The organism is Dehalococcoidia bacterium (assembly GCA_035528575.1).
Taxonomy (GTDB): domain Bacteria; phylum Chloroflexota; class Dehalococcoidia; order E44-bin15; family E44-bin15; genus DATKYK01.
The window spans coordinates 1-115,343 of the sequence record DATKYK010000021.1 but is presented as its reverse complement, the minus strand read 5'-3'; the positions used below and the strand labels follow the sequence as shown (position 1 = coordinate 115,343).

Below are 115,343 nucleotides of genomic sequence, written 5' to 3'. Positions count from 1 at the left end.
TTTTACCCCCTGGCTCTTGTTCACTATCCAATCGTAGGCGACAACCATGCCGGCGTTTACCCCGTTGATCTTCACCAAATGGGTATGCTCGAAGCTGGCAACGTTTCGTCTATGGCGAAAGCAGTTTGCGACTACCCTATCCTGTGTGCCAGCATAAAGTGCGGGGACAAACTCCGGACCAGCTATGATGAAGAGCCTGACGAAGTCCTCCGTATCTTCTGGAACGCTCGCCGGGACGATGCTGTGTTCAATCCTTTTTTCGCTCATTTTTTACCGCTCTGCCTATTATCCCTGCGCTTTGTGAAGCGGACCGTAAACGCTCTCTTATAGTTTAAACTTCCCCTTGAAATATGTATCCTTTACGCTTTTCGCCTTGGTTTCTGCCCATGCTTCCAACCCCATCCTCTTTATCAAGCACAGGTTGAAAACCTTGGTATTATGGGGCACCACTGACGCCATATCGGCATAAGGATGGAGATAGTCACATGGAAAATCGGAGCACTCGCAGCAAAAATCAACACCTTTCTCCCCGGTGCATCTATAGACATTGCATGGCTCGGTCATGTTGAGGAAGGGTATGGTTCCGTTTTCATTTCGACACCCGTTACAGGACGCTTTTTCCAATGGAAGACCCATATTCTTGGAGATCGCCGTCCTCAGCTCTTCATTCTCCCTTGCCAGATACATTGGACAGTTAAAGCAGTCTAACCCACAGAGTGCTGTCATCTGTTTATAATCCATAAAATCCTCCTTTCTTTGTCCCAATGCCATATCATGCCTCTGCGTTTTGATATACGCGATATACGTGTAAACAATAAGCAAGTATTTAGCCTTTTTGATTTAGGTTATTTACTATGATATCCTTTATACCATTAATCCATTCTTTCTTGCTTGATAATAAATTGGGCAATTCTTTAACTGTAACTACATCAACCAAATAGTGACGATGCTGGTATTCTGAGGAAATATAGCCGAATGATACAAGAATCTGATCAATTTCATTTAACTCCAGTTCATCTTTTTTATCCAAGTAAGCTTCGTATAATAACCCGTTGAGAACCACAACAGGCTCAACGAAACATATCTGTTTAATATCCTCATCTTTTCCTATGATTCTTTCCATAGCTTTGAAGTTTCTCTCCCTACAGTCCTCAGCTGCTTTTACTACTGAAGTCAAGGCGCCGAAAATCCCTGAAGGCTTATTGCTTCGTTTTCCAGCTTCAACATACGATCTGCCTATTCTCGAAAACTTACTGAAGGACGAGCCTTTGTCTATTTCGTCACCCTTTATATCATTAGAATTTACTTCGTTAACATAGTGCAATCTGAGCCAGCCGCCCCCTTCTAAAAAGCCTTTTTCAGTCGAAAATATGACCCACGGTTTTTCCGCCGACCACTTCACCTCGCATATAAGGTATATTCCTACTCTTACAAATACGCTACCTTCTGCAGAATATACATTATAATAGGCTGAAATATCGATTTCCCTTCCTTTTTGCTCATCCCTATCAAGATAATATCTGTTATAATGAATATTAGGCCAACCGCATTTGGAGAAGATATTTCCCACTTGAAGCTCAAGAGGATAACCTGTCTTCTGAATTTCCTTTAATATTTTGTCTTTCATGTTGCCGCCCCCTTTTATTATTTCCATAATCCCTACACCCACCTTGTCCGCTTGCTCCGGCTCTTGCCTGAGCTCCGGATATTGAGGCGTTCATCAGCGAGCGAAAGCTCCACCAGCCCCCAGAAATTCTCGCGGTCGGCACCTGTAACCACCGCCTTCTCATGCGCCTCCATCAGCGCCACCGGGTAGCCATGCCCGCGGCGGCACTGGTCGAGCACGAGGGCGTGAACCAGATTTACCGAATCCTCTTTCTCGGCAACCCACTGCGGAATCTCCACCCTGGCCACTTCCTCGTCCAGCTTGAGGTAGAAGAAGTGGATCTGGTGTTCACCGTAATGCCTCTGCATGAACCGGGAGCCGCTTATAAATACAGGCGACCTCTCGCCATAGCCAAGGATAGAGCCGAAAAGGTCGCGGTCCTGGATGCCGGCTACGCCCTCGCACTCCCTCCCCCTACCCACGGCGCAGTAGCGGTCGCAGTCAGCGGTATCGTGGGGGCATAGGGCGACCCTCAGAGCGTTTACCACGTCGGTGCTGCGGGGAAAGCTGATGTAGCTGGCAAGGGCGAGAGGTTTGTTCTCGCCATATCGTTTCATTTGGTCGAGGCTCCCCAGATACTGACGATTGAGAAGCTCCTCCCTGACGAATCCCTTAGCCTCCTCGAAGTCCCTTCCCGCCAGCCCCCATAGGATGAGCGAGCCATCGATGAGAGCGAGGGTAGGCCTCTCACCGGGGAGTTCCTGAGCGGTTCCTGCAAGTGCCTGGCACTCCAAAACGCTCCGCTTTACCCCCAAAAGAGCACCCTCGATAAGCTCCTCCCTGCCAGCGCTGTCGCTTAGCACCAGGTCATCGCCGAAAAAGAGGCTGGCATCGCTTAAAAGCTGGGCATCGGGGTTTTTCCCGTAGTGAAGGATGGCGCTTCCGATATTGATCAGATAGCATCTCACCGAGCTATGGCGGTCAACATCTATATGGGAGCCATCGGTAGCGAGGACGGTTAATTCCGGGGGGCAAGGTGGCGCTTCATAACATTGTGCCAGCCCTTCGGTCAGCCCGGCGACCAGCCAGGTGGTCTTGCTAGAGGCGATCTTACGCTTCAGGGAGGAGACATCGGCAGCTTGAAGGAGCTTGAGGGCACGCTCCAGTCGTTCCCCCCGCTCTTTTTCCTCCACCCTGAGCTTCGCCGCCAGTCCCTCGATCTGGGCGGCAACCTGGCTGAGGTCCAGGGGCATTTTCGCCTCTTTCGCCCTTTCTCAGACTATATTCTACGAAATCGCATATCTCTACCTGAGTTGAGGATGGCAAGATAACAAATCGCACGGATATGAAAAGTTTCTACCCACCAAACTCAGGGGGCGATTTCCAAAATGTGTCCCAGTCCTCCAATCCAACGCTGAGACTGGAAAGAACCTTTTGGGGAACAGGGTATGAGATCCCCGAATCACGCTCTATCTTCTTGATGTGTCGGCATAGCATAAAGGACACCATCTTGGCATGCTCGTAGCTCATCCGAACGCGGGCCGTCGTCTCGGGCACCTTACCAGGGCCGGGTTCAGCAGGGCTTTTATTGAAGTTAATCACCACCCCATAGGGCCCTCCGCTGACCATAAACTGGTCCGCGTAAACCTCGGGGATCTCTTTCTCTTCAGGCATATACTCCTCCTATCGCCATGAGGAGTATAGCATAGCGACCTAACGGGGGCAATGCGCCGAATTCGTCAGTACATCAGCGAAACGTAATCGTTTACCCGCCTTTACCTGTCATTGCGAGGACCCCGACGTGGGCCGAAGCGTCGGCCGACATGTCGGCCTCGGGGGACGTAGCAATCCCAGTGTTGTCCTTTTGTGAGACGTGGGGATTGCCACGCCCCGAGAAATCGGGGCTCGCAATAACATATTGACGTAAGTCTCACCAGGCAAGAGTAATAAAGGGGAGTCCAGAGGGGAACCCCCTCTGGCGGGGGTCTCCCCGATATATCGGGGCATAAATATCCCTCAGGGCGGGCGGGTGGGAGAAAATAGGTTCCTCCTTTCCAGATTCCTGCTAGCGAGGGGACGTAGCAATGACAAGGAAAAGGGCCCCTGGCAATGATGAGGATGTGTCAACTGTCTATTCGGACGAGAACGTCGGCAATTGCCTGGAGGAGCAGGGTCTGATATTATAATTTGGCACCAAAGATTTTTGGGCGATAAACGCCGCGTCAAGAAAGAAAAAGCAGCAACTGTTTCTTGGGCAATTTTCTTAACGGTTGATTCTAACTTCTCACTACATAGCGCCCAGGGCGAAAAAAGGAGGGATTGTGAGCGCAGGACTGGTATATGACCCTATCTACCTGGAGCACGATACCGGGCCGCACCCCGAGAACGCATCACGGCTGACAAAGACCATGAAGCACCTGGAGCGTACCGGTATGATGGAGCAGCTTTCCCGGATTAGCCCCCGTGCCGCCACTGTGGAGGAACTCTCGACGGTGCACGCCCCGGGGTATATCTCCTATGTGGAGTCCTTCGCCCGGGGGGGCGGCGGCGCGCTCGACCCCGATACCGTGGTCTCAGCAGGCTCCTATAACGCAGCGCTCAAAGCCGCCGGTGGCCTCATAGAGGCGGTTGACACGGTGATGGCAGGGGAGGTAAAGAGCGCCTTCGCCCTGGTAAGACCCCCGGGGCACCACGCGGTCCGCTGGGAGGCAATGGGTTTCTGCCTGTTCAACAACATAGCCGTCGCTGCCAGGCATGCCATGGACAAGCACCGCCTGGAGCGCATCCTTATAGCTGACTTCGACGTCCATCACGGGAATGGGACTCAGGACGCCTTTTATAGTGACCCCCGTGTCCTCTACTTCTCTACACACCAGTACCCCTTTTACCCCGGGAGCGGTCGTGTCGATGAGACCGGGGAGGGGGACGGCAAGGGAGCCACGGTGAATGTACCCCTGCCCGGCTGGTGTGGCAACGAGGAATACCTGCGGGTGTATGGTGAGGTTCTGTCGCCGGTAGCGAGGCGCTTTCGGCCCCAGCTCATCCTGGTCTCAGCAGGCTACGACGCCCACTGGAGCGACCAGATATCGCTCATGCAACTGAGCACCACCGGCTATGCCAAGATAGTTCGCATACTGAAAGGGCTGGCCGATGAGCTCTGCGATGAGCGGCTGGTCTTTACCCTGGAGGGTGGCTATAACCTCGATGCGCTGGCCTCATCGATAAGGGCGACACTGGATGTGCTCCTGGGCAACCCCGATATCGTCGACCCCATGGGCGAGCCTCCCGCAGCAAGGGGGAGGCCAGATATTGAGGCACTCTTTCAGGCGGTAAGGGGTGCTCACGGACTGGACTAGGGCCCTGGCGTTATCTGGTGCTGGGGGCAGTTATCGGGGCAACTGTCGCACTCCCTATCGCATGGTTCGACATGGATCGTCACGTCTGAATTGGGAAGCTTCGACTTGATTTCCTCCTCCAGGTGGTCACATAGCTTGTGTGCCCTCTCCACGCTGGCGTCTCTGGCCACTATCATGTGTAGCTCGATGTAGCGCTCGCTTCCCGCCTTTCGGGTGCGCAGACTGTGGAAGCTTACCAGCTCCCCCATATGCTCTCTTATGGTGAATTCTATGAGCTTCTCCTCATCCTCTGGCAGCCTGACGTCAATGAGGTGAGGAAATGACTTCCTCATTACGTCATACGCCGTTTTTAATATAAACATCACCACAGCGATAGCAATAATGGGGTCGAGAATATTTAGCCCGGTTATACGAACAGCAACCAGCCCAACCAACACCCCTAGCGCGGTGTAGACATCGGTAGCCAAATTTCGAGCGTTTGCCTCCAGCGCTGCCGAGTCTGTTTTTCTGGCTACCCGTAGCAGGTGGCGGGAGACGAGGATGTTGACTACTATGCAGACCGCCATAACCCCGATCCCTGCGGTCACATACTCGATGGACGCTCCCACTATGATTCTGGTTATCGCTTGGTAAAGGATGAAGGCGGCGGCGGCAAAAATCAGCCCACCCTGCACCACACCGCTAATGCTCTCCACCTTCCCATGACCAAAGGGATGCTCCCTATCGGCTGGCTTGGCTGCGAATCGCAGGCTGAAGAAGGTGACTAATGAGGCGAAAAGGTCAAGCAGGCTGTCTACAGCCTGAGCAATGATGCTGACGCTCCCGCTAATTATGCCTACTGTAACCTTAAGCAGGATGAGCGAGGCAACGGTACCAATGGTAAGCCCAGCGGCGCTGGTTTTAGTGTTAAACATGTATCACCCCGTAGCGGGTGCGCGCTTGGGGACTACGCGCCGGAAAAACCGGCTGAAGGTACCGTTCTCCCAGACGATGAGCAGCTGGCTGGCGATGCAGATGGAGCTGTAGGTACCTGAGATCACTCCGATCAGGAGGACAAGGACGAAGTCGCTGATGGTTGTCCCGCCCAGGAGGAGCAAAGCCAGCAGGACAAACAGGGTGGTTATGCTGGTGTTGAGGGAGCGCCCCAGCGTTTCCATAATGCTGCGGTTGACCGTGGTCTCAAGCGGGCTCCCCGGGCTCTTAAGCATGTTCTCCCTGACGCGGTCGAAGACCACGATGGTATCATTCACGCTGTAGCCAATAACGGTGAGTACACCGGTGATGAACATAGCATCTATCTCTATATCGAAGAGCACGCCCAGCACGGAGAATACGCCCAGCACAATCAGCACATCGTGGACTAAAGCCACGATGGCACACACGCCGAAGCGGAAAGACTTCATTACCTTTCGGAAGGCCCAGGTAACGTAGAGCAGGATGCCGATGGCGGCTACGAAAACGGCGATGGTTGCATTACCCTCGATCTCACTGGCAATGCTTCCCGAGATAGCATAGATATCACTGACGGTAAGCGATCCGAACTCCTCGGTCAAGGCCTCCTCTATCACCGCCTGGGCTTCTTCCAGAAGCTCCTTGGTTCGGATGATGAAAGCCCCGGCCTCATCGCTCCACTGGATGATGGCGTCATCGTAGCCCAACCCCGCCATCGCCGCGCGAAGGTCATCCTGTGCCACCTCCTGTTCGAATTTCACGGTCATTATGGTGCCGCCGGTGAACTCTATTCCCCTCTGGATGCCGGCGGAGCCCAGGAAAATGACCCCTACGAGGAGGATTACCCCCGAGATGAGGAAATACCATTTTCTCCTGCCAACAAAATCAATCATTTAAGCTTCTCTCTCATGGTCGAAATAATGAAGCCTTCCCCGCCAGCGAGGTGAACACCATTGTGCGCAGAAAACTCCTGGTCACCACGATCGCGGTGAGCATACTTATAACAACGCCGACGCCCAGGGTCAGCGCAAAACCCATCACCAGGGGCGCGGCTATGATCCTGCTCCCAAACCAGAAGAGGATGACACAGGTAATGAGGGTGGAGAAATTGCTATCGCGAATCGCCGGCCAGGCGCGGTTAAAGCCAGCCTCAACAGCAGCCTTAAGTGGCTTTCCCGACCTTAGCTCCTCCTTCATCCTCTCGAATATCAGGACATTGGCATCAACTGCCATACCTATGGAGAGGATGAAAGCAGCGATGTGCGCCAGGGTGAGGGTCATGGGGACCATCTTGAAAATGGCGAGCATGATAGCGCCATAGATAAGCAGGGCAGCGCAGGCCAGCACGCCGGGCAGGCGATAGTAAAGGGTCATGAACGCCAGCACCAGCACCAGACCGATTATCCCTGCGATGAGGCTCTTCTTCAGGGAGTCGGCACCAAGGGTGGCATCGACGCTCTGTATTACCGCCGGGTCATTGTAGAACTCGTCCCCCTCCCAGTGTCCCAGGGGGAGGGGCAGCGCCCCACCATTAAGCTGGCTGGATAGCAGCCTCGCCTCATCGTAGGTTAACCCCTCGATGATACCCTTATTGCTGATCTGAGACTGGACTGTCGGTGCCGAGATAATCTCATCATCGAGAAAGATGCCCAGAGGCTGCCCGATGAGCCGACCGGTGATCTGGGAAAAAAGACTGGCCCCCTCACTATTTAATTCGAAGTACACTACCGGCTCCCCAGTCTGCGGTTGTACATCAACATAGCTGTTGGGCAGGAGATACCTGCCGGCAAGCTCTATCTCCTCCCCCTCGATGGTCCCGGTAGCGGGGATCCAGTTACTCACCGGCTCACCTGCCTGATGGTAGTAAAAGAGCTCTGAGTCGAGGGTGAAAATGCTGCTTGAGCTGTTGATGGCTGCTATCTGCCCCGTATCCCAGTTTTCCTTATTTATACCAACTACGCAGGTGTCACCCGATTCAAAGCCGGTGGTATCGCTAACCGCAATCTGGGTATCCCCCTTATCTGCTGCTTCGGCCAGGGTGGCATCCGCGCCCTTCCGCTCTCTAAAGTCCAGTTCCGCCACTGCCCCAACCAGTGACAGGGCCTCCTCTTCGGTAACCCCCGGTATCTGGACTGAGATACGGGAATCGGCGCCGCTGCCAATTATTTGGATATTCGGCTCGGAGACCCCATAGCGATTGATCCGCTTCTCGATAATCTCCCGTACCACCTCCACTGCGTCATCCTCAGTGCCAGGCTGAACCTCGGAGAAGTCCGCCTCATATACCAGGTGGGTTCCCCCCTGCAGGTCTAGCCCTAGCGACATCCCTTCCCGCCCCCCGATCCGGTTGACCGCCAGCATCGATACGCTTAAGGCAAACAGCACGGCGATACACACCAGGGTTATGATATGTTTTTTACTCACTATTTATTCCTGAATTACTATGTTGATCTTGCCCTGTACCTCGCTTTTGGACGAAGAGGAGCGCGTCCTCCCTGGTGGCGACCTCCCCGTCAGCCTGCGCCTCGCGTACTGCCTCCAGAAGCTGGCCGAGCTCCGGTCCCGGCCTCATCCCCAGTATATCGATTAGGTCATGCCCGCTTATCAGCTTAGGCGGTGAAACGATGCCGTCCTCCCTGAAGCGCTGCTCCAGGACATAGGACGCACTCCTGGCGTGCCTGAGCCACGCTTCAAGCTCCAGATCGGGACCCCGGGTTGCCAGGTGATCGGCAAGATTGAGGAAGATGGTATCGATGCCCACATCGCCGGTGTCCCTGAAGTAGCGATAGATGGCACGCTGGGTGGGAAGCTCCTCCTCACCGGCCATCTGCCCCGGGCGCAGGTGGTGCTCGATCATTCTTTGAACCATTTCTCTCTCCCGAACGCTGAATCTCAGTCGCTCCATCATGCCCTGAGCAACAGTCGCTCCCTCCCTGGCATGCCCGAGGAAGCGTGTCCGGCCCTTTTCATCGATGCTCCTGGTCTGGGGCTTGGCAATATCGTGGAGCAGCCCGGCGAGCTTGAGCAGGGTCTTGCGCCTGTGGCCGCTGGAGATATCCTGCTCAAAGTGCTCCTCCAGTGCCAGCGACCAGGGGACAGGGTTAAGCACCTCATCGCTTGAGTATTTCAGGCCTTCGATGTGGAGCAGAAATTCGATAGTGGCAACCGTCTCTATAGAATGCTCCAGCACATCCCAATAGTGCTCCTTGGGCTGCTCCGCCCCCTTGGTGGGTGAAAGCTCAGGTAGGATGGCTAGAAGCAGGCCAAGCTCATCGAGCAGGCGAAGCCCCCCCGCCGCCTTTGGGGCGGCGAGCAGGCGACAGAATTCATCGCGCACCCTCTCCGCGGCAACCTGCGTTATAAGCTGGTGATGACGCTCAATCTGTGCTCTGGTCTCATCGGCGAGCGAAAAGCCAAATTCGGCGGCCAGGCGCGGGGCGCGCAGCAGACGTGCCGGATCTCGCCGCAAAGCCTCTTCGCTGATGGCGCGCACCACCCCGGCCTCCAGGTCCCGCTGCCCACCAAATGGATCGATGAGCGGAGCGCCGGGGTTTGCAATTTCCCTCATATCTATGGCAATAGCGTCAATGGTGAAGTCCCTCAGTGCCAGGTCTTCCGCAATGCTCCCGTGCATGGTGGCGAGGTCGAGATGAAAATGCCTTTTTTGCTCCCCCCATCTCTCCCCGGAGAGCACCACCCTGGCTATACCGTCTTCCTGATCCAGGGGCACAAATGTACCCTCCAGGTCTCCGGCGAAACTACGGGCCAGTTCCATAGCCCCTGCTCCGACGACGATATCGATATCGCCGCTGTCGCGCCCTATCAGGGCATCGCGCACAAAGCCACCGGTGAGGTAGCTCTCGATCGAGCGCTGGTCGAGAAGCTGCTGCACCATGGTTAAGACCTTCATCGCCTCCTGTTTCGCCCTAAAATTCATCCCTATACCAAAAAACCGTTTTAGAAGTGCCTGACCGATTAAATTTAAAAACCCACCTATTTACTTGGTTGCAAAAGCAAACGTCTCATTACCTTATTCGAGAATGCCATTTCCCAAGCCCTGCAGCTCCCCTTGGAGTACTCAAGAAATGACGCCGATTTCCGTAAGGAAGTACCGCAGCGCTCTATCCTCCTACGCAGTAAACCCACAAAAAGAGCCTTCCGCAGGCTGGCAGGAGCCAGGCTTACCTTTTTATGAAACCCCCGGTTGCCAAACACGCCTGGTAAAGTTCGAAAATAGCGGTGGGACTCTTCTTTTAAGAAGTCCCTAAAAAGCGCCCGGTAAGGCTCGAAAAATCGCGAAACTATATCTCAGGTGTTTCCACATCCGGTGCCACCGGGAAGAGTTTATCAATACTCTCCAGATGGTCTATATATAGAGTGCCATTCAGGTGATCGATCTCGTGCTCCAGGGCGTGTGCCAGGAGCCCCTCCCCTTTGATGCGAATCTCGCGCCCATATCGGTCGAGCCCCTTAGCGATGACCTTTATCGAGCGCTGGATCTCACCCCGATAACCAGGGAGGCTGAGGCATCCCTCCTCAACCTGGCGCTCCCCGGAACGCTTCACTATCTTGGGATTTACCAGAACTATGGTTTCCTCCCCGGGTAGCTCGATTACAGCCACCCTTAGCGATATCCCCACCTGTGGTGCTGCCAGCCCCACACCCCCGGTCTCACGCATGGTCTCCACCATGTCATCGATGAGCCGCTCTATCGACCCATCGATACTCGTAACACGTCTCGCTTTCCGGCGAAGCACCGGGTCGGGGTAAGTAACCGTGGGAAGGACTGCCATTCAGATCCCCTCGACTATTTGCCACATTATAGCGGAGGAGGCACTTCCCTGTCAAAGCAGGCTCACCGGATCGATGTCGACCACCCACCCCTGGGGAATGGTAACCCCAGCCAGCAGGCGCACCGGGTCATCGCCGCGCAGGATGATCTGCCAACGATACCGACCGCGCACCCGCGTGATGAAGGCGGGGGAAGGCCCTATAAAGGTGACATCCATGCCCCAGGAGTCCCGTTCCCCCTTAAGCAGGCAGTGCATTCTCTGGGCCTCTCTCTGGCAAAGGGCGTTATTGGGGTTTGTGTAGAGGAGGCGGGTAAGTCGGCTAAACGGGGGGTTTTGGTACTGGCGGCGGAGGGAGCTCTCCTTTTCATAAAAAGACAGATAGTCCTGTTTTGCGGCACAACTTACGGCATAGTGTTCCGGGGTGTAGCTCTGCACGATAACCTGCCCCCCCAAGGGGCCGCGCCCCGCCCTGCCAGCCACCTGGGTCAGGATCTGGAAGGTACGCTCACCGGAGCGAAAATCAGGCAGGTGCAGGCTCACGTCCGCGTTGATCACCCCCACCAGGGTGACCAGGGGGAGATCCAGCCCCTTGGCGATCATTTGCGTGCCAATGAGGACATCTGCCTCATGGGACACAAATCGGTTGAGGATATCCTCGTGGGAATACTTCCCCGCGGTGACATCGCGGTCCCAGCGCAGCAGATTCGCCTGGGGGAAGGCACGACCGAGTTCCTCCTCCACCTTCTGGATGCCGGTGCCCAGAAATTTGATCCGCTTGCCGCCACACTGAGGACAAACATGGGGCACTGCCATGCGATAATTGCACTGGTGGCAGACCAGGTCCTCCCTGGCTGAGTGATATGTCAGGGACACATCGCATCTTCTGCAGCGCAGCACATAGCCACAGTCGCGACACTGTACAAAGGTGGCGCTTCCCCGCCTATTGAGGAAAAGTATCACCTGCTCCTTGGCGTTCAAGGCCTGATTTATCCCCTGGGTAAGCGACCTGCTGAAGATGCTCCGATTTCCCTCCTTCAGTTCCTGACGCAGATCGACCACCTGCACCCTTTTCTCCCCCGTAGAGATCCGCTCGGGTAGCTCCAGTAATCGATAGTTGCCTCTCTGCCCCCGATAGTAGCTGGTTACATCCGGCGTGGCACTGCCCAGAATAACCACCGCGCCGGTGAGCTTTGCCAGCCTGAGGGCTACATCGCGCGCATGGTAGCGTGGCGATTGCTCCTGCTGCTTGTAGGTCCACTCATGCTCCTCATCTATAACAATGAGTCCCAGCTCAGGCTGCGGGGCGAAGATTGCCCCTCGCGACCCGATGACCACATCGAAATCACCCTGCTTGATTCGCCACCACTCATCGAACTGTTCCCCTACCGAAAGTTTGCTGTGGAGCACACCAACCCTGCCCGGGAAGCGGGAGGCGAAGCGGGAGATGGTCTGCGGGGTAAGAGCAATCTCGGGTACCAGCACGATCGCCCGCCTGCCGATGGCAATGGCCTGCTCCAGGGCTCGAAGGTAGATCTCTGTCTTCCCGCTCCCGGCTACCCCGTGGAGCAGGAAAACGGGCAGCACATCTTTCACCCTCCCCACAGCTTTCAACCCCATGCCCGGAGCGAGCGCTGCCTTGACCTCGTTCCAGGCGGTCTGCTGCGCCGGGGTCAGGGTATGGGCTGGAGAGGGCGGGAAATCGCGATTTGCCAGCGGGTCGCGATATACCTGAACCGGCTCGATTGCGACCAGACCCTTTCTCCTTAGCGCCGCCACCACCGCTGCGGTGGTTCCAAGGCGCTCTCTGGCTTCGGTGAGGGGGACAGGGCCGGATTCGAGTAGCTTCAGTAGCTCCGCCTGCTTTAAGGCTCTCCTTGACTGGAGCAGGCTCGTTATCTCCGGCACCACCCCATTAACAAGGCGAAGATAGGGAACCATCTTTGGCCTCACCCTGGGCCCCTCCAGCTCGTTGGTTTTCCTGATGAGCCCTTTTCGCACCATCTGCCCGATAGTCACCCTCGCCCCTTTCTTGCCCAGGGCCTTTTCCACCGCCCTTACCTCAACCTTACCCTTTCTACCGACGAGGTTAAGCAACGCCCTCTGGTCAGGGTTAAGCCAGGAGATACTGCTCTCAGAGGTGTGAGAAGCCAGGGTTAGAAAGGTTAGCACCCTCCGCTCAAAACCGGGGGGCATCATCAGGGCAACAGCATCGAAAAGGGGCGAGAGATAGTTGGAGCTCACCCAGCGGGCCAATTCTACCTGGGGCGGGGACATTATTGGACGAGGATCGATAAGGCCAGCGACCTCCCTGGTATCCTCCACCGAGGGGTATTCGGTTAATTCAAGAACAACGCCCTGCAGTAGCGCGGGGCCAAAGGGGACCCACACCCCATGACCCACCATTATGTCCGGGGGCACAGCGTAGCAGAAGCTTCGCCGCTGTGCCCCCGGAGAATTCACCGCCACCTCAGCGTAATTCATCCCTTTTTTCTTGCACCGCTCCCCTTTTTGCCCTATCTCACGATACGCTCTTCCTTCGGCCTTCTCTCCTTTATGCGCGCTTTCTTGGCGGTGAGCCCGCGCAGGTAGTAGAGATTGGCACGCTTTACCTGGCCATGTCTCAGTACCTCTACCTTTTCCATTGAAGGGGAGTGAAAGAAAAAGGTTCGCTCCACGCCAACCCCATAGGCAATACGCCTCACCGTGAAGTTGGCATTGATGCCGCCCTTTCTCACCCTGATCACCACCCCCTGGAACACCTGGATGCGTACCCGCTCCCCCTCCACAACCTTTATGCTCACCTTCAGCGTATCACCAGGGCTGACCTGGGGAATATTGAGATTCGGCGCAACGGGAATCAGCGTATCAAGTTCCATTTAATCTTCCTCTCTTTCCATCCGAGCCACCAATCTTCTCTCTTCCTCGCTCAGCGCTGCCCGCTCAAGCAAGTCGGGGCGCCGCCTAATGGTACGCCGGAGCGAATGCTCCCTTCGCCACCTGGCGATTGCGGCGTGATTTCCCGAAAGCAATACCTCAGGCACCTCCCACCCGCGAAACGACTGAGGGCGAGTGTACTGGGGATACTCCAAAAGCCCATCTACGTGGGAATCCTCACCCACCGATGCCTCCGACCCCAGGACACCGGGCAGTTGCCTCACCACGGCATCTACCACCACCATGGCGGCAAGCTCCCCACCGCTCAGTATATAGTCCCCGATACTGATCTCATCGGTGACCAGGCGCTCCCGCACCCGCTCATCTACCCCCTCGTAGTGTCCGCATATCAGTACCATCTCCCCATATCTAGCAAGCTCCTGAGCAGCCTGTTGGTCGAAAAGTCGACCCTGCGGGGTGAGCAGTAGCACCGGGAGTCCGGACTCCCCCTTTTCGCCCAGTACCGCCTCCACTGCCTTGAAGAGTGGCTCTGGCTTCAACACCATACCGGGACCACCGCCGTAGGGAGAATCATCGACTACATGATGCCTGTCTGTGGCGTAGTCTCGAATATTGTAAATCGCAATCTGCACCAGCCCGCGGTCTATGGCCCTCCTGACGATGCTCTCACCGAAAGGAGCGGTGAACATATTGGGGAAAAGGGTCAAGATGTGAATGTGCACTCCAGCCCCCTATGCCATAGCACCCCCGGTTATCTCGCTTTCCGGCACTCACCAAATGCCCCGGGCTAAGCCCTTAGCGCTCACCACACTCCCCTGCCGTGCCCTTGAGCACCTCAATAGCATGGGGTAGCGCGGGTAAAATCACCTCCAGGCACTCGCCAACCGCCCTGGGGCTACCGGGGAGGTTGATGATCAGGCTACCTCCCCTGATACCGGCCACCGCCCTACTGAGCATCGCTGTGCTGGTCTTTTTCAGGCTCTCAGCCCTCATCGCCTCGACGAACCCCGGTGCCATCCGCTCCAGAACAGCAAGCGTTGCCTCCGGGGTGACATCGCGCCGACTTGGCCCGGTGCCCCCGGTGGTGAGAATGAGATCGATTCCCTCTTTATCGACCCAATCCACGAGCTTCGCTGAGATGATATCCCCCTCATCGGGGACAACTTCATATTTTACCACGTTAGCATCGAGAGCGCCAAGTAGCTCCCTCACTACCCTGCCGCTCTCGTCCTCTCGCTCCCCTCGCGAACCCCTATCGCTGATGGTTAGTATGCCCAGGGTAAACATTTCTAATAGAGCCTGTTCCACAAAGTAAAAGCTTGAATAAGTTCCATCACTAGGCTGCCAAAATCGCTGTCATAATCGCATGACGGCTCCACAATTGGACTTAAGATAAGGTTTCCAATGGCCCCTAATTCCCCACTGTAATGAGAAGGTCATGTTTATGTAACAAGCCTTATAGAGACATGGTCTCCAGATATACATTATACATCGCAGGTTAAAAGTGGGCGCTGCCGATGCTCATTCCATATGGGTAGAGACGTATTCTATTAATCCTGCCCTCAGCACGTATCCACTCTAAGCACGTGGTTTCATCAGGGAGGTAACTTCTACCACCCATCCTAGATAAATTACTGCCCTAACCAAATACAGAAAACGGCTTTGGCTAATATACCACAGAGAAGGTTACTTGTAAATGAGTTCTGGAAATTCAATAGCAGAGGTATTGACAAAATGTGTTAAGATGTGGTATATTCTGTCTTAACATGGAGAAAAGTGGTAATATTGGTGATTAACTTAGCAATAGCGCAGATACAATGCGTGTCTAAAATTGATGCCACAGAATTTTAGGTGATTAAGATAGATATGTTTCTTGGCGAGTTCGAGTACAAGATTGATCCTAAGGGGCGAGTGGCCATCCCACCTAAATTCCGCAAGCACTTCGCGAATGGGATCGTGCTTAACATGGGGGCGGAACAATGTATCAATGTCTACCCACCACAGTTATGGGAGGAGATCGCGGAAAAATACGGTTCCGGGCCCATCGAACCTAGTAAATTGCGGCAGAGGAATAGAGCTATATTCGCCTCCGCATTCGATATGGAACTCGACGAACAGGGCCGGGTGATGCTACCGCCACCGCTACGTCGGCACGCTGATATCAAAGACAGTTTGGTTGTCGCAGGAGCAAATAAATACCTCGAGATCTGGAGCAAGGAACACTGGGAGAAGCAGAAAGAGTCCGCCACCAAGGACTTCTGGCAGATCTTAGAGAGCATGGAGACACGCCAGTGATACACACCCCCGTTTTGCTAAATGAGGCCATCGAGGCGCTCCAGGTCAAGCTCGGAGGGCAGTACGTCGACTGTACCGTCGGTGAAGGTGGACATGCCACCGCCGTGCTGGAGCACGGCGGTCGTGTTTTGGGTATCGATACCGATCCACAAGCCATCAAGCGGGCACGGGCCACGCTTCTCCCCTATGGCAAGAAGGCTATCTTAATCAATGAAGATTTCGCCAATCTGGCGGATATCTGTTCCAGATTTGGCTTTGAACCGGTAAACGGAATCCTGTTCGACCTGGGCATGTCGTCATTCCAGCTCGCTGATACCACAAGGGGCTTCAGCTTCCAGCATGAAGCCCCTCTTAATATGTGCTTTAACCCCTCGCAGGAGTTCACTGCAGCGACCATCGTAAATACCTTCCCTGAAGAGGAGCTTGCCCGCATTATCAAGAGGTATGGCGAGGAGCATAAAGGGAGAGAGATAGCCAGATCTATAGTTGAAAATCGACCGCTAAACACCACGCTTGAGCTTGCCGCCACGGTGGTGAGGGCGGTTGGCAAGCGGGGCAGGATTCACCCCGCCACCAGAACATTTCAGGCACTTCGTATCGCAGTAAACCGGGAACTGGAGCGCCTCAAGGTAGCGCTTAAGCAGGCACTCAATGTACTGAAGGTAGGAGGTCGGCTGGTGGTTATCAGCTTTCACTCCCTGGAGGATCGGCTAGTAAAGGACTACTTCAGGAGGGAGTCACAGGATTGTCTCTGCCCCCCACGGACGCCGGTTTGCATCTGTGGTCATCATGCTACGCTTAAACTAATCGTAAAAGGGGTGGTCACCCCTTCACACACCGAGATCCAGGCAAATCCGCGCAGTCGCAGTGCCAAAATGAGAGTGGCTGAGCGTATTTAGTGGTTTTATATTTATGGAAGGAATATCGGACAGTGTACTGCCCAGTGGCGGGATTATTAGACCGTCTGCTTCGAGCCCAAGGTTATGGGCAGCGACACTCCCCGCCTAATATAATAAGGGGGTGACATGATGTAATGGGTTCGATACAAAGGGTTCGATACAAAAAGGGCTGTTAAAAAAATTAACTCAAAAGGAGGAGGTAGATGGCAAAGAGCGAAATAATTTCTTGTATCGATGTGGGAACCACCAAGGTCTGCAGCATCATGGCTAAAGCCGGCCATGGCGGGGACCTCCAGGTTCTGGGGGTTGGTGTTACCCACAGCAGGGGCCTACACAAGGGTCTGGTGGTGAATATCACTGAGGCAAGGGAGTCGATACGTAGTTCAGTGCGCAAGGCAGAGCAGGCCAGCGGGTTCAGAATGGAATCGGCATATGTGGGTGTCACCGGCAGGCATATAACCTCCCTCAATAGAAAAGGGGTGGTCTCTATCTCTCGTGGTGACCGTCTGGTGCGCTCGGATGACCTGAAGCGTGTCCTCCGTTCCGCCCGCACCTTCACCGTCCCTAACGACCGGAAGCTGCTCCACGTTATCCCCAGGGGCTACGCCCTAGATGGTCAGGTCGGCGTTAAGAATCCGGTTGGGATGCACGGCTTCAGGCTGGATGTGGAAACCCACGTCATAACCGCTGCCGTAAGCTCTGTCCAGAACCTGGTCAAGTGCATCCGGGGCGCAGGCCTTGAAATCGAAGATCTGATTCTGGAACCGCTGGCCAGCGCCCAGGCGGTGATAAGGCCCGACGAGCGGGACGCAGGAGTAGTCCTCGCCGATATTGGCGGTGGCACCACAGACATCGCTATCTTCAAGGAGGGCAGCATCTGTCACACCTCCATCCTCCCCGTGGCGGGCTATCAGCTTACCCGGGACATCGCTATTGGTCTGGGGCTACCCTTTGACGTCGCTGAGGTGATGAAGCGGAAGTATGGCACCGTGATGCCCCTCTACAATGGCGAAGAGGAAGAAGCTAATACTATGATGGGTATGGAGAACGGCTACGGCGTCTCCTATCAAGACCTCAATGATATAATCAGGGCACGGATGGAGGAGATTCTAAACTTGATCGCTTTAGAGCTACCCTCAGATCATGTCAAGAGTGTACCCGCAGGGCTGGTGCTCACCGGGGGCTGCGCCAATCTTAGGGGAATAGAAACAATGGGACGAGAGGTGCTGGGATTGCCGGTGCGTGTCGGCGTGCCCACCGGCGTTTACGGTATCACTGATATCCTACCCGACCCGGCCTACGCCACCAGCGTTGGCCTGGCACTCTGGGGTTCCAAGAAGCACACAGGCGAGGAAAGCTGGCAAAATCGCGGACTCAGCGAAACCCTCAAGCGCTTCGTTATCCGAATGAGGAGAATAGTTATACACTAAGGAAAGGAGGAAAACATGGCAAGAACGAACTTTGTTCCTAACCCAGCAAAGATTAAGGTCTTAGGCCTTGGAGGTGGTGGTTGCAATGCGATCACCCGCATGATCCAGGCAGATATTCAAGGTGTGGACTTCATCGGGATTAACACCGATTCCCAGGCCTTGCTCGGTACCGAGGTACCTGCCCGTATTCAGATCGGGGAGAAGTTGACCAGAGGATTGGGTGTTGGGGGTAACGCCGAGCTGGGCCTTAAAGCCGCAGAGCAGAGCCGCGATGAGCTACGCGAATGCGTCAACGATTGTGACATGGTATTTATCACCGCTGGCATGGGTGGCGGTACCGGTACCGGCACCGCTCCGGTGGTTGCGGAGCTTGCCAAAGAAGCGGGCGCGCTCACCATTGCCGTGGTCACCAAACCATTCGCCTTCGAAGGGACGCATCGCACCACGGTGGCTGAAGATGGTATCGAACGGCTGATTGACAAGGTGGATACCCTGATCACCGTCCCCAATGACCGCCTGCTTGCCCTCTGCGACCAGCGGACTGCGGTAGACAGCGCCTTCAGGATGGCCGACGATGTTCTCATGCATGCGGTTCAGGCCATTGCCGAGGTGATAACGGTACCGGGGATGATCAATCTCGACTTCGCCGATGTCAATGCGGTGATGAAGGATGCTGGTCCAGCCTGGATGTCCATCGGTAATGGCAGTGGTCAGCATCGCGCCGTCGATGCCGCTGAGGCAGCCCTCGCCAGCCCACTTCTGGATGTCTCCATAGAGGGGGCCAAGGGGGTTCTCTTTAATATCACCGGCGGCAGTAGCCTGACCCTCTTTGAGGTCAACGAGGCAGCTCAGATCATCGGCAAGGCAGTAGACCCCGAGGCGAACATCATATTCGGCGTAAGCCTCGATCCCTCGATGGATAACGAGGTAAAACTGACACTGATCGCCACCGGCTTCTATGGCACCGGGAGTAAAACGGTACGCAAAGACGAGGAGTTGCGTCGTCTTCTCCAGAGCGCGGAGAGTGAGCAGGAGTTGGATATTCCCACCATCCTAAGGCGCCCGCTGGTCAGAAGACATCAGGTAGAAGCCCCTGTCATCAAGAATAACTCACATTTCCGCACCCTTGTTCGCTAGCATTCCCGGTCAAACCGGGACCATATAGAGCCGTAGTCGCCAGAGCGACTGCGGCTCTCTTGTCCCTATATCGAGCGCTAAAAGTACCATCCGGCTCGCGGATAGCTTGGGAATACTCAGTGTTGCGGATTTTGCTTTAACTGAAATTGCAGGGAACCTTGCCATGAAGAAACCCTGGCGCCGAGTGGAGCAGAGCAAACTCGCGCTATATGGGTTTAACCAGACAGGAGCTATAACGGAATTCCAGTGGGGAACTCCCCTGCTTAAGGACTTTCACTGACCTTTCGGTGCAGAAATACATATCAAGGTTAGATTGATTCCTCATCCCGGGCCCACAGTTCTGCCGATGCTCCGGCCCACATTGGGTCCTCACAATACAAGCATGCCGATTTTAAAAGGCACTGCTGGGGGATTAAGAATAGGTTTACATCGGCCGGTGACTGGGTTAATAGAACCCCCGCTGAATCCCCGCAAGCTGGCGAGTGTAAAGCGGCTCGCCGCAAGTCTAGCCAGTGGCTCCTGCATTATTAAACCCCTTTCGCGCATAACTGCGGCATGGGGAGTAGAAATGCGAAGCATAACGTTTGTGACCCTGAGTACCAGCCAGTCCGGGTAAACGAGTACAGGAAGCACATGTTGGGCGAGGGAGTCTCGCAGTACTTGAGGATATATTTCCTACGGGATGCGGAGGAGTACGAGTTCTGGATATATACCATTTAATATCAAACCCACACTGAGAACTCCTTCCAACTATGCACATTCGAAGAGCCTTCAGATGCCCCTCAGCAATCTGAGGGGTGCTTTACTTATCATTGATGCAACGAATAGGAGTTAACTACTTTTACCGAAGCGACCATATACTTGACCACTCCAACTAAAAACTATCGAATCGAACGCCCGGTTTACAAGGTAACCCTCGAACTACCCGAAGCTTCATTTTCGTGACAAACAAAGAATAACTAAAAAATCTCACTCAGGCTGGTGTAGCAGTGCTCAGTCACTAATGTCCTGGAAGCCAAAAGCATTGACAATTACTATATATTGTGTTATTATAGCAACACCGCCCTATATAGTGTATTTTCGTGCCATGAGATGTCCTTATTGTGGTCATGATGATTCCAAGGTCATTGACTCCCGCGATGTGATTGAGGCAGTAAGACGACGCCGCGAGTGCCTCGGGTGTAGGGCTCGCTATACTACCTACGAGCGGCTTCATACGGTCTCACTGCTGGTGATCAAGAAGAATGGGCAGCGCGAGGAGTTCAGGCGTGATAAAGTAATGGGAGGGATTAGAAAGGCCTGCATCAAGCGCCCGGTCTCTAAGGACACCATCGAGCAAATAGTAGCTGACATCGAGGATCGACTTCGTAAGTCGGGTAAGGGAGAGGTAGCTGCCTCGGTTATCGGGGATATGGTGATGGAGCGACTGCGCCAGCTCGATGGCATCGCCTACATACGTTTCGCCAGCGTATATCGCGCCTTCGACGACATCGAAGAGGTGCGGGAAGAGGCAGATGCTTATGCCAGGCTCAGCCTGCCCCGTAGTTCCACCACCCAGCTCCCCCTCTTCCCCAATTTCTCCGATAAGGAGCTTAATGCAATTGGTAAAAGAAAGCGGGGGAGAAGCAACAGACTAATGCCATCAACGTAAGATGGGAGAAAAGTCATGGCAACCAATTCGAGTAGAAATAATGGCTCACCTCACCTCCGTGACAGAATCGCGCGCGTTGTGTTTAGCGCCGCCGATTCTCTGGGTATCTCGAATAGGGAGGTGGTGGAACGAGTTACCGAACAGGTGATCCAGCGCCTGGAGCAAACCTATCAGAGCTTTCCCGGAATGGAGGGCGCCATCCCCGAGTCGCGACTGAGGCCGGCTGAAATTCAATCAATGGTGAAGCTAATTATCGCTGAAGGAAGTGAAGCTGAAGGGAGTGAAATGGAGGTTGTAATACACCCCACCGAATCGAAACGGAAGGAGCAGCCGGCTGAGGACCGCAGGGTTACTCCGCTGAAGAAATTAGGGTCAACGAAAGCCGAACCTGCCGGGTTCTCGGAAAATGCAATGAGGGTTCTGGAGAAGAGATACCTGAAAACGGATAGCAAGGATCAGGTCGAAACACCCCAGGATATGTTCCATCGCGTGGCCCATAATATCGCCTCAGCCGAGCTCAACTACGACCCCGAAGTGGATATTACAGCCTGGGAGGAGAAGTTCTATCGGGCGATGGCCAATCTTGATTTTCTGCCCAACTCCCCTACCCTGATGAATGCCGGCCGGGAATTGCAACAACTCTCCGCCTGCTTCGTCCTCCCTATCGAGGATTCCATGGAATGCATCTTCGACGCGATAAAATACACCGCGCTTATTCACAAGAGCGGCGGCGGCACCGGCTTCTCCTTCTCCAGGTTAAGGCCAGAGGGCGATATGGTGGGGTCCACCGGTAAGTTTGCCAGCGGTCCCGTTTCCTTCATGAAAGCCTTCGATGCGGCCACCGATGTCATCAAGCAGGGGGGGATGCGCCGTGGCGCCAACATGGCTATCTTAAACGTCAATCATCCCGATATCGAGCAATTCATCACCGCTAAGGAAAATGGCAACACCCTCACCAACTTCAACCTCTCTGTGGCGGCAACCGGTGAATTTATTAAGGCAGTTGTAGATGGCACCGACTATGACCTGATAAACCCCCGTGATAAATCAATTCATGATAAGCTCAACGCCAGGGAGCTCTTCGATAAGATCGTGGACCTGGCGTGGCGAACCGGCGACCCGGGCCTGGTTTTCATCGACCGCATGAACGATGAGGATAATAACCCTACCCCACACCTCGGTAAAATCGAGAGCACCAACCCCTGCGGGGAGCAGCCCCTCCTCCCCTACGAGTCCTGCAACCTGGGCTCGATAAACCTTTCGCGGATGCTCGATGAAGGGAAGCCCGCTATAGACTATGATAAGCTGGCCAAGACAGTAACAACAGCCGTCAGGTTCCTGGACAATGTGATCGATAAGAACAGCTTCCCCATTCCCGAGATCGAGAAGATGACCCAAAAGACGAGGAAGATCGGCCTTGGGGTGATGGGTTTCGCCGATATGTTGATTAAGTTAGGAATTCCCTATGATTCGGATGATGCCCTCAGGGTCGCTGATGAGCTCATGAAGTTTATTAATCAAAAGGCGACAGAGACATCGATGGCACTGGCAGAGGAGAGGGGTGTATTCCCCTCCTTTGAAGGGAGCGTTTACGATGTTCCCGGCGGCCATAGGGTAAGGAACGCTACCAGAACCACCATCGCCCCCACCGGCACCCTGAGCATCATTGCCGGCTGTTCAAGCAGCATCGAGCCGCTATTTGCACTGAGCTATGTGCACAACATATTGGATGGCGATAAACTGGTGGAGGTGAACCCACTCTTTGAGGAAGTGGCCAAGAGGGAGGGATTCTATAGCGAAGAGCTTATGAAGGAACTGGCCAAGCGGGGCTCTATTAAAGATATGGATATTATCCCCGAAGACATTAGAAGGTTCTTTGTCACCGCCCATGACATCAGCCCCGAATGGCACGTCAGGATGCAGGCCGCTTTTCAAAAATCGACCAATAATGCAGTGTCCAAGACTATAAACTTTCCACACAGCGCCACCAGGGAGGATGTGGCCCAAGCATATATGCTCGCCTATACCGAGGGGTGTAAAGGGATCACCATCTATCGAGACAGGAGCAAGGATAGGCAGGTGCTGAGCCTCGCTGAGGGGGAAAAGGTCGATACATTGGTCCCCAGGGCCCCCAGGCGGCGAGCCAGGACCACCAGGGGTGTTACCGAGAAGGTAGCCACTGGTTGCGGCAATATCTATGTAACGGTGAACTCCGATGAACACGGGGTCTGCGAGGTCTTCTCCAGCCTGGGGAAGGCGGGGGGCTGTGCCTCGGCTCAGCTTGAAGCCATCTGCAGGCTCATATCACTTGCTCTTCGCTCTGGGGTAGATGTCACCTCGGTGGTAAAACACCTCAGGGGCATTCGCTGTCCCGCCATCGCCTGGGAGCAAGGCCACGCGGTGCTGTCCTGCCCCGATGCCATCGGGAGTGTGCTGGAAAGGCAGCTTAAGAGTGGTGATAATAATACCGAATCCCTTAAAGGAGTCAATTACCCCCAGGGTAAACTTCTAGCTGAGCGTGAACTTGAGGATGAGCAGCAATACCTGAATATGAACGTGGGCGGGCAGTGCCCGGAGTGCGGCGGCATGCTGGTATATCAGGAGGGGTGTCACATCTGCCACGCATGTGGCTATACCAAGTGCAGTTGAGGATAATAACGTGAAGTTAGGAGATACTAAGGCTAGAAGGTTGGGTAAAGGAATTCGCAAGGCGCGAATTGCTATGGACTTAAGTCTCGCGGAACTCGCCTCTCGTATGTATTTCTCAGCAGCATATCTTTCGAGAATAGAAGACGGCTTGGAAATAGTTGTTTCTCGAGCGTTTCTGGAACGTCTCGCGGTGTGCCTTAGGCCTCGGCTGTTTGCCGCGAGGGCGGTTGGCTTAAGTACGGAAGAAGTCTGCAGAGAATTCACCGATGATAAATTATTGAAGTTATTCACCATGGGCCAGGATGAAATTCATGGTACAAGGATGTTCCCCTTACTCGATGAAACACCTAATAATAGAAGTGATTCAGAAGCTACAACTAATAAACAGATATTTGCAGCGACTAAGCAATTTTACATATCTAGCAATTCTGATTCCGTTCTCGATACTTGTATTAAATGTGGCGCCCCGTTTTATGGTGGCGCAAAATGTAGACATTGCGGCGCACACCAAGGAGGACAGGGACCAGATGACTAATGTCCCTGTTTGAAGTTGAGTTAATGGTTGCAGAAGTAACAACCCGGCAGAATAAAAGTGTAAGAGAGCACAGTGATGTGCCTGACTATGCCAACCCCGTCGAGGTTATTCAATGCCACGCTCGGGAGCTACTCGAAAAGAGTGGCATTGCTAACCCTCCTTTCCTACCTGAGCGCTATGCACATCTTCAAGGAATAAAAAAGATCACTAAAACAGATCTCGGAAGGATAGATGCCCTTCTCATAAGGCTTGAAGATGGATATGAAGTGAAGCTCAATGTTCTTCGCCATCCGGTTAGACAAAATTTCTCTCTCGCGCACGAGATCGCGCATACATTTTTCATGAACAGAGATATGAAACCAGACAATACTACCGCTAAACTCGATTCATGTTCCGAAGGAAACATTAGCACCGAAGAAGCTCTCTGCAATATTGGCGCCGCCGAGCTTCTAATGCCCGAGGTAACATTCAAGTTATACGCCGAGAAATCTGGCTTTTCAATAAGATCAATTTGGCCTCTAGCGCGTACCTTTCAAACTTCCATAGTCGCTACAACTATACGGTTCATTGAAATGGCCTCTGAACCGTGCTTAGCTATTGCTTGGACATTTCGTGAAGGTCCGAATTCTAGTAAAAGAAAACTACGAATCTTGTGGTCTCATCAACCTAGCAAGAAAACAAATAAAGACTCTTTTTTCATTCCGTATAAAAAATCTGTCAAAGATGACTCCATGATCTATGAAGCCTACAACTCAGACAATGTGATTGCTGATTTCGAGTTACTCTCCCTCGGCAATCTCAAAGGTCGCTATTACATCGAGTCAAAGGGTTTTAGTTATGGAGCTAGGCGATACGTTCTATCGTTAGTATTCTTAGAGAGATAAACAAACCAGATTGTTAGAGGCATAAAAAGGCTCCAGCTATGCATGATCTCGATAGCTATATCATGATGGGGATGGGAGGTTTTTTTCTCATCCTGGGCATTATCTCCTTTTTATGGGCCAGGGGTGAGGAGCGGGGGCTTAACCATAGTCTCTCACAGCGCCCCGATCTGAGAGAGTTCCTGACCCGCTGGCCTTCGCATGTCGAACCCGGCGCGCTCAGGGTGGGTGGGTGGATACTTGTTACCGTGGGACTGGTGCTAATCATACTGGGTGGTTCATTCTTAGCCACTGATTGAGGAGGGCTAATTTGGCACGAGAAGCGGAAATGGAATTGAAAGAACAGGAGTTAAGCCTGGAACAGATCCGTCGACGTCTGAACACCCTGGACCAACGCCTGGATAATATTGATACCATGGTAACTGCCCTCGCCGAGCGAGCGATGAAGCGCCCCGTCAGTTTGACTATAACCTGTCACAATTGCGGACAGACTATTGAGATTGCCATGGTGGGCAGCGAGAAGATGATGATATAATTATGAGTGTCAGGGCTCGGGCGTTTGGATAGATCGACAAAATGGGCCGGGTCGTGTATGGATAGCTAAATAACGTGAGATGAGGTGGGACAAAGCAGCAAGGCAAAGGCTCTCTAGGGAGCAAGGCACAATCTTCAAGGATTGGGGCGGCAGAGTCCCCATCGCTCTGCTTTACCCCAATACCTATTATGTAGGTATGTCCAACCTCGGCTTCCAGACCATCTACGGTCTGCTCAATAGCTATGACAACATTGTCTGCGAGCGGGTATTCTGGGATGGGGATGGGAAAAGTATTGAATCCGGACACCCCCTCGATGATTTCGCCGTGCTCGCTTTCTCCATATCCTACGAACTGGACTACTTCAATGTAGTCGAGATGCTAAACTGGAGCACCACGCCCTTATATGCTGCCGACCGCAGCGATTCCCACCCCCTGGTGATTGCGGGTGGACCCTGTATCGTCGCCAACCCGGAGCCGCTTTCACCCTTCTTTGACTGCTTTGCCATTGGGGAGGGGGAGGCTATCTTGCCCCCGATGCTTGATATTATAACCGAGGGGATTGGAGGTGGCAGGGATGAGATGCTACAGTCGCTCTCCTCGCTTGGCGGGGTTTATGTGCCCGGCCTCTACTCTGGGAAGCCGGTTTCCCGGCAGTGGGTGCGTAACATAGATGACTTTGCCACCACCTCGGTGATACTTACCCACCAGACAGAGCTTGGTAATATGTTCCTTATTGAGGAGGCTCGTGGATGTCGATGGGGCTGCCGCTTCTGCCTCGCCGGTTTCCTTTTTCGCCCCTTTCGCTTTCGTTCTTTGAATAACCTGCTTAGCCAGGCTGAGAACGGCCTGAAATATAGAAAAAGAATAGGGCTCTTGGGGGCTTCACCCTTCGATCATCCTGAGATAGAAGAGCTGGTGAACAAATTGCAACGAATGGGGGCAGAGTTATCCATCAGCTCGCTGAGAATTCGTCCCCTTTCGCGAATAGCCCTCATGGGGCTTGTGGAAAGCGGCACCCAAACCCTGGCTCTGGCACCGGAAGCAGGGTCGGAAAGATTGCGCAAAATCATCAATAAAGGCGTATCGGAGAAAGACATCATCGAGGCGATAGGCTGGATCGCCACACATCCTCCCAGGCAAATCAAGCTCTATTTTATGATCGGTTTGCCCACCGAGACCGAAGACGATATCGATGAGATAATCAAGCTGACTCTCTCCCTTAAGGGGTGCCTTGACCGCGGGCGAGCGGGGAGTCATCTCACCCTTACCATCGAGCCTTTTGTGCCCAAGGCAGGGACACCCTTCCAATGGCTTCCGATGGCCAGCGCCAAGATTCTCACCCATCGACTTGCCATGCTTAGAAACAGCCTGGAGCCTAAGGGCATCGCGATCAGGTCGGAGAGCATATCCTGGAGCGTCGTCCAGGGTGTGCTATCGCGAGGCGATAGGAGTCTGGCCCCGGTACTTTCCCGGATGGTCGGTTTAGGTAAGAGGGGTGGGGTGTATAAAAAATCCCTGTCCTTGTGGCGGCATACGCTTGCGGAATTTTCGCTCGATGCCGATCTCTACATTGGCAGGCAAATCCCGCTCGATGAGCGGCTCCCCTGGGCCAATATCGATTCGGGGGTTGAGCCTGCTTATCTGGAAAGGGAACTTGATCGGTCACACCACGGCGAGGAGACCCCCCCCTGCCCCCCAGCCCAATGCCATGAGTGCGGGGTTTGCTGATATGGGTATTTCACAAAACCTGCTAGATGTGGAGCAGCGCGTTGCCCAAGCGGCACAGAGGGCGGGGCGGCCACCCGGGGAGATCACCATTGTTGCCGTGACCAAGGGGTTAACCGCCCAGGCCATTGAGGCCGCCCTTGAGGCAGGCATCAGGCACATTGGCGAGAACAGGGTACAGGAGGCGAGTGAGAAGAAAGCGCGCCTTTCCAACCTGCAGCCGTACCCCACCTGGCATATGGTGGGCCATCTTCAGACCAACAAGGTTAAGACAGCAGTGGAGATTTTTGATATAATTCATAGCATCGACTCACTTAGATTAGCAGAGGCTTTGAGCGGCCGCGCTCGAAACACCATTCCCGTGCTGCTTCAGGTCAATATCTCAAGGGAGGAACCAAAGAGTGGCTTTTCAGAGGCCGAATTGCCCAAGGCTGTGGAGGAGATCGCTCTCTTACCCAGGCTGGAGGTGAAGGGGCTAATGACCATTGCTCCCCTGGTGAGCGACCCTGAAGAGGTACGACCCATTTTTCGAAGGCTGCGAGAGCTTGGCGACTCCTTGAGGCTGAAACACCTCTCCATGGGGATGAGCGATGACTTTGAGGTTGCCGTGGAGGAGGGAGCCACCATGGTGAGGATCGGGCGTGCTATCTTCGGCAAGCGAAGTTGAGGAAAATGATATATACAAAACTGAAAGGGGAGTTAATTGGAGAAAATGGTAGCTGGGCGTGAGCTAAGAGTTTTGCTGCAGACAGGTCACCAAACACCCCCAGATTCCCTGATACGAGATTTAGAGGCTATTCAAGATGTATCCATTGATGTAAGGCGTCTGGGGACATCCTTCCGCGGTGGAGGGGTGGCAGCCTTTGTCATGATCTCTACCCATAATTCCAATACTGCCATACTGACCGACATACTCTACAATCACACCAAAAGGCTTAAGGGGAAAGGGGGCGATGACCTGGTTATCCTCATAGGGGGCAAGATCGATACCGACGAGGAAATGGTAGGCTTTCGTGACGTGCAGTGCCAAAAGCACGTATCCTTAAAGGATAAATCTCAAGAAGAGATAAGAGAGATACTGGAGGAGGGAGGATAGCGCATGAAGATTGCCTTTATCGGCGGTGGGGTCATGGGGGAGGCGATGATAAGGGGGATTCTTGGTAAAGGGCTTACAACGCCTCAAGGAATCATGGCTAATGATATCAGCGCCGCGCGCCTATCGAGCCTGGAAAAGGCATACGGGGTTGGGGTGACGGGTGATTATGGCATTGCTGTGGAAGGAGCCGACGTTATCGTTATCGCGATTAAGCCCCAGAATTTAGCCGGGCTTATGCCCAAACTACATGGTCACCTTACACACGGCCAGCTTGCTCTCTCCATCGTCGCCGGGGCGGCGATAGCAACCATCACCGGAGGCCTGGGTCACCGCTCCGTAATCCGTGCCATGCCCAATACCCCCGCTCAGATCGGCGAGGGGATGAGCGTATGGACCTCATCACGCGAGGTGAGCCAGCGCCAGAAAGAGATTGCCCGGTCCATCCTGGGGGCACTGGGCAGGGAGATATATGTGCCCGATGAGAAATACATCGATATGGCGACTGCGGTTAGTGGCAGCGGCCCAGCCTATATATTCCTGGTCATCGAGGCGCTAGTCGATGCTGCAATGCACATCGGGCTGCCCCACGAGATGGCAGAGGAGCTGGTGCTGGAGACCGTTGTTGGGGCGTCTCTCCTTGCCAAGGAAACAGGCAAACCTCCCAAGGAGTTAAGGGACATGGTTACATCCCCAGGGGGTACCACCGAACAGGCTATATTAAAGCTGGAGGATGGAGGGCTGAGGGACCTTCTCTTGCGTGCGGTGATTGCCGCACATGAAAAAGCGAAGGCGCTTAGTAGATAAATGGACACCTTCATCGAAATCGTTATTATATTATGTCAAGTGCTTGCCATCATCATTTTCGTGCGGGCGATTCTCTCCTGGTTTGCCACCTCCCCCAATAGCCAGGTAGTGCTTTTCCTGGACCGGATAACCGAGCCTATCCTGGCGCCACTGCGTCGCATCGTTCCCCGACTGGGCATGGCAGATATCACACCCATGATTGCGATCATTATTCTGCTACTCATTGCCAGCCTTCTATCTTAACTAACGGAGGGAGCGATTTAAAAGGACCCGCGCGCTATTATTTAGACGCCATCGCGATCAAACACTATTAGGGCGCAGCGGGGCAAACCCAGCGGGGGCTCAATTAGCATGGATAAGATCGCCCTTATCACCGATAGCATAGCCTGCTTCACCAGAGAGATGGTAGAGCGTTACGGGATTCGGATAGTTCCCTCAAACATCCACTTCGATGGCAGTTTATACAAAGAGTATCTGGACATAAGCCCCACAGAGGCCTACCATCTTTTAGAAAGGGACCCCAATCACTTTAGCACATCGGCGCCCTCCCCGGCGGATTATCTTGAGGCCTACCGCGAGCTAAGCACGAGAGCGCAGAGCATTATTTGTATCACCCTCTCAGCCAAGCCCGGCGCACTTCACGATACGGCCCAACTGGCAAAAGAGCAGGCTAAGCAGGAGATTCCTCGGACCGCTATCGAGATTTTAGACTCCCGGACCCGCGCTGCTGCCGAGGGGTTTGTCGTCCTGGCAACAGCAATGGCCATAGAGAAGGGTAAGGAAATGACCGAGGCCATTAAAGCCGCGGAGAATGTGAGGGATAAGGTCAATCTCCTAGCCCTTATGGAAACCATACGACATGCATATCGATCGGGGCGTATCCCAAAGATTGCGGAGAGGATAGGCTCCGCCTTGAGTATAAAGCCGATAATCAGCATATCCGATGGTGCAGTAGATTTTGTAGGCCTAGTCAGGACCAAAGAGCGCGGTGCAAAACGAAGCATACGAATAATGCGAGAGAAGGTTGGGGAAAGCCCGGTACACGTAGCGGTAGTGCATGCAGATGCGCTTGAGGAAGCCCAGAGGCTCAAGGAACGGGTAGCACATCGGAGTTTGACTGCTGCGACCTCTGGATCAGTGAATTCAGCCCGATAATGGGCTATACTACAGGTAGGTGACTAATCGGACTCGCCTTTTACGTCGATTGAGGAGGATATGATGAGAAAGGTTGGCATTGTTACCGACAGCACCGCTTGCATACCTGAAGAACTGGTGGCGAAGTATGACATCTGTATAGTGCCACTCATGATAATCTTTGAAGGCAAGAGCTATCGCGACGGGATCGACATGAGCCCCAGTGAAGTCTACAGGATTATGCGACGTAGGGAGAATCTCCCCACCACCTCCACCCCTTCGGCAGGTGATTTCCTCGGTGCCTATCGCCGGTTGAGCGAGCAGGCAGAAAGCATACTCTGTATCACACTCACATCGCAACAAAGCAAAATCTACGATACCGCGCTGGTAGCTAGAGATGTGGCCAAAGAGGTGCTAACCAACACTGCCATCGACGTGCTAGATAGCCGGGCGGTGGGCGGCGCCCTGGGGCTTATAGTCTTGGAGGCAGCTCGCGCTGCCAGCCAGGGGGCAGACATGGCTCAGGTGGCTGAGGTGGCACGCGGTATGATGCCCAGGGTACATTTCATAGCGATGTTGGATACCCTCTTCTATCTGGCCAGAACCGGTCGCACCGGCAGGGCACAGGCTTGGGCTGGCTCTCTATTAAAGATAAAGCCAGTCGTGGAGCATGCTACTTCCACAGGAGAAACGATGCCGGTAGCGCGTCCCCGGACCAAGACAAAGGCAGTAAAGCAACTCATGGACATTATGGCAGAACGGGTTGGAGACTCCCCGGTGCATGTCATCGTGCACCATGCCGATGAGCTGGAGGATGGGGAGAAACTCAAGGCTGATATTGCCTCCCGATTTAACTGTGTTGAGCTTTATCTAACCGAGTTCACCCCCGGTATGGGGGTTCACGCCGGCCCGGGAGTGCTTGCCATCACCTTTTATACTGAGGAATGAGAAACCCATTATTTTCAAGCTCAAGCTAAGCGAAACCTCAGGCAGCAATCTGGCTCATATAGATGGGTGACACTTTATATCGTGTTTTTAGACAACTTATCACTGCAAGACGTTTTGCGATAAATCAACCTTGGGGACAAGTGGAGTAAAAAACATCCGCTATGTACATTGGTTTTACTGAGACGAAGTTATAAAGGGGGCTCCAGAAGGGATTTTCCCCTCTGGCAGGGGTCTCCCCGATATATCGGGGGCAGAAATACATTTCAGGGCGGGTGGGAAAAGGTGAGAACTTCCTGGATAAGTACAAAGCCTCGACACCTATGGTGAAATCCCTTTATGTTCCCAGATAGCCCATGATATGGCAATAAAACCGGCATGCGACAATTGATAAAAGGCGAAAGGGACGTAAAGAGAGAAAAGACACATGGAAGATACCCAAACTAGAAGAGATGTGGAGCGACTGAGGGAAAGCCTGGGCGAATTGCCCGAGCCAACCATCAACCCGGCCTTCATCGTGGTAAGTGGCCTGCCAGGAAGTGGTAAATCCTACCTCTGCCGCCGGCTTGCCGAGCGCCTTTTATCTCTCCCCCCCCGACCCATAGCTTCATCTTCGCCCTCCGCAAACCCCAATTCTCCAACTTTCCCCATCCTGGAGAGCGATGCAATGAGACAATCCCTTTTCCTCACCCCAAACTATAGTCGCGGCGAAAGCGACCGCCTGTTTCAGGCTTGCTACATGCTCATTGAAGAACTGCTTGGAAAAGGCATCCCGCTTATCCTCGACTCCACAAACCTGATCGAGCGCCACCGGGAGCGCCTCTATCACATCGCTGAAAGCGCGGGGGCCAGGCTGATTCTGGTACGTGTTGAGGCACCCCCTGAATTAGTGCGTCAGCGCCTTAAGGACCGACTCTTGAGCCTAGACCCAGACGACAAATCCGAGGCTGACTGGAGTGTCTACCGGCAGATGAGCGCCACTTCCCAGCGCATTCGACGAAATCACTTCGCTGTCGATACTTCCAGGGATATCACCCCGGCAATCGATAGGATCGTACGTGAGGTGAATCGCTAAATTTTAGTAATTTCAGTGGGTTCAGTACCGGAGCCCCACCAGTAATGAGCCGATATCTCAATTACAGTAGGCTCGAAATAGGCAAAACCAACGAGGAGGAATAAGCAGATGGAGGTTAAGGTTGTATCAGGAGATATCACCGGGCTACCCGTAAGTGCCATCATAGTTAATCTCTTTGAAGGGATGAAAAAAACCAGCGGTGCTACGGCAGCGGTAGATAAGGCACTTGGCGGGCTTATTACCCAGCTCATCGCTGAGGGGGAGATCAAGGGAAAGCGCAACCAAATGACCCTGATTCATAGCATGGGTAAGATCGCGCCGCAGCGGGTGGTCGTCGCTGGCCTGGGGAAGGAAAAGGAACTAACCCTATCCGTGATTCGGGGGGTTGCTGCCGAGTCGTGTCGCTTCCTCAGAAAGGTTGGCGCGACGCAGGTGGCCACCATTGCTCACGGCGCAGGCGTGGGGGGTATAGACGTTGAGAAGTCGGCCCAGGCGGTAACAGAGGGCGCTATGTTAGGCCTTTACACCTTCCTCAAGCACCAAACCAAAGAAGCGGAGGAGGGGGAGATCGAGCAACTGCTCATCGTCGAGCGGGAGGAGGAAAAGCTCGCTTTGCTTAAGCGGGGGTGCGCCAGGGGACGGATAACGGCAGAGGCCACAAGCCTGGCCCGGGACATGGCCAACGAGCCGGCCAACTATATGACCCCTACCCATATGGCGGAGGTGGCGCAAAGGGTTGCCGGTGAGTGGGGGCTCGAGTGCCGCATCCTGGAGCAAGCGGATATGGAAAAGCTGGGGATGGATGCCTTCCTTGGCGTATCCCGGGGAAGCAGGCAGCCGCCAAAGCTTATCGTTCTCAGCTATAAGGGTGGCGATCCTCAAAGAAGCCCCCTGGGCCTTGTGGGCAAGGGTATAACCTTCGACTCCGGGGGTATCTCTATCAAGCCATCAGAGGGGATGGGAGACATGAAGGGGGACATGGCCGGTGGCGCTGCCGTTATCGCTGTCATGCGTGCCATCGGCGAGCTCGGGCCCGAGGTTAGTGTCACCGCGCTAGTGCCCGCAACGGAGAACCTCCCGGACGGTGCAGCCCTAAAGCCCGGGGATATTATACGGGCGTTAAATGGCAAGACCATCGAGGTCGTGAACACCGATGCCGAGGGGCGGCTCATCCTGGCCGATGCCCTCAGTTATGCTCTCAAGCTGGGGCTTTCCCCGGTGGTAGACATCGCCACGCTCACAGGTGCATGTCACATCGCCCTAGGCGATCTCTGCACCGGCGCCTTTGGCAATAATCAGGATCTAATGGATAAAGTGCTCAAGGCGGGTGAGGAGGCTGGCGAGTACATCTGGCAGATGCCCATGTATGAGGAGTACAGGGAGCAGAACAAGAGCGATGTCGCCGACACCAAGAACTCCGCGGGCAGATGGGGGGGTGCGATCACCGCGGCCCAGTTCCTCGCCGAATTCGTTGAGCAGACACCCTGGGTACACCTGGATATTGCCGGTCCTTCACGCGCCGAGAAGGACCGAAACCACCTAGTAAAGGGGGCAACCGGTGTTGCGGTTAGAACCCTAGTCAACCTCATCTTAGCCTATAAATAGGGATAGCAGAAATAGCACTTCGAATTTTCCGAACATTAAGCAAGGTTAGAATGAACTAATGGCCATGCTTTAGAAAGCGAGCTTCCAAGTAGTAGAGCATATTGAGTAGTACCAAAAAGGAGGGATAAAAATGAAGCTAAAATGGCTTGGTCACGCCGCTTTTCTTATTACATCGGAGGAAGGGGTCAAGATCATTACCGACCCCTTCGAGCCGGGGACATTCGGGGTCGATTATGGCAAAATAGAGGATGCGGCCGACATCGTGGTGGTAAGCCACGAGCATCCCGACCATAACTATGTCAAGAGTGTTCCCGGCAGCCCCCGGGTGGTGAGGGGCACCGGTAGGCATCAGGTGAAAGGCATCGAGTTTATCGGGATAGCAAGCTATCACGATGATAACGGCGGCAAGAAGCGGGGCCCGAATAACATATTCTGTTTTACCGTGGACGGCATAAGGTTATGTCACCTCGGCGACCTGGGGCATCAACTCAGCGACAAGCAGATCGCCGCTATCGGTGAGGTTGATGTCCTGCTCACCCCTATGGCAGGGAACTTCACCCTCGATGCTGCTGGAGCACACCGTATCGTCGATCAGGTTCAGCCCCGCGTGGTTATCCCCATGCACTATCAAACCGACAGGTGCCCCACTTTCCCGGTAAGCGATGTCGAGCCCTTCCTGGCTGTTAAGACCAATGTGAAGCGACTGGACACCGCTGAGGTGGAGCTTAAATCCGACAAGCTCCCCGCAGCCACAGAGATTGTGGTGCTTAAGCACGCCCTATAGCCCTCCACATTCCAGTCTGGCTTAGAGGAAAAGGTTTGTGGTATTATAGCAATAGTTCGCTTCTCTGCGATTATGTAAAATAAGGTAATCCCCAGCGTGAGAAAAAGGCAATGAAAGAGGTCTCTATAATCTTCCCTGCACTGAATGAGGAGGAGACGATCGGGAAGGTCATCGATGAAGTGCCTATGGAGGAGATACAAGGGAAGGGCTACCGGGCTAAGGTCATCGTCTTTGATAATGGGAGCACCGATAAGACCAGGGAGATCGCCGAATCAAAGGGAGCGCGGGTTATAACGGAACCACTCAGGGGGAAAGGCAGGGCAATAAGGACAGCCTTTGAATCGGTAGGTGGGGACTACATATTTATACTGGATGCCGATTAGGCATATATCATAACACATACAGGCTGTATTTGCACCGACTGGGAGATGTGTCAGCAAGAAGGCTTTGCTCTATATCGCCTGCACCGGCTATGCATTTGCAGTGGCAACAAACATAACATACTTGGTCACTTATTTATCTCTGAATACCAGCGGACAGTCTCGCTGAGGCCCTGGTCGAAGGGAACCCCAGGCTTCCAGCCCAGCTCACGCCTTAGCTTCTCGCTGCTCAGAGTATAGCGCCTGTCGTGACCGGGGCGATCGGGTACAGACTGAAGCAGATTTTCTGGTTTGCCGGTAATCTGCAGGATTTCTCGCGCAAGCTCGATATTAGCCCACTCATTGTCGCCCCCGATGTTATAGACCTCGCCAACCTTCCCTCTGTGCAGGATAAGGTCTATCGCCCGGCAGTGGTCAAGGACATGAATCCAGTCCCGCACATACAGGCCATCGCCGTAGATAGGGACCGGCTTACCCCGCAGGGCACTGAGAATCACCGTGGGGATGAACTTCTCAGCATGTTGCCTCGGTCCGTAGTTATTGGTGCAGCGGGAGATAACCACGGGCAGCCCGTAGGTTCGGTAGTATGCCCGGACCAGGAGGTCGGCGGAGGCCTTGCTGGCGGAGTAGGGCGAATTGGGACGTATGGGAGATTCCTCAATGAATCGCTCCGCCGAGTCAAGCTCAACGGCTCCATAAACCTCGTCGGTTGAAATCTGGCAGAAAAGCTTGACCTCGTGCCTGAGCGCCGCATCGAGTAATACCTGAGTCCCCAGGACATTGGTCGTAATGAAGACCTGGGGCTCAACGATGCTCCTATCGACATGGGACTCGGCGGCGAAGTTTATGACCGCATCGACCCCTGGCATAAGCCCGTCCACCAGCTTCCCATCCTCGATCCTGCCTTGAATAAACCTGTGACCGGGATTTTCCACTATCTCCTTCAGGTTCTCCATGCTTCCGGCATAGGTTAGGGCATCGAGGTCCAGTATATGGTAGTCGGGATGCTGCTCAAGCATATAGTGAACGAAATTGGAGCCAATAAAGCCCGCGCCTCCGGTTACAAGTAGCCTCATCATTTGATTAACCTCACCCCCTTGTCCCTTTCTCTTCAATCAACAATCACTCTTGTCATCGCGAGTGGAGCGAAGCAATCTCGCTTTCTCTCACCTCCACAAGGCTTGCTTCGTCCCCCGATAAAGCAGGGTCCTCGCAAAGACATAGGGCCCCTCTATCCCCCTCTTCTCTATTAATAATAATCGACCTGATCATTACCTTAATCCGTGGATCGAAAGAGAAGATTGCCCATCTCCTACAGTACCTGTCACTGCCCGCCTCCTACTGTACTGTCATTGCCCGACTTGATCGGGCAATCCAGAAACTGGCTCAGCATGCTTCCTGGATCATCCGGTCAAGCCGGATGATGACCCCTTATAAGAGTCGAACGCAAATCTAAGCTGATCCGCTTGGATTAGCAACCATCAGGCGGCCCTTTGAATCTGAACTCACGGATTAAGGTCATTACGGGAGTTATCGTTAATCCCACTCCCGCCGCACTCCCCTTGTTGCGAGACTAAAGCCCCCTCCCGCAAGTCGGACAGCTATCCCCTGGTATCTCTTCGTTCGATATACTCCTTAAGCGCCTCCCTCCAGGAAGGCATTTCCCTGCCTAAGACCCGGGGAAGAGGGAAAGGGTCAAGGATGCTGTTCTGAGGTCTCATTGCCGGTCTGGGAACCTGATCCGAGGTAACCGGAAGAACCTCCACGTCCATTTCGCAGATCCTGAAGATCTCCCTGGCGAAGTCGTACCAGGTGGTAGGCTCGGAGTTTGTGATGTGGTAAATCCCGTAGCGCCTCGTTTCGATAAGCTCAACAACCGCCTGAGCGAGGTGGTAGCTCCAGGTGGGGCACCCTTTCTGGTCCTTTACCACAGATATCTGCTTTTCTCTTTGCCCGAGCTCCGTCATGGTCTCTATAAAGTTTTTACCATGGAGTCCAAATAGCCAACTGGTGCGAATGAGGTAAAACCTGCTGAGAAGCCACAGTAGATACCTCTCACCGAGTAGCTTTGAGCGACCGTAGGCGCTTATGGGGTTGGGCTCATCATAGATTGTATAAGGTCCTTCCTTGACACCGTCGAAGATATAGTCGGTACTGAAATGGACTAAAGGGATGTCCCTCTGCTGGCAGGCAAGGCAGATGTTCTGAACACCGAATCCGTTTGCTAAAAGCGCCTGGGGCTCCTCTTTCTCCGCCTCATCCACCTTGGTATAGGCAGCGCAGTTAATTACAAGCTCAGGCTCGAACTCATCCACCGCGGTTCTAACAGCCTTGAGATCGGTAATATCGAGCTCATTATGGGGTAGTGCCACAATTTCATATCCCCGCTCTGAAAGGCAGATAGTGAGGTCTCTTGCCAGCATCCCCCCAGCACCGGCGACAAGCACCTTCATCCCATCTTTACCTCCCATTTGTAGGGGATGGATGGATCATCGTAGGGGAGACGATACTCATCGGGCTCTTCATAGTTATAGAGCTCGGTGGGGAAGTTGACAATCATAGCTATCTCATTTCCCACAGCGGTAAAGCCATGATATATGAGGGATGGGATCTTTACCAGGATAGGATTCAGGGTCCCGATGTAAAACTCGTTTATCATGCCCCTTGTCGTAGAGTCCTCACGGGCATCGTAGAGGGCGAGCTTGGCAACACCATGAACGCAGGTGAAGTGGTCGATCTGAAGCTTGTGGTAGTGCCAGGCCTTGATTACACCCGGATAGCAGGTGGTCACATACGCCTGCCCAAATTTGTCAAACACCTCCCAGTCCCGGCGCATCATCTCCATAAGCCAACCCCGCTCATCAGGGATGAGGCGGAGCTTTTGCACCTTGACACCGAATAAGTAGTCCATCTTGACCTCTTAAAGTTCTATTCTGGCATCATCGCCGACAAAGAGTTTTATCGCCCTGAATCTTTCGTCCGCTTTCTGGAGTTCGACCCCGCTGCCTATGATACTATCCTCCAGACGCTCAATGCGATAAATACGGCTATTTTCTAAAATAACCGAGTGCTCTATGGATGAATCCTCTATTACTGTGCCAGCGCCTATGCTTGTAAAGGGGCCTATTAACGAATTCCTGATCTGACACCTCTCAGCAATGGATACGGGGCCTCGAACGGTGCTCCCTTCTATCTTAGCCCCTTCTCTAATCTCAACCCTTCCCGCGACCTGGCTCTTAGAATCAACATCGCCCTTGATACTCGGCTGCAGCAGATCGTCGAGCACCACCCGGTTTGCCTCCAGCAGGTCATCCTTCTTCCCGGTATCCAGCCACCAGCCCTTCAGGATGTGGCTTTGAACCGTCTTCCCCAGGTCAAAGAGCTTCTGGATGGCATCGGTTATTTCCAGTTCCCCTCGCCAGGATGGCTTAATCTGAGCTATTGCCCTGTGGATTTCAGGCGTGAAAAGATAGGCACCGACCAGGGCAAGGTTGCTCTTGGGTTCTTTCGGCTTTTCCACCAGCCGCACCACTTTACCCGAGGGATCGAGCTCGGCAACACCGAAAAAACGGGGGTCGCTAACCTCCTTCAGCAGAACCAACGCATCAGGCCTGAGGCTATTGAATTCGTCAACGAAAGCCTTGACACCGCCCTGAATTAGATTATCGCCGAGGAACATGAGAAAGGAGGAGCTGCCAAGGAAGTCCTGGGCTGTTTCCACAGCATGAGCGAGTCCCAAGGGCTCCGGCTGTAAAATGTAGGTAATTTTAGCCTGCCACTTCGAGCCATCCGCTACAACCTCCTTTATCCGGTTGCCCGTCTCCGGCGAAACGATAATGCCGATATCGGTAATTCCTGATTCTATTACCTGGTCCAGGACATAGAAAAGAATGGGTTTATTGGCTACAGGGAGAAGCTGCTTGGCGACGGTATGGGTAATGGGCTTGAGTCGTGTGCCGGTGCCACCAGCCAGTATCAAAGCTTTCATCTGATTTCCCTTCATGTATCAGGATGGAATGATGTTCTACACCCACCCATGATGGCATTTCACTTCACGGTGACGCTCTTTGCCAGGTTCCTGGGCATGTCTATAGGGCAGCCCCTCTCTTTAGCGGCATAATAGGCCAGGAGCTGCAAAGCAACCGAGTTAATCACCGGTGATAATATAGAACTAACACCGGGTACACGGATGACGTGGTCTACGAATTGTTCTATGTCCTCATCATCTTCACCAGCCAGGGCAATCACTGGTGATTCCCTGGCCTTTATCTCCTTTATATTTGCCAGCATTGCTTCATATGTATCATCCCTGGCAGTAATGGCGATGACCGGGGTATCGGGTGTGAGTAAGGCGAAGGGGCCATGCTTGATCTCCCCTGCAGGATAGCCCTCGGCATGGATGTAGGATATCTCCTTGAGCTTCAAGGCCCCCTCAAGTGCCACGGGGAAATTGATTCCCCGGGCAATGAAGAAAGCACTATCATACGTTGATAGATATTTGCCAAACCGAGCGATCTTTTCCTCGTCATCCAATATAAGCTGCACTCTGTCCGGCAATACGCTCAGCTCACCGATCAGGCCCTGGAGAGATCTGATATCCATTTTTGCCTCAGATAGAGCCAATAGATAAAGCGCCATTAGCTGAGCGATAAAGCTCTTGGTAGCAGCTACACTTATCTCCGGGTGTGCCTTAATGTAGAATGTTTGATCAGCGATCCGGGTGACGCTACTTCCAATGCAGTTGGTAATGGCCAGGGTTTTACATCCCATCTGCTTCGCCTTTTTTAAAGCTCCCAGTAAATCAGCGGTCTCGCCAGATTGGGTGATTCCAATCACCCAGGTTTTGCCCAACACAGCGTCAGAGTGGCTGAACTCAGAGGCTATCTCCACCCTTACCGGTACTCTGGCTATCCTTTCCAGCAAACATCTACCTACAAGACCGGCATGATAGGAGGTGCCACACGCCAGCAGCAGGACGTCCTCGAAATCAGTGCGCTCCAGCCCCAGGTCAACCGCTGGCTCTATGGCAGATATATATCCCCCCAGGGTATCCCTTATCACCCTAGGCTGCTCGTGTATCTCCTTGAGCATGAAGTGCTCATAGCCACCCTTCTGAGCGTCCTCCAGGGTCCAGGGGATCACGTTGGTCTCCCTCCTCACCTCACAGTCCTGGTTTAAGAGCCTTATCGCATCCCCGGTGATAATACCTACATCCCCATCCTCCAAATATATCACCCTGTCAGTATAGTCCAGCAGTGCAGGCACATCCGAGGCGACGAAGTTCTCCCCATCACCAACACCTATTACAAGCGGGCTATCATTTCTAGCTACCAGTAGCTCTTCATGGTTCGCTGCGAGCACGATCAGGGCGTAGGAACCCTTAACATCTGCGAGTGCCCTTTTTACCGCTTGCTCCAGATCGCCCTGGTAATACCTCTCGATCAGATGCGGCATCACCTCGGTATCCGTCTCGGAGAGGAATCGATGTCCCTCCCCGGTTAGCTCATCTCTGAGCTGCTGGGAGTTATCTATCACCCCATTATGCACCACAGCGATATTACCACTGCAATCCGTGTGGGGGTGAGCATTGGACCTGGAGGGTTTACCATGGGTCGCCCATCTGGTATGGCCGATGCCCAGCTTGCCATTATCCCGGGGCAGAGCTTTCTCCAGTTGCTGCACCCTTCCCACATCCTTGCTGACCTTGATGGTGCTACCCAGGACAGCAATTCCACAGGAATCGTATCCCCTATACTCCAATCTCTTCAATGATTGGAGTAGTATGGGCTGGGCATCCCTGCCCCCAATGTAGCCCACGATGCCACACATAATTACATCACCAGGCTTCCATCTGGTATCTTACCCGAGAGCAACTTCAGCGCCCGTACGCGGGAGTGATTACCAATTATCACCCCCGGTCTAGCTATCACATTGTCCTCTATATCGCAGTGCTCACCCACTACCGCCCCGGTATTCACCTTATGATATTCGCCCTCAACCTCTATTACCGCTTCGCCGCTAAAGGCCGAAAAATGCCCCCCCAGAACCGAGCCGCGATCGACAATCGTGTCCTCCAGTATAGAACCCGGGCCTATGCGGGCGCCGTTTCCGATAGCGCTGTTCCTGACCTGGCCGAAGGGGGATATGGTTACCTGATCACCGATGCTTGTTGCGGGGAATATGCAGGCGTGCGGGCCTATCTCCGAGTTCTCCCCGATTATAAGCGGTCCTACCAGATAGCAGCCAGCCCTGACCACTGTCCCCCTCCCTATGGAGACCGCTCCTTTCAAGGTCACGCCTTTCTCAACGGTGCCCGCCACGCTCTGCGATATGTCACCCAGCGCTATATCATTTAACCTCAATATATCCCAGGGGTACACAGCATCGAGCCAGGTATCGTCCGTCTCTTGAGCCGCTATATGATAACCCCGGGCCACCATATTCTTGAGCACCATCGGGAGTTCGCGCTCTTCTTCTATAAACTCCAGTATGCCCCGGTCAAGAGCATAAATGCCGGTATTTACCAGCTTGCTCGTCGCTTCCTGGGGCTTCTCCACGATCTCCTCAACCATCCCCTTTTTAGCAGTCACCACGCCATACTTGGATATGTTTTCCTGCCTTTTTACCAGGATGATGCCCGGTTTTGCCTCAATAAGCCGAGCGATAGTATCAGGCTTGATGATGTTATCCCCGGGTAGGACCAGGAAGCTATCCCCAACCACGTCTCTGGCTTGCCTCAAGGCATGAGCAGTGCCCAATTGCTGCCTCTGCACTACATAATCGATCTCCACGCCGAACTTCTCCCCGGAGCCGAAATAGTCTTGAACCTGTTCCTTCCTGTAGCCAACCACCATTACGATATGCCGCACGCCGTTAAGCGCCAGCGCCTCGACTACATATTGCAGTATCGGCTTATTGGCTATGTGGATCATCACTTTTGGCTTCAGGACAGTAAAGGGCCTGAGCCTCTGCCCTTCACCAGCGGCCAGTATCACTGCCTGCTCTATCCTCATAGTAAACCCCCAAAAACCATGCTCGTCAGCCTATCCAAATATCCTTGAGTTAGGCGCTATGACGCCGCTTGCCACCGCTCCGGCACCGATATAGGTGTCATTTCCTATGAGGCTTCCTGCATCGATGCAGGCATTGATCCCGGTCTGAACCCCATCCCCTAAAATAGCCCCCAGCTTATGCCTCCCGGTATTGATGCCCATCGCCTTGATTTCCCCCTTGTCAAGCCGAAGATTTGCGATCTTGGTACCAGCTCCAAGATTGCAACCTTCACCAATGATGCTGTCCCCCACATAGTTATGGTGTGGGATCTTGCTGTCTCTCATAATGATGGAGTTTTTCACCTCTACAGCACTGCCGATATGGCAGTTGTCGCCGATGGATGTGCTGGGGCGAATATAGCAGCTAGGGCCTATCTCACAGTTCTCCCCGATTACCACCGGCCCTTCGATATATGAATTTGCCCTTATCACCGTACCCCTTCCTATAGACACCAATCCCCTAATCACCGCGTTTCCCTCCTGAGACCCCAGGTTCTCGGATGCGACCCTGGGCATAAGAGCTTCATTCCCCGCCAACAGGTCCCAGGGGTAGCTCAAGTCAAGCCAATGGTCGATCATCTCATAGGAAACTATATACCGCTCGTCTATCAGAAGTTGCAATGAGTCTGTTATCTCATACTCACCCCTGGGTGATTTCTTGACCCTTGATGCAGCATTGAAAATGTCCGGAGTTAGAAGGTATAGCCCGGCATTGGCCAGATTAGAGGGGGGCTCTGCCACCTTCTCATAGATGCGCACCACCTGGCCCTCCCCTACCTCTACCACCCCCAAATCCCGTGGGTTCGTCACCTCTGCCAGGCTCAAGGTAATCTCATTTTTAGTCACCATCCTGCGGATGTCCTTTTCCCCCACAATTACGTCACCGTTTATCAGCAGGAATTTCCCATCCACAGATCTCTCGACCATCCTCAGCGCGTGGGTGGTACCTAACTGCTTCCTCTGCATAACATACTCTATAGTTACCTGCCAACCATCGCCATTGCCAAAATATTGGCGCACAGTGTCACCGTGGTAGCCCACAACGAATATGAACTCCCTGATGCCCGCCTCCCTGGCCTCAAGCAGGAGGTGCTCCAAGATAGGCTTATTGGTTAAAGGGAGCATAACCTTGGGCCGGGTATAGGTAAGGGGGTGCATCCTTTTACCTTCCCCGGCGGCTAATATAACCGCCTTCATGCTCTACCCCTTTTTACACTCCTTTATGGCCTGGATGCCCAGATCATATAGTTGCTTTGACCTGGACTGAGTCCTAGCCTCAACAGTTAGCCTGATCTTGGGCTCGGTGCCGGAGGGCCTTATCAGCAGCCACCCATCTTCAAAGTTAAGTCTAAGACCATCTATGGTGTCAACCGAAACCGGCTCCATTTCCATCAATCTCCGTTCCACCCTCTCCATTATAACCCCCTCCCCCCCGACACTGCCCCGAAGAACCGGGTACGAGGCTAGATCATCGAGCAGCTTTGAGAGCCTTTTCTCGCAGGCTATGTGGACAAGCTGAGCAGCGGCATAGATGCCATCAGGGCAATAGGAGATAGAGGGAAATATCCAGATTCCCGAGGGCTCCCCGGCAAAATCCCCACCCCGCTTAAGCTCCTCGGAGACAAAGGCATCCCCCACCCTGGTCCTTATGACCTTAAAGCCCGACTCCTCTATAGCCATGGAAGCGTCAACCGTAGTCACTACCTGCCCCGCCCCGAGCTCCCGGGCGAAAAGGACCAGCAGCTTATCTCCAGAGACAAATCTACCAGCATCATCCACCGCTATCATCCTATCGCCGTCTCCATCGTGGGCAATCCCCAAATCGGCACAGGTACCTTTTACAATCTGCACCAGCATGCCCAGGTTCTCCGGGATTGGCTCAATGCCCCTGGGGAAATGGCCACTGGGATCGCAGTTGAGTGCCAGCACCTCACACCCCATCCTCCTCAATAGATGCGGGGTGACCTGAGAGGCAGCACCACAGCCGCAGTCCAATACTACCCTCAGCCTCAACCCGCTGCCAAAGTCCCTCAGGATGCGTTCGACATGTTCCTCAATTGCTTGCGTGTAGATTCTTGAGGGCTCCATCGCCTCCCACGATGCCAGCTCCAGAGCCCGGTTCCCTATCATATCCTCTATGCGCTCTCTTTGGGCGGAATCAAAGGCGGAGCCATCGGGGTTAAATAACTTGATGCCGTTATACTGCGGCGGGTTGTGCGAAGCGGTGAGCATAGCGCCAGCCTCAAACTTGCTGGCAGCATAGGCCAACGTGGGCGTGGGGATGGTTCCAGCATCGTAGCATCTGGAGCCCGCAGAGAGCATGGCAGAGATGAAAACATGCTTCAAGGCACTGGTTGATGTCCTGGTGTCACCGCCTACCACAACTTGGCGATAGGAACTACCCACAGATAGTCCAACCTCAAACAACAGCTCGAGGAACTCCCTGTTAACTACATCTCGTATTCCTGAAGAACCAAAAAGCTTCATATTTACGCCGCCCCACCTCAGGATTTGCTCAGGCTTTTATGTCGACAAGCCTATCTGCGAACTATAGCAAGCACCTCAAACGATGTCAAGGTAAAAAAGGCCCCCATCTAGTTAATCGGCTTGCCCTTGATACATAATTCTCACGCAATAGAATCTCTCATCCCTAAAGGATATAACTACGAGCTACCCATGCCATCATCCAGACTGGGCTCCGCTAAGCACAAATGACACAAATGGCCTTGTCAAGCCATTTGGTCTAAGTACCCAAGACCTAAACTCCGATAAAACCCCTGAGGAGATTGATGATTAGTGAATCACCCCGCAGCAAGCTGAGAGGCATCTGGAAATGATTGGCCAAGGCGACTTGACAGAATAATTCGGGCTAGGGTGAGTACTCAAGAATTTTCACGTAGGAGATTACCTCATCCCCCCACTCTATCTTCGAAGTAGACTCATGAATTAGTTCGTAGTGTTCCATTTTCTCCAGGGGTACAGGGCTGATAAAGGGGTGTGCGCCTATTATTATATAATCTGGATGGTCATCGATAAATGCCTTAGCCTCCTCATAGGTGGGAAAGGGCAGGCCCTCATTAGCAGCGCCAGTGATCACCCTGTATTTATTCCCCTGTTCATCTACCCTTTCCTCGTATGAGATTGCCCAGGTGGAACTCTGTGGAACTACCGCCTCTCCCCCGAAATTGTAAAGTCTGGAACACATAGATTGGTAATATTCAGGGTAATACAGATATTGATATCCTTGGATTCCTTCCGAGGTTGTCTGATAGTACATCTCATAATAGTCAGATGTGTTTTCCCCCGCCCAGGTGGGCATGACATGGAATTTGGTGATAGACATCTCAAAGTCAAGGATTACATATTTGGAGCCCAGATCATCGAGCACCTGGTTTGCTGAGGCTTCATCCTGAGCGGTGAAGAACTGAGCTGCCTCCCTGGCACGTGACTGACCCGCCGGGCTGGCATTCGGCATGCGGTGGGCGATGCGGGTAATCCAATAGCCATAGTCCCACCAGCTCATCACACCGTATGCCGATTCGGGATAATCGTATTCTTCTCCCACTGAAGGTTTCTCATATAATTCATAGTAGAAAGCAGGGTCTTGGAAGGGGTCGGCGGAATTTTCCCTCAACCAAACCAGCGAGCTATGCCAGGCATCATTAGGGCCCCAGGGATTTTCAGCAGTAGTTCTTGCCTCCCCAATGTTGGGGTAAAATGCCAGGAAGAATACGATTATTACAGCCATGGCCCTGGAGACATATCTCGGTTTGAGGTAGATAAACCCCGCTTGCTCTTCCCTCCTTCCAGCTTTGCCCCTCTTCTCCCTTTTATCACCGGACGATGGCTCCCTGAAGCCAATTAAGTCGAAGACTTTCGAGATCCACCCCGGTATCCTCCAGCAGAAGTAGCCGGTTAGCAGGGCGACATTCACCGCAAAATAGTAAGCAAATCGGACCTGCCCCACCATAGCCACCAGCATTACAACGCTCCAGACAAGTAGCAATACTTTCTCAGCGCTTTTCTCCCTTACCGCAGCATATATTAGTAGCAGGAGCGCTATGGGGACGATGAAGAAGCCGGTGGTGAAATAATACCATACGCGGTGTTCCGTTAGTGAGGTGATATCAAACCCGGAGAATATCCCCCTCGCCTCCATTACGGTTTGTGTGGTAACCGATGGCGTAAATACTTTAAATCTTCCAAGCATCAAGTGGAGCAGGGAAGGATCGACAGCGTAGAAGATACCCACCGCCGCCAAACCGAGACACGCAAGCGCCAGAGGATAGTAGAATCGCTTCATATTCCTATAAGCCACCAGCCGGGAAACGCCACTTAGTGCCAGAGGAATCAAAACAGCGATAGCAAGCGAAACGTTTAACATTCCCCCGTAGTTAGGTAAACTGGAAAAGGGAATAACCATGATTAGTGCGATAAGGAATATCGGCACCCCGATGATGCAAAGGTAGTCGGTTGAGCTGCCCCTCAGGTGATCGATGATGTATTGAATTATCATATAGGTAACTATTATGAAGACAAATAGCAACGCACCAGTCCAGGACAGGAGGTATATTCCCATGGCTATCCCGGCTAACAGGGCGTAGAGTAAGGGTTTCCTGATATTTGCCCAGTCCCTGCTAAGTATGTGCCCAAATGATATCTCTCCTTCCTTTGCCCGCCTGATTGCCAGTATCAGGAACATGACCGCTGTAGCGCTGAAGAGGACCTCGGCGGCATGGTGGTCGGTAAATCCCAGCAGGGAGCGGAACAGGAATTCACCCGGCAGGATGGCAATCAAACCGGCAGCGAGCAACCCGGCATTCCGATTAAAGAGCTCTTTGCCGATAAAGTATACCGGCACCGTAACCAGTGCCCCCAAAATAGCGGGTAAGTATGCGCCCACCGTCTCTATGGTATATTGGGTGGGACTGCCCAGTCCAATGACCCATATGAGAAACCCCAGGAACAGGTCGAAGAAGGGGGCAACACCCACAACTTGTCCACCGGGATAAAGGGCATAGGGATCAAAAAGAATGCGGTGGGGGAAATTGTGCACCAAGTTCTCCACCAATCGCATGTGAGTCCAGGGGTCATTCCCCCCGAATCTGACCCAGTCGCCAAGGAAAACGTTGTCCTGAGGCGGGCCTGTGCGAAGATAGAGGGCAATACCAAAAATCGCAACCAGTATTAAGCCGTAAATCGCCTTCTTCGGGTGCGTTACTAATAAGAGGATGGCGCAGGCGATTAGCCCCCACGCCACAAGGGGCATTACTGGCCCCCCTGCTACTAATAAGAGCAAGGCAATACCCAAAAGTATTAAGAAGAGTATTATGCCTTGCCTTACCCTCTTGGGGAGACTGTTTCTAAGCTTCTCCAGTTTTTCTATTAGACTAACCATTACTCTTACTAGCAATACTGCTATCCTTGCCTGGCATTCTACACTAGACGTTCATTGTTGACAAGATAGCGTATTCGTCCGGTAAATTTGTGACGCGTCACCGTTCGTCTATTAGTTGTTGTCATATCGAGTGAAGAGAATCGATCTCACCTGATAGCGGGCTTGACAGCCAGAGGCGATGAGCGTATCATCACCAAGCCTGAAGCTGGGATGCGAGGGGAGAAAGTCATGAGGTTTAGCAGCAGTGTTGAGATCAATGCCCCGGTGGAGAAGGTCTGGTCATTAATTGACAAGCTTGAAGAGTGGCCCCAATGGATGCAATCCATCAAGAAGATTGAGAGGGTCTCTGAGGGACCTTTGGCAATAGGCTCACAGCTTTCTGTTACAGCTAGGGTGAGCAGGCTCACCGTCAACCTGCTTATGACGATCTCCGAATTTGTCCCGGAACGTTCCGTGGTCATGCAGGGAAAAGCCCTGGGCACCAACTTGACACGCTTCTATTTCTTGGAACCTGTAAATGGCAAGACGAAAGTCACAATAGGTGGCGAGGTCTCAGGGCTGCTGGCATGGATGGCACGCCGAGGTGGAAAGGCAGTATCATATGAGATTGCGCAAGCGGCAAAAAAGAGGTTCGAATCACCGGGATAGCTAGCCAGGGAACCTGTATGGGAACGGCTATAACCCAGTCAACTTGAACATGTCCAGCCTCAACCTGAACCCACGACATGATTCCGGTGACCCGCTCCATTCGATCCCGTTCAAAAATACTGTGTGAAGAAAAATGAAAAGGCGCGGCAGGTCAATACCACTGAACTGCGTTGATAAATGCGAGCTAGCTCTAGATGACATAAACGAGCCCGCGCTTCTTCACGCAATCTTAAACCTCGAAGGGGAAATAGATCACGTTAGATTGAATCAGGCAATTTTATCCGCGCAGGAAGCTCATCCTATAATGAGAACCATCCTACGAAGCAAATATTTCAGGCCTTTCCGCGAGATACAAGAGGTTCTTGGGAAGGGAGTACTCACGGTACAAGACCTGGCCGAACTCCAGGATGCGGACTATGAGAGATATCTTTCTGAATGGATGAACCAGCCCATGGATATTAGAAAGGGCTTCCCGGTCAGGGTCCTTCTGTTGAGGAAAAATGAGGCCGAATCCACGCTGGCTTTCACTTACCATCACTCTGCAACGGATGGACTACGCGGTATTCTTTTCATCAGGAAGGTAATTGAAAGTTACAACAACGAGATCTCTGTGGATACTAGACCGTCAGAAGATATACGTATATCCCGCAAAGGGGATGAATTGCTGAAATTTGCCCGCAGCCAAAGGCCAAGGGTAGAGCACTACTACATGAAAATAATCGCTAGTCTTTTCCATCGATTTGTAATAGCCGCCTATCCGCCGCCGACAAGGGTATTCCATGATAGGTCAGGACATTCAAAAGAACTTCACCTTTGTAATAAGCTAATAAGCCCAAGGGAACTGGGACAGATGGAGTCCAAAGCAAGATCAGCTGGTGTCGAGCTTAACGATGTTTTTCTGGCTGCGTGTTACAGGGTTGTAGAGAAATGGAACAGTATGCACGGAAAAGTCAGTAAAAAGATACGCATAATGGCTCCGGTAAATATAAGCCCAAAGGGATTTGGGAACGTTGTTTCAAATCAGGCATCCTGGATTTCCCCGGCAACCACTCCCGAAGATAGGGCTGATCCGGCAAAGCTATTGAGAAAAGTAAGGGCAGATAACCTATATGCGGCCAAGAATAGAATGGTATTCTCCCTGGTTTACTTCTATTACTTTTGCTCACTATTTCCTCTGGTGGTCATGAGAGGAATGTGCAGGTTCCTTATGATTACCCGAACCTACGTTGATACCATTCTCTTTACCAATGTAGGCGTGGTTTGGCCAAAAGTGGGCTCCGAAGAACCCGCTGTAACCAGCATAGGTAGCTCTAAAATAGTAAATGTTACAGGCTCAGCCCCTGTGGTAACCCCAATGGGACTGAGCATCAGCGCTAATAGCTACAATAAAAGTCTAAACATCTCTCTCACCTATAGATCTGCCCTTTTCTCGGAGGAAAAAGCTCAAATGTTTTTGGATCTATATATAGAAGAGATAAAAAACTACCCAGTCGGTCCGGAGGGATTATGACAGTATCGCTGGTGAAATTCGATGGTTCCCTGGATTCGTTTCGCAAGGCCATCGAGCTGTGTGACGGATTTGGGAAACTGAACAGGAACGACAAAGTCCTGATAAAACCTAATAACTGTTTCAGACACAAAATAATGCCTCCCTACGGCATGGTGACCACCTCAAAAATCATAGACGGTATCGTACAATTGCTGCTTGAACATGGCTGCAAAGATATTTCTATCGGCGAAGGTGCTATCATCGGCATACTTGATGAACTTGATCCATATACCAAACGAGGCTTTAAGGGTACCGGCATTGACAGGGTGGCTGAAAAATACGGTGTTAGACTGATCGATTTCAACCAGGGCCTCTTTCAGGAGTTGGATCTAGGAGGGGTAAAGGCTCAAGTTTCTATAGCAGCTCTGGAGGCCGACTTTCTAATCAACGTGCCGGTACTAAAAACCCACTTTCAAACGAAGGTCTCTCTGGGTTTTAAAAATTTGAAGGGGTGTCTCAGTAAAGCTTCAAAACAAAGGTTTCATATTACTAATCGACTGGACTCTCTAATTTGTCTTCTAAACGAAGCTATCGAGAGCGACCTAGTCATAATCGATGGAATATATATGCTGGAGAAGGGGCCAGAAGCCCTCGCTGGTGTGGCCCACCGCAAGGATTTGATTATAGCAAGCCCAGACATATTCGAGTGCGACATTGTCGGGTCAACTATCCTGGGAATTGATCCGTCACAAGTCGACTATCTGAGGGAATTTGCCGAAAGGCATAATCGATCTCTCGATATCGGCGCAATTCAAATTAAAGGAGAGGATTTAGAATCTCTCAAGGAGCAGCTCGAATGGCAAGTTGAACCAGACAAAGAATTACTGACCCCATCAGGAGTAACAGGACTTTCGGCTCCACCCCCGGGACAGACTCTTTGTTCTGCATGCGGCGCTACGCTCGCCCTGGCAGTATCAGTACTCGGCAAAGATAACCCTAAAATGGATTTTGGCGGTGCCGAGTTATACTATGGGCTTGAATTGAGGCCAGATAGAGATACTCACAATATTTTTCTTTATGGCGACTGTGCAGTTAAACGTAATAAGGGTTTACAGAATGCCACCAAGATAGAAGGGTGTCCCCCATCATTGACTACCACTCTTCTTACCCTGATGAAAGCACTTCTCAGTAAGCCAAGGATGCTCAGAATGATCCTTCTGAGAGCCATGAAGCTAGTGGGTATCAGGCTTGGGGTATACCACGAGCTTTTCCCGGGATGGGAGCGATACCAATCCAAAGAATTTGATAAAGCCCACTTCTAACTAATGAACTACACGACCATTTATGAATGTGGTTTATACTAATCTGACTTTGCTTCTACTTAATATGATGAGACTGCTGAAAAAGAGGTGCCCCGATATCGGGGCTGGGGGTCTCCCCGATGTATCGGGACAGCTTAAAAAAAGTCCCCCAAGATCGGGGGATTTGGGAATTGATTGAGACTATTTCAGCGATCTTATGCTATACAATGGGCTGAAACAGAATAACTAAAAAGATTATACAAAGAATGGGACGTAGATTACCCGAACGGTGCCATCTTCGATGACGATCTACGGATTGAAGTACAATAGACATATAGTCGCTAGGTGGTCAATCGGTGCAGAGCTTCCTCTACCTCTCAATTAAACTGGGGGCATCCGTTAGGTTTGTTCTTGGGGCTTAACCGTTGCATGAACAATTCCGCCTAAGCGTGTCACCCTTCTCCCCTGATTTGCTCCTTTGAAATAGGAACTCTCAAGAAATTCTGTAGTGACATTTTTCACTTGATAAAACCCTCTCTTGAAGAGGAATTCTTCAATAGCTTCTCCTTCTATCCCGAATGTAGGAGGCTCACCTCTTCGTTCAAAAGCCGCCCGCCATTTCTTTGCCTCCTCATGGCACAAAGTCCCGTCAAGAGCTGACTGAAAGGCATAGTCGAATATAATGGAACTGCCTCCGCCGGAGTTATTTGATACAAAGGCTAAAGTCTCGTCTACCGCCTCCGCTGATAGGTACGGGGTTGTGCCTTCCCAGATGAACAGGGTCTTAAGGTTCTCATCGTAGCCGCTTTCAAAAAGCCCTTCATTGAGCTTCCTTTTATTTAAATCGATGGGGACGTATACCACATCATCCGGAAGGAACCCGAATATCTTCTTGACCTTCTCCACTTTCGCTCTCATTGTATCAGGATGATCCACTTCAAAGACCTTGACCCTTCCTTTTAGTTTATCGACCCTATAGGCTCTGGAATCGTAGCCAGCCCCCAGGATAACCAACTGCTCAATCCCGTCATCTATACACGACTCCAAGTAATCGTCGATATATCGGGTTCGGGCTACAACACCACTGGGTGCGCCGGGAATTACCCGTTCAGCATACCAGAGAGCAACTTTTGTTAGTAGTCGACTCTTGCGCATAATACTGAATTTGGTTCCAAGAAAATCCTTTGCAAAAGGGTCATAGCAAACCCTTTCATCCACTGGTCTCATTGACTCAGCAGCCCTAAAGGCAGCGTTTGCTTCTGCGGTTGCACTCGGTTTCCCTTCTTTCATATTACCCTCCTCTTCTTCACTACCTTTCCATCCAGAAAATTCGACTGATTAATTGACAACCCCTACACAGTGCTGGTACATTGATTTGTACCATTTAATATACTAAATTCGGATCTTAATCAAGCTCGTGCTATCCATCATAACACGTCAAATGCAAGTAATGAATCCGGTTAACGGATAGTAAACAGAATTCACGCCTGTGAGACATTGCACTTCTAACTAACATATTCCAATAGCAAACAGGTCTTCTTTCTAGCATAAAGGAACAAAGGAATCGATTGAAAAAGATGGCTCAAACTCCAAAAAAGGTGGCTAATCAGAGCAATGAGAATAGCAGACATCCTAACAGCCTCAAGAATTATTGCTGCTCCAATAGTTATCTGGCTCATATTCGCAAATGAGACGCTTGCTGCATTCTATCTTTTCGCTGCGGCAGCGATAACCGATTTGCTGGACGGTTATTTTGCAAGGAGAAGCAAGAAAACAGCTTCATACGGGGCAACCTTTGACGGTTTGGCTGATATCTTTCTTCTTATTCTGACAGGAGTTGCACTTTTCATAAAAGGCGAGGGGTTGTCGCTTTTTGTAGTAGGGGTGATAGGACTGGCTCTTACAGCCCCTGTAATATGGCTTATCTCAAGGAAAAAAGGAAGGCCTACAGTACCTCATTTTGATACAAACATTCTTGCTGCCTTTGTGTATCCAACAATTATGGCATACATAATCGGTTGGCAGTACGCACTACCACTTCTTCTTGTTACGTTCGCTGTCGGGTTGTATACATTTAGAAAGTATGTTGTCTATACATGGAGTATCTACACAAATAGATAGCACCAAACAGCGGCATCTATCACCACAGCCTGGGCATCTCTAAGAATGGGCGCGTTCTTGCGGTTCTGGTTCTCCAAAGAAAAGGAACCCGCTTGGATCCCGAAACGAGTTCGGGATACTTCATCTAGTCTTCGGCTCTTTCACGTTTTTCGCCTCGGGAGACCAGGTTCCTGTATAAGGTCTTGATCCTGCCCCGGAAATGGTTTGCTGCAAAAAGCCCCCCGACGAAGAGGGCTGCGATCAAGTGAAGGCTGGAACCGCCACTTTCGAGATCGTAAGCATCAGCCGTCTGAGGGATGGTCAAATAGAAGAAAGCAGGGACAACAGGCACCATTATCAAGCGGGTGTATAACTTCATCGTGATTCCTTCTTCCTTGGATTGAGCGGATTTCTTCCGGGCTCGCTATAGAACTCCACAAAAGACTTGTTACACCGCTGACCTCCGGTTCCCCATCGGTCGCGATGGGTTAGCTGAAATAAATGCGCTTTCCCAATGACACTATGGGTGTCATTCCTCAGCCGGATATAGCAATGCTTGCTCCATGGGCCTACTTCTTGACGGAAACATAGTAAATAATCATGATTATATTTCCATGAATTGCAGAATGATCTCTGGTGCTTCTTTGATACACGATTTATAGCAATTTGTCAAGGACCTCAAACAGCTGATTCCACTACCACCAATGGATTCTCTTACCACTTTAGCAGTTCAGCGATCTACCTGCGGTATTGTAGCGTTTTCCCAATTCAATTCCGATGGAGTGGCACCAAATAATGAGAGGTGCGCCTGCCAATTACATAGCATTATGTAAGAAAGATAAATCTTTGTGAAGATAATGTATGTTGACAAAAACCAGTATCTCAGTATAATACTGAGTGCTCATGATACGCTGTGAAATCTGTGGGTCTTTTTTTAAGACTGCCCAAGGCCTAGCTGGACATAAGCGTTTTCGCCACGTAACCCATGGACTGGCGGACGAGATGGGAACTGGCTTGACTGGCAGAGAACTGCATCGCCAAATCTTGAAACACCTCGATGATAAGCTAGCTGACAGAATGGCAGAAGCTATCCTCCAAAGGCATGGGCAGGAAATCTGGGAGGTTTTTCTGGACGACCTTTCTCAGCAGGGCTTCGACCTGCGCTCACTGGGGAAATACCCGAAGGTCAAGGCGATCATCGTAGCCGCCGGTGAAAGTAATATGCTGCTTCCACTTACCAAGGATATGCCAAACTGCCTTCTACAGATAGGGGACAGGACCCTCCTCAGCAGGGAGCTGGAAAACCTCAGGGCATGTGGTATATACGACATTGTGGTGGTACGTGGATACCAGGGAGACAAAATCAGGTACCCCGAGGTACGATACTATGAAAACAGAGACTACCATAATACCGGCATCTTGAGTTCCCTGTTCCATGCGGAGGATGAGATGGAAGGTGAGTTTATATTCTGCTACTCGGATATTCTGTATGCCAAGCAAGTGCTTGAACTGCTTCTCCGAGATCAGTCTGATATCTCGCTCGTGGTCGACACCGACTGGGAGCAGCACTACTATCAGCGCCACCAGCACCCGGTTGCCCAGGCTGAGCTGGTCAGAGTTGAAGGCGACCGGATAAGACAGATTGGTAGGAATGTCATAGCAGCAGGTGAAGCCCACGGTGAGTTCATCGGGCTGGCTAAATTCAAAAAAGACGGTGCTGGAGCCCTAAAGCGGATCCACGAGTGGGCTATTCAGAGTTACAGCGGTAGAGCCTTTCACAGCTCACCCTCGGTAGATAAAGCCTATTTCACCGACCTGATCCAAGAGCTTATAGACCAGGGATATCCTGTGTGCCACATTGATATCCAAGGCGGTTGGGCGGAGATCGACACCGTCGAGGATTTCGATCGGGTGAGTGGACACGTGCAATCAATATTACAAATAGATTAATCGAAATACAAGATGCCGGTTGCCAACAAAATCATCACAGGATGAAAATAGGCGCATATCGTTTGGCGATCGATCTTTTTCGCCAATAAGCCATAGATCCGAGTTATCTACTTTAACCGCCGCGCCTGCCTACTTCCCATTCAGGTGGCCGTATGTCGAATAGAATGCCCGGGTCACAATGTAACCGTTTAAATGCCAGATACTCCACTTTCATGGAAATAAAGAGGTGAAATTATGAAAGCTATTATTGTTGCTGCTGGCCCCAGTAGCCGCCTGATACCCGTTACCAACGAAATGCCAAAATGCCTGTTAGCGGTTGGCGGTAAAACCATCCTTGAGAGAGCGCTCGAGGCGCTGAGAGCAAACGGGATTGAGAGGATTGCAGTTGTTAGGGGCTATTGCAGCCATCTAGTCAATTATCCTAACGTAACATATTACGAGAACCCCAACTTTAGAGAAAACAATATCCTCAGGTCTTTATTCTACGCCGAGCGTGAAATGGACGACGACTTTATCTTCTCCTACTCAGATATCGTCTATAGCAGTGAGATTGTGGCGAAACTAATGGAATGTGAGGCAGATATTGCCCTGACAGTGGACGTCGACTGGCTTCATGCGTATGACGGACGTGACCTGCACCCCATTTCCGAGGCTGAGCTGGTCAAGGTGGAAAATGGCAAGGTGGTAAAAATAGGCAAGGAAGTGGTCCGTCCAGATGAGGCTCACGGGGAATTTATAGGCCTCGCCAAGTTCACCAGGTCAGGAGCCGAAGCTATGAAGACAGCATATCATCGGGTGGCAGAAGAGTGCCCCGCTGTTCCGTTTCAGCATGCAGCCTCCCTGGAAAAGGCATACATAACCGACATGATACAGGAGCTTATCGATAACGGACAGCCGGCGCAAAGCATTGACATCGAGGGCGACTGGATGGAAATCGATACGCCGCAAGACCTGGAACGAGCCCGAAAAGTATTTATCCAATAAAGCGGCAAAGTAAGGGAGCTTGGAGGTGCCGTGAAGCAGACCGCGACAGAAGACGTATATCGCTACTGGCGAAAGCGAATCCTGATATCGCTCTGGATAAGCTACGCTATGTTCTACGTGGGGCGGGTCAACATGGGTGTCGCCATCCCCCTCATTCAGGATGATTTGGGATACACCAAGACAACATTAGGCTGGATACTGACTGCCCTGTTTGCCGCCTATGCCTTTGGGCAATTTGTGAACGGCCAGTTAGGGGATAAGCTCGGTGGCAGGGTAATGATTGCAACGGGGCTGATACTGAGCGCAGTATTCAATCTGCTTTTCGGTTTTTCTACAATCCTCACCGCGATGGTCGTTATATGGGCACTCAACGGATATGTACAGTCCATGGGCTGGTCACCCAGCGTAAAGACAGTCGCTAACTGGTTCCCACGCCGGATAAGAGGTAGAGTCAGTGGGATAATGGGCACAAGCTATCAGGTGGGAGCTGCGGTCTCCATACTCCTTGCTGGCCTGATGGCTGCCAACTTTGGTTGGCAAGGGGTTTTCTGGCTGCCAGCAATCATCCTCGTCGTGGCAGGCATCCACTGGTACGTCAGGGGACGCAATGCCCCTGAGGTCGTTGGCCTACCCAGCCTGGAGGAGGAAGAAGAGGGTATTGAGAGAGAAGAGGCCTGTGAAGACCATTATCTCGGCTTCTCACATACTTTGCGCACAGTACTAACTAGTCGCCCTATATGGATCGTGGCCTTTGGCCTGTTTTTCCTGAACATCATCAGGTACGGTTTCATGGATTGGGCACCCTCTTACCTATTCGAAGAAGAGGGCGCAACTATATCGACTGCCGCCTTCAAGACTGGGCTCATGCCTCTCGCTGGCATAGCGGGAGCCGTCCTTACCGGTTGGCTGTCGGACAGGGTTTTCAAAGAACGCAGGGCACCCGCTGCTGCCATTATGCTCCTCTTCCTAGCCTTCTTCACCTGGGTATTCATTCAAACCACGGGCGCACATTGGGTTGTAGGGCTTCTGGTACTGATGGCTATCGGCTTCTTTACCTACGGACCTCACGTTGCCATGTGCGCTGCATGTCCTATGGATTTCGGCACCAGGAAGGCGGCTGCCTCAGCGGCTGGCTTTATTGATGGCGTTGGCTATATTGGTGCCGCCGTGACAGGGGTGCTTTCGGGCTACTTAGTGGAAAACTACGGGTGGAATACTGCCTTCTACCTGTGGTTGGGAGGTGCCATAGCGGCAGCAGCGCTTATGCTTGTACTATGGAACTACAGGCCCAAACTCGGAGAATACCACTAGGTGGACAATTGAAGTAATAGAGACTTCGTAGCCCAAATTTCTACTTTACACCATTTGCGGTTATAGACCTGCCTGCAAGTCCCATCGTAGAGATTCAGGGAAGCTAAATATGAAGTAACTATCTATAGTCGCCCGCATACACCTGTGTGCAAAGCTTACTGCATGCCAATCACCATGGCTGGCTCACCATTCACTGCTTCAGTTCATCCTTCCCCTATATGAGGTACAGATGCAAGGCCCAAACCGTGAGATTGTCTGGCAACGTATCTCTTCCCACCCCACTGATATAGCTTTGCCAGTTATGTCACTAAAACTTCGATGATTCGATAGCACAGCCCCCATGGAAATGTGGGTAAGAATGACTGACGTTGGCAGCCAACCTCTAGACTCTAGCATATATGAAGCTCATTGTGGTATCATACGCATAATCAAATATGCCGATTGCAAACGGCACCACTGAGCATAGAAATCTGAGTAATAGCAAGGGGTGATTCAATGAAAAGCTTCATAAAAGACTTCCTAGAGGCACTGGCAACCTGCGTGCAGTTGGGTATTGTGGTACCAATTCTGCTCGCTGTGCTATTTGGGCCAACAATCCTAATAATTCTTGCCATCGTGTGGGCGCTGGGTATAATTTAAAAAGAGTTTACACCTCAGGTTTCAATAACGGCACTAACCGGGTCGTTCACGGCAACCTACCGTGAGCGGTTGGGAGCAATGAATGGATGTAGGTAAAGTAAAGCAGAGTTAAGTAGTCTGCCCTTGACAAACATACCTTGAGATGTGATAATTATACGATGCAGGGACTGCAATATCATGACTAATTGCAGTAGATTTGTGCCGGAGGGAAAGACATGCTGTCAAACTGGAAAAGGTCCCCCTATGCACCGCCAGTTCTATTTATCTCAAAGAGAACGATTTCGCTGACCAAGAAACTATATCGCTTTGAACCGCCGGTTCGCTTTGTCTCAAAGAGGGTCATCTCGCTTCAGGTAAAGGCGGTAGATAGATATGTACCGGATAGTATGCTGCTCCTTTTCATGAATACACTGGATAAGCATGTCCCCCCTGAGGTGATAGATGGGGTCATCGGTGGGCTGGATGCACTTCCTCCAAAGGTACGCTCTTCTCTGATTACCGCAGCAGATAGGTATGTTCCAGATACCGCATCGAGTTCGAGAAAGATATCCGCTGTCATTGCCGGCATCTACAAGTATGTCCCGGACAGGATAATTCCGCCGGAGTCCGTGGAAGACTGGTCAAAGGTCAAGACCAAGTTCCATATCCCGACGTTACTTTCAAGAGGGCAAAGTAGATCCCGCAAAGAGTAATCCAACCATTTCCACCTAGAGGCTACAACCATTGTGCTATGCCAACCGCTGCTAACATGTCGAAGTGAGAAGTGTAGACATAGAATGCGTATTGCTAAATGCTACGCATATCATCATAGTAGCGAGTCTGATCAGGATTTATTGTAATGCTGTACAATAATGTCTTCATTGAGACTTTGGGGTACGAACTCCCAGAGAACGTCGTTACATCGTTGAGTCTGGAGGAAAGATTAGCCCCAGTATACGATAAACTAAACCTTGCCTACGGTCGCCTTGAAACGATGACCGGCATTCGCGAGCGGCGAGTCTGGAACAACGGAACGCCCCCGAGTTGGGGAAGCGCCAGGGCAGCGGAGAAGGCCATCGCCTATTCGGGAATCGATAAAGGGCAGATTGAATGCCTACTTCACACTTCCCTGAGCCGCGATTTCCTGGAGCCGGCAACCGCCTTCTTGGTCCATGATTCTCTGGGACTTCCTACCACGGCGACCCTCTTCGATGTCTCAAATGCCTGTTTGGGCTTCGTCAACGGCATGGTAATTCTGGCCAATATGATCGAACTGGGCCAGGTAAAAGCAGGGATCGTGGTTGGCAGCGAGAGCAGCGGGCACATCAGTGATATTACAATAGATGAAATCTTGAACGACCCGGACATGAGTCGGGCCACGCTCAAACGCTCCCTCGCCTCGCTGACCCTGGGATCCGGAGCGGCAGCAGCGGTGCTGACTCACTCCTCCCTCACGAAATCCGGCCATAAATTTCTAGGCGGGATAGTACGTACTGCCTCCCAACACAATGAGCTTTGTCGCATAGAGAATGACACCTATTTCTTCGACCCGCATGCCCATCCCAGCATGAGCACCGACTCTGAAGGAATTCTGAAAAATGGCCTGCTACTTGCCAGCGATGCATGGAAGGCCCTGGAAAAGGAGTTGCGGTGGCACAACTCCGATGTAGACAAGATCTTCTGCCATCAGGTTACTAGTGTTCATCAACAACTGTTGTTCGAGACCCTGCGTCTGGATAAATCCAAGGGCTTTTCCAGTGTTGAATACCTGGGAAACGTTGGGCCCGTTTCCCTCCCCATTACGCTAGCCATAGCAATCGACGATGGCCATCTCAATGCCGGTGACAAAGTTACCATGCTGGGAATCGGCAGCGGCTTATCTTCTGTTATGCTCGGTGTGAATTGGTAGCATGAGAATCCTAAAGTAATGGCAGTTGAAAAGATGCCTTATGATACACGGATCGTAATCACCGGGGTCGGTCTAACCGCACCAAACGGGAACAATCTTTCAGAATTCCGTCAGAACCTGCTCGCCGGGAAATCGGGGGTAGGGAAAATCGAGACCCACTACATGGGCGAAGTCATAGCCGGTGTTTGTGACTTTGACCCGCTCCTCTATCAAAAGAAAAAGGAGCTTCGTCGTGGAACGCGGGCAGGGTCTATTGCAATCTACTGCGCTCATGAGGCGATCGCCGATGCGAAACTGGATCTTTCTTCTATTGATAAATCGAGAATCGGTATCTACCTGGGGATCACCGAGCACGGTAACGTGGAAACCGAAAATGAGATCTATAACATAAAGCAATACGACTATAATGTAGATTTCTGGTCCCACCACCATAACCCCAGAACAGTAGCCAACAGCCCGGCCGGCGAAGTTACCCTGAACATGGGGATAACCGGCCCGCACTACACATTGGGAGCCGCTTGCGCCGCTGGCAACCTTGGAATAATACAGGGTTCACAGATGTTGCTGCTGGATGAAGTAGATTTGGCCCTGGCGGGTGGGGTCTCGGAGACGCCTGGTACATTCGGTGTTTTTGCCGCTTTTAAGAATGAGGGGGCACTGGCGAGCCATCCCGACCCTCAAAAGGCATCACGACCTTTTGACCGAGACAGAAATGGTATCGTTGTTTCCGAGGGCGGATGTATATGTGTTTTGGAAAGACTCAGTAATGCACTTGAAAGAGGAGCCAGGATCTACGGCGAAATCGTGGGACATGCTACCAACTCAGACGCATTCGATTTCATCCTACCAAATGCAGAAACGCAGGTTGTGTGCATGAACCTTGCCCTCAAAAGAGCTGGCATATCAGCAAGCGACATCGATATCATAAATACCCATGCCACGGCTACCCCTGAAGGGGACAAGGCAGAATGCCGGGCATTAAGAGAAGTCTTTGGTAATGACTCAAATTCGTATATAAACAACACCAAAAGCTATATCGGCCATACTATGGGCGCTGCCGGCGCCTTAGAACTGGCGGGTAATCTGCCCTCCTTTGAAGACCACATCGTTCACCCGACGATCAATGTGGACAATCTGGACCCTGAGTGCGCTTTTAAGAACCTCGTAATCAACGAACCCAGAAAGGTCGATAAGGTAGACTATATCCTGAACAACTCTTTCGGAATGCTGGGCATCAATTCAGTTCTTATTGTCAAAAGATTTCAAGGATAAAATTGAAGCGGCTATTTGGCCGCAATGAAAGGAAGGGGTTTTATGAAAGCAGAAGAGATTAGAGCCATGATTTTAGAGGTCATTCACGAAATTGTACCCGATGAAGACCTGAGCAATCTCAAGGGTGATATCCGCATACGAGACCAGATCGAAATGGACTCTATGGATTTCCTAGACGTCATCATGGAGTTGCGAAAACGATATGGTATCACCGTGCCCGAAGACGACTATATGGAATTATCAACGTTGGATAGCTCCGTGAAATACCTGGAGCCACTCATGAAAGATATCTAGTACTTCCTTGCAGAAATCCGCATCATTTCTTGAGTACCACAGGGGGGTGCCAGGATTGGGAAGTCGCATTCTCGATCAAGGTGATGAGACGTTTACTTCTTTAGCCAAGTACTAGCCACTAGATGCCGGCAAACCAGAATATATTGTTCTACCTCATGTCGGCGGAAAAATCGAAGGTTCAACCAATTTTCTCCCCTTGCCATACTGGGGAGAAACCTCTCTATAGAGCCTTGCTACAAGTTACGATGTTCCCATCATAGGCACTGGAATATCTAGATCCCCGCGGAAGGGGGGGACAACCGGGCAACCTACTTCCTCGTAGCATACTCCTAAGGTAAGTGTTTGGGAAAATAAACGTAGGAAAATTAGAGATTAGTTAATTTAAACGCCGTTGACAAATTCGACAAAAAGTGCGATAGTCAATAGCATGGCAATGCACGCATTACTATAATATAATCACGACTAATTGCAGTATGCTCGTACGAGAGCGGTGGAGATGCTATTAAAGAGGACAAGGTCTATCTTTGATCTATTAGTTGGGTTTGCCTCAGGCAAGCTAATCTCGCTTGAGGAAAAGTCAGTCGACGAATGTGTACCGGATAGGCTCCAACGTTGCTATCGAGATAAGGCAAAGGTGAGCGCCGCAGCATTTGACTCGGGACATGCTCCAGACACGGTAGCGGGTATGTAGGGGAGTTGCTCAATGCTGTACAAGAACGTCCGCATCGCGGCTTTTGGTTACGAGATCCCGGGGACAATCGTCACGTCACTGAGCTTGGAAGAAAGAGTAGCCCCCATATACGAGAAACTGAATCTCTCTTACGGACGCTTCGAAATGATGACCGGAATTCATGAGCGGCGATTCTGGGACGATGAGACGACGCCAAGCCAGGCCAGTGCAAGAGCAGCAGAAAAGGCTATAGCCAAGTCGGGAATCGATAAAGGGGACATCGAATGTCTACTTCATACTTCCGTATGTCGTGATTTTCTCGAGCCGGCGACAGCTTTGATAGTCCATAATTCTTTGGGCCTCCCTGCCACAGCTCTTGTCTTCGACATCTCAAATGCCTGCCTGGGTTTCACCAACGGCATGGTAACTCTGGCAAATATGATCGAACTGGGCCAGGTAAGAGCAGGAATTGTGGTTGGCGCGGAGGGTGGTAAGCGATGTATTGAAAGAACAATCGACGAAGTCCTAAATGACCCGGACATCACCAGGGATAAGCTCAAGGTCTCGTTTGCCTCTCTAACCCTGGGATCTGGAGCGGTGGCAGTGGTGCTAACTAGTTCTTCCCTGTCGAAATCCGGCCACAAACTCTTGGGGGGAGTGATTCGTACTGCTTCAGAACACAACGACCTCTGCCGCGTAGAACCTGATACTTATTTCTACGACCCGCATAGCCACCCCTATATGAGTACGGACTATGCAGGAATTCTGAAAAACGGCCAAATATTAGCGCGCGAAACATGGCAGGCCTTCCAACGAGAGTTGGGCTGGAGAGAGTTGGATATAGACAAGGTTTTCTGCCACCAGGTTAGCACTGTCCATCAACATCTGCTGTTTCGCACCGTGGGGCTGGATGAATCCAAGGGCTTTTCCACTGTAGAGTACCTGGGAAACATCGCTTCTTGTTCACTTCCTATTTCGCTAGCCGTAGGAATTGAGGAGGGTCGTCTTAATACAGGTGATAATGTTCTGCTAATGGCAGGCGGTAGTGGCATAGCTGGTATTATGCTCGGTGTGCTATGGTAATATGAGAATCCTATAATTGAAGTAGTGGCCAAGATGAATAATGAAACACGGATCGTAATCACCGGGATTGGTCTATCGGCACCAAACGGAAACAATCTTTCAGAATTTCGGCAGAACTTGCTCGCTGGCAAATCCGGAATTGGGAAAGTCGAGACCCACTACATGGGCGAGGTCATAGCTGGCGCGTGCGATTTTGACCCACTGAAGTATCAAGGGAAAAGGGAACTACGCCGGGGAACGCGAGCAGGGTCTTTTGCAGTTTACTGCTCTCACGAAGCAGTCGCTGACGCGAAATTGGATCTTGACTCCGTTGATAAATCGAGAATTGGTGTCTATGTCGGGATTACCGAGCACGGTAACGTGCAAACCGAGAATGAAATCTATAACCTCAAGCAGTTCGGCTACAATCTAGACCTCTGGTCCCACCATCAGAACCCAAAAACTGTGGCCAGTGCGCCAGCGGGCGAAATCACCCTGAATATGGGGGTTACCGGCCCGCACTACACACTGGGAGGTGCTTGCGCCGCCGGCAGCCTCGGACTTATACACGGCGCACAGATGCTGCTGCTGGGTGAAGTAGACTTGGCCCTGGCGGGTGGGGTCTCAGAGGTCATCCACGGTTTTGGTATTTATCTCAGCTTCAAAAATGAACGTGCGTTAGCGAGCCACCCGGACCCCACGAAGGCATCCCGTCCCTTCGACAGGGACCGAAACGGTGTTGTCGTTTCCGAAGGCGGCTGTATGTGCATTCTGGAGAAATTGAGTGACGCACTCAAAAGAGGCGCAAGGATTTACGGCGAGATCGTCGGTTACGCCATCAACTCGGATGCATCCGATTACGTTCTTCCCAACCCGCAAAGGCAAGCTGAGTGCATGAACCTTGCTCTCAAGAAAGCCGGCATATCAGCAAGCGACATCGATATCATAAATACCCATGCCACGTCTACCCCTCAAGGTGACAAGGCAGAATGCCAGGCAATCAGACAAGTCTTCGGGGATAATTCAAATACCTACATAAACAACACCAAGAGTTACATTGGCCATAGCATGGGCGCTGCTGGCGCCTTAGAACTGGTGGGTAATTTACCCTCATTTGAAGACCACGTCGTTCACCAGACGATCAATGTGGACAACCTGGACCCTGAGTGTGCCTTTAAGAACCTGGTAATCAACGAACCCAAAAAGGTGGATAAGGTCGACTATATCTTAAATAACTCCTTCGGAATGTTGGGCATCAATTCCGCCCTTATCGTTAAAAGATTTGCGCAATAGTAATAAGCACTTAGACGGAACCGCAAGGGAAGGTATTTAGCAAATAGGTGCCGGCAGACCAGGGTATATCATTCTACCTCATTTCACCAACGGATTTGAAGGTTCGCAAAAATCTCTCCCCTTGCCAAACAGGAGAGAAGCCTTTGTATAGAGCCCGGATATGAGTTACGACGTTATTATCATAGGGGCAGGGATGTCCGGCCTCGCCGCCGGCATCAGGTTGGCCTACTACGACAAAAAGGTCTGTATCCTGGAGAAACACCATCATGTCGGGGGATTAAACTCATTCTACAGCCGGGACGGGCATAAGTTCGATGTTGGCCTTCATGCAATGACCAATTATGTCCCCCGCGGTACCAAATCAACGCCACTGCCAAAGCTGCTGCGGCAGCTCAAGCTAAAAGCTGAAGATTTTGCCCTCTGCCAGCAACGGACGTCAGCGGTCAGGTTCCCAGAGAAAACCCTCAGATTCAATAACAACCTGGAATTTTTTATCCAAGAGGTGGTGGAGAATTTCCCAGCGCAAGCCGACAACTTCCACAAGCTGCTTAAAACCATTTCTGAATATGACGCATTGGCCCTGGATGCAAAACCAGTATCGGCTCGAGAAGCCGTGAGTACAATTATCTCCGACCCACTCCTCGTTGACATGATCTTTTGCCCGCTCATGTACTACGGCAATGCCCAGGAAAATGACATGGAATTCGGGCAATTCGTTATTATGTTTAGGAGCATCCTCTGTGAAGGTTTTGCCCGACCCCAGGCCGGGGTCCGGCAGATCCTCGATGTACTGGTTAAAAAATATAAAGATAACGGTGGCGAATTAAGGCTGAAGTGCGGTGTAAAAAGCATTCAGGTTGCCAACGGCAGGGTTGAATCGGTACTGCTCGATAACGCTGAAGTGCTGACGGCAGATAGTATAATATCATCGGCCGGTTACGTTGAAACCATGAGGCTTCTATCAAATTATAACGCTAAAAGCTTCAAGAATGATGTGGGGCGACTTTCATTCGTAGAGTTCATCATGGTCCTTGATAGAGAACTTGCGGAAGTGGGCTACGATACAACTATCATCTTTTTCAATAACTCGGATAGATTCAGTTATAGGAAACCGGACGATTTGGTCGATGTTTCAAGCGGTGTTATTTGCTGCCCTAACAATTTTTACTTCGAAAGCCCACTGCCTGAAGCCATGATCAGGGTAACCAACATGGCCAACTTCGATCTCTGGAACAAGTTAGAGCAGGAAGAATATAAAGCCCAGAAAGCTGCCTGGCTTGAAACATCTCTTAAAGAGGTGGTAAAATTCGTACCAGATTTCCGTGACTCAATCATTTACACAGATGTCTTCACTCCAAAGACGATTCACAGATTCACGGGTCACTTGAACGGTGCGGTATATGGGACTCCAAACAAGATCAAGACAGGAAGAACACATCTGGAGAACCTGTTTATTTGCGGGACAGACCAGGGGTTTCTGGGGATCGTTGGAGCAATGCTCAGCGGCATCTCCATGGCAAATCTCCATATACTACAGAAGGGATAATCAGGCTAAAGATTGCCAACGATAGATCGGTTGAGGGATACCAAGCCGGAATATGATGCCATCGTCATTGGCAGCGGTCTAGCCGGGCTGACCAATGCAAACATGCTGGCTAAAAACGGCTATTCAGTTTTACTGCTGGAGCAGCACCATCAGCTCGGTGGACTGGCTGCCTGGTTCAAGAGGAAGGGGGGGCACATATTCGACGTTTCCCTGCACGGATTCCCGGTCGGCATGATTAAGACCTGTCGCAAATACTGGAGCCCTGAAATCGCTGACATGATCGTTCAACTAAAGGGAATCAGGTTTGACAACCCCCAGTTCTCCCTCACAACAACCTTCGAGAGGGAGGATTTCACCCGCATCCTGCTGGAGCGATTCAGAATACCCCAAGAGAATATCGAAGGCTTTTTCAATACATCCAGGGATATGAACTTCTATGACGACCAAACGATGACAACCAGAGAGCTTTTTGAGAAGTTCTTCCCCGGCCATGACGACGTTGTCCGCATGTTAATGGAACCGATCACCTATGCAAACGGATCAACCCTGGATGACCCGGCGATAAGCTATGGAATCGTGTTTTCAAATTTTATGAGTAAAGGCGTTTACACTGTTAGAGGCGGAACCGATAAATTTATCGGCAAAATGCGGGATGAGCTTACCAGAAATGGGGTCGATATTCGGACCAGGGCCCTGGTGGAAAAAATTGTCATCGAAGATCAAAGGGTATCGGGAGTAATCGCCAATGGCAAGATGATCAAGTGTAAGGCTGCTATCTCCAACGGCAATCTTAAATCAACTATTCATAAATACGTGGGTGACGAGCACTTTTCTGAAAGTTTCATTGAGGAAGCAAGAAAGGTACGCCTGAATAACAGCAGTTGCCAGGTCTACATGGGCATCAAAAAGGGTGAAGCTATCGACTATATAGGGGATTTGCTTTTTACTTCGGTAGCGGAGAAATTCGATTCCACCATGCTTTGCAGCAGGGATATCACCAGCCGTACCTTCTCCATATACTACCCGGAAACTCGCCCCGGCTCAGACATGTACTCTATTGTCTCTTCTACCAATGCAAACTACGAAGACTGGGCCAGCCTTTCTGAGGAAGAATATCATACCTCCAAACAGGAATTAATCGAATCGACGCTCGATACTCTGGAGAAATATATCCCCGGAGCGCGGGGGAAAATCGACTATGTTGAAGCCGCCACTCCAAAAACATTTCAGCGGTATACCCTTCACGAACGTGGCGCCTCTTTCGGCACTAAATTCGAAGGGTTGAGGGTCAGCATGGAGCTTCACGAGGAAATACCCGGACTTTTCCATACCGGGTCGGTGGGGATTATTATGTCCGGCTGGTTGGGCGCTGCTAACTACGGGGTGATTGCCTCGAACAATGTTGACAAGTATCTACGGTCGTGATTTAATTTTGCAGGAGGTGACAGATGTACGATTTCAAGGGACAGACCGCTATTGTAACCGGAGGAACAAGGGGGATAGGCAAAAGCATCGTCGAGAGTTTCCTGAGAGCTGGTGCTCGGGTTATCATTGCCTCAAACGAAGCTGCTACGGAACAATTCAAGCAAGACAACAAGGAGTTCGCTGAGAATATTGATGTCCAAATAATTGACGTGTCTAAATATGAAGAGGTTGAAAAGTTTTTCGAATATATGGATAAAAAATATGAAGGCTTCGAGGTGCTGGTAAATAATGCAGGTATTCGGAAGGATGCTGTACTGGCCATGATGAAGCAATCGGAGTGGCATGATGTGCTGAATGTCAATCTCAGCGGAATCTTTTACATGTGTAAGTTTGCGGTGATGAGCCTAATGCGCAAACGATATGGACGGATTATCAGTATAACCTCACCTTCCGGCAAATATGGATTTGAAGGTCAGGCAAACTATGCCGCCTCAAAGGCAGGCCTGGTTGCGCTGACCAAATCACTGTCGAAGGAGGTCGCCCGCAGGGGCATTACAGTCAATTGCGTCTCTCCGGGATTTATCGCAACCGAGTTAATTCAAGACCTTCCTGATGAATTACGCGATTCTTATGTAGCCCAGGTGCCTTTAAAGAGATTCGGGAAGACCGAGGAGGTCGCTGCCTGTGTTCTTTTCCTGGCGTCTAAGGAAGCGTCTTATGTCAACGGTTCTGTACTAGAAGTAACGGGAGGTTTGTAAAATGGAAGAGATACTAAAGGCCATACCCCACCGCCCACCGTTTCTGTTCGTCGACAAGATCACAGAGTTAACGGAGAACAAGATCAAGGCGACCAGGGAAATGAGCTCGGACGAGTCGTTTTTCCAGGGGCACTTCCCTGGGAATCCGATCATGCCCGGGGTACTCATCTGTGAATCCATCTTCCAAGCCGCTGGGATTCTACTATCAAACATCCTAGGCGGTGTTGGCGGCGGCACCCCCGTGCTGACCCGTATCAGCAACGCAAAATTCAAGAACATCGTCAGGCCGGGCGATCTGCTGGAGCTACAAGCGGAGGTCGTGGAGACAGTGAGCAACGCCTCCTTCATGAAAGGCAGTGCATCGGTTGCCGGGAAGACGGCCGTAACGGTGGAGTTTGCGGTTAGCCTAGTTAAAGCCGAAATCTAAATACAAAGATAGAGGAGATACTATGGACTTCTTGGACATCTCAGGTAAAACCTTCCTAGTTTTCGGTGTGGCCAATAAAAAGAGCGTGGCCTTCTTCGTTAGCCAGGTTCTCTCTGAGGCAGGGGCGAAGGTCATCCATTCAGTTCAGTCTGCGGCACACGAAGAAAGCGTTTCCAAGCTCTTCCCGGGCGCAGAAGTTTACATATGTGATGTCGAGCGGGAAGACGAAATCACGAAACTAGCTAAAGAGGTCTCCAAGAAGTATCCCAAGATTCATGGCATCGTTCATGCCATTGCTTTTGCCAACTACGAAGAGGGACTCAAGCCATTTCACCAAACAAGGAAGAAAGACTTCCTGCAATCCATCGACATATCCTGTTTCTCGTTGATCAGTATTGCCAACGCATTTAAAGACCTCCTGGATGAAAAGGCATCCATAGTCACCATATCGATCTCAGCCACCAAAATAGCAGCCGAACCCTATGGCTGGATGGCGCCTGTAAAGGCTGCCCTGGACTCTACCTTGTGCTTTCTGGCCAAATCCTTCAGCTCGTTTTCCCAAGTCAGGTTCAACTCAGTCAAGGCCGGCTTATTGAAAACCTCTTCATCCGCAGGGATACCAGGATACCTTGACTATTACCTTTACGCCGAACAATTGAGTCTACGCAAGAAAGCTATCGAGACCAAAGAAGTTGCCAATGCGGTGGTATTCCTACTGAGCGATCGATCCAGCGGCATAAATGCCCAGAGCATAATCGTGGACTGCGGAATGTCGACCAACTACTTCGACAAAGATCTTATTGATAAGGCGATTAGGGATTGAGCAGACCGATGACTTTGTTTCCAGTAATCTTGCCAGTTGCCCAAGCCGGACACAAGCTATCAGGAAGAGAAAGGGTATCCAGGCTAAGCAGAATCGCCAGGGAGGCATTAAGGCTGAGCGCGGAAAAGGGCGGAGTTACCCTTGGAGAGCTACGTAAAGACCAAAATGACGTTCCGTGCCCTTTTGATGGCAACTACTGGTCACTCGCCCATAAACCAAAGTACGTGGCAGCGGTTATGAGTAAAGAAAGGGTGGGGATCGACATAGAGGAAATAAAACCCCGGCAAGAGTCAATATTCAGCCTGGTGGCGAGCGACCAAGAATGGGACCTGGGCAAAGAAGAGTCCTGGTATACCTTCTTTCGCTACTGGACTGCGAAAGAGGCGACTTTAAAAGCTATCGGAATCGGTATCGGTGGGCTAAAGGCCTGTCGGGTGGTCTCGGTTCCCGATGAGAATCATATTGTATTGGACTATGGAGGGCACTTGTATCGAGTCGAACAACTGTATCATAAGAACCATATTGTTTCCGTCCTCAAAGACAACAGCGAAGTTGAGTGGGCAATTGAGGAGGATTTCAGCTACTGCTGAATAATTGAGTTAGGTCGTGGCTGAACTGGATACGAAACCGACACCCAAGATCGCCTATGTCTTTCCCGGACAGGGCTCACAGGCAGTCGGCATGGGCTTGGAGCTTCTCCACAGTTCACATGAGGCGCGGCAGGTCTTCGAGGAGGCGGATCAAGCTCTCCAGTTTCCCCTGTCCCGGCTTTGTTTTGAGGGTCCCGAGCAGGAGCTGCGTGAAACCATCCATGCCCAGCCAGCAATACTGACAGTCAGCGTCGCCTATTTAAAAGCCACATCGGAGATCAACGGTAGTATAAAGCCTGACTTTGTCGCCGGACACAGCATCGGTGAGTACACCGCACTGGTAGCAGCAAACGTCCTTTCATTTGTCGATGCCGTTTGCCTGGTCAGGGAACGAGGTCGCCTGATGCAGGAAGCAGGCAAGAGCAAACCCGGATGCATGGCGGCTATTATCGGTATGGATGAGGTATCGGTGGAGGAGATATGCCTGGAGAGCGGTGCCCAGATTGCCAATATCAACTGCCCCGGGCAGATCGTGGTCAGTGGTAATAGCGAGGCAATAGCATGCTCCATGGACCTGGCCCAATCGAGAGGGGCCATCGGTGTGGTGCCTCTTGAAGTGAGCGGCGCTTTTCACACCCCCCTTATGCAGCCTGCCGTTGAAGGTATGGCACAGGCCATCTCACGAATTAACTTTTCCCCACCCCAGGTTCCCATCGTGGCTAACAGCACGGCTAAGCCGGTAACCACCATCGACGAAGTTAAAGAGGAGCTACTTCAGCAGCTATGCCACTGTGTTAAGTGGCAGGCCTCAGTGGAATACATGGCAGAAGTCGGTGTCTCCACTTTCATAGAGGTTGGCCCCGGGATAGTCCTCACCAAGCTGATTAAAAGGATCGCCAAGAAAGCGCAGGTTCTCAATATGAGCGACCTTGAATCTATCCAGGCAATACGCTTCTGAAGCACTAGTGTCCGATAACCTGCGCTAATTAGATTAAGGAAGTTCCTTCTATCCGAGAAATTGCTTCCCTTAGCAGGGGGGAATCAGAGCTTTTATGACCCTGGATTTCTCCCTCTCAAGGACAATGGGTAAAAAGCAACCCGTTTACGCTTCTTATAGAATAAAAATATCACGAATTCTTATCGAACATAATGCCCGTATCTTGAGTAACATCGGTTGCTGATAGATTCGTGATACAGATCAAGCCAACGAACACCGCTTCGATCCTACTCTGAGCAGCGAACTACTATTTACACTCAAAGATCGCGCAGCAAGCGGACCATGCCCGGGCACCCTATCAAAGCCTCAAAATCAGGGTGCCGTTTTTCATCAGCATACTTGAAGCCCGCTTTCTTGTAAGCGCGCTCCGCCGGCGTGTTGCCGATATAGAAGCCTACCTGTGCCAGGCGAAAGCCCTGATCGCGCCCCTTGTCTAGGATCGCCTCGAGTAGCTTGCTGACAGCCTCCATGCGGCGGTACTCCGGGAGGGTCGCCACGTGTTCGATAATCCAAGCACCATCTGCGAAGTCGGGATGGCAGGTCATAAACGCCGCGAGGTTCCGCTGGCCGGGGGCCATATCTTGCTCTGTCAATCCCATCTTCTCGATGACCGCTGCCATGGGCATAGCGACAGTCGCTTCCCCGTTTTTAACAGGATCGAAGCCTTCAAGTGCAGCTGCCGGGTGGCCATCAACTTCTGCCACAAGAAATTCCGTATAATAGCACATATGCCGTGGCTCCTGTAAGGTCAACATCTCGAGGAAGTGCAGACACCTGTCCTCCGGCTGAGATATGATAAGATCCCAAATGCCTATCTCCATGTGTGACCTGCCTGCCATGAGCATGCACCACGCGATCAACTTCGCATCTTCAGGGCGGGCTGGTCGTATATTTATGTCCATTAGTCATGCTCCTTTCCAATTCCAAAGTCGAAAGCGTAGCGAGTTATTTGCGTTAGTTTCTATCATAAATATACTCCATTCTCCTTTAGTTAGAACCGTGATAACACGGGAAGACTGCAAACACCGCTTTTAAAATTCAAATCTGGATTTCCACTTTTTAACTGCGCCCAAGCCAATTCTGTTATTTATATACCTACTAAAGTCACTGCCAGTGCACGCCCTCTATACAACAGCCAATGGGTCGGTAGGCTCCTTCCATGTTAGCTCCGCATTCTTATCCCCACCGTCTAATCAGGTCTGATTACTTAGCAGCACCTCAGCCGCCTGTCGCACACACCCAGTGAAACCTTCTAGAGATGTGTATATCCTATCAGGTGGAACATTCACCCGAACTACGACCGTGCCGCTTCGGCAAACAGGACCCTCGACCATCAAATTGTCGAACAACCCGAAAGACTCTACGAAGAAGCCATCGGGCTCAACGCGCTCAGCGTAGTCCTTGACCACATTGGTGTATCCGAACACAGGCTTGCCACACCCATACATGTAACCAATTTCAACCGCGGTGCCGATATCCGTGCTCGGTCCTCGGAATGGAGTCAGATTCGCGATCACAAGGTCGCAACTATCCATCAGTTCCACCATTAGGTCGAAGGTCGCGTGACCCATGTCAACGGAAGAGTTCAGATTAAACAATACATCAAAATGAGCATCCAGCGGGTATATTCCCTCGAATCCATACTGAGCGCAGATGCGTTTCTTTGCCTCACCGATTTCTAAGGCGTCGGGGAGGAATACATCCGGCCCAGCTAGGTAAACCCGCATAACATAAGGTTCTTTTACCTTCTCCTCGACTTGAGAGGCGTTGACCTCTCTGGATTTTTTATGGTAACTAATCTTCTCTTCCATTTCTTTCACCTTGGATAAGATCGCCTGGCGTCCCGAAGATTAACCGCGCCTTTTAGTATGATCTCGTGTACAGGAAAAATACGCCCTATTTTTCATGCTATATACAAGTAACTCAAGACTCTTCCATTTTGAGGCAATTTTATAGAGCGAAAGGCATTTTAAAAATGTTTTACTGTGAGGATAAGAGCTCGAGCCAGAGCAGGTGACTATTAACTAATTCCTACGCCCGTTAAAAAGACGGAACTATTGAACGAGGAGTTCTATCTATTAGACAACTTGGCTCCCCGACGAGGACTCGAACCTCGAACCTAGCGGTTAACAGCCGCTCGCTCTACCATTGAGCTATCGGGGAATCTTCGTTCCGCTGCCTTTTAACTCCCAAAAGGGGCGAAAAGCCCTAAGCCTACTGGATACTCCTCTGACCTGCCGCGATGCCCTCACTGAAGCTCGAAAAAGCTGCCGAGCCAGGATTCGAACCTGGGCTTAGGGATCCAAAGTCCCCCGTGCTACCGCTACACAACTCGGCATTTTTCGACCTGCCAGGTCCCGGATCTATCGCCTCAACGCGCAGAAAAGTGCCGAAGGTCGGGATCGAACCGACACGGGAGTCGCCCCCCAACGGTTTTTGAGACCGTCGCGTCTACCTGTTCCGCCACTCCGGCTTTTCGTCCTCTAACTTCCTAATCATCAGCTCGCTGCTTCTCTTGCCGAGAAGTCGAACTGCTGACATGCGGATTTTCAGTTAGCGCATCCCATCCCCTGCACTCGTGTAGAATAGCATATTGTCAGCTTCTCGGTCAAGGACGTTGTATTTGGTGTTGCCAAACCAGCTAGTCGAGAGCCAGGCCGACCGGACACCAGTTGGCGCTAATACGAGGGTGAAAAGGCCTATGTCAACTAGAAGTGCCCCTTCAGGGTAGCATCGCAGTTGGGGCACTTACCAGCATACCAGTCGACAACGCAGCCACATCCGGGGCAGCGCCACCTCTCCTCCTGCTCCTTAACCCAGGCATCAAGACCGATCTCCCGCTGGCGCCCGATGTTGTCCAGAACCTCACTGTGGTGCCGGAAGCCATCGTTATTAAAATCGATGATCTGCTGACAGGGAAAATCATCGCACTGCGCGCAGTGGGTCAACCCTTTCTCGAAGGCGCATGCCCGCAGGTTACATTCGCGGCACATGATAGCTCTTACGTCTGAGAGACAACCATCACAGGTAAGATCCTTTACCTCTACCGGATGCCCTAGATATTTGGCGACCCCCCCGGCGATCAGTTCCAGGAGTTGAGGATCGTTCTTCCTAATAGCAGCAAGGATCGAGCAGGCACCGCAGTAGAGACCGCAGGGCGGGGCGAGTTTCTCAGGATTTTTCCGTTCTGGGCTGGTCACCGAGAACTCCTTTCACGAGATTTTCGAAATACACCGCGATAGCGGCCATGGTGCCCCCATAATGCTTTTTCAGAAATTCAATTATCATTTGTTTAAGCTCCTCCTTGTTTGTGGACAAATGGTTTCAGCTCCTTCCGGCTTATGGTTAAATTGCCTCCGATCGATATTCGAGCTTCCTGGATGAGTGTGCAACACTCATCTACGGCCATCACGCTCCCCTCTAACCCTCAGCCTTGTACACCCTGCACAGCTGTCCCCTGAGCACAAAGTTTCCGCTTACCGGGTCACAGAGGTCGGGATCATCGTCCAGCACCGCGTTTATGTTCGATCGCCACAGGCTATCGGGGGAAGGGTCTTCAGGGAGCCACCAGCCATGCTCTGCCTGTACTACACCAGGTTCGAGCCCCCTGAAATACTTACATCTGAATTTGGCCCTTCCCACCGGCGTCTCGATCCACATCCAGTCGCCATCTTTAATATCCCACTGGATACCTGCTTCCGGGTTAATCTGGGCTATCGGCTCTGGAGACCGTTTTCGAATGGACTCAAGCTGGCGACCCTGTGAATGGTAATAGCGGCGGTTCCGGCCACCTGAGAGTAGAGTTAGGGGGAACTCCCTTGCCAGCTTCCGGTCGCTTACCGGGCTCCGCGGCGGCTCGGTGTAGCTGGGCAGTGGGTCATACCCCATCTCCTCAAGGATGGTGGAGTATAGCTCGAGCTTGCCTGTAGGCGTGCCGAAACCCCTCTCTTCGTATTTCCTGTATCGAAGCGTGGGGTTATCGTAGCCCTTGCTATCCATGAACTCCCTGAAGGTAACACCCATTGGTTCAAGGCGATAGTCATAGGCCTCTTCCAGGGTCATCCACGGCCAGTATTCCTCCTGCCCCAACCTTATCCCCAGCTCACGCCATAGATAGTACTCCGGCTTTCGCTCATAAAGCGGTGCGACAGCGGCTTCACCCGCCTGCAGGTGGAGGAAGTAATCGCCCCCATGGATTATGGGTTTCTCCAAACCGCAGGCCGCAGGGAGCACATAGTCGGCAATGCGACAGGTGGACGTCATGAACACATCCATAGCCACATGAAGCTCTAGCTTCATTAGCGCTTGATAGATCAGCTTTGCGTTGGGAAAGGTGAGGAGCGGGTTCTTGGCTATCGTTACCATCGCCTTGACCGGATAGGGTTTCCCGTCGATCATGGCGCGAAACACCGAAGGGGCATGAGCGTAGCCTGAGATCCAGAAGCTTGATAGCGATCGCTCTCTGGTTTTCTCCACAATCTCCCTGAGCCTCTCGAAGACAGGCCAGGAGTAGAGTTTAAACCTTTCCCCACCGATCATCTTGCTCTTCTGCTCACCGCTCATCTTATCCAGCATTTCCACATCGGCCACCAGCCTGACGCGGGGATGGGGCTCCAGCAACGCATCGCTACCCGGTATGTCTATGTTTCCGGTTATCGCCGCCAGGATGTACCTGCTGTGTAGGGCTTGAGTCGCATTAGCTTGCTCCTCCAACCCATTAACGTGGAAGATTAAGCCTGGTTTGTTGGTGGCATACATCCGGGCAGCTTCCCCGATCTTCTCTAATGGCACCCCGGTGATACCTGCAACCCTCTGGAGCGGGTAATCCCTCACCCGTTCCACAAGCTTTTCGAATCCATAGCACCACCTGTCCACAAAATCCTTATCGTGAAGCCCCTCGCTTATAATCGTGTTTATCATGCCCAGCAGCAGGGCAGCATCGGTGCCCGGCCGGGGCTGCAGCCACAGAGCAGCTTCTACCGCGGGCTCCGTACCCCTGGGGTCCACCACGATTAGCTTGAGCCCGAGTTTCTGTAACGCACGGATGCCGTTCCACAATTGCGGGGCTGCCGCTTGGGGATTTGCCCCCAGCAGCATAACGCAGCGGGTTTCCGGGTGGATATAGGGCAGGTAGACCATCCACCCGGTGAGGAGGTGGCTCAGCGTCATGCCGGCACCACAACTGGGCGGGCCGAGCAGGTTCGGTGTGCCAAAAAGGGACTGGAAACGCACCCGGTATTCATCTGCGGAGTTCTGCTCGCCGCTGGTAGCAATAGCAAGCGCCTCAGGGCCGCAATTATCTTTTATCTCTGCCAATTTTTCTGCTATTTCATCCAGTGCCTGCTCCCAGCCAATCTGTTGCCACTTGCCTTCTCCACGCTTGCCAGCCCGCTTCAGCGGGTAGTTGAGCCTGTCGGGGTGATAAAGAAATTCGGGAGCAGCGAGCGCGCGGGGGCAGGCTGCAACTATCTTCCTCCACCGCTCGGCGGTAGGCGAATCTGTCCTCTTCTGCAGGTCAGCGCCCAGAAATCGGCCGTCCTCGACCCTGACTTTATAGCGGCAGTGACTGGCACAAAAGCCGCATACTATCCGTTTAGTTTCTATGGTCATATCTCCCCCTCAGATAATTGCTAACACGACGCCCGACTTTTATCAATAGTGTATAAGCGCTTTGTTCCTGAGTGTCATTTTCTGCTTTTTATACTAGCATTGCAGTCACTCTTTAAATTACTGAGAGTTCAGGAGGCCGAGGTGCGGCATATGGAAGGGCGTTCCTCTATCTCAAGCTAGCTCAGATAGGAAATGTTCACGGAAGGTTTCAGTTAAAAGTGCCGAGGGGCGGAGTTGAACCGCCGACACGCGGATTTTCAGTCCGCTTAGACACAGCTAAACTGCTTAACAAATTGTCTGTTTCACAGATAGCAGAGTTAAGCAATTTAAGCAAATCCTATATCTCCCAGGTTAAGAATGGCAAGCGACCACCTTCCAGTAGACTACTCCAAGCACTCACGGATTACTATTATACCACCAACAAAGGGAGAGGTGTTGCCAACGCTCAAAAGGCAATTGACCTCTTTTTAGAATCTAGAAGAAATGGAATATCGCCGAGGACAACAGATGACTTTTACAAGCCATACTTAACCAGAGCGATTCCTGTTTTGGGACTAACCCCGACTCCCAGTAGAATAAACACTTTTCTCAACTCATTGGATTGTTCTCCAGGCAGAAAACACGCTTACTTCCGAGCGATAAGGGTATTCTATAACTGGCTCTATAGACCAAAGTCAGGTTATGACCTTAAGAGCAAGGATAACCCCGTAATCTGGGTGGAAGCCCCTATGGTTCCCAAGCTGATATCGCCCAGTCTAACCAGAAAAGAAATTGAGCCGCTAATCGACAAAGCTAACCACATTAGGGACAAGGCAATAATTACCCTCTTCACCGAGTCGGGCCTGAGATTATCTGAGCTTACCAACATCAATAAAGGCGATATTGACTGGCAATCCAGGGTTATCAAGGTGCTGGGCAAAGGGGGGAAGGAAGCCTATGCTCCTTTTGGTGAGCTATCAGAAGAGTATCTTAGGGAATGGCTTGCCCAGTATCAACCCGATGGCAATATCTGGGGCATGAATAAGTGGGGTATTACCTCTATGCTGCGTAGGTTAGAAAAGGAAACAGGCTGGCCCTGCAACCCTCACACCTTCCGCAGGACATTTGCTTGCCTATTGCGCAAGGCAGGGGTAGATACTATGACCATCAAAGACCCGGGCAGATGGGAATCATTGGAGATGGTACAAAGATATACCAGGTCGGTTACATTTGAGGATAGCCTGAAGTTTTATAAGCCACGATTGGGGTGAAAGTCAGTAGTGAAAATAGGGGGTTGTGTAAAAGGGGGGCTGTCTAAGCATCCGAGATAGCTGCCAATTTCCTCGTGTACACATAGGTCGGTTGTGGGTTACCCTTAATTTGCATTCATATTTGATTAGGACCAGACGCTTTGAAATCTATCCGCAATTGTGCCCTTAGCTAATCAGCATCGTTATGACCTTCTCTAGCAAGGCTTCGACATCATAAAGAACATCGGCTAGTGCCGATACCCAATCTATCGTGGTATTGAGCACAGCCGTCACGTTGCCTTCCAATAGACCAGCTAGGTCCAATAATATCTGCTTGACGATGTAGAGCACGCCGACTATTTCATGAGCAGCGCCAGCAGCAATAAAACCCATAAAAGTTAAAAAACCCATATATAAAGAAACCATTTATTATCTCATCATCTTTCGTCTAAGATTATCACAATCCCCAGCCCTACGATTGAGCCATTTAGCTCTCCCAGGGAATCACTTATATCCTTATCCCTCCGATTTTCTCTCATTTTACGGCTTCTCGATACAATGTAGAGAAAATTACAAAATGGGCCTTTGTGGAGCCTTATCTAACTAAAAAACCTTCGCAGCCAAGGTTCTCCACCCCGAGCGAAGGTCCTTCTCTTGGGGCAGACGATAAAGCCCCACCTACTATGCCTATATTCTATTGTCGGTGTGAATCCTCGAAATCTATCTGCAATTGTGCCCTTAGCTAATCAGCAGCGTTATGAGCTTCTCCAGCAAGGCTTCACCATCGTAAATTACTCCGGCTTCTAACGCTACATAATCTATCGTTGCATAGAGCAGAGCCGTCAGGTTGCCTTGCAGCATACCAGCTATGTCCAAGAACAGCTGCTTGCAAATTAAGTAAATGTCCACCGTTGCTGACAAATAAGAACTCACCTGGACTCACCCCCCTCGTCTACGAACTCAGGATTCATTTTTATATCTGTACTACATTTGTGCACGATAGTCACAATCCCCAGCCCTGCGATAGAGCCATTCATCTACTATGCCTGTATTCTGTTGTCGGTGTGAATCCTTGAAATCTATCCGCAATTGTGCCCTTAGCTAATCAGCATCGTTATGACCTTCTCCAGCAAGGCTTCGACATCGTAAAGCACCCCAGCTAGTATCGATACCCAATCTATCGTTTCATTGAGCAGAGCCGTCAGGTTGCCTTCCAGCAGACTAATCAGGTCCAATAACATCTGCTTGCGAAGGTAGTAACTTGCCACCGTTTCGTTAAACAGAGAATTCACCCGGGCTCACCCCCTCTGGTATCTGTACGACATCTGTGCACGACTATCAACCCCTGTCAATCCCCAGCTTAGGACCAGGCGCTTTGAAATCTATCCGCAATTGTGCACTTAGCTAATTATCAGCGTTATACCCTTCTCCAGCAAGGCTTCGGCATCATAAATCATTCCGGCTAGTATCCATATCCAAGCTATTAATCCATTGATCAGAGCCGTCAGGTTGCCTTCCAGCATACCAATTAGGTCCAATGATATCTGGCCGAGGATTAAGAGCGTATCTACAATAGCTTGAATAAAACTTGTCATTTTTTATCTCACGCTCTTTGGTCTAAGATCATCACAATCCCCCGCCCTGCGATTAAGCCATTCAGCTCTCCCAGTGAACTACTTATATCCTTATTCCCCCGATTTTCTCTCATTTAACTGCTTCTCGATACGATGTATAGAAAATGACAAACTGAGTCTTTGTGGAGCCTTATCTAATTAAAAAACCTTCGCAGCCAAGGTTCTCCACCCCGAGCGAAGGTCCTTCTCTTGGGGCAAACGATAAAGCCACACCTACTATGCCTATATTCTGTTGCCGGTGTGAATCCTCGTCGTCCCCACCCGTATGTTACTGTTGCTATTTCCCGCCGTCGACCGGTGCCAGCACGACAGCCTGTGGAAACTCTACCACAAGAAAGGCTTTTTGTCAAGCCTGCTACGCTCGTCGGGGCTTTCCCGAACATGTAAAAATCCTTCCGCCGCCAGGGTTCTCCACTCCCAGCGGCGAACCATACCTATCCCGGTATCGCTAGGGGCATCTCAGAACAAGCTATCGTGTCCTCTCAGTTATTTCCTTCAAATACTCTGTGTGAACAATAATACTCTTATACCTCTTATGACAAGCGGTCTCCCAATCCGCCTGGCTGGGCTTAACTCCGGCTAATACGAATTTAAGGTTTCTTGTAAAGAGACAGTGCTATTCCATTTCACTCTGGCTAGATGTATAATCGAGGACCCGTCATAACTACGGTAGATAATACAAAGTTTAAGTTGGGGAATTTCGCCGCTAAACGTTATTAGAATTAGGAGATTACTTTGGACGAAGCGATAGACAAAAAAGAATTAAGGCTTGTGAATACTTCATTGAGGGGATTCTTCCAAAGACATTATGAGTTTAGGGCTTTTAAGGAATACCTCAGAAAGAATCATATTGATTTAACCAATAAAGTGATATTAGATGTTGGTTGTGGTTCTGGTTATAGCTCAGAGCTAATAATGCAGGAGCTTCAACCCAAAGAGCTTTTCGCATTCGATATTATGCCAGAAGAGGTTGAACTTGCTAAGCAAAGAGGCCTATCGGCAAATATATTTGTTGGAGACGTGACGGATATTAAACTTCCTTCTGGGAAATTTGATGCTGTGTTTATATTTGATGTTCTTCATCATGTACCAGAATGGCGTACTGCTCTTAAAGAGATAAACAGAGTACTTAAATCTGGCGGTGTTCTCTTAGTTCAGGAACCAAATAAGAAGGGCTTGGATGGTATAGAGCGCTATTTCAAGATTCATCATTCCAAGGAGTCTAGATTTGAGCCACCAGAATTTATTGAGGGTTTAGAAGAATCTGGATTTCGTGTGGTTGACAAAAGAAAGATGTATGTGGGGCTTTTCCAAAGTTGTCTGTGTATAAAGAAAGAATAATAATGCCAGCTAACCCGCTTATCGGTTGGCAGCAGGATAGTCAACGGTTCGCTAGGTGTTTAACAGTTCGTCAGTTTGTTACTGCGTTAACAGCTAACAGAACTAGACTGAACAAAGTACCCTTAATTCACGTAGAAGGGATGAAGGGATTTTGCGTGGCAATAATGCGGTAGATTACATACGGAAGTGTTGTGCGTTCATGAAGTAGTTACAGCATTGGAATGTGTGGTTGTGCTACTAATATAAGAATGCAGGTTGGCCGGATGTCGAGCTAGTCCCCACAGGCAAAGAACCTACGGGCAAGTCCTGCAGCCTTCCTACCATCAGTGCTCTTTACTGATCCTCGGTTCTTTGGTGACTTAATAGTGAGTTTCCTGTCAGTCACTAAACCCTATCTCCACACCTAAAAAGTCAGTGGGTCTTAGGTTTGTTATAATACTGGCTGCCAATAGTACTACTCCCAGAGCCACTCCCCCATCCCCAGCTTCCTTGAAAACTCCAGGGACAATGTTAATATCATCTATTGGGCCAGTCCAATCTATCTGGCCAGTCCAACTATCAGCTCCTACAATGCTTGCTGTACCTGCCGCAACCAGAAGAACACCGATGACCATCAGGATGACAAGTAGAGTGCGACCTAAAACCCGCATAGTTTACTCCTTCGACCTCCTCGTAGCGATCTCCAAAAGCACTTCTTCCAGTACCTCATCCTCTTTAGAGCAAGAAGTCACACTATATTGTGTGTACTCGGTAATAGTACCACAATATATAGTGATTGTCAATGCTTTTGGCTTCCTTTTATGATCAACAGAGCCGTAGTCGCATTATCAACCGATACGCTTGCGGAATACATTAACTGCTTTATTTGAAATTCTTTTACATATGATGGGGGGTTTTGCAGTCAGAATATTAACATTGTAAGCGTTATCGTGTATAACGCCTAATGAGGTCAAGAGTGTATAGCGTTAAAGAAGCTTCCAACAAGATGGGAATTTCAGACAGCCATTGTCGACGGCTGCTAGAAAGAGGTGAAATAAAGGGCAAGAAACTAGGTCATGATTGGGTAGTACTAAGCTTGGACTATAAGAGGAAGAGGAAACCGAAGTTTAAGAAAGGGGAAACCAATGCGAAAAGTTAAGCAAATTGTTAAGCAAACAAAAGTGCCGAGGGGCGGAGTTGAACCGCCGACACGCGGATTTTCAGTCCGCTGCTCTACCACCTGAGCTACCTCGGCGTTATAGCTAGACTATCAAAAGTTGGCGTTAAATTGGCGTTATTTTTTTGAGACACCCCAACGGGCAACACCTCGTTCAGTAGGCCCATCGCCTCCTCTTGCATACCCTCAATTATATGGCTATAGGTATCCATTGTAAAGGCTACACTGGCATGTCCCAGGGCTTCACTGATAACTTTGGGCTTGGCCCCACGCAGTAGCATGAGGCTGGCGAAAGTATGCCGGAGATCATGGAATCTTACCCCTTCCAGGCCTGCTCGTCTGGCCATTCTGGTAAAGTTGTGTGTTAGCACACACGGATCTAACGGCTTCCCCTCAATACTGGTGAAAACAAGGTCATCTAGAGTAAGTTCTTTTCCTAGTTCACGGTAGATCGCTTCCCTCTCGTTTCGATATTCTCTTAGGAATAGGGCTAGTTTGGGTGTCATGGCTACACGTCGCCGGCTGTGAGCTGTCTTAGGCTCTTTTAACTCACATACGCCCCGCCTCTTATATAGCACCTGGCTAACCGATATTGAACACATGTCGAGATCAATGTCTCTCCATCTCAAGCCCAACAGTTCAGCCTGGCGGAGCCCCGTGCTCACGGCGGTATAGATCACCGGATAATAGTAATTACCCTCTGCCGTCTCGAAAAGGACTTCGACTTCACCGGGTGTTAGCGTGCGCATGGCCTTACCTTTCCAAGATGGTGAGTCCACAAGTTCGCAAGGGTTACGGCCCAGATAACCCTGTCTGACGGCATACTTCAGGACCTGGCTTAATAGCCGGTGATGCTTCGCTACAGTCCTGGGCGATAGCTTTTCGATAGCCTTGCCGTAGTATGCCTGTATTGTCTGAGGGTGAAGTTGCTTTAATTGAATATGGCCTAAAGCCGGTATTAAGTGAGTCTCTATAATTGACTGGTAGCCGTCAAGCGTGCGCACATGACAGTTAGACTTAACGTAGCCGTCAAGCCATTGGTTAAGGTGCTCTGCCACTGTAAGGCGTCCCGTGGGGACATATGCCCCTTTGTCGAGGCTTGAAAGCAGCTCGGTTAAGCGGCGCTGCGCATCACTCTTTCGACCTCGTACCGTCTCGAAGTGGCGCAGGGGCTTACCATCTGACCCCTGGCCTGTATAGATTTGGATCTGCCAGCTGTTTTTGCTCTTAGAACGAATTGATCCTCTCATTTTGTGCCTCCTTTTACGGTTTTGTCCATTTCACGGAACTTCTTAGCCAATAAGAGCGCGATATCCACACGCTTTTTGTTCATTGGGACTTGCTTACTCATTCCGCCTAAAACGCGGTGTTTATACATCAGGCTTAATAAAGGCTCACCTTTCCTAGTGGAGTCGAGAGCCGTTTCTAGAAAGAATTGTTTGAACTCATCTTTACCCCAGGGTTTTTCACCTGTCTGCCTATCCTTCAGACAGAGCATAGCCAATAGATGACTCATCAGGTCATTCTCGCGAATAGCTCGGCTATATTCGACCCTTAAGACTTCAGGATTTATTTGCTCTATTGGAAAGAACTTATTCCATTCAGATGCTATCTGTATCCAATTAAAGTGGTTATTCTTAGTTCGTGCCCACCTAGCAGTTACAAACTCCACCAAGCGCAATCGGCGCTCAAAGGGCTTCTGATATTGCCCCCTTTTTTCACCAGTCGCCGTATGATGCCTGCCATTGTCCCTAGCCTGCCCCTCTCTAAATGCCCTGCAGTAAAACCCGGCGACTTCTTCGTACCGTTCTAGGTACTCGTCCCTGTAATCAGGATCACCGTCAACATCTTCGCTTGGAGGGCCTACACTGCTATCTATGACCTCCCGGCCCCTGCTGGGGATGTTCATTTCATACTCTTTGCCAAGTTTGGCTAAGACGGCTTCTTTTTCCTTGTTTATTTCCGCTAATATTTTTCTATTCATAATCCGTATAAATTTATAATATCATGCTTGTCTTATAATGTCAATACATAGAGGGACAAATGAGAAAAAATAACTTGCGAATGTTACGAAGGCGACTCGGATTCAGCCAAGTGGGGTTAGCAGAAGCGGCGCATTGCTCACGGGCCACTATTATTATAGTTGAGCGGCTAAATCACTACCCAACGGCGGGAGTGCGCAGCCGACTAGCAACTGCCCTGGGCGTGAGTGAGACTACATTATGGCCCCAACTCAAGGCAAGCTTGGAGACTACGGAGGGGGAAGATGGAGACTGAGTGTTTGACTATGACAATCCCGGAATTTGCCGAGGCTACCGGATGCTCTAGGAATTTGGCGTTTCGTTTGGCCCGGCAGAATAAGCTACCCGTAGAAGTAATTTTTATCGGTGAAAAGAGAATGTGCGTTAGCCGCCGATCTGTCGAGGCATTGCTATCGGGTAAATCTCAAAAGAGGAATGAGAGTGACTAGAGACGTTTTGATCCCTGATCCCCTCTCTAGTGACCAGCAATATGCAAGGTTTTACCATTTAGATATTCCCAGTCTAGAGGATGGCGAGCTAACGGACGAACTATATGCCTTGCGTCCGCTCTTGTGGGGGCTGCAGGGTGACCATTGGTTACGGGAAAGGGTAGCCAAGCTCGGAGCTGAGGTAATCAAGCGCTGGGGCAATACTGGCAACGAGTTTAGAGTACGGCAAAAGCCTAAGCTGGCTGAGGGTGTGAAACTATGAAGCCTAACCCATCTGTAACCGAAGGTATTGGCTTTATCAACTATGCCTGGTCAGAGCTAGGTCTGCGGGTATTAGCAGAGCGCTATACAGACGATGGTTATGCCGAATTGTCATTCTATTCAGGAAATGGGTCAAGTGAATCATTGCTACACACCACACGGGTCAACCTCATGGCTACACCCACAATGACTAGCCTGGTCAAGAGGTTAGAAAAGAACTCCGCAGACATACCCTGGACTGACATTCTGACCTTCATTACTGGTAAGACTTTAGAGATTGCCCGCAGAGGTGAGCCGGCAATTGAAATCTGGCCGAGTGAAAATGATAATCTGACGCCAGACTACCTACTAGAGCCTATTCTATACATGAATCACCCAGCTGTTATCTTTGGGGATTATGGCTCACTAAAAAGTCTAGCCGCCCTGGTAATTGGCTATATAGTCCAACTTCCCTACCACGATAATGACCTGGGGCTTATTACACGAACTGAGTCTACTTTGTGCCTATATCTGGACTATGAAGACGATGCTGGCAGTTTTAGAAGGCGCTGGAGTGCTCTTGAGAAGGGTTTTGGCAAGGGTGCTATGCCAATACTCTATAGACGCATGACTGGCACTCTCAGCGATTCAATAGAGCAGCTTCAACGAATCATACACGATAAGAATATCAGCCTGATTATAGTTGATAGTTTGGGTCCGGCAGCCAGGGGTAATCTTAACGACCCGGAGCCTGCTATAAAATACCATGCAGCTCTACGTCAGCTAGGGGTAACTAGCTTGACTTTAGCTCACACTTCAAAAGACCAGCTCACCAAAAGACGAACGATATTCGGCTCGGTATTCTTTACGAATCTGGCAAGGTCGGTTTGGGAGTGTAGGGCAGAGCAGGAGACCGGAGAGGACGAAGCCATTATCAGCCTAAAACACACTAAGGCTAATCTATCGAGGCTACACCCGCCACTAGGTTATAGATTCACGTTTACCGATAACAGCATAACAGTGGTGAAAGCTGACTTGAGAGATACCGGGCTATCCGGTGAATTACCGCTATCGCTGAGAATTAAGGACTTGCTACGAGGCGGTGCGCTAACAGTGAAGGAAATCGCCGAAGCCTTAGAGGCGAACGAAGCGAGCGTTAGAACTATAACCAATCGCCTAAGCAAAAAGGGTTATCTCATTAAGGTAGGGGAATCATGGGGCTTAAAACAAGAGGCATAACAGTGTACCGTAACAGGGGATATTATATATCCCCCCCTGTTATGTTACGTAACACCGTAACAGGGTGTTATATAACAGTTATGCTAACGGACAATGTGTGCGGACAGGGCGGACAAAGTGTCCGTTTCTTAGGAAATAACGCCAACTGTAACGCCAAGTTAGCTTTGAGGGACGGTAAAGTTACGAGTGAAAGCAGCGGTTTAATAGTTCTATGATAGGTATAAATAGGAGGTAAAGAACATGAAAATTGACGAGATCAATAGCAAGATTCTAGAGGGGCTTTCAGGTAAGGAAAAAGAGTACTTCCTGGCAGGGTTGCGCAACCTGAATATGTCTAACCCGGCTGACAGGGAGGCATTACGGGAGTCAATTCGCAAGGCAAGGCCCGACTTTACTCCGGAGCAGGTCGAGATATTTGTGACCGGCGAAGCTCCCCCGGATAAACAGGAGTGGCTTCAATGAGGTATGGCCTACTGGTAGGGGGTCGCAGCTCAAGAAATAGGGTGCTGGAGGTTTCCATACTCCAGTATCCGGCCTCCTGGGTTATTTCTCCCCTACTAGGGGCCACCAAAACTAAAAGAGAGGTGATAACATGACAACAGACACAATTAAGGCAATACAAAAGCAAATCGTAGCTAAGATTGAGGCCGGAGAGGACGTTTCCGAATTGACCCGACAGCTTGCCAGGGTGCGGGCTGAGATAGCGGCTCAGGTTGAGGTTCAAGAGCTAAGGAAAATCGCAGAGCAGCGCCAAGCCCTAAGAGACCGAGCCGAGGCGGTCAAGGTCAAGGCTAAAAAACAGGGGGAAGCGATAGACAGATTCCTAACGTCCCGTGATAACATACTTCCGCAATTGCTGGCGTTAATAGAGCCGGTAAAGGAACTGGCTAAAATGGGAATGGCTTCCTGGGAGCGGGACCCTGGCGAATGTTATCTCTATAACGATTCAGGGCCGTTTCAAGGTGACATGCGGGGTATTCCTATACAGCTACTACCCCAGGACTTCAAGTGTCCTACACTGGAAATGACGGCACCCGGTGAACGTTCCTTTGGCAAGGCTAGCGAAGCTCTCCGTTACTTTGAGGCGTGTATTGGTATTCTGGCTAATTTCCGTAAAGGATACATGACGGCCTATTCACAGCCAACGGATGATAGCTTACTACTCGACAATGAGCCTGAGACATCTGAAGTAGAGCTAAACTGCCGGGTGTGTAACCATGAGAAGGTAGCGGAAATAAATAAGGCTCTACAGAATAGCCGGAGCCTGAGAGATATAGAAACTGAGTTTAATGTCTCACGTTCTACCCTCTCCAGGCATAAGAATAATTGCCTTAACTTAGGCGCTGTGAGGTTACACGAATAATGCCATATAAAGACCCTCTGAGACAAAAGGAATATCAGAGACAATGGCAGCGTTCGAGGCGAGCTGGTGAGGCTGTAGGGTTCAAAGTTATACGGGTGAGTTCACTAGAGGAAATTAGAACGGCAAACGCCTTGCTGACTGTCCTGGCGGGCCTGATAAAAGAAGTCCTGGAGACTAAAGAGGGTGACGTTTTTATGCGCTCTAGGACTGCCGGCTATCTAATATCTATTGGCCTAAAGGCTGTAGAGGTAGCCGACCTGGAGGCAAGGTTAAACAACCTGGAGAATAAAGTTTTGGGAGGTTCACGGTGAGTAACATCGTCAGCAGAATCGAGAAGCTAGAAAAGCACACCGGAGCTGGTAAGCAGCAGCCTATACGATGGGTGCTATACGAGGGGCAGCCGGAGCCTACCGAGGCACAACGGGAAGCGGCAATTGCTGACTATAAGGCTAAACATCCTGACTGGGAAGGAAGGGACACCATCGTTATTTACGTGAATGACGCCATAGGTTATCAATTGGCCAACGGCGGCTTATAAAACATTAAGTTCTCCTCAATATTGACAGGCTATCACCCCTGGAGTATCCTGCCATCCCGCATCCTTAAGCTCGCCATTCCGCACTACGGTATTGACCTGTGTCAAGGCCTCCCTACAATATTTCCCATTTTTGTAAGGGTTTTCCCCACAACAAAAAATACAGACTTTCCCCACAATAAATACATACTTTCCCGACAGACAAATGGCGCATCTTATGTTATTATCGATATGAGCCTTTCGCCAGGCGCGCTTCCTGCAGATAGCCACAATCACATACGGGCAAGACTGAGGATTCACATAGAATTGGATATAAACTAGCTAGAACCATACTAGGAGGTAAAGCCATGAGAAATCTAGTTTTTATTTCTTTAGCCATTGTTTTGGTATTGGGCTCCATTATGGTGGTGATAGCACCCCAGTCAACCCGGGCGGACAGCCTACCAGAAACTGAGATAAATCAGATCATACCAGCAACAATAGACTTTGATCCGGACACACTCAATCTAGGAAGCAATGGCAAATGGGTTACTGTCTATATCGAGCTGCTAACGGGGTACGATGTTGAAGAGATCGACGTCTCGACTGTGAGATTCAATGGAATAGTGTGCGCAGAATCAAAACCCACCGATATTGGCGACTATGACAAGGATGGAGTCCCAGACCTGATGGTCAAGTTTGATAGGTCTGAAGTTCAGAGCATACTCACCCCTGGTGAACAAGTAGAGGTAACAATAGCTGGAGAAGTCAACAGCATTACCTTTGAAGGTAGAGACATTATCAGGGTAATAGGCAAACAGCACTTTCAGGATATCTCAGGCATTTGGTATCTGTATATGACCTCTCAAGGTGGAGAGGAAAGTGAGCCATACTGCTTCTACATCCACCAAATAGGGTCATACATTTACTATCTGCTCTGGAACTATGAATATTCCATATCGGTACATGGTAGTCTCTATGGCAATAATTTGAACATTTTGGGGCAGGGATTGTACTACGGAGAAGCTATTAACTTTTCGGCGTCAGCCACCGTATATCCAAATAAGATAAAAGGAACCTATAGCTACATGGGTTACACTAATGATAGCGGTTTATGGATAGCTAAAAGGTGTGAATGTAAGCAAGAAAAGCCATTGATTCGTACGATTCATATACAAGACCAGGGTTATGGGCTAGATTTCTATGTATGGGATTTAATCCCTGAAGGAGTAACTATCACCACAGCGAGTGTGACCGGCCCATATATTGGCACTATTGACCTCTATAGTGAAGGACCCACAGAATATTATCCGTGGTATGGCGGAGCATTCCTTGGTGAAACAATACCTACCCCCGGTGATGTCTACACCTTCAGTCTGAGTTACAGTGATGGTACATCGCAGACTACTACCGCTTCTGTGCGGGATACTCTTGTAGATTTCCCTATGCCGATATCGCCTGCAAATGGGGAGATCTTAGATACGCCGACACCAACCTTTTCATGGCAACCTCCATTGTGTGGTTGTCAAGGATATTATAGGATCTGGGTTATCGATAGCGAAGGTAACGACATGTGGTCTGTGTATCTGGCAAAGGAAAGTACCTCTGTAGCTTATAACTTTGATGGAACAGGAAACCCTCTGAGTGAAGGTGAAACTTATGAATGGCGTCTGATTGCTTTCGATCCGTCCACTACAGGTGGGCCGGATAACAACGTCTGGGTAATAAGTAACTTCACTATCGGGACAAATACTCCATGAGACTTGATTTATACTATTTTGTTAAGGTGTATATTGAAAGAATAGTGTCACTTAGGGTATGAATCATGGTGTACCTGCTACGACTGAGGGGCTTAGGGCGGGAAATTACAGAAATGTAAACTGCAAGTTATATCCAAGTATATAACGAGGGACTACCTTAAATGGTTGGCCCCTCTTTTTTATACCATAGGCTAACGTTGGAACCGAAGCTAAAAAGTTGGCGTTAATTTGGCGTTAAACTGAAAAGAACTGGTTGGTACTAAAAAGCACTCTAGCTATAAAACGGGGTTTAGACAATTAACACAATAGTTCTATTTTATATCTGACACCACGCTTCGGCACAACTAACCCAGAATTTTCAGTCCGCTGCTCTACCACCTGAGCTACCTCGGCGCAGTCCTATTTTAGTTTGCCCCCGTAGTACTGTCAAGGATAATGGTGAAGATGGACAGCAAGAGGCGAAGCACAATATAATATGGAGTATGAAAAATGTAACTATCAACAGGGCATGGCAAGCCCTGAGCCCCTACTGGAGACTCGCCGAGCCATTCCTGCTCCACCGCTATCTGGCACTGGCCTCGCGAATAGCCCTGGGGGGGGTGTTTATCTTCGCCGGCGCGGTTAAGCTAGGCTATATCGAAACCCTGATATGGGAAATCAACCAGTACAATATGCTGCCTCACCAACTGGCCACAGCCTATGGCTATGTTCTGCCCCCTCTGGAGATCGTCCTGGGTATTTTTCTGGTGGTGGGTCTACTTCTCAGGGTTAGCTCCGCGGTCAGCGGGCTGCTGATACTGAGCTTCGCCATTGCCAAGATCACGGCTCTCGCCCGGGGGCTGGACATTGATATCTGCCCTTGCTTTGGCCCGGCGGTGCCGCTGCTTACAGCCTACAGCCTGGCTCTTGATGTCGTGCTTCTAGCGCTGGCGGTACAGATATTTTATCACCGCGGGGAATTCCTGGCACTGGGCTCCTGGTTCTCCCGAAAAGCGGCTGAGCTGGATGAGCAGGAGGACGAATAGTCGCCTTTACCCGAACCACTCCGTAGCCTCCTCAACCCTCCCCAGCTCGACCAGAGCTATCCCTTTATTAAGGTGTGCACTACTACACCCGGGATGCAACATGAGCGCCCTATCGTAGCTCTCGATGGAGCGTTCCAACTTTCCCGAGGCGAATAAATCATTGCCCACGCTATGATAAATATCGGCGATAAGCTCCCGGTCTCCCCATTCCTCCCTCTGCTTTGTACCTGGATGTCCCCGGTAGTCGAAGCCATCAGGAAAGATGTTCTCGATATCAATGGTGATCTCCCCGGCATAGAGCACGGTAAAAAGGTGGGGTCCCAGTCCAAAGGCATCCTCCAGGTAAGCCGCTTTCACCCCGAGACCGAACCTCTGGGCCAGCACGTTGTAAAGGACGGTGAGCCCCAGACAATTGCCCACTTTTTCTTCCCCACCATGCTGGGCATCGAGCACATGAGTTAGCCTGAAATTGCCCCCATACTCATAGCGATGGGTCTTTTCTCGCCACAGCCAGTTGAAGATTACTCTTGCCTTTTCACTATCGCTGCCCTTTGGGGGAAGGTCTAAGAGCGCCTCAGCGATTCTCTGGCAAAGCCGGTCAATCTTTTCAAGATAGCAGCTCAACTCCTTCACCGTCTCCACCCCCGAGGCGAGAAGCGCCCCCTGAGCGAGGCCTATTTCCTCTCCCCTTTCGCTCTTTTCGCCCTCTAAGAGCTTCCTCTCCAGTTTAGCAATTTCCCTGTTCATGCCAGCCTGCTACCAATAAATCGCCCAATGTAAAAAGGGCGCCTTTTCTAACTCAACCTGTCTCCCTTTCATATCAGCCACCTATTGATAAATTGTACCATGTTGGATTAAAATATTTTTGTTGATGTTAAAGGAGACGAGTGATTGGCAGCAATAGGGAAGCACCTGATACTTGAACTCAATGATTGCGACCGCGATCGCTTGAGCGATCGCGACTTCCTGAAAGATACCCTCCTCTCCGCCTGCAGGGTATCCGGTGCGACCATACTGAGCGAATCCTTTCACTCATTCTCCCCCTATGGTGGGGTTAGCGGCGTGGTGATCATTGCTGAATCCCACTTTTCGGTTCATACCTGGCCCGAGTATGGCTATGCCGCAATAGACATCTTCACCTGCGGCAACTCCATTCATCCACAAAAGGCAGTTGATCTTCTGGTAAGAGAGCTTCAGGCAAGAGACCACTCTATTCTAGAACTAAACAGAGGGAATTTTGAACCCCCGGGTGAGTCATGAATAATAATGAGTGGTTTCATGACCATATTACCCCCGAGATGGTGCAATCATATCGCATCCAAAGGGTTATCTATTCAGAGAGAACAAAGTTCCAATCTGCCCAGATCATCGATTCTGGCAGCCTTGGCCGGTGTTTAATACTGGATGGTAAGATTCAGTCCAGCGAATGGGACGAGTTTATCTACCATGAAGCCCTGGTTCACCCCCCGATGATCGCTCACCCCCATCCCCAAAGGGTATTCATCGCCGGCGGTGGCGAGGGGGCGACACTCAGGGAGGTGTTGGCCCATTCCTCAGTGAAGGCAGTGGTCATGGTGGATATTGACGAGGAGGTCATCGATATCTGTCGCCGCTTTCTCCCCTCCTGGCACCAGAGCTCCTTTGAGGATAGCCGCCTGGAACTACGCTTCGTCGATGCGGGAAAGTATCTCCAAGAATGCGTCGACCGCGGTGAGAAATTCGATGTGGTCATCCTGGATCTACCCGAGCCCATAGAGGAGGGGCCAGCCTATCTACTTCACACCAAGGAGTTCTATGAACTTGTTCGAGAAACGTTGGTCCCAGATGGCATCATCTCCCTCCAGGCGGGCTCCAGTTCCTGGGGGAATCACCGATGTTTCACCGCGGTTATCAATACCCTGAAGGCTGCGTTTCCCCTCGTTTTTCCCTATGATACGTTCATCGCCAGCTATGGTGGCACCTGGGGCTTCGCCCTAGCCTCACAGAAGTTATCCCTCCCGGATCCTGCAGAGATAGACGGTTTGATCTCATCCCGGCTCAACAAACCTCTTCGCTCCTACGATAGCCTCTCCCACCAGGGCCTCTTCTCCCTACCCAAACACCTCCGCCAGGCTATAGATAGTGAAAAAACAGTCATCACTACCGGGCAGCCCTTCTCTATTTACCAACCCCAGTCCGGATGAGGGTTAGAGCGTCTCCAGGCTACAGGCGACCCACCTGTGCCCCTCCCAGCCACTGTTGCATCATCTTATTATCCCGCCAGTGTTTTTCCACGTCGGCATCCCTGGTATAGCCGTAGGAGCCCATCATCTCCATCGCCCTATTAGCCACCATAATACTCACATCGGCAGCATAGACCATGTTATGACAACCACAATAGGCGAACGGTGACGTGTCGTGAATGTACTGGACACCGCACAACAGGGCTTTGACCAGTCGACAATAGATATGTTATAGTAAATGTAAATAGGTCGATATATAAAAAGAAGGAGGTTAATCAAAGAAGATGGGCATACTGGATGGCAAGGTTGCAGTTGTAACAGGTGCAGGAAGAGGTTTGGGAAGGTCACATGCCCTGGCACTCGCCGCGGAAGGTGCGAAGGTAGTAGTTAACGACCTCGGAGGCGAGGCGGATGGCACCGGAGAATCCAAGAGCCCGGCAGGCCAGGTAGTAAAGGAGATTAAGGATGCAGGCGGGGAAGCGGTAGTTAACTACAATAGCGTAACTGACTACCAAGCAGCCAAAGAGATTATAGATACCGCCATCAACTCCTTCGGCAAGCTGGACATCCTGGTCAACAACGCCGGTTTCCTCAGGGACAGGATGGTCTTCAAGATGGCCGAAGAGGAGTGGGACAGCGTTATCGCCGTCCACCTCAAGGGAACATTCAACTGCGGTAGATGGGCCTGTCTCTATTTCTATGAGCAGAGCAAGGCAGGGAACCCGATAAACGGGCGAATAATAAACACCGTCTCCCACGCCGGCCTCGGCGGGAATGCAAGTCAGGGTAATTATGGGGCGGCCAAAGGCGGCATTGCATCCCTGACTATGGTATGGGGCAGGGAGATGGGCAAATACAACGTTACCTCCAATGCCGTTGCCCCCATGGCCAGGAGCAGAATGACGTTGGGGGCACCCATGACGGCCCAAATGATGGGGGAGAAGCCACCAGAGGATGGCTCTTTCGATACGTTCGCACCGGAGAACCTCTCCCCTCTCGTGGCCTATCTCGCCAGTGATGCGGCGCAAGATATAACCGGCCGTGTTTTCACCATGTTTGGGGGCAAACTCCAGGTGTTTATACCCTGGACCCCGGGAAACGCAATCGATATAGGCAGAAGGTGGACGGTTAAGGATCTGGATAAGAGGATACGCGAGCTTGGAGACCTCTCCATGCCTCCGTTCCCTATGTAAAAAACAGCAAAGGGTCCACCGACAGTAGAGCGGGGTGGCCAGTAATCCCGAAGCCACAGAGATTGCCTTTTATCTCCATTGTTCATACTTCACGTATGTGGAGAGGAAGGCTGTGCCCTTTTTATGACCGACCTGCAATGCTATAATCTAAGCGTGGATGTTCTTGAAGGCCTAAACCCGGCGCAGCGGGAAGCGGTAGAATCTACCGAGGGGCCCCTACTCATTCTCGCTGGCCCCGGCAGTGGCAAGACCAGGGTTATTGCCCATCGGATCGCCTACCTGGTCAAGGTCTGGGGAATCAAACCCCATCATATCCTGGCAGTTACCTTCACCAATAAAGCGGCCAGGGAGATGAAGGAGCGTATCTATCACCTCCTGGGTAGCACGGTGGAGGACCTTACCCTGGGCACCTTTCATGCTATCTGCGCTCGCATCCTGAGGCAGGAAGGAACGCACATCGGGCTGGAGCCGAGGTTTGTCATCTACGATGATGACGATCAGATCAGACTCATCAAGCGAAGCCTCCAGGACCTGGACATCGACCCCAAGCGCTCTCCCCCGAGACCATTCCTCTCTGCCATATCCTCAGCCAAGAGCCGCCTCATAGCGCCACAGGATTATGTAAAGCATAGCTATTTCGATGAAGTGGTGGGGCGGGTTTACCAGCACTACCAGGAACTCCTTGACGAGAGCAAGGCGCTGGACTTCGATGACCTCCTGATGAAGGCGGTCATCCTCTTTCGCCAATGCCCCGAGGTGCTCTCCAAATATCAGCAGCGCTACCATCACGTCCTGGTCGACGAATTCCAGGATACCAATATCGTCCAGTATATGCTGGCCAGGCAAATGGCAGGGAAATACCGCAATATTTGTGTGGTGGGAGATCCGGACCAATCGATATACTCCTGGCGTTTTGCCGACATGAGAAACATCCTCAGCTTCGAGAGCGATTACCCAGATGCCAAGGTAGTATATCTGGAGCAGAACTACCGCTCCACCAAGACCATCCTCGAGGTGGCGGAGGGTGTGATATCCGCCAATCGCCAGCGAAAGGAGAAGGGACTGTGGACAGAGAATGAGGTCGGCGTGCCGCTCACCGTCGCCGAGGCATATAATGAGCAGGAGGAGGCCCAGTTCGTGGTGGGTGAGGTGGATAGCCTGCTTGGCCAGGGTTTATTCAAGCCCGGCGACTGCGCAGTGATGTATCGCACCAATGCCCAGTCGCGGGCTATTGAGGAGTCCTTTATCCGCTATGGAATGCCCTATAAACTGGTGGGCGGAACCCGCTTCTATGAGCGGCGCGAGATTAAGGATGTCATCGCCTACCTAAGGCTGATCCACAACCCCTATGATAGCGTTAGCCTGGCGCGGGTCATTAATGTGCCGCCAAGGGGGATTGGCTCCCGCACTATCGAGGAGCTGGAGCGGTGGGCTAAAGGTCGCTCGCTACCGGTCTATACCGCCCTTCAGATGATCGCTGATGCGGAGGAAAAAACCCACTTTAACCCCAGGACCAGCCGGGTGCTCACCGACTTCCTCACAATTCTTAACCAGCTGATCTCGGCAAGTGGAGAGCTTAACATCGTCGAGCTTTACGACCTTATGCTGGAGCGCTCCGGATATAAAGAATATATACTGGAGTGGGAAGATGGTGAGGACAGATGGGAGAATATCCTGGAGCTGCGCACCGTAGCAAACGACTACCGCCATCTGGCACCCGAGGATAGCCTCTCCTCCTTTCTTGAGAGTGCGGCTTTGGTCTCCGACGTCGATAGCTATGATGAGAAGGTAGATGCGGTGACGCTGATTACCCTGCATGCCGCAAAGGGCCTGGAGTTTCCGGTGGTTTTCATCGTGGGCATGGAGGAAGGACTACTTCCCCATCGAAAATCCTACGATGACCGGGATCAGATGGAGGAGGAGCGCCGCTTATGCTATGTGGGGGTCACTCGGGCCAAGCAAAGGCTCTATCTGGTGCGCGCCTTCCGCCGCAGCTCCATGGGGAGCACATCGGTAAATATCCCCTCACGCTTCCTCTCAGACATCCCCCCCCATCTGGCGATGCCACCGGGTGATGCCGGAGAAAGCAAGGTGCAGCCTACTGCTACGCCCTCCCCTGCGTCTTCTCCCAAGCCTCCCCTTGGTGCCGGTGACCACGTACGCCATACCAAGTTCGGCGACGGGATCGTGGTGAACTGCAACCCCGCCGGGGAAGATCAGGAGGTCACCGTGGCATTTAAGGGTGATGCCGGGCTGAAGCGGCTGCTATTAAGCTATGCCCCCTTGGAGAAGGTTTAACGTGATAGCAATTATGTCAGTGTCAGGGGAACGCACGGAGGCTTGACAATAGTAACCGTGCTGATGTAGACTTTTCCTGGTTGGCGTTCGTAGTTTGCTGTTATTTTGCTCTGGGATAAATGCTTGGGAGTTCAGAAATGAAAGGGGTTAATCCCACAAGCCCCTTTAATAAAGCAGGAGAGCCGGGCATGGCGTTATAGTCGCCCCGCCTGGCTTTATTATATGCAACTAAATATAGAAGGAGGGAAGTGAATTGACCGAAGGCCCGTTGATTTCCGAGAAGATTACGTCCTTGTTAGGGCAGGTATCGCCACCTGCCGTTCTGAAGGTGGAGGCCGGGGCAATAGCACGATACGCCGATGCGATCGACGACCCAAATCCCCTATATCGAAATGTAGAGTATGCCAAAAAAAGCAGCTACGGGGATATTATATCGCCCCCCGGATTTTTCGGCTGGCCAACCCAAGGAGGTGGACTGGAGACTGGTGCGGTTATGTCCAAGGTATTGGGCGCTGTGTTTGAGAGTGGCATGATGCGTATCCTTGATGGTGGCGTGGAGCTCGATTTCTACATTCCGATACGTGCCGGCGATACCCTTGTTGTCTATGGACAATTCGTCGACGCTCGTGAGAGGACAGGGAAGTCGGGGAAGATGCTATTCCTTACGATGGAGCAGACCTATCTGAACCAGAATGGCGATAAGGTGGCCAAGTCAAGGGCCACATTAATTTGCAGCTAAATAGGAGGAAACAATGGCAAAAAAACAGCTCTATTATGAAGATGTTGAGGCAGGCAGTGAGGTAACCCCGCTCGCCAAGGTTGCTACGAGCCAGATGCTGGTTAAGTGGGCCGGTGCCTCGGGGGATTTCAACCCCCTCCATTACGAGGATAGCTTTGCTACCTCTATGATGGTCGGTAGTCCCATCGTCCACGGCGCACTGAAGCGTGCCTGGTTAGGACATTTAATGACCGATTGGATAGGGGACGAAGGCACCCTTAAGAAGCTCTCCTGCCAGTACCGGGCCATGGACTACCCGCGGAAAATGAAGACCATGACCGAGCCCCATGAGGGGGATACGTGGTGGTGTAAAGGCACTGTTACCGGCAAGCGGGTGGAGGATGGTGAGAATATCGTGGAGTGCAACATCTGGGTAGAGAACGCGAAAGGTGAGAAGACCACCCCGGGCAGTGCCGTGGTGGTTCTCCCCTCTAAGAAGCGAGGAAGTTGATAATGGGAGATAGACTGAAGGGAAAGGTTGCTCTGGTAACCGGCGCCGGTCGGGGACTGGGGCGATGCCATGCCCTGGCCCTCGCCGCTGAGGGAGCTAAGGTGGTAATAAACGATCTCGGTGGCGCGTTGGATGGCAGCGGGGCGGACAAGACACCCGCCGATGAGGTGGCTTCCGAGATCAAGGGGATGGGAGGCGATGCGGTATCCAACTATGAGAATGTGGTTAGCTTCGAAGGTGCAGAGAGGATGGTTAAGTGCGCCCTCGACAATTTCGGCCGGCTGGACATCCTGATCAATAATGCCGGCGTGCTGCGGGACCGCATGGTTTTTAACATGTCGGAAGGGGAATGGGACTCCGTAATAAAGGTTCACCTCTATGGTCACTTCAATTGCGCCAGGCAGGCCAGTGCGGTATTCCGCAAGCAGCGAAGCGGGCGAATTGTAAATACCTCCTCCGATGCAGGGCTGGGCAATATGGGACAGGCCAACTACAGCGCTGCCAAAGAGGGGATTGTTGGCCTCACACGGACATTGGCCCGGGACCTGGGAAGATACGGCATCACCTGCAATGCCATTCGTCCCATGGCCGGCACAAGGATGACACTGACGCCAGAGCTGAAGTCGGCGTGGGGCAAGACTATGGGAATAAGTGGTACCGACCTGGATAACTTCATGAAGACGATATTTACGCCGCCGGAGTTCGTCTCCCCCTTCGTTGTATTCCTCTGCACCGATGAGGCGGCGAATATAAATGGCCGCACCTTCTCGGTCAAGGGAGGAGAGGTGCACCTCTTCTCTGAGCCTCAGTGTATCCGGTCTATCTACAAGAAGGGGATATGGACCGTGGACGAGCTTTGTGAGCTCGTGCCCAACTCTGTGGCTGCGGGACTGGAGAACCCATCACCAGCTAAGACATAAGAGGTTTGCAAATCCCGAGGAAGCAGGGAGGGCTATCCTTCCTGCTTCTCTTTTACGGTTTGATCGACCCTGAGCGAGGCATGATGCTGCCAGGAGCTACGATATATCTCCATAGTAACAAAGTTATTGTGGTACCTCCTCCGCCGATTACTGCGAACAAAGCCACATTTCTCAAAGCAGCGCTGTGCCCTGATATTCCATTCCAGGGTGTTCAAGTAGACACGCTCGAGCCTCGTAGTGCTGAAAATATGATCGAGGAGGGTAATGACCACGTCGTTGCCATGACCCTGATCCCAGTATTCGCGGTCGCCTATCATGATCCCCAATTCCGCCCCCCCCTTACCCTCGTCGATATTGTAGTACATACAGTTGCCGATATGCCTACCGTCCAGGGTTTCAATAGCGAAGCGGCGGCGACGCCGGCCCGGGTGGGCCAGCTCGTCGGCGTAGCTAGCTAAGAAATGGGTGAAGGGTATCCTAAGGGTCGGGGCCGCATCGAGACGGGCGAGCTCATCATCGCTCCGCCATGTATAGTCACTATTGGCATCCTCCAGCCTCTTCTCCCTGAGCACCACCTTGCGACCCTTTAGCATGCCAAACTCCAACTACATAATTCTGAAGGAGAAGGGATCCTTACCGACTTCCAACTCCTCCAGGGTATCGTCTGCAGCACCGCGGATGTGCTCATCGGGGTGATTCAGGCACTCGCGGAGTGTCGCCTCTGCCTCGCTGCCGCCGATTTTCCCCAGCGCAGCTATGGCGGCAAGTTGTACCTGGTTATCAGGGTCATGTATGAGCCGCATCAGTTGAGGCACCGCCTCCTCGTCCCCCAGATCCCCACAGGCACCCGCCGCTTCAAAGCGCATCTCAGAATCAGGGTTTTCCATCTCCTTCAGCAGGGTGGGGAGCCAGGCGGGATCGCTGTTCGTTCCCATAGCATTAATAGCGCTGACCTGCATTCTTTCATCACCGCCCTGGTAGGCATCCCGAATGATCCTAGTTACTTTAGGCCGGTTGAGGGGTGCTATTGCCTCTACGGCCCGACGCCTCACCTCAAGCTTTTCCCCATGGTCTTCTATTACTGCTACCAGTGCCTCCTCCACCTTAGCCCCATCATCCGGGCGCAATTTCCCCAGCTCGGCAAGCATCGCAAACTTGCCCAGTGCCTGGGCGGCAGCAGCACGAACCGATTCCCCGCCATCCTCCCTAAGCATGGTAATAAAGGGTACGATAAGGGAGTGATTCTCATACTCCCACAGTCCTTCGATGGCTCTCACCCGAACTATCTCGTCGGGGTCGCGAAGACAGGCATAGAAGATGTCATCGAAGTTAAGAAAAGGGTCATCCTCGGCAAGCTCCACAAGCTGACCTGCGATCCGCCTCCGCTTCTCAAAACCCATCTTACCCCATACCTCGAGAAACAGTAGCATCTCCTGCTGAGATACCGTTGACAGTTTGGCTAGCTTTGAGGAAACCAGGGGTTTGCTCTCATCGCCTATCTCGGCAAGGGTCTTTGCAAATAAATCCAGAGACAAGGATACCTCCTCGTTATCCCTTGCTGGCCACTGCCAGGCCGGGTATATAGAGGGGCGGGGCGCTGAGCGCACCACCCACCCATCTCGCTTCGCTACCGATAGAAACGAGCCCCTTCAAGGCTTCGTAGATATTTCCCGATACCATGGTATCCTTCACCCGCCCCACCATCTCCCCGTTCTCCACCTTGTATCCCAGGAGGACGTTGCCACTGAACTCGCCCCCCAGAACGTTCCCCTGCCCCGCCCCAATGAGATGCTCGATAACCAGCCCCTCTTTCATATCTTGAACCATATCTTTAAATGGGGTATCCCCAGCCTCAATTACCAGGGCACTCACCGATGGTGTGGGCATGCCCCCCCCAGCCCTGCTACCGCTGCCGGTACTCCTGGCACCGGCGATGGCCGCAGTCTGCAGGTCATAAAGGAAGTTTGCTACCACTCCCCTTTCGATGAGTGCTGTCCTCCGGCTGGGCACCCCTTCATCATCGCAAGGGCGGCTGGCTGGGCGATAGTTCAGGGTGGCATCGTCATATAAAGAGAACCTTTCATCGAAGATCAGCTCTCCCTGTTTTCCTCCCAGTGGTGAGGCCCCCTCCAGCACCATCTTACCGTTAACCGCAAGCGCCAGTGGGGTAAGCAAAGCGCTTGCTACCCCTTTAGGGGTAAAAATCACCGGAAATTCCCCTGTTGCTATCGAGGCAGATCGCCCCGCCAGCTCCAGTTGCTCCATCGTAGCGTTAGCTATCTCCTGAAATTCCCTTATCGGGTGGCAGGAGCTGTCGCTCTCACCGACGAATAGCATATCCGTATCCCGAATAAGCGTCCCTTCGATGCCGATGGCGAAGTAGCTCCTGCGGTAGCTGGCCTCGCCACCGCGTGAGTTCAGGATACTGACCGTGGCCACGCTCCTGGTCACCCCGGCCTCGCAGACCAAATCCGGGGTATGGCCAAGTATTATGTCAAGCAGCAAGTTGCCCATTTCGACCATATCCTCTATAGCTACAGATTCCACATCGCCGTCGTAGACCTCGATTTGGGGGTAGGACTGCGCCGGGGGAAGGGCGAACTTCGCCTCGGCGCCGAACCGGGCGGTCTCCACCGCCATGTTCACCAGCGCTTGAGGGTCATCCAGCCTGGTGGTGGCGGCAAAACCGATCTTTCCGTCCTTGACGATTCGCAGACAGACGGAAGTCGATTCCGCGGTCTCCAGCATCTTGAGGCGATTGGCTTCGAAGCCGACCGGCGTCTCCTTCGAAGAGACGACGAAGACCTCGGCCTCCTCAGCCACCTTCTTCGCTAGTTTAAGGATGTTTTCCAAAATCCACTCCACCAAAAATTTACTGTTTACATTTGTGCCGAGATACACTTTAAAATTTCGGGGGTACTCATCTTGTCTCGGACTGCCATCCTATAATATTTCTCTATAAAACTATCCCATTGCTTGTGAGCACTCTTAACATCAGCATGTCCTTTGAATCGTTCCGACATGAATTTAACGACATGCTCATGGGTAAGCTGAAGAACATTTTCTGGCAAATGCGGCGATTCTTGATTACCGAAGCAGGCCAGTCTTATAATCCAGCCCTCACTTTCACACACCTGTTTCCTGTACAAATCGTCGGCCACCCCAGATACTTCCGATTCAGGAACCATACCCAACCACCTCAACACATAGTGCATGTTCTCCTGCTGTTTATTTGTCCAAGGCCCGTTCAGACGACACTTTCCGCTCTTGACTTCAGCTATAATGAAGTCAATCTTTCCATGTTGACATACTAGTTTGCTGTCCACTTCCATCTCCCTCCCTGCAACTTCTTTTGAGTGTGGAAACCTAACGGCAAGGATATCCGCATCGGTTCTCTCAGACCCTCGAATGTCAGGGTGGAGCACGAAATTGGGAGTCGTCAAATAGCCGTTCAACCGCAAATACCATACTGCTAGCTGTTCGAATTTATTAGCCATAGGCCACCTCTTCACACCACTTTGTCCTACCAATTACTATCCTCATCTTCCTCCCACCAGGCACTTCTGAATCCTTATGTGGGGGCTGCCGTTGGAGACGGGGAGCGGGGACTGCGCCCCCTTGCCACAGCCACCTCCCTGGTTCATCTCCAGGTCATTTCCTATGGCATCTATGTTCCCAAGGGTGGTGAACACATTGCCGCTTAGCACCACAGGTCGGAGTAGCTCCTCAACCCTACCATTACGGATCATGTACGCCTCGCCTGCGGAGAAGGTGAACATCTCCATCGAGGTCATACCACCATACCAGTTCTTCACATAGACCCCCTCCTTGATATCGGCTATCATCTCCTCGAAGGAGACGCCCTGTGGCTCGATGAAGGTATTGGTCATGCGAACAATCGGGGGATGTCGATAATCCAGCGCTCTGGCGTTCCCGGTGGGCTTTTCTCCCATCTTGGCTGCGGTCTCTCGCGAGTGAAGCCTCCCCACCAGCACCCCTTCCTTAATTAGATGGCTCCTGGTGGCGGGCACGCCCTCATCGTCATATTTGTAGCTACCTCGAAGCCCGGGTACAGCAGCGCCATCGACGATGTTGAGGTGCTCCCCCCCGAACCTCCTCCCCAAGACCATAACATCCTTCATGCGGTCGTTTTCATAGACGAAATCTGATTCGGAGAGGTGGCCGAAGGCCTCATGGACGAAAACACCGGCAATGACCGGGTCCAAGACCACGGTATACTCCCCTCCCTTAACCCGGGGCGCGGAGAGAAGCGCTACGGCGCGCTGTGCCACCTCCCCTACCTCCTGATGAAGTACCTCCACAACGCCGAAGTCGCCGCTTGAGCCCACGCTGAGCACCACCTGCTGTATATCGCCATCCTCCCTGGCAATCACCATCAGGCGCAAGCTGAGGTCCACCTTTGTCTGCTCGATATAGCTGCCCTCTGAGTTGGCGAAAACCACCGTTTTCTTGCTATCCCCATAGGCGATCACGGAGGTCTGGATCTTGGGGGTGGCCCAGATTAACTTGTTATACTCATCGAGGAGACGATTCTTCCGTGCCAAAGAGACGGTGGCGGGGTCCCTTTTAATGCGGGGTGCCACCGTGTCCACCACCGGCTCCACCGGGCTAAGCCTGTTCTCCTCCCCTTTTTCGAACTCCCGTGCCCTCACCTTCCCCACCAACCCCGCCTGCTTCACCGCCAGCATCACCTTATCCCGCAGTCCGCCTATCTCGTTGAAGCTGACAAAGCCCCACCCTCCGCTAACCAGGGCACGTGCATTCCCGCCGAGGCTGGTGCTGCGGCCAATATCCTCCAGCTCCCTCCCCCGGTAACGGATACGGCTCGCCTCCCGCTCCTCGATGCGAACCTCAATGTAATCGGCATCCTGCCCCTCGAGGGCGCTTACGATCTGTCCTTGTATCTCATCGCTCGCTACCACTTTATAACCTCAATCTGTATATAGAGTCGGCTTTCCCGCCAATTCTAATGCACCTGTCAGCTCCGCTTTCATGGTGAGCAGGCTTAGTTTACCGAGGGAGCAGGTCTATTGTCAATGATTGAGTGACGCCTGGTGTCGTGAGTTTCCCTTCACTTCATCACCCTGTGATGCCTTGCGATAAACTAACCCCTCGGGGACAAGTGGAGGAGAAAACATCTCTGCTACACCATAGGTTTTACCACGCAGTAGATATAAAGGGGAGTCCACCGAGGCCGACAGGTCGGCCGACACTGCATCCTAGATCGGGGGCAGGGGATTTATTTATGGGCAGGTTGGAGCACCCGCCCCAACCTGCCGCTCCCCCCTTTGACGGGTGTCTCTCCGATCTATCGGAGCAGTGCGCCATCTCAGGTCAGGTGACTGGGAAAAGGTGAGACTACCTCATTTCAATCGCAATTATATCAATAATAGGCTTGCGGCGACGTATCACTATGTCCTGTACACCGCACAACACTGTCCTGCCATTAAATCCTGTGTTAGAATAGCTTATCACTCTGTCCTTAAGAAGGGGGAGGGTAAATCTGGATCTTATCGCCCTAGTCATAGTTCTGGTCGTCGCCTTTATCGGGGGGATGATTGCCCGCCGCCTCGGCTTGCCGGTCATCCTGGGCTATCTTATCGGTGGCATCGCTGTCGGTCCCTATGGTTTTGGTCTGGTCGGTGAAGTTGAGCAGATTAGGACCCTGGCGGAGATCGGGGTTGTCCTTCTGCTTTTCACCCTGGGTCTTGAGTTCTCCCTGAAAACGCTGAGGCGCACGGGGCGGGTTGCCATCATTGGTGGCATGGTTCAGATCCTGGCCACCACGGCTCTAGGGTTAGTGGTAGGCCTATTGCTTCACTGGCCGATTACGGAGGCTGTATTTTTTGGCTTTTTCATCGCCCTTTCCAGCACCATGATAGTGCTCAAGCTCCTCATGGAGCGGGGCGAGCTGGACACCGCTCACGGTCGCGTCATGATCGGCATCCTGCTGGTGCAGGACCTGGCAGTTGTGCCGATGATGGTGGTGCTGCCTGTCATCGGGGAGCCGGGTTGGGCAGCCGCATTAGGCATAGCAGCGCTTAAGGCTGTGCTTTTCCTGGGAACAATGCTTGTCCTGGGGCTGTGGGTCCTGCCCAGGGTTATGAGGCGGGTGGCCGGGCTGCGCTCTAGGGAGCTTTTCCTGCTGGCCATATTCGGCCTGTGCCTGGCGGTGGCTTTTGCCAGTGATTACTTCGGGATATCGCTGGCGTTGGGCGCCTTCGTCGCCGGGCTACTAATAAGTGAGTCCGATTATGCTCATCAGGCCCTCGCCGAGGTCATCCCCCTGCGCGACATCTTTGCCACCCTCTTCTTTGTCTCCCTGGGCATGCTCATCGACCCCCGCTTCCTGGTGGATAATCTGGGGGCGGTCAGTGTGGTGGTGATCGCAATCATCGGTGGTAAGTTCATCATCTGCTCCCTCATCCCCTGGCTCTTCGGCTACACTGCCAAGACCATGCTCTATGTCGGCGCCGGGATGTTTCAGATCGGGGAGTTCAGCTTCGTGCTGGCCGCTGCCGCCCTGGGCGAGGGGGTTATGTCCAAATACCTGTACGACTTGACCTTGACCAGCGCGGTCATTACCATATTACTAACGCCTTTCGCCGTGGGCGGGGTATCGATTCTCTACAGGAGACTCAGCCAGGGGGAAAGGTTCGCCAAGGTTCTGGCCGGTCGCGCAGATCCCCACTTCAGCCGTGGTCTTAATCTAAGCAGACACGTGGTTATCTGCGGGCACGGTCAGGTGGGACAAAATCTAGGCATGGTTCTGGAGAGAAGGGGCTTTTCCTATCTGGTGATCGATAATGACCCGCGGGCCATCGATGCCCTGCGCGCCAGGGAGGTGCCCTACCTCTACGGTGATGCGAGCAACCCGGAGATACTCTCCCGGGCTGTTCTGGATAAAGCAAAGGTGCTGGTGATCACCTTCCATGACCCCATAGCTACAGAGCTGACGGTGAGGAACGCCCTGGGCATAAACCCCAAGCTGGATGTGGTGGCCAGGGTCCATTTCGATGATGAGGCGAAGACGCTTCGCACCATGGGCGTTGCCGAGCTGGTGCGCCCCGAGTTTGAAGCTGGTCTGGAGATGGTGCGCCACACCCTGCATCGCTTCGGCCTAACCGGAACTGAGATTCAGTATATTATTAGCGCCCTCAGGGAGGAGGGGCTAATCTAAACCCAATAGGAGGCTGATTTGGCTCGTTTTATTCTAATCAGGCATGGGCAGACCGAGTGGAACCAAAAAGAGAGGTTCAGGGGGTGGGTAGACATCGATCTGGATGAAACCGGGATAAGGCAGGCGGAGGCAGCAGCGCCACGGATCGCCCGGTGGGAGGTAGCAGCTATCTACTCCAGCCCACTGAGGCGAGCGATGGCCACTGCCGAGATTATCGCCCACCCGCTCGGCATCCCGGTGGTTCCGCTCGAGGGTATTATTGATATGAACTTCGGAGTCTGGCAGGGGCTTTCCATCGATGAGGTAAAGCAAAACTACCCCGCTCTCTTCAAGCTCTGGCGCTATAGCCCACAGATACTTGAGATTCCCCAGGGAGATAGCCTGGAGGATGTCAGGAAGAGGTCGGCCGCTACCATCGATGACCTGGCAGCCCGGCACAAGGACGCGACGGTTGTCCTGGTGACTCACCGGGTGGTCTGCAAGGTGCTCCTCTGCCATCTCCTTGGCCTTGACAATTCCCATTTCTGGCAGATAGAGCAGGATACCGCGGCGATCAACCTTTTTGAAATGAGTGAGGGCAATGCGACCGTCACCTTGCTAAACGATACCTGCCACCTGAGGGCGCTATGACCATCGATGAGATCATCCACCTGCTGGGGCAGGAGTATGGCATTCCCCAGTGGAAACGGAGAAGCGATCCGCTCTCCGAGCTAGTTATGGCTGTCCTCTCGCAAAACACCTCGGATGTTAACTCACACCGGGCCTTCAGTAGCCTCATTTCTGCCTTCGGAAGTTGGGATAGGGTAGCGGGGGCGCAGAGCGATGAGATCGCTGCGGCTATCTCATGCGGCGGGCTGAGCCGGATTAAGGCACCGCGGATAAAGGCGATCCTCGAGGGAATCCTCGATGGTTCCGGATCTCCGGACCTGGGGTTCCTTAGCACGCTCCCGCTCCACAAAGCCAGGGCATGGCTTCAAGCGCTGCCCGGGGTAGGACCCAAAACGGCAAGCTGCGTGCTGCTGTTCTCGATGGGAAGGCCGGCGCTCCCCGTGGATACCCATGTTTATCGGGTATCCAGGCGCCTGGGGCTTATCGGCAGAGGGGTGTCGCCGGCGCGGGCGCACGAGCTACTGGAGGGACTGGTGCCTGCTGAGGCAATCTATCAATTTCATCTCAACATGCTGGCTCACGGCAGGAGGGTATGTCAGGCACAGCGCCCCCGGTGTCATGAGTGCGTGCTAAGGGGAGGGTGTTCCCATGGAAAGGGAGCGATTTGAGCAACTGGTAGCTGAAGCCATCGAAGGCTTGCCGCCGGAGTTCATGGAGAGGCTGGAGAACATCGCCGTAGTGGTCCAGTACTGGCCAACACGTAATCAGCTAGGCAGCGTCGGGCGCACGCGTCGGGGGGAGCTCCTGGGCCTCTATGAAGGCATACCACTGACCCAACAGGGAAAAAGGCATGCTATGGTGGCACCGGATAAGATAACCATTTTTCAGAAGCCCATCGAAATGACATACCGCTCCGACAGAGGAATAGTGCGCGGGGTTGCAGAGACGGTGCGTCACGAGATAGCACATCACTTCGGCATCAGCGATGAAAGGCTGAGCGATATAGCACGACAAAAGAGGAGAGCAAGGAGAAATCAGCCTGGTTTGAGGGAGGTAGAACAGTAATGACGGTGAAAGTAGGCATTATCAACGTAACAGGCTATGTGGGCATGGAGCTTGCAAGGCTCCTTCACCACCATCCCCGTGTTGAACTAGCCTCGATTACGGGGAGAAGCGCCGTGGGGCAGAGGATTGGTGTGGTATTGCCTCACCTAGCCGACATCGATATGGTGATCGAGCCTGAGCTGGGGGAGGTGACTCTGGTCTTCTCCGCACTGCCGCATAGGATGAGCGCTGAGGCCGTGGCGGAGGCGCTCGGGCGGGGCATCAAGGTGATCGATATAAGCGCCGACTTCAGGCTCAAGGAGGCCGAGGGTTACCAGAAATGGTATGACTTTGCCCACCCCGCACCGCAGCTTCTCGGCGAGGCGGTCTACGGACTGGTGGAGCTAAATCGCCAACGGATAACATCAAGCCGACTGGTAGCCAACCCCGGCTGCTACCCCACCAGCGCAATACTGGCCCTGGCCCCTGCGGTTAGGGAGGGGCTGATCGAGCCGGACATCGTAATCGATGCCAAGTCCGGTGTCTCCGGAGCAGGGAGAACGCTGAGCATGGGAACCCATTTCGCCGAGGTGAACGAGAATGTCTCAGCCTATGCCCTCGAGGGGCATCGCCATCTGCCCGAGATTACCCAGGAGCTTGGCGGACTAAACCCGGCGCTTGCCCTCTCGGTGACCTTCGTGCCCCATCTCGTACCGATGAGCCGGGGCATCCTCACCACCTGCTATGCCAGGCTTAAGGCAGGAAAGCAGAATGTACAGGAGATTTACCGGGAGTTCTACCTTGGCGAACCCTTTGTCAGGGTGGTTGACATACCGCCCCAGACCAAGCAAACCCTGGGCACAAACCTGTGTCTGATCTACCCCACCATTGATCCTAGAACGGAGCGGCTCATCGTCGTTAGCTGCATCGACAACCTGGTAAAGGGCGGGGCCGGTCAGGCAGTACAGAGCATGAACCTCATGCTTGGCTTAGACGAAAAGATGTCGCTTGAGCGATCTGCTGTCTACCCATAGGCAAGCTATCCACCTCTGTGCTAAAATATGGAGGATTAAAAAGCCCCCATCGTCTAGTGGCCTAGGACGTCAGCCTTTCAAGCTGGAAACAGGGATTCGAGTTCCCTTGGGGGCACCACACTATCATTTCACGGACAGATTTTCCCCTGCTACCTGCATAGGTTTCCATCTCATCAGCCAGCTATAGGGAGGCTTTACCTCGATATCAACGATACGCTGACGATCCACCACAAACTTAACGAACACATTCTGGAGGATTCCTCTTCGACCTTCCTCGTCCTCTGACCTACCCCCAGAAATGGTACCACTTACAGAGTTAGACTTTCTGGCTTTAAGGTGCTCCCCAATCCCCCCGAATTCTTCCGTCATTTTGACAGCAATCTCCTATTCTGCATTCTAAAAACCCTAAAATAACACCCCAATTTTTTTCAATAATATTTTACCCTTAGCAATGTACTTAAAATGCATTTCTGCAGAATTTTAATGCAAGTTAACTTAAGGCCTGTTAGAGAGTTAGCATTATGGGATTAATTCACTTGCTTAACAACCAATAGTCTGATCCCTATTAATCTGTAGTTGCGCTACAATGAGCTTCTTGTTGGCTCTATTGTAGGACGTCATTATCAGCAGGAATGAGTTATGCTCATTTGAAAAGTGGTATAATCACGAGGCGATGTTAGAACTACGGTAGCATGATCAATCAGTCGAGACCAATGTAGTATTAACGCAGAAACCATAATCTAGAGGAAGGTATGGAGACGAATTTACCCAGAATAATATCGGACCTTACGTTCGGATATAATATCCGTTCACTGCACGATATTGAGAAGAGGCCACCGCTAAGTATAGAATATTGTGCACAATTTCAAAATGCCAATGGTGATTTTTCTGAGGTTCGTGAACTATCTGATATATTTTCAATTGATTGGGAGGGATTATCAATTGAGATACGTGAAAAAATAGAGCCTCTAGAAAAAGTAATTTCAGCGCACATTCCTATATATGAGATCCCTGTAACTGGTGGTGTTCCTCTTAAAGTTCAGGCTATCATTACGGGAATTTTCTGCAACTACACCACAATGCCACCTACAAACATACCTAATCAACTTATCGCAACGTACTTCTTCAAAACCCAACCAAAGTATACTGATCAATTTAACTTAGAGTGGGATTCGTTATCTCGATCCCAGCAGCTCGTTGCAAGTAATATTACTTCTTGAATGAAGCAGCAAGCATGGGAACATCTCACAAATAATGTAAGGGAAATTAGCGGCCAGCCCCCAATGGTAAGTGGAGCGCATCAAGTTTTCATTTCTTATAAACAAAAGACCAAGTCAGAGAAGATTGCAGAGACAATTGCCGAGAGATTGTCTCAACAGGGTATAAGAGTATGGTTTGATAAGTGGAAGATTAACGCGGGAGATTCTATCACCGGCAAGATCGGAGAAGGATTCGAGCATAGCGATGCTTGCCTTATATTTCTGAGTCAGGGATTCAGTAGCTCGAACTGGTGCACTAAGGAAATGAATGTTGCACTCACCGAAGCAATAAACGGGCGTCTTACAGTTATCCCCAGTTTGATAGAGACCTGTAGCGTACCGGAGCTTCTCAAAGATTTGAAACGAGTAGATTTCATTGAACCCACAGCAATCTAATTTGAGCAAAAGCTGACAGAGATTATTGATGCTATTTACAAAGTAGACTTAAATCCGTATAGATGAAGTGAAGGGAACCCTTGAAACTGGACACATTGAATTAAGAATATTTGGCAGGATCTTCGGTCATCTATTGGTTACTTTTTACTAAACAAACCTATTGCTTGTTCATGCAGCTATTACGGCGACTTCTTAAGGATAAATCCCTGCCAATGTGAGTGGCAATGTAACGAGAAGCCATATTGTTTGATCAGACAATATGGCTAATGTTTAAGTCTATAAATAAAAAGGGGAAGCATTTATGCTTCCCCTTTATCGCTTCGAAGTTATCCAGTCGATATGATTCAGAAGCTAGCTCTCAATAAGCCTATTATGGGAATTAGAAACCACTGCCATCATGAATACCAAGACCTGCATTCGGGGCAGGTCCAGTCCCTGACCCAACGTCGCCATCAAAGCCACTGCCATTAGAACTACAATCGCCAGATTCCGGAGCAGGTTCCATATATCCATTATCACCGGCTAAAACGGTACCTGCCAGAGCAACTACCAGAATGGCTGTTATTACCGCTAATCCTAATACTTTAAATAATCTCTGCAATACTTTACCTCCAATTATTTTATTTGACTTATTATCGCATTAAACGAAGAAATAGTCAAGTTGTTAAAAAATATTATTGGGCTACATTAAGTTAGCTTCTTTGTTCAATCATGTTCGTCAAATGATACTACATCGGGATGTATATCCTCACCTTGACCTGCCCCCCAAAAATTGGTCCAAGTAAAATGTTAGACTTGGATCGATTTGGAAAGGGGGTTTTATATGACCAGAAGGGCGTTTACGCCGGAGCAGATCATCAACAAGCTACAGGAAGCCAAGGTTCATTTAAGCCAGGCGGATTTGGAATGCATGTTAACCTATTCGAACACGCGTCACTTGGGGGCAGCAGAATACTCCAATTCTTTCCTCCAACCTTCTAAAAGGCTCCTGAACGGAATAATAGTATGGGTTACCGGCATATCTGCCAATAAGGAATCTAGAATCTTAATCGCATCCTGTCTGCTTTTGACATGACTCTTTGCGGATTCTATAGCAGGAGACCATTTCTCTCTCAATTCATCAGCCTTCTCTAACATATAATTATTAAATTCCTCTTGGCTTAAATCACCCTCAAATAATGCACCTATTAATCCTTCAATATCCCCATCTATCCCGTAAATAGTGCTCTCAACATCCTGCCTATCATCAATCGACTCTGGAACTTCAAAGGTTGTATACGGGGGCACAGAGGGATCAATTTCCTGAGACCTCCGCGCGGCCCTCTGGCCCAGAGATACGAAGCTTGCTTTCAACAGCGCCAAATAATCCGCGATAATCCTGGACCTCTCCACTTTTTGAGGTTCTTCTGCGGACTTCAGAACCTCCTCAGCCTGCGCCTTAGCTCTTTCCTCGGCATCCTTTCGTAATAAAAACTCTATTTCTTCTCTTGTCAGCGGCGGATGAGCAGCAACATCTTCAGCCTTTGGCTGATATCTAACTGGTTCTCGGCCCGGTAACTTGGCCATCCATCTATCACCCCAGGTTACAAAAAGGTCAACCGGCCCGCTTCCCCTCGCACTGGTCCTTGTATCCAGATTAGAGAAAGGCGTCACATCTTCCAGAGCATAAAAAACGGGGATATCCGCTTCTCCCGGCGCCCCGGTTCTAGAATTACAGCTTGTTACTAACAGCTTACGCAATACAAGGCCATACCTCTTCGCAATTACCCCTGCCAGATAATTGACTAATTCCGCCACCAGCACACCCTCAATAGAATGAATATTGCTGTTAGCATCACCGTGGCCCGTCAACATTGGCCCTCTGTATGGTTGTCCTACTCCTATCAATCTTAATCCGTTTAATTCCGACATCCTGTAGATATCGGATATACCATACCTTGCATAACGTTCACCGCCTGCTAATTCATACGGTACTTCGTATTCTTCTCGTGTAAGTAAAAGGGCTTTCGGTTTACCTACATTAAGTATTACTACACCCAGAGGCAAGAACCCGTCGTCAACCATTATCATCTTAGAATCGGTAGCTATTACAAAAATAGTCAGGTTCTTATATGGAATAGTAGTTAAGAATCTTGTATTAGGAGGAAGACTACGTTCAACTACTTCTTTAAGAAAGACTATTTCCTTGCTAGTCTTAAATTCAAAAGGGGCTTGTGGCTTTTCCTCAGCTTCATCTGTTGAAGCCGCAGAGGTATTTGAGATTTTCCTTGTAGTCATGTTTGCCCGGACCTGTCTCAAACAATTGTACCACTTCGCCAACTTTCGAACACGCGTCACTTGGGGGCACCACCCCTTCCTTGAGCTCCTCAGAACCGGTAGGCGCTTTTTACTGGCCGGCACAGTTAGTCTTCAACCCAACATCAATCTATAAGAGACCGCTGAAAAAGAGGTGCCCCGATTTTATCGGGGCCGGGGGTCTGGGGGTGTCCCCCAGCTTTAAAAAAAGTCCCCCAAGATTGGGGGATTAGGGGGTTGATTGAGACTATTTCAGCAGTCTCTATAAAACTTCAAGCTATCACTAAAGCTGCCAGAGCGCATATATCGCTAAACCATTTCAAGTGAGGAGAGGTCCATCTGGGTGCTAACGCCCCCGCGACATGGTATAATGGCAAAACACTGATCCCAATACGACATGAAGCACGAATCCAAGTACCTCGCCGACAAGAGACGCAAGGAGCGCAAGTCTATCGCTGGCAAACGCCGCCAAAGACGGCGAGACAAAAGGACAAGAAAGACCACCACCAGCCACTCACTTTAACGGCCATTTAGCTTGTCACGATAGCGGCAGCTTGTAGAACTCCAGGCTGTCGCTAAAGCTTAAAGAGCTGGCATATTGCTGCCCCGATATTGAATCCAGCTAACCCATACCCGCGTACCTGACAGCCCGCACGGTGGTATTGACCTGTGTCAAACCCTCCCTACAAAAAACCACAATTTTGTAAGGGTTTCCCCACAATAAAAAATACATACTTTCCCCACAAAAAATACAGACTTTTTCTACAGACAAATGGCGAATGTTATGTTACCCTAAATGTGAGCCTTTCGCCAGGCGCTTCCTGCAAGTAGCCACAATCACATACGGGCAAGACTGAGGATTCACATAAAAAAGAATATCGGATAAGGAAGTATGGCGATTTATGGTTTTGCCCAAAAATAAGCCTTCAAGCGGGGTGTCAAAGCCTATCGCTGGAGGTTTTTTTGTCGCCGCACAACCTAGTATTAACCCCGACCAGGGCGTCAGGTCAGCCTATTTCTGGGAGGACTATGTTGGAAAGATTAATTTATATTAGGATAATATATGTTGACAGGCTGTATACATAGTGCTATAAACCAAATTGAGAGTCCCGCACGAAATATATACTCCCGGGGGGTTAATACCGTTTCAATTTGAAACCAAAAAGTAGGGTGAAGAAATGAAAGCAATGATAGTGTATTTGATGTTAGCTTTAATGCTGGTAGCACTTGTGGCCGCTCCGCTTCTGATCATCGGCATAACACAGGCTACGCAGACCACCATCGTCTTCCAGGATGATTTCGGCACTATTTTCGTGAACACCGTGCCGGGTTGGACTGATAGCGATGGGAGTGGGTTGGACTGTGCCATTAGGCCCCTTGGTCTTGCGGGCGATAAGTACCTCCAGCTGCGCAGCGGTGCGAATGCCACGAAGTCGGGCATCGACACAACAGGCCTGGTGAACATCCACCTGGAGTACGACTGGGGCCAGGATACCGACAACGATGGCAGTGACGACGGCGACCTAGTTGTGCAGTGGAAGCTGTCTGCTGCCGGCAGCTGGACCACCGTCAATACACACGACCTTACTAGCGACACTGAGACTTGGCCGGCAACGTCTGTGGATGTAGCCCTTGGCAGCACTGCGGAAGATACCAGCATTGATATCCGTTTCTGGGGGGACACCGATGAAGATTTTGACAGCACACGGGTGGACAATGTCGTCGTCAGCGGCGACCCGACCCCTACACCTACGCCTACCCCTACGCCTACGCCGACACCTACACCCACTCCTACACCAACCCCTACCCCTACTCCTACACCGACGCCTACTCCTACGCCTACGCCGACACCTACACCCACTCCCACTCCTACACCAACCCCTACCCCGACTCCTACACCGACGCCTACTCCTACGCCTACGCCGACACCTACACCCACTCCTACACCAACCCCTACCCCGACCCCAACACCTACACCTACTCCCACTCCCACTCCCACTCCCACTCCTACGCCAACGCCGACCTCAACACCCAGCCCAGACCTCGTGGTCCGTTCCATGTCACAGGAATGGGTCGAGGAAGGTTCGACCTACAATGTTACCTTCAGTGTGTGCAACGAAGGCACGGCCTCTGCAGGTGCGAGTGTTGCTGGGGTCTACATCGACGGCTCCTGGCAGCAAGACCAAGCCATTGGCGCACTGGATGCAGGTGAGTGCACGGACCCGATGAAATCTGGCCCGTTCACGCTTTCAGACAAATCCGACAGTATTGAGGTTCGTGCCGATAAGGATGACGCTGTTGATGAGTCAAACGAGGACAACAACTCCGAGCAGGACACATTCCCTGCTGCTGGAGGGGGCTGCTTCATCGCCACCGCTGCCTACGGCACATCGACCGCTGCGGAAATCGATGTGTTACGTGCGTTCAGGGATGAGGTGCTGCTACAAAATAGCCTTGGCTCTCAACTGGTGGAGTGGTACTACCAGACCAGCCCTCCGGTGGCCGATTTTATATCAGAGAATGCTGTGTTAAGGACCTTGGTGAGGGAGCTCGTGGTTGACCCGGTTGCTTCGTTAGTGGAAGCCACGAAGTGTCTCTGGCAAAAATAGGGCAGCTTCACCACGGCAGATGAGGGGCAAGTGAGAGTCTTTTCCAGTGAGGGAAAAGAGATGACCGGTAAATTAAAAAGAAGACAGCGCTGTATTTTTATGTATTTTGAAGGGTATGGGATAGGAGGATATTCGTATAAGGTGCGGTTAAAATCATGAGTCACATTGATATAGGGGTCGTGTCGTGAAAGCCAGGATCTATCCGTTCACTATTATCGTCTTTGCCATGGCGTTGGTTCTGATGAGCCTGCCATTGGCCATCGATCCCGCTGAAGTACGTGCCAGCAGCTTTCACTTCACCGTGACGGCCGACATGCGCGGCATCCACACGGCCTTCGGGAAACTATGCGACTCGATTAACAGCGAGGTCGGTG

At 51.5% G+C, this 115,343-nt stretch carries 117 protein-coding genes and 5 tRNA genes (1 of these 122 running past the window's edge); 71 read left to right on the top strand and 51 right to left on the bottom strand.

Annotation, left to right across the window (positions count from 1 at the left end):
• From VMX96_05060 to VMX96_05040, 5 genes are all read right to left on the bottom strand, one after another.
• Positions 1-267, bottom strand: the beginning of a protein-coding gene (locus VMX96_05060) for a GNAT family N-acetyltransferase (protein ID HUU63272.1). 363 nt of this gene lie to the left of the window's left edge; only the first 267 of its 630 coding nucleotides appear in the window; it begins with the start codon at positions 265-267; its stop codon lies beyond the left edge, outside the window.
• 57 nt (positions 268-324) lie between these two features.
• Positions 325-741 (bottom strand): DUF3795 domain-containing protein, encoded by a 417-nt coding sequence (locus VMX96_05055; protein ID HUU63271.1) that lies wholly within the window; start codon positions 739-741, stop codon positions 325-327.
• Between the two features lie 85 nt (positions 742-826).
• Positions 827-1,654, bottom strand: coding sequence for a hypothetical protein (locus VMX96_05050; protein ID HUU63270.1), 828 nt, complete (start codon positions 1,652-1,654; stop codon positions 827-829).
• Between the two features lie 5 nt (positions 1,655-1,659).
• On the bottom strand, positions 1,660-2,859 hold the full coding sequence (locus VMX96_05045) for a DNA double-strand break repair nuclease NurA (protein HUU63269.1): 1,200 nt from the start codon (positions 2,857-2,859) through the stop codon (positions 1,660-1,662).
• A gap of 103 nt (positions 2,860-2,962) precedes the next feature.
• Entirely contained in the window at positions 2,963-3,280 is a 318-nt protein-coding gene (locus tag VMX96_05040) for a hypothetical protein (protein HUU63268.1), read from the bottom strand.
• 647 nt (positions 3,281-3,927) lie between these two features.
• On the opposite strand from VMX96_05040, the gene VMX96_05035 reads away from it, so the two are divergent.
• Positions 3,928-4,962, top strand: coding sequence for a histone deacetylase (locus VMX96_05035; GenBank protein ID HUU63267.1), 1,035 nt, complete (start codon positions 3,928-3,930; stop codon positions 4,960-4,962).
• On the opposite strand, the gene VMX96_05030 is transcribed toward VMX96_05035, so the two are convergent.
• From VMX96_05030 to mog, 9 genes are all read right to left on the bottom strand, one after another.
• Positions 4,959-5,876: a cation diffusion facilitator family transporter gene (locus tag VMX96_05030; GenBank protein HUU63266.1), complete on the bottom strand. Its 918-nt coding sequence runs from the start codon at positions 5,874-5,876 to the stop codon at positions 4,959-4,961. The genes VMX96_05035 and VMX96_05030 overlap by 4 nt on opposite strands.
• Positions 5,877-5,879: 3 nt before the next feature.
• Positions 5,880-6,806, bottom strand: a complete 927-nt coding sequence (secF, locus tag VMX96_05025) for a protein translocase subunit SecF (protein ID HUU63265.1) — start codon at positions 6,804-6,806, stop codon at positions 5,880-5,882.
• 13 nt (positions 6,807-6,819) lie between these two features.
• Positions 6,820-8,337 carry a protein translocase subunit SecD gene (secD, locus tag VMX96_05020; GenBank protein ID HUU63264.1) on the bottom strand — a complete coding sequence of 506 codons (1,518 nt, stop codon included), beginning with the start codon at positions 8,335-8,337 and terminating at the stop codon, positions 6,820-6,822.
• Positions 8,330-9,823: an HD domain-containing protein gene (locus tag VMX96_05015; GenBank protein HUU63263.1), complete on the bottom strand. Its 1,494-nt coding sequence runs from the start codon at positions 9,821-9,823 to the stop codon at positions 8,330-8,332. The genes secD and VMX96_05015 overlap by 8 nt, the downstream gene beginning before the upstream one ends.
• Positions 9,824-10,214: 391 nt before the next feature.
• Positions 10,215-10,706, bottom strand: coding sequence for a peptide deformylase (gene def, locus VMX96_05010; protein ID HUU63262.1), 492 nt, complete (start codon positions 10,704-10,706; stop codon positions 10,215-10,217).
• Positions 10,707-10,757: 51 nt separating this feature from the next.
• Positions 10,758-13,187 (bottom strand): primosomal protein N', encoded by a 2,430-nt coding sequence (gene priA, locus VMX96_05005; GenBank protein HUU63261.1) that lies wholly within the window; start codon positions 13,185-13,187, stop codon positions 10,758-10,760.
• 32 nt (positions 13,188-13,219) lie between these two features.
• Entirely contained in the window at positions 13,220-13,582 is a 363-nt protein-coding gene (gene rplS, locus VMX96_05000) for a 50S ribosomal protein L19 (protein HUU63260.1), read from the bottom strand.
• Entirely contained in the window at positions 13,583-14,323 is a 741-nt protein-coding gene (gene trmD, locus VMX96_04995) for a tRNA (guanosine(37)-N1)-methyltransferase TrmD (GenBank protein HUU63259.1), read from the bottom strand.
• A gap of 73 nt (positions 14,324-14,396) precedes the next feature.
• Positions 14,397-14,888, bottom strand: coding sequence for a molybdopterin adenylyltransferase (gene mog, locus VMX96_04990; GenBank protein ID HUU63258.1), 492 nt, complete (start codon positions 14,886-14,888; stop codon positions 14,397-14,399).
• Between the two features lie 564 nt (positions 14,889-15,452).
• Here mog and mraZ point away from each other — a divergent pair.
• From mraZ to VMX96_04885, 21 genes are all read left to right on the top strand, one after another.
• Positions 15,453-15,896: a division/cell wall cluster transcriptional repressor MraZ gene (mraZ, locus tag VMX96_04985; GenBank protein HUU63257.1), complete on the top strand. Its 444-nt coding sequence runs from the start codon at positions 15,453-15,455 to the stop codon at positions 15,894-15,896.
• The gene (gene rsmH, locus VMX96_04980) at positions 15,893-16,795 is read left to right on the top strand and encodes a 16S rRNA (cytosine(1402)-N(4))-methyltransferase RsmH (GenBank protein HUU63256.1); all 903 of its coding nucleotides are present in this window, start codon (positions 15,893-15,895) and stop codon (positions 16,793-16,795) included. The genes mraZ and rsmH overlap by 4 nt, the downstream gene beginning before the upstream one ends.
• Before the next feature lie 203 nt (positions 16,796-16,998).
• Entirely contained in the window at positions 16,999-18,225 is a 1,227-nt protein-coding gene (gene ftsA, locus VMX96_04975; protein ID HUU63255.1) for a cell division protein FtsA, read from the top strand.
• Positions 18,226-18,240: 15 nt separating this feature from the next.
• Positions 18,241-19,362: a cell division protein FtsZ gene (ftsZ, locus tag VMX96_04970; protein HUU63254.1), complete on the top strand. Its 1,122-nt coding sequence runs from the start codon at positions 18,241-18,243 to the stop codon at positions 19,360-19,362.
• A gap of 1,024 nt (positions 19,363-20,386) precedes the next feature.
• Entirely contained in the window at positions 20,387-21,013 is a 627-nt protein-coding gene (nrdR, locus tag VMX96_04965; GenBank protein ID HUU63253.1) for a transcriptional regulator NrdR, read from the top strand.
• A gap of 15 nt (positions 21,014-21,028) precedes the next feature.
• Complete coding sequence (locus VMX96_04960) at positions 21,029-23,662, top strand: vitamin B12-dependent ribonucleotide reductase (GenBank protein ID HUU63252.1); 2,634 nt, start codon at positions 21,029-21,031, stop codon at positions 23,660-23,662.
• 10 nt (positions 23,663-23,672) lie between these two features.
• The gene (locus tag VMX96_04955; GenBank protein HUU63251.1) at positions 23,673-24,197 is read left to right on the top strand and encodes a helix-turn-helix transcriptional regulator; all 525 of its coding nucleotides are present in this window, start codon (positions 23,673-23,675) and stop codon (positions 24,195-24,197) included.
• Complete coding sequence (locus tag VMX96_04950) at positions 24,197-25,081, top strand: ImmA/IrrE family metallo-endopeptidase (GenBank protein HUU63250.1); 885 nt, start codon at positions 24,197-24,199, stop codon at positions 25,079-25,081. Before VMX96_04955 ends, VMX96_04950 begins: the two co-directional genes overlap by 1 nt.
• A 38-nt stretch (positions 25,082-25,119) precedes the next feature.
• Positions 25,120-25,377, top strand: a complete 258-nt coding sequence (locus VMX96_04945) for a hypothetical protein (GenBank protein HUU63249.1) — start codon at positions 25,120-25,122, stop codon at positions 25,375-25,377.
• A gap of 11 nt (positions 25,378-25,388) precedes the next feature.
• Positions 25,389-25,613, top strand: coding sequence for a hypothetical protein (locus tag VMX96_04940; GenBank protein ID HUU63248.1), 225 nt, complete (start codon positions 25,389-25,391; stop codon positions 25,611-25,613).
• Positions 25,614-25,692: 79 nt separating this feature from the next.
• Positions 25,693-27,342 carry a radical SAM protein gene (locus tag VMX96_04935; protein HUU63247.1) on the top strand — a complete coding sequence of 550 codons (1,650 nt, stop codon included), beginning with the start codon at positions 25,693-25,695 and terminating at the stop codon, positions 27,340-27,342.
• Position 27,343: 1 nt separating this feature from the next.
• Positions 27,344-28,006 carry a YggS family pyridoxal phosphate-dependent enzyme gene (locus VMX96_04930; protein HUU63246.1) on the top strand — a complete coding sequence of 221 codons (663 nt, stop codon included), beginning with the start codon at positions 27,344-27,346 and terminating at the stop codon, positions 28,004-28,006.
• Between the two features lie 36 nt (positions 28,007-28,042).
• Positions 28,043-28,435, top strand: a complete 393-nt coding sequence (locus VMX96_04925) for a hypothetical protein (protein HUU63245.1) — start codon at positions 28,043-28,045, stop codon at positions 28,433-28,435.
• Between the two features lie 3 nt (positions 28,436-28,438).
• Positions 28,439-29,239, top strand: a complete 801-nt coding sequence (proC, locus tag VMX96_04920; GenBank protein ID HUU63244.1) for a pyrroline-5-carboxylate reductase — start codon at positions 28,439-28,441, stop codon at positions 29,237-29,239.
• Positions 29,240-29,482 (top strand): YggT family protein, encoded by a 243-nt coding sequence (locus tag VMX96_04915; protein HUU63243.1) that lies wholly within the window; start codon positions 29,240-29,242, stop codon positions 29,480-29,482. It abuts the gene before it with no gap.
• A 108-nt stretch (positions 29,483-29,590) separates the two neighbouring features.
• Positions 29,591-30,394: a DegV family protein gene (locus tag VMX96_04910; GenBank protein ID HUU63242.1), complete on the top strand. Its 804-nt coding sequence runs from the start codon at positions 29,591-29,593 to the stop codon at positions 30,392-30,394.
• Positions 30,395-30,454: 60 nt separating this feature from the next.
• Complete coding sequence (locus VMX96_04905) at positions 30,455-31,321, top strand: DegV family protein (GenBank protein HUU63241.1); 867 nt, start codon at positions 30,455-30,457, stop codon at positions 31,319-31,321.
• 424 nt (positions 31,322-31,745) lie between these two features.
• Complete coding sequence (locus VMX96_04900) at positions 31,746-32,393, top strand: AAA family ATPase (protein HUU63240.1); 648 nt, start codon at positions 31,746-31,748, stop codon at positions 32,391-32,393.
• A gap of 108 nt (positions 32,394-32,501) precedes the next feature.
• Positions 32,502-33,998, top strand: a complete 1,497-nt coding sequence (locus VMX96_04895) for a leucyl aminopeptidase (GenBank protein HUU63239.1) — start codon at positions 32,502-32,504, stop codon at positions 33,996-33,998.
• A gap of 130 nt (positions 33,999-34,128) precedes the next feature.
• Positions 34,129-34,782, top strand: coding sequence for an MBL fold metallo-hydrolase (locus tag VMX96_04890; protein HUU63238.1), 654 nt, complete (start codon positions 34,129-34,131; stop codon positions 34,780-34,782).
• Positions 34,783-34,892: 110 nt separating this feature from the next.
• On the top strand, positions 34,893-35,165 hold the full coding sequence (locus VMX96_04885; protein ID HUU63237.1) for a glycosyltransferase family 2 protein: 273 nt from the start codon (positions 34,893-34,895) through the stop codon (positions 35,163-35,165).
• 125 nt (positions 35,166-35,290) lie between these two features.
• Here the strand turns inward: VMX96_04885 and rfbB are convergent, their stop codons facing one another.
• The 9 genes from rfbB to VMX96_04840 form a co-directional block, all read right to left on the bottom strand.
• Positions 35,291-36,238, bottom strand: a complete 948-nt coding sequence (gene rfbB / locus VMX96_04880; protein HUU63236.1) for a dTDP-glucose 4,6-dehydratase — start codon at positions 36,236-36,238, stop codon at positions 35,291-35,293.
• Positions 36,239-36,763: 525 nt separating this feature from the next.
• Positions 36,764-37,615, bottom strand: a complete 852-nt coding sequence (gene rfbD / locus VMX96_04875; GenBank protein HUU63235.1) for a dTDP-4-dehydrorhamnose reductase — start codon at positions 37,613-37,615, stop codon at positions 36,764-36,766.
• The gene (locus tag VMX96_04870; GenBank protein HUU63234.1) at positions 37,612-38,073 is read right to left on the bottom strand and encodes a dTDP-4-dehydrorhamnose 3,5-epimerase family protein; all 462 of its coding nucleotides are present in this window, start codon (positions 38,071-38,073) and stop codon (positions 37,612-37,614) included. The genes rfbD and VMX96_04870 overlap by 4 nt, the downstream gene beginning before the upstream one ends.
• Positions 38,074-38,082: 9 nt before the next feature.
• Entirely contained in the window at positions 38,083-39,150 is a 1,068-nt protein-coding gene (locus VMX96_04865) for a glucose-1-phosphate thymidylyltransferase (GenBank protein HUU63233.1), read from the bottom strand.
• A 59-nt stretch (positions 39,151-39,209) separates the two neighbouring features.
• Positions 39,210-40,991: a glutamine--fructose-6-phosphate transaminase (isomerizing) gene (gene glmS, locus VMX96_04860; GenBank protein ID HUU63232.1), complete on the bottom strand. Its 1,782-nt coding sequence runs from the start codon at positions 40,989-40,991 to the stop codon at positions 39,210-39,212.
• Between the two features lie 2 nt (positions 40,992-40,993).
• A complete protein-coding gene (gene glmU / locus VMX96_04855; protein HUU63231.1) occupies positions 40,994-42,175 on the bottom strand; it encodes a bifunctional sugar-1-phosphate nucleotidylyltransferase/acetyltransferase in 1,182 nt (393 codons plus the stop codon).
• A gap of 30 nt (positions 42,176-42,205) precedes the next feature.
• Complete coding sequence (gene glmU, locus VMX96_04850) at positions 42,206-43,411, bottom strand: bifunctional sugar-1-phosphate nucleotidylyltransferase/acetyltransferase (GenBank protein ID HUU63230.1); 1,206 nt, start codon at positions 43,409-43,411, stop codon at positions 42,206-42,208.
• A gap of 3 nt (positions 43,412-43,414) precedes the next feature.
• Positions 43,415-44,701, bottom strand: coding sequence for a phosphoglucosamine mutase (glmM, locus tag VMX96_04845; GenBank protein HUU63229.1), 1,287 nt, complete (start codon positions 44,699-44,701; stop codon positions 43,415-43,417).
• 382 nt (positions 44,702-45,083) lie between these two features.
• Positions 45,084-47,483, bottom strand: coding sequence for an oligosaccharyl transferase, archaeosortase A system-associated (locus tag VMX96_04840; protein HUU63228.1), 2,400 nt, complete (start codon positions 47,481-47,483; stop codon positions 45,084-45,086).
• 291 nt (positions 47,484-47,774) lie between these two features.
• Between VMX96_04840 and VMX96_04835 the strand changes: the two genes are divergently transcribed.
• The 3 genes from VMX96_04835 (at position 47,775) to VMX96_04825 (ending at position 51,071) form a co-directional block, all read left to right on the top strand.
• Positions 47,775-48,260 (top strand): SRPBCC family protein, encoded by a 486-nt coding sequence (locus VMX96_04835; protein ID HUU63227.1) that lies wholly within the window; start codon positions 47,775-47,777, stop codon positions 48,258-48,260.
• Positions 48,261-48,393: 133 nt separating this feature from the next.
• Entirely contained in the window at positions 48,394-49,770 is a 1,377-nt protein-coding gene (locus VMX96_04830; protein HUU63226.1) for a condensation domain-containing protein, read from the top strand.
• Positions 49,767-51,071, top strand: coding sequence for a DUF362 domain-containing protein (locus tag VMX96_04825; GenBank protein HUU63225.1), 1,305 nt, complete (start codon positions 49,767-49,769; stop codon positions 51,069-51,071). Before VMX96_04830 ends, VMX96_04825 begins: the two co-directional genes overlap by 4 nt.
• A gap of 378 nt (positions 51,072-51,449) precedes the next feature.
• Here the strand turns inward: VMX96_04825 and VMX96_04820 are convergent, their stop codons facing one another.
• A complete protein-coding gene (locus tag VMX96_04820) occupies positions 51,450-52,340 on the bottom strand; it encodes an SAM-dependent methyltransferase (GenBank protein ID HUU63224.1) in 891 nt (296 codons plus the stop codon).
• 324 nt (positions 52,341-52,664) lie between these two features.
• Here VMX96_04820 and VMX96_04815 point away from each other — a divergent pair, with 324 nt between their 5' ends.
• A complete protein-coding gene (locus tag VMX96_04815) occupies positions 52,665-53,171 on the top strand; it encodes a CDP-alcohol phosphatidyltransferase family protein (GenBank protein HUU63223.1) in 507 nt (168 codons plus the stop codon).
• 124 nt (positions 53,172-53,295) lie between these two features.
• On the opposite strand, the gene VMX96_04810 is transcribed toward VMX96_04815, so the two are convergent.
• Positions 53,296-53,529 carry a hypothetical protein gene (locus VMX96_04810; GenBank protein ID HUU63222.1) on the bottom strand — a complete coding sequence of 78 codons (234 nt, stop codon included), beginning with the start codon at positions 53,527-53,529 and terminating at the stop codon, positions 53,296-53,298.
• 623 nt (positions 53,530-54,152) lie between these two features.
• Here VMX96_04810 and VMX96_04805 point away from each other — a divergent pair.
• The 18 genes from VMX96_04805 to fabD all read left to right on the top strand — a co-directional run bounded on the left by VMX96_04805 (position 54,153) and on the right by fabD (position 71,040).
• On the top strand, positions 54,153-55,100 hold the full coding sequence (locus tag VMX96_04805) for a phosphocholine cytidylyltransferase family protein (GenBank protein ID HUU63221.1): 948 nt from the start codon (positions 54,153-54,155) through the stop codon (positions 55,098-55,100).
• A gap of 234 nt (positions 55,101-55,334) precedes the next feature.
• Positions 55,335-56,084: a phosphocholine cytidylyltransferase family protein gene (locus tag VMX96_04800; GenBank protein HUU63220.1), complete on the top strand. Its 750-nt coding sequence runs from the start codon at positions 55,335-55,337 to the stop codon at positions 56,082-56,084.
• Between the two features lie 30 nt (positions 56,085-56,114).
• Entirely contained in the window at positions 56,115-57,395 is a 1,281-nt protein-coding gene (locus VMX96_04795; protein HUU63219.1) for an MFS transporter, read from the top strand.
• Between the two features lie 495 nt (positions 57,396-57,890).
• The gene (locus tag VMX96_04790; protein HUU63218.1) at positions 57,891-58,034 is read left to right on the top strand and encodes a hypothetical protein; all 144 of its coding nucleotides are present in this window, start codon (positions 57,891-57,893) and stop codon (positions 58,032-58,034) included.
• Positions 58,035-58,249: 215 nt separating this feature from the next.
• The gene (locus VMX96_04785; GenBank protein ID HUU63217.1) at positions 58,250-58,726 is read left to right on the top strand and encodes a hypothetical protein; all 477 of its coding nucleotides are present in this window, start codon (positions 58,250-58,252) and stop codon (positions 58,724-58,726) included.
• Between the two features lie 146 nt (positions 58,727-58,872).
• Positions 58,873-59,922 (top strand): 3-oxoacyl-ACP synthase III, encoded by a 1,050-nt coding sequence (locus tag VMX96_04780; GenBank protein HUU63216.1) that lies wholly within the window; start codon positions 58,873-58,875, stop codon positions 59,920-59,922.
• An 18-nt stretch (positions 59,923-59,940) separates the two neighbouring features.
• Complete coding sequence (locus tag VMX96_04775; protein ID HUU63215.1) at positions 59,941-61,194, top strand: beta-ketoacyl-[acyl-carrier-protein] synthase family protein; 1,254 nt, start codon at positions 59,941-59,943, stop codon at positions 61,192-61,194.
• 42 nt (positions 61,195-61,236) lie between these two features.
• Positions 61,237-61,488: an acyl carrier protein gene (locus tag VMX96_04770; GenBank protein HUU63214.1), complete on the top strand. Its 252-nt coding sequence runs from the start codon at positions 61,237-61,239 to the stop codon at positions 61,486-61,488.
• A 496-nt stretch (positions 61,489-61,984) separates the two neighbouring features.
• Positions 61,985-62,179 (top strand): hypothetical protein, encoded by a 195-nt coding sequence (locus VMX96_04765; protein ID HUU63213.1) that lies wholly within the window; start codon positions 61,985-61,987, stop codon positions 62,177-62,179.
• A gap of 12 nt (positions 62,180-62,191) precedes the next feature.
• Positions 62,192-63,241 carry a 3-oxoacyl-ACP synthase III gene (locus VMX96_04760; protein ID HUU63212.1) on the top strand — a complete coding sequence of 350 codons (1,050 nt, stop codon included), beginning with the start codon at positions 62,192-62,194 and terminating at the stop codon, positions 63,239-63,241.
• Between the two features lie 33 nt (positions 63,242-63,274).
• Positions 63,275-64,513, top strand: coding sequence for a beta-ketoacyl-[acyl-carrier-protein] synthase family protein (locus VMX96_04755; GenBank protein HUU63211.1), 1,239 nt, complete (start codon positions 63,275-63,277; stop codon positions 64,511-64,513).
• A gap of 160 nt (positions 64,514-64,673) precedes the next feature.
• The gene (locus tag VMX96_04750; GenBank protein ID HUU63210.1) at positions 64,674-66,059 is read left to right on the top strand and encodes an NAD(P)/FAD-dependent oxidoreductase; all 1,386 of its coding nucleotides are present in this window, start codon (positions 64,674-64,676) and stop codon (positions 66,057-66,059) included.
• A gap of 21 nt (positions 66,060-66,080) precedes the next feature.
• Positions 66,081-67,484: an FAD-dependent oxidoreductase gene (locus VMX96_04745; GenBank protein ID HUU63209.1), complete on the top strand. Its 1,404-nt coding sequence runs from the start codon at positions 66,081-66,083 to the stop codon at positions 67,482-67,484.
• A gap of 23 nt (positions 67,485-67,507) precedes the next feature.
• The gene (fabG, locus tag VMX96_04740) at positions 67,508-68,242 is read left to right on the top strand and encodes a 3-oxoacyl-ACP reductase FabG (protein HUU63208.1); all 735 of its coding nucleotides are present in this window, start codon (positions 67,508-67,510) and stop codon (positions 68,240-68,242) included.
• A 1-nt stretch (position 68,243) separates the two neighbouring features.
• Entirely contained in the window at positions 68,244-68,669 is a 426-nt protein-coding gene (fabZ, locus tag VMX96_04735; protein ID HUU63207.1) for a 3-hydroxyacyl-ACP dehydratase FabZ, read from the top strand.
• 22 nt (positions 68,670-68,691) lie between these two features.
• Complete coding sequence (locus tag VMX96_04730) at positions 68,692-69,492, top strand: SDR family oxidoreductase (protein HUU63206.1); 801 nt, start codon at positions 68,692-68,694, stop codon at positions 69,490-69,492.
• A 14-nt stretch (positions 69,493-69,506) separates the two neighbouring features.
• On the top strand, positions 69,507-70,082 hold the full coding sequence (locus VMX96_04725; GenBank protein ID HUU63205.1) for a 4'-phosphopantetheinyl transferase superfamily protein: 576 nt from the start codon (positions 69,507-69,509) through the stop codon (positions 70,080-70,082).
• Positions 70,083-70,098: 16 nt separating this feature from the next.
• The gene (gene fabD / locus VMX96_04720; protein ID HUU63204.1) at positions 70,099-71,040 is read left to right on the top strand and encodes an ACP S-malonyltransferase; all 942 of its coding nucleotides are present in this window, start codon (positions 70,099-70,101) and stop codon (positions 71,038-71,040) included.
• Between the two features lie 296 nt (positions 71,041-71,336).
• On the opposite strand, the gene VMX96_04715 is transcribed toward fabD, so the two are convergent.
• The 8 genes from VMX96_04715 to VMX96_04680 form a co-directional block, all read right to left on the bottom strand.
• Positions 71,337-71,981 (bottom strand): GNAT family N-acetyltransferase, encoded by a 645-nt coding sequence (locus VMX96_04715; GenBank protein HUU63203.1) that lies wholly within the window; start codon positions 71,979-71,981, stop codon positions 71,337-71,339.
• A gap of 291 nt (positions 71,982-72,272) precedes the next feature.
• The gene (locus VMX96_04710) at positions 72,273-72,890 is read right to left on the bottom strand and encodes a nucleoside 2-deoxyribosyltransferase (GenBank protein HUU63202.1); all 618 of its coding nucleotides are present in this window, start codon (positions 72,888-72,890) and stop codon (positions 72,273-72,275) included.
• A gap of 277 nt (positions 72,891-73,167) precedes the next feature.
• A tRNA-Asn gene (locus VMX96_04705) sits at positions 73,168-73,242 on the bottom strand.
• A gap of 104 nt (positions 73,243-73,346) precedes the next feature.
• Positions 73,347-73,417: transfer RNA gene (locus tag VMX96_04700), tRNA-Gln, on the bottom strand.
• Positions 73,418-73,466: 49 nt separating this feature from the next.
• A tRNA-Leu gene (locus VMX96_04695) sits at positions 73,467-73,552 on the bottom strand.
• Between the two features lie 235 nt (positions 73,553-73,787).
• Positions 73,788-74,279, bottom strand: coding sequence for a DUF3795 domain-containing protein (locus VMX96_04690; protein ID HUU63201.1), 492 nt, complete (start codon positions 74,277-74,279; stop codon positions 73,788-73,790).
• Complete coding sequence (locus tag VMX96_04685; protein HUU63200.1) at positions 74,251-74,397, bottom strand: hypothetical protein; 147 nt, start codon at positions 74,395-74,397, stop codon at positions 74,251-74,253. Before VMX96_04685 ends, VMX96_04690 begins: the two co-directional genes overlap by 29 nt.
• Before the next feature lie 102 nt (positions 74,398-74,499).
• The gene (locus tag VMX96_04680) at positions 74,500-76,689 is read right to left on the bottom strand and encodes a molybdopterin-dependent oxidoreductase (protein ID HUU63199.1); all 2,190 of its coding nucleotides are present in this window, start codon (positions 76,687-76,689) and stop codon (positions 74,500-74,502) included.
• Between the two features lie 728 nt (positions 76,690-77,417).
• On the opposite strand from VMX96_04680, the gene VMX96_04675 reads away from it, so the two are divergent.
• Positions 77,418-77,939, top strand: a complete 522-nt coding sequence (locus VMX96_04675; protein ID HUU63198.1) for a tyrosine-type recombinase/integrase — start codon at positions 77,418-77,420, stop codon at positions 77,937-77,939.
• 165 nt (positions 77,940-78,104) lie between these two features.
• Here the strand turns inward: VMX96_04675 and VMX96_04670 are convergent, their stop codons facing one another.
• From VMX96_04670 to VMX96_04655, 4 genes are all read right to left on the bottom strand, one after another.
• Positions 78,105-78,344, bottom strand: a complete 240-nt coding sequence (locus VMX96_04670; GenBank protein ID HUU63197.1) for a hypothetical protein — start codon at positions 78,342-78,344, stop codon at positions 78,105-78,107.
• 312 nt (positions 78,345-78,656) lie between these two features.
• The gene (locus VMX96_04665; GenBank protein ID HUU63196.1) at positions 78,657-78,794 is read right to left on the bottom strand and encodes a hypothetical protein; all 138 of its coding nucleotides are present in this window, start codon (positions 78,792-78,794) and stop codon (positions 78,657-78,659) included.
• Positions 78,795-79,015: 221 nt separating this feature from the next.
• Complete coding sequence (locus VMX96_04660; GenBank protein ID HUU63195.1) at positions 79,016-79,210, bottom strand: hypothetical protein; 195 nt, start codon at positions 79,208-79,210, stop codon at positions 79,016-79,018.
• 108 nt (positions 79,211-79,318) lie between these two features.
• Complete coding sequence (locus VMX96_04655; protein ID HUU63194.1) at positions 79,319-79,513, bottom strand: hypothetical protein; 195 nt, start codon at positions 79,511-79,513, stop codon at positions 79,319-79,321.
• A gap of 774 nt (positions 79,514-80,287) precedes the next feature.
• On the opposite strand from VMX96_04655, the gene VMX96_04650 reads away from it, so the two are divergent.
• On the top strand, positions 80,288-80,893 hold the full coding sequence (locus tag VMX96_04650) for a class I SAM-dependent methyltransferase (protein ID HUU63193.1): 606 nt from the start codon (positions 80,288-80,290) through the stop codon (positions 80,891-80,893).
• 377 nt (positions 80,894-81,270) lie between these two features.
• Here the strand turns inward: VMX96_04650 and VMX96_04645 are convergent, their stop codons facing one another.
• The 4 genes from VMX96_04645 to VMX96_04630 form a co-directional block, all read right to left on the bottom strand.
• Entirely contained in the window at positions 81,271-81,543 is a 273-nt protein-coding gene (locus tag VMX96_04645) for a hypothetical protein (GenBank protein HUU63192.1), read from the bottom strand.
• Positions 81,544-82,054: 511 nt separating this feature from the next.
• Positions 82,055-82,127, bottom strand: a tRNA-Phe gene (locus VMX96_04640).
• Positions 82,118-83,299, bottom strand: a complete 1,182-nt coding sequence (locus tag VMX96_04635) for a tyrosine-type recombinase/integrase (protein ID HUU63191.1) — start codon at positions 83,297-83,299, stop codon at positions 82,118-82,120. The genes VMX96_04640 and VMX96_04635 overlap by 10 nt, the downstream gene beginning before the upstream one ends.
• Positions 83,296-84,033 carry a hypothetical protein gene (locus tag VMX96_04630; protein HUU63190.1) on the bottom strand — a complete coding sequence of 246 codons (738 nt, stop codon included), beginning with the start codon at positions 84,031-84,033 and terminating at the stop codon, positions 83,296-83,298. Before VMX96_04630 ends, VMX96_04635 begins: the two co-directional genes overlap by 4 nt.
• A gap of 478 nt (positions 84,034-84,511) precedes the next feature.
• On the opposite strand from VMX96_04630, the gene VMX96_04625 reads away from it, so the two are divergent.
• The 8 genes from VMX96_04625 (at position 84,512) to VMX96_04590 (ending at position 90,660) form a co-directional block, all read left to right on the top strand.
• Positions 84,512-84,781 carry a hypothetical protein gene (locus VMX96_04625; GenBank protein HUU63189.1) on the top strand — a complete coding sequence of 90 codons (270 nt, stop codon included), beginning with the start codon at positions 84,512-84,514 and terminating at the stop codon, positions 84,779-84,781.
• The gene (locus VMX96_04620) at positions 84,778-85,998 is read left to right on the top strand and encodes an AAA family ATPase (protein HUU63188.1); all 1,221 of its coding nucleotides are present in this window, start codon (positions 84,778-84,780) and stop codon (positions 85,996-85,998) included. Before VMX96_04625 ends, VMX96_04620 begins: the two co-directional genes overlap by 4 nt.
• A gap of 240 nt (positions 85,999-86,238) precedes the next feature.
• Positions 86,239-86,460, top strand: a complete 222-nt coding sequence (locus VMX96_04615; GenBank protein HUU63187.1) for a hypothetical protein — start codon at positions 86,239-86,241, stop codon at positions 86,458-86,460.
• A 130-nt stretch (positions 86,461-86,590) separates the two neighbouring features.
• Positions 86,591-87,361 (top strand): hypothetical protein, encoded by a 771-nt coding sequence (locus VMX96_04610; GenBank protein HUU63186.1) that lies wholly within the window; start codon positions 86,591-86,593, stop codon positions 87,359-87,361.
• A complete protein-coding gene (locus tag VMX96_04605) occupies positions 87,361-87,672 on the top strand; it encodes a hypothetical protein (GenBank protein HUU63185.1) in 312 nt (103 codons plus the stop codon). Before VMX96_04610 ends, VMX96_04605 begins: the two co-directional genes overlap by 1 nt.
• Positions 87,669-87,899 carry a hypothetical protein gene (locus VMX96_04600; protein HUU63184.1) on the top strand — a complete coding sequence of 77 codons (231 nt, stop codon included), beginning with the start codon at positions 87,669-87,671 and terminating at the stop codon, positions 87,897-87,899. Before VMX96_04605 ends, VMX96_04600 begins: the two co-directional genes overlap by 4 nt.
• 344 nt (positions 87,900-88,243) lie before the next feature.
• Complete coding sequence (locus tag VMX96_04595) at positions 88,244-89,635, top strand: hypothetical protein (GenBank protein HUU63183.1); 1,392 nt, start codon at positions 88,244-88,246, stop codon at positions 89,633-89,635.
• 482 nt (positions 89,636-90,117) lie between these two features.
• Entirely contained in the window at positions 90,118-90,660 is a 543-nt protein-coding gene (locus VMX96_04590; protein HUU63182.1) for a MauE/DoxX family redox-associated membrane protein, read from the top strand.
• Positions 90,661-90,666: 6 nt separating this feature from the next.
• Here VMX96_04590 and VMX96_04585 read toward each other — a convergent pair whose 3' ends face one another.
• Positions 90,667-91,407 (bottom strand): tetratricopeptide repeat protein, encoded by a 741-nt coding sequence (locus VMX96_04585; GenBank protein ID HUU63181.1) that lies wholly within the window; start codon positions 91,405-91,407, stop codon positions 90,667-90,669.
• A gap of 144 nt (positions 91,408-91,551) precedes the next feature.
• Between VMX96_04585 and speD the strand changes: the two genes are divergently transcribed.
• Both speD and speE read left to right on the top strand, forming a co-directional pair.
• Positions 91,552-91,920 (top strand): adenosylmethionine decarboxylase, encoded by a 369-nt coding sequence (gene speD, locus VMX96_04580; protein HUU63180.1) that lies wholly within the window; start codon positions 91,552-91,554, stop codon positions 91,918-91,920.
• The gene (gene speE, locus VMX96_04575) at positions 91,917-92,843 is read left to right on the top strand and encodes a polyamine aminopropyltransferase (protein HUU63179.1); all 927 of its coding nucleotides are present in this window, start codon (positions 91,917-91,919) and stop codon (positions 92,841-92,843) included. The genes speD and speE overlap by 4 nt, the downstream gene beginning before the upstream one ends.
• 19 nt (positions 92,844-92,862) lie before the next feature.
• Here speE and VMX96_04570 read toward each other — a convergent pair whose 3' ends face one another.
• Complete coding sequence (locus VMX96_04570) at positions 92,863-93,021, bottom strand: acyl-CoA dehydrogenase family protein (GenBank protein HUU63178.1); 159 nt, start codon at positions 93,019-93,021, stop codon at positions 92,863-92,865.
• Between the two features lie 145 nt (positions 93,022-93,166).
• Here VMX96_04570 and VMX96_04565 point away from each other — a divergent pair, with 145 nt between their 5' ends.
• The 5 genes from VMX96_04565 to VMX96_04545 all read left to right on the top strand — a co-directional run bounded on the left by VMX96_04565 (position 93,167) and on the right by VMX96_04545 (position 98,522).
• Positions 93,167-94,075: an SDR family oxidoreductase gene (locus VMX96_04565; GenBank protein ID HUU63177.1), complete on the top strand. Its 909-nt coding sequence runs from the start codon at positions 93,167-93,169 to the stop codon at positions 94,073-94,075.
• A 123-nt stretch (positions 94,076-94,198) separates the two neighbouring features.
• Positions 94,199-96,373 (top strand): UvrD-helicase domain-containing protein, encoded by a 2,175-nt coding sequence (locus VMX96_04560; protein HUU63176.1) that lies wholly within the window; start codon positions 94,199-94,201, stop codon positions 96,371-96,373.
• Between the two features lie 253 nt (positions 96,374-96,626).
• A complete protein-coding gene (locus VMX96_04555) occupies positions 96,627-97,112 on the top strand; it encodes a MaoC family dehydratase N-terminal domain-containing protein (protein HUU63175.1) in 486 nt (161 codons plus the stop codon).
• A gap of 13 nt (positions 97,113-97,125) precedes the next feature.
• Positions 97,126-97,602: a MaoC/PaaZ C-terminal domain-containing protein gene (locus tag VMX96_04550; protein HUU63174.1), complete on the top strand. Its 477-nt coding sequence runs from the start codon at positions 97,126-97,128 to the stop codon at positions 97,600-97,602.
• 2 nt (positions 97,603-97,604) lie between these two features.
• Positions 97,605-98,522 (top strand): SDR family NAD(P)-dependent oxidoreductase, encoded by a 918-nt coding sequence (locus VMX96_04545; GenBank protein HUU63173.1) that lies wholly within the window; start codon positions 97,605-97,607, stop codon positions 98,520-98,522.
• Between the two features lie 32 nt (positions 98,523-98,554).
• Here the strand turns inward: VMX96_04545 and VMX96_04540 are convergent, their stop codons facing one another.
• From VMX96_04540 to VMX96_04520, 5 genes are read right to left on the bottom strand one after another with little or no spacing between them, the layout of a single operon-like run.
• Complete coding sequence (locus tag VMX96_04540; protein HUU63172.1) at positions 98,555-99,115, bottom strand: GNAT family N-acetyltransferase; 561 nt, start codon at positions 99,113-99,115, stop codon at positions 98,555-98,557.
• A gap of 12 nt (positions 99,116-99,127) precedes the next feature.
• Entirely contained in the window at positions 99,128-100,057 is a 930-nt protein-coding gene (locus VMX96_04535; GenBank protein ID HUU63171.1) for a HEAT repeat domain-containing protein, read from the bottom strand.
• A gap of 13 nt (positions 100,058-100,070) precedes the next feature.
• The gene (locus tag VMX96_04530) at positions 100,071-101,375 is read right to left on the bottom strand and encodes a TldD/PmbA family protein (protein HUU63170.1); all 1,305 of its coding nucleotides are present in this window, start codon (positions 101,373-101,375) and stop codon (positions 100,071-100,073) included.
• 26 nt (positions 101,376-101,401) lie between these two features.
• Positions 101,402-102,019, bottom strand: coding sequence for a hypothetical protein (locus VMX96_04525; GenBank protein HUU63169.1), 618 nt, complete (start codon positions 102,017-102,019; stop codon positions 101,402-101,404).
• Positions 102,020-102,061: 42 nt separating this feature from the next.
• Positions 102,062-103,465: a TldD/PmbA family protein gene (locus tag VMX96_04520; GenBank protein ID HUU63168.1), complete on the bottom strand. Its 1,404-nt coding sequence runs from the start codon at positions 103,463-103,465 to the stop codon at positions 102,062-102,064.
• A gap of 548 nt (positions 103,466-104,013) precedes the next feature.
• Between VMX96_04520 and VMX96_04515 the strand changes: the two genes are divergently transcribed.
• The 6 genes from VMX96_04515 to VMX96_04490 all read left to right on the top strand — a co-directional run bounded on the left by VMX96_04515 (position 104,014) and on the right by VMX96_04490 (position 108,528).
• Positions 104,014-105,723: a cation:proton antiporter gene (locus VMX96_04515; protein HUU63167.1), complete on the top strand. Its 1,710-nt coding sequence runs from the start codon at positions 104,014-104,016 to the stop codon at positions 105,721-105,723.
• Between the two features lie 18 nt (positions 105,724-105,741).
• Entirely contained in the window at positions 105,742-106,353 is a 612-nt protein-coding gene (locus VMX96_04510; GenBank protein HUU63166.1) for a histidine phosphatase family protein, read from the top strand.
• A complete protein-coding gene (gene nth / locus VMX96_04505) occupies positions 106,350-107,000 on the top strand; it encodes an endonuclease III (protein HUU63165.1) in 651 nt (216 codons plus the stop codon). The genes VMX96_04510 and nth overlap by 4 nt, the downstream gene beginning before the upstream one ends.
• Positions 106,981-107,397 (top strand): metallopeptidase family protein, encoded by a 417-nt coding sequence (locus VMX96_04500; GenBank protein HUU63164.1) that lies wholly within the window; start codon positions 106,981-106,983, stop codon positions 107,395-107,397. The genes nth and VMX96_04500 overlap by 20 nt, the downstream gene beginning before the upstream one ends.
• A complete protein-coding gene (gene argC / locus VMX96_04495; protein ID HUU63163.1) occupies positions 107,397-108,410 on the top strand; it encodes an N-acetyl-gamma-glutamyl-phosphate reductase in 1,014 nt (337 codons plus the stop codon). Before VMX96_04500 ends, argC begins: the two co-directional genes overlap by 1 nt.
• A gap of 42 nt (positions 108,411-108,452) precedes the next feature.
• Positions 108,453-108,528, top strand: a tRNA-Glu gene (locus VMX96_04490).
• A gap of 5 nt (positions 108,529-108,533) precedes the next feature.
• Here the strand turns inward: VMX96_04490 and VMX96_04485 are convergent.
• Complete coding sequence (locus tag VMX96_04485) at positions 108,534-108,779, bottom strand: hypothetical protein (protein HUU63162.1); 246 nt, start codon at positions 108,777-108,779, stop codon at positions 108,534-108,536.
• 383 nt (positions 108,780-109,162) lie between these two features.
• Between VMX96_04485 and VMX96_04480 the strand changes: the two genes are divergently transcribed.
• Together VMX96_04480 and VMX96_04475 are read left to right on the top strand one after the other, a co-directional pair.
• The gene (locus VMX96_04480) at positions 109,163-109,630 is read left to right on the top strand and encodes a hypothetical protein (protein ID HUU63161.1); all 468 of its coding nucleotides are present in this window, start codon (positions 109,163-109,165) and stop codon (positions 109,628-109,630) included.
• A gap of 63 nt (positions 109,631-109,693) precedes the next feature.
• The gene (locus tag VMX96_04475) at positions 109,694-110,065 is read left to right on the top strand and encodes a toll/interleukin-1 receptor domain-containing protein (GenBank protein ID HUU63160.1); all 372 of its coding nucleotides are present in this window, start codon (positions 109,694-109,696) and stop codon (positions 110,063-110,065) included.
• 351 nt (positions 110,066-110,416) lie between these two features.
• Here the strand turns inward: VMX96_04475 and VMX96_04470 are convergent, their stop codons facing one another.
• Together VMX96_04470 and VMX96_04465 are read right to left on the bottom strand one after the other, a co-directional pair.
• Complete coding sequence (locus VMX96_04470; GenBank protein HUU63159.1) at positions 110,417-110,578, bottom strand: hypothetical protein; 162 nt, start codon at positions 110,576-110,578, stop codon at positions 110,417-110,419.
• Positions 110,579-110,998: 420 nt separating this feature from the next.
• Positions 110,999-112,342, bottom strand: a complete 1,344-nt coding sequence (locus VMX96_04465) for a hypothetical protein (GenBank protein ID HUU63158.1) — start codon at positions 112,340-112,342, stop codon at positions 110,999-111,001.
• 1,196 nt (positions 112,343-113,538) lie between these two features.
• On the opposite strand from VMX96_04465, the gene VMX96_04460 reads away from it, so the two are divergent.
• Together VMX96_04460 and VMX96_04455 are read left to right on the top strand one after the other, a co-directional pair.
• A complete protein-coding gene (locus VMX96_04460) occupies positions 113,539-114,969 on the top strand; it encodes a CFI-box-CTERM domain-containing protein (protein HUU63157.1) in 1,431 nt (476 codons plus the stop codon).
• Positions 114,970-115,153: 184 nt separating this feature from the next.
• A partial coding sequence (locus VMX96_04455; GenBank protein ID HUU63156.1) for a hypothetical protein occupies positions 115,154-115,343 on the top strand: 190 nt, incomplete at its 3' end.

Coding starts and splice junctions, on each gene's coding strand:
- VMX96_04760 (HUU63212.1), top strand. CDS start 62,192: ATGCTGTACAAGAACGTCCGCATCGCGGCTTTTGGTTACGAGATCCCG.
- VMX96_04805 (HUU63221.1), top strand. CDS start 54,153: ATGGGAACTGGCTTGACTGGCAGAGAACTGCATCGCCAAATCTTGAAA.
- ftsZ (HUU63254.1), top strand. CDS start 18,241: ATGGCAAGAACGAACTTTGTTCCTAACCCAGCAAAGATTAAGGTCTTA.
- VMX96_04465 (HUU63158.1), bottom strand. CDS start 112,342: ATGACTACAAGGAAAATCTCAAATACCTCTGCGGCTTCAACAGATGAA.
- VMX96_04910 (HUU63242.1), top strand. CDS start 29,591: ATGGATAAGATCGCCCTTATCACCGATAGCATAGCCTGCTTCACCAGA.
- glmU (HUU63230.1), bottom strand. CDS start 43,411: ATGAAGGCGGTTATATTAGCCGCCGGGGAAGGTAAAAGGATGCACCCC.
- VMX96_04715 (HUU63203.1), bottom strand. CDS start 71,981: ATGGACATAAATATACGACCAGCCCGCCCTGAAGATGCGAAGTTGATC.
- VMX96_04950 (HUU63250.1), top strand. CDS start 24,197: ATGTCCCTGTTTGAAGTTGAGTTAATGGTTGCAGAAGTAACAACCCGG.
- VMX96_04780 (HUU63216.1), top strand. CDS start 58,873: ATGCTGTACAATAATGTCTTCATTGAGACTTTGGGGTACGAACTCCCA.
- VMX96_04960 (HUU63252.1), top strand. CDS start 21,029: ATGGCAACCAATTCGAGTAGAAATAATGGCTCACCTCACCTCCGTGAC.
- glmS (HUU63232.1), bottom strand. CDS start 40,991: ATGTGTGGCATCGTGGGCTACATTGGGGGCAGGGATGCCCAGCCCATA.
- VMX96_04585 (HUU63181.1), bottom strand. CDS start 91,407: ATGAACAGGGAAATTGCTAAACTGGAGAGGAAGCTCTTAGAGGGCGAA.
- VMX96_04540 (HUU63172.1), bottom strand. CDS start 99,115: ATGCTAAAGGGTCGCAAGGTGGTGCTCAGGGAGAAGAGGCTGGAGGAT.
- VMX96_04485 (HUU63162.1), bottom strand. CDS start 108,779: ATGACGGAAGAATTCGGGGGGATTGGGGAGCACCTTAAAGCCAGAAAG.
- VMX96_04475 (HUU63160.1), top strand. CDS start 109,694: ATGGTAAGTGGAGCGCATCAAGTTTTCATTTCTTATAAACAAAAGACC.
- VMX96_04590 (HUU63182.1), top strand. CDS start 90,118: ATGAAAAATGTAACTATCAACAGGGCATGGCAAGCCCTGAGCCCCTAC.
- VMX96_04900 (HUU63240.1), top strand. CDS start 31,746: ATGGAAGATACCCAAACTAGAAGAGATGTGGAGCGACTGAGGGAAAGC.
- VMX96_05040 (HUU63268.1), bottom strand. CDS start 3,280: ATGCCTGAAGAGAAAGAGATCCCCGAGGTTTACGCGGACCAGTTTATG.
- VMX96_04525 (HUU63169.1), bottom strand. CDS start 102,019: ATGGCTAATAAATTCGAACAGCTAGCAGTATGGTATTTGCGGTTGAAC.
- VMX96_04570 (HUU63178.1), bottom strand. CDS start 93,021: ATGGTCTATGCTGCCGATGTGAGTATTATGGTGGCTAATAGGGCGATG.
- VMX96_04470 (HUU63159.1), bottom strand. CDS start 110,578: ATGGATATATGGAACCTGCTCCGGAATCTGGCGATTGTAGTTCTAATG.
- VMX96_04945 (HUU63249.1), top strand. CDS start 25,120: ATGCATGATCTCGATAGCTATATCATGATGGGGATGGGAGGTTTTTTT.
- glmU (HUU63231.1), bottom strand. CDS start 42,175: ATGAGGATAGAGCAGGCAGTGATACTGGCCGCTGGTGAAGGGCAGAGG.
- speE (HUU63179.1), top strand. CDS start 91,917: ATGAATAATAATGAGTGGTTTCATGACCATATTACCCCCGAGATGGTG.
- VMX96_04560 (HUU63176.1), top strand. CDS start 94,199: ATGACCGACCTGCAATGCTATAATCTAAGCGTGGATGTTCTTGAAGGC.
- VMX96_04765 (HUU63213.1), top strand. CDS start 61,985: ATGCTATTAAAGAGGACAAGGTCTATCTTTGATCTATTAGTTGGGTTT.
- proC (HUU63244.1), top strand. CDS start 28,439: ATGAAGATTGCCTTTATCGGCGGTGGGGTCATGGGGGAGGCGATGATA.
- VMX96_04670 (HUU63197.1), bottom strand. CDS start 78,344: ATGGTTTCTTTATATATGGGTTTTTTAACTTTTATGGGTTTTATTGCT.
- argC (HUU63163.1), top strand. CDS start 107,397: ATGACGGTGAAAGTAGGCATTATCAACGTAACAGGCTATGTGGGCATG.
- VMX96_04895 (HUU63239.1), top strand. CDS start 32,502: ATGGAGGTTAAGGTTGTATCAGGAGATATCACCGGGCTACCCGTAAGT.
- VMX96_05050 (HUU63270.1), bottom strand. CDS start 1,654: ATGGAAATAATAAAAGGGGGCGGCAACATGAAAGACAAAATATTAAAG.
- VMX96_04675 (HUU63198.1), top strand. CDS start 77,418: ATGGTTCCCAAGCTGATATCGCCCAGTCTAACCAGAAAAGAAATTGAG.
- VMX96_04890 (HUU63238.1), top strand. CDS start 34,129: ATGAAGCTAAAATGGCTTGGTCACGCCGCTTTTCTTATTACATCGGAG.
- VMX96_04820 (HUU63224.1), bottom strand. CDS start 52,340: ATGAAAGAAGGGAAACCGAGTGCAACCGCAGAAGCAAACGCTGCCTTT.
- VMX96_04935 (HUU63247.1), top strand. CDS start 25,693: ATGAGGTGGGACAAAGCAGCAAGGCAAAGGCTCTCTAGGGAGCAAGGC.
- priA (HUU63261.1), bottom strand. CDS start 13,187: ATGAATTACGCTGAGGTGGCGGTGAATTCTCCGGGGGCACAGCGGCGA.
- VMX96_04620 (HUU63188.1), top strand. CDS start 84,778: ATGAAGCCTAACCCATCTGTAACCGAAGGTATTGGCTTTATCAACTAT.
- VMX96_04645 (HUU63192.1), bottom strand. CDS start 81,543: ATGCGGGTTTTAGGTCGCACTCTACTTGTCATCCTGATGGTCATCGGT.
- VMX96_05015 (HUU63263.1), bottom strand. CDS start 9,823: ATGAAGGTCTTAACCATGGTGCAGCAGCTTCTCGACCAGCGCTCGATC.
- VMX96_04605 (HUU63185.1), top strand. CDS start 87,361: ATGCCATATAAAGACCCTCTGAGACAAAAGGAATATCAGAGACAATGG.
- rplS (HUU63260.1), bottom strand. CDS start 13,582: ATGGAACTTGATACGCTGATTCCCGTTGCGCCGAATCTCAATATTCCC.
- fabG (HUU63208.1), top strand. CDS start 67,508: ATGTACGATTTCAAGGGACAGACCGCTATTGTAACCGGAGGAACAAGG.
- VMX96_04825 (HUU63225.1), top strand. CDS start 49,767: ATGACAGTATCGCTGGTGAAATTCGATGGTTCCCTGGATTCGTTTCGC.
- VMX96_04480 (HUU63161.1), top strand. CDS start 109,163: ATGGAGACGAATTTACCCAGAATAATATCGGACCTTACGTTCGGATAT.
- VMX96_05030 (HUU63266.1), bottom strand. CDS start 5,876: ATGTTTAACACTAAAACCAGCGCCGCTGGGCTTACCATTGGTACCGTT.
- VMX96_04930 (HUU63246.1), top strand. CDS start 27,344: ATGGGTATTTCACAAAACCTGCTAGATGTGGAGCAGCGCGTTGCCCAA.
- fabZ (HUU63207.1), top strand. CDS start 68,244: ATGGAAGAGATACTAAAGGCCATACCCCACCGCCCACCGTTTCTGTTC.
- VMX96_04905 (HUU63241.1), top strand. CDS start 30,455: ATGATGAGAAAGGTTGGCATTGTTACCGACAGCACCGCTTGCATACCT.
- rfbD (HUU63235.1), bottom strand. CDS start 37,615: ATGAAGGTGCTTGTCGCCGGTGCTGGGGGGATGCTGGCAAGAGACCTC.
- VMX96_04545 (HUU63173.1), top strand. CDS start 97,605: ATGGGAGATAGACTGAAGGGAAAGGTTGCTCTGGTAACCGGCGCCGGT.
- VMX96_04770 (HUU63214.1), top strand. CDS start 61,237: ATGAAAGCAGAAGAGATTAGAGCCATGATTTTAGAGGTCATTCACGAA.
- mog (HUU63258.1), bottom strand. CDS start 14,888: ATGTTTACCCTGGGCATACTAACCATCAGCGATAGGGGTTCGCGAGGG.
- rfbB (HUU63236.1), bottom strand. CDS start 36,238: ATGAGGCTACTTGTAACCGGAGGCGCGGGCTTTATTGGCTCCAATTTC.
- VMX96_04775 (HUU63215.1), top strand. CDS start 59,941: ATGGCAGTTGAAAAGATGCCTTATGATACACGGATCGTAATCACCGGG.
- ftsA (HUU63255.1), top strand. CDS start 16,999: ATGGCAAAGAGCGAAATAATTTCTTGTATCGATGTGGGAACCACCAAG.
- VMX96_04610 (HUU63186.1), top strand. CDS start 86,591: ATGACAACAGACACAATTAAGGCAATACAAAAGCAAATCGTAGCTAAG.
- VMX96_04790 (HUU63218.1), top strand. CDS start 57,891: ATGAAAAGCTTCATAAAAGACTTCCTAGAGGCACTGGCAACCTGCGTG.
- VMX96_04680 (HUU63199.1), bottom strand. CDS start 76,689: ATGACCATAGAAACTAAACGGATAGTATGCGGCTTTTGTGCCAGTCAC.
- VMX96_04615 (HUU63187.1), top strand. CDS start 86,239: ATGAAAATTGACGAGATCAATAGCAAGATTCTAGAGGGGCTTTCAGGT.
- secF (HUU63265.1), bottom strand. CDS start 6,806: ATGATTGATTTTGTTGGCAGGAGAAAATGGTATTTCCTCATCTCGGGG.
- VMX96_04630 (HUU63190.1), bottom strand. CDS start 84,033: ATGAATAGAAAAATATTAGCGGAAATAAACAAGGAAAAAGAAGCCGTC.
- VMX96_04565 (HUU63177.1), top strand. CDS start 93,167: ATGGGCATACTGGATGGCAAGGTTGCAGTTGTAACAGGTGCAGGAAGA.
- VMX96_04750 (HUU63210.1), top strand. CDS start 64,674: ATGAGTTACGACGTTATTATCATAGGGGCAGGGATGTCCGGCCTCGCC.
- VMX96_04810 (HUU63222.1), bottom strand. CDS start 53,529: ATGAAGTTATACACCCGCTTGATAATGGTGCCTGTTGTCCCTGCTTTC.
- VMX96_04755 (HUU63211.1), top strand. CDS start 63,275: ATGAATAATGAAACACGGATCGTAATCACCGGGATTGGTCTATCGGCA.
- VMX96_04885 (HUU63237.1), top strand. CDS start 34,893: ATGAAAGAGGTCTCTATAATCTTCCCTGCACTGAATGAGGAGGAGACG.
- VMX96_05055 (HUU63271.1), bottom strand. CDS start 741: ATGGATTATAAACAGATGACAGCACTCTGTGGGTTAGACTGCTTTAAC.
- VMX96_04595 (HUU63183.1), top strand. CDS start 88,244: ATGAGAAATCTAGTTTTTATTTCTTTAGCCATTGTTTTGGTATTGGGC.
- VMX96_04830 (HUU63226.1), top strand. CDS start 48,394: ATGAAAAGGCGCGGCAGGTCAATACCACTGAACTGCGTTGATAAATGC.
- VMX96_04550 (HUU63174.1), top strand. CDS start 97,126: ATGGCAAAAAAACAGCTCTATTATGAAGATGTTGAGGCAGGCAGTGAG.
- VMX96_04785 (HUU63217.1), top strand. CDS start 58,250: ATGCTGTCAAACTGGAAAAGGTCCCCCTATGCACCGCCAGTTCTATTT.
- VMX96_04500 (HUU63164.1), top strand. CDS start 106,981: ATGGAAAGGGAGCGATTTGAGCAACTGGTAGCTGAAGCCATCGAAGGC.
- VMX96_04840 (HUU63228.1), bottom strand. CDS start 47,483: ATGCCCCTTGTGGCGTGGGGGCTAATCGCCTGCGCCATCCTCTTATTA.
- VMX96_04865 (HUU63233.1), bottom strand. CDS start 39,150: ATGAAAGCTTTGATACTGGCTGGTGGCACCGGCACACGACTCAAGCCC.
- glmM (HUU63229.1), bottom strand. CDS start 44,701: ATGAAGCTTTTTGGTTCTTCAGGAATACGAGATGTAGTTAACAGGGAG.
- VMX96_04635 (HUU63191.1), bottom strand. CDS start 83,299: ATGAGAGGATCAATTCGTTCTAAGAGCAAAAACAGCTGGCAGATCCAA.
- VMX96_04710 (HUU63202.1), bottom strand. CDS start 72,890: ATGGAAGAGAAGATTAGTTACCATAAAAAATCCAGAGAGGTCAACGCC.
- VMX96_04655 (HUU63194.1), bottom strand. CDS start 79,513: ATGACAAGTTTTATTCAAGCTATTGTAGATACGCTCTTAATCCTCGGC.
- nth (HUU63165.1), top strand. CDS start 106,350: ATGACCATCGATGAGATCATCCACCTGCTGGGGCAGGAGTATGGCATT.
- VMX96_04915 (HUU63243.1), top strand. CDS start 29,240: ATGGACACCTTCATCGAAATCGTTATTATATTATGTCAAGTGCTTGCC.
- VMX96_05045 (HUU63269.1), bottom strand. CDS start 2,859: ATGCCCCTGGACCTCAGCCAGGTTGCCGCCCAGATCGAGGGACTGGCG.
- def (HUU63262.1), bottom strand. CDS start 10,706: ATGGCAGTCCTTCCCACGGTTACTTACCCCGACCCGGTGCTTCGCCGG.
- VMX96_04815 (HUU63223.1), top strand. CDS start 52,665: ATGAGAATAGCAGACATCCTAACAGCCTCAAGAATTATTGCTGCTCCA.
- VMX96_04730 (HUU63206.1), top strand. CDS start 68,692: ATGGACTTCTTGGACATCTCAGGTAAAACCTTCCTAGTTTTCGGTGTG.
- VMX96_04870 (HUU63234.1), bottom strand. CDS start 38,073: ATGGACTACTTATTCGGTGTCAAGGTGCAAAAGCTCCGCCTCATCCCT.
- VMX96_04460 (HUU63157.1), top strand. CDS start 113,539: ATGAAAGCAATGATAGTGTATTTGATGTTAGCTTTAATGCTGGTAGCA.
- VMX96_04800 (HUU63220.1), top strand. CDS start 55,335: ATGAAAGCTATTATTGTTGCTGCTGGCCCCAGTAGCCGCCTGATACCC.